Origin of the sequence: Ensifer sp. Root558, assembly GCF_001427045.1 — a bacterium.
Taxonomy (GTDB): Bacteria; Pseudomonadota; Alphaproteobacteria; order Rhizobiales; family Rhizobiaceae; genus Ensifer; species Ensifer adhaerens.
Genome location: NZ_LMGC01000002.1, coordinates 56,965 through 168,617, shown reverse-complemented (window position 1 = coordinate 168,617; position 111,653 = coordinate 56,965). Strand labels below are relative to the sequence as shown.

Genomic DNA, 111,653 nt, shown 5'->3' with positions numbered 1-111,653 from the left:
CAGCATGGCGTCGATGTCGTTGCTGCCACCCGGAGGCTCCCCGCAGACCACAGGACGTCGAGTCTGCTTCTGCGCCCAGTAGCGGATCTCGCGCTCGGCCGGAGGATAATGGATGCCGAGGCGGTAAAGCCCACTGTCTGTCCGAACCCAGCGCGGTGGCACCATCTCGTCAATCTGCACGATGGGAGACGTGTGCCCATGCTCGCCGTCGCCCAAATCAGGGCGGCCGAAGAACCAGCCGTACAGCCACGGGCGGCGGCCGACCTCTGCCTGCTCCTCGATCAGCCATCCTTCAATGACCGGAGCAGCGTCGAACTCCGTAGCGGTCGGCCGAGCTGCGACGAACGGATCCGCCTCGGGGGAATAAGTATCGTGAGCCTCGAAAGGGCCTACAAAAGGAATGCCCTTGCCGAACTCGCCGCCATTGTGCGCGTCGCAGACTACCTTCCACAGGCCATTGAAGTTGTTCAGCCGCCCACGGCGCCCGCAGATCTCACAGACGTGGAAGGAGCGCGCCGATGCCAGCCGGTGGGCATCGTCGATCGCACGGCGAGCATCGGGTGCGATGTCTGCCGCGGCGTAGTACATGCTCAGACCACCCATCTTCTCCTTCACCTGCTGGAGCATGAATGTCCCTCCTGCAGCCATGGCTTTGTCTGCGTCGCCCAGGAATGCATGAATGATACCCAGCCAGCCATCATCGCATGAGGCCGCCAGTGGACGGTCGTCGAATCCGAGATGCGGGTATCGATCGCTTAGGCTGGAGATCAGGGTCATTGCTCGGGTCCCATTTTCCTTGCCGCAGGATTTCCGCGGACCGATCGGAGCGACTACTACCGACGTCATCGGCTTCAATCCGTACGGGCGGGCGCATCATCGTAGATCAAGGCCGCAAAAAGCTTAGCTCTTCCCGATCTAAGCGATGGCAATACGCGCGTCGCCGTAGGCAATCAAGGACACGGACCTTGAACTGCGATACATCTCCGAGGCTCTACCTGTCCGAGGTCTCCGAACCCCGTGTCTTCAAGGTCTCCCTGCGTTTCCCTTGCGACACGATCTTGCGCCCGACTTTGGCCGGTTCGAACCCCTCCTTTGTCAGCGCTTCAGCAAACGTTTCATTGTCCGCCGCCGAATCCTGGGTCAGACTGACGTCGCCGGTTTTCCCAGCCTCCTTCTTTCCCCCTTGTGACATGTCAGACTCCGTTTCGAACGGTGTTATCGAGCGCGCTCCGTGTCTGCGAAGTGGTCGAGCGGCTGGGCCACTAGCCTACCTCGCCTGGCAGAGGCATGCCGCCTTCGGGAAGTCATTGTTGCCGCCTTGCGTGCTCGCGCGCCTCCCGCAATCCCTCGACAAGACGTTCCAGCCTGCGGAGCGAACCACCTGTCCAAACCTTTGCTAGGGCGTCCAACTCGAATCCTTCAAGCGGCGTCGCCCAGCGCGGATCGTGACCGGTATCTATGTACTGTTGCTCCAGGATTCGCGCGGCGAAGAGGGGCAACTGCTCAGCTCCCGGATCGGGAAAAGGTAGGACTCGGCACCTGTCCCGCAATGGCGCTGGAATAGGCTCCAGCGAGTTCGCTGTCATGAGCCAGGACACGTGCGACAGATCGCAGTGAGCTTGAACGTAGGGATCATGCCAGCGGCTCGATGTTTCCGGTTCGAACAGCCCGATCAACACGTCGTGCATATTGCCATTGCGGCGGCTGGTGGCGATCTTCTCAATTTCGTCGAGAATGACCACCGGTCCGGCGCATTTGTGTCGACGCACGGCCATGACAGGAAGGCTAGGCTCTCCCGACGACCATCTCCGGGCTGTTCCACCGATAGCGCCATCGCTCAAGCCTCCACATGAGATGAGGTCAAAGGGCGTGTTGAGTTCCTCGGCCAATCGCCTCGCGAACCGGGTCTTGCCACTTCCGGGTGCTCCGAGCAGGACAGTCGGTTTCAGGTAGACAGTTGGCCGACCACCAAGGCTCTTAAGCACGTCGTCAATGACCGCCGCCGCGTAGGGATATTCCGCTATCAGATGCGCTCGAATTACCGTCAGTTCGGGCATGCCGGGCAGTGGCAACGAGCGCCTTTTGAGGTTAGCGAATTCCTTCTCCACTCGCTTCCCTTCGGCGGTGGTGTCGTTACCGATATCGCTGATAACGACCACTCCGCCGGTCAGTGACGTTTCGTCTTCCGATGGCTCTTTTTCCCAGGTCGCTACCGCAAAGCCGGCAGGTGCTGAATCCTTAGATTCCGGCTCGTCGACCATTGGTGATGTGATCGCATTTCTGAAGTGCTCTTCGGAGGCGCGAACTTCAAGCTCGAACCACTCTGCAGACCTCTGAACGGAAACGCCTGCTCGTTGGCGAGTATCGAGTATACGTGCTTGCGCCGCCCAACTGAGCGAACGCCAAAGCAGGTGGCGGCTGTCCCCAGGACGTAACTTCCCAGAAGCGAGATACGCGATTTCACCGGCGATCAGAGCCGTCGCGTGGCCATCCCCAAAGAAGGCCCGGTAAAGTCGACACCGCAGGCGGCACTCAGCGACCGGTAACCCCTGGGCATCATTGATGAGGTCGAGGGCAGCCTCCACCGCAAGCACGCCATCTTCACTCGGCTCCACCGCTAGCTCATCCAGGGCGGTAGCGAGGAATTCAAGTCCAGTCCGCTTGCGCTTTTTAACGCGACCGGACAGTCGGCTGGCATATTCGCGGATGTCTTCGGCCAAGTCGTCGTGGAAGAACGGCATCCCTCTGAGCAGTTCCTCGGCGGTCGGCAAATGCAATCCGGCAATTGCCGCCTTCTGCCGGCGTTGAAAGTGGTGGTCTTGTGATCGCAGCTCATCTGTCACGGGCACCCTCTTGAATCCTAGTCGGTCACTGCGGCGTAGTAGCGGTCGCGTTAGTCCCGCATCATCATGCTTTTCCAGCCGGATGCCCGAGGCGGTACCAACGGTTGACCGTGCGCGCGATGCCGGCCTCTGTGTCCATGTAAATGAGCTGACTGGTCATGACCTCACGACCGTCGCCCAGCGAAGGATGGCCAAAGACGTACCCGGAGAGGCAGGCCGTCCTGCGCGAATACATCTGATGAGCTTGGAGGATCGGAGCGGTGTCGAACGACAGTGTGCGAACTAATCCAGTTTCAACGGAGCGCAAATCAGCGGAAAGTCTCTGCGCTTCTTCCGCGTTCAAGTAGGCGAACTTCATCGGGCACATCCTGTTCTAACGATTCGCGTCCGACGGGGCCGCGAAGGTTTAGCGATTCGACCGCTTCTTTTAGCGATCCTATCGCATCTTTTTGCGACTCGTTCGCTATTGTCAACATTTGTTTGCGAAGAGGAGCTTTTGATGACACCAAGGCGGCATGAGGCCGCCGTCACGAATGCTTGCAGTCGCTCGACTAATCCTTGGTCAAACCCAGGCCGAGGTGGCTGAAGATTCCGGCATCAGTCCGCGCACAATCTACATGATTGAAAAGGGTTCAGCCGGGATCGCAAGCGTTGAAAAACTGGTCCGCCATTACTGCAAGCGCGGCATAATTTTTCTTGCGCCTAGTGCGACGGATGGCTGGGGCATCCGCGCCAATTTTGTCACCGGGTCCTATGATGATGAACGCTCGGAGTGACGGTTGCCACAGATCTGAGGTCGGACGCTCAAAGCCCCTTCCTTCGGTCGGGGCCTCGGCGGCTTCGCCGGAGTTGCCGTCTGCCGGCCGGCTTCTTAAGTTGATCATTGACGACTAGGTCTCGTCCGCTGCGAATTTGGGCTCCGCTCTCCGGCCTCGTCTTCTAAGCCGAATGCGCGCTGTCCGATCGCCTAGGGGCCATCGGCACGCACACTTCACTTAAGGAAAGCTTGCTCGCCGCTGAGCACCACCCGAGATTGCTGATACTTCTGAAAGTCCTCCGGGCAGCACAAGAATAGGTCGGTTTGAAACAGATCGAGGCAACCGACGCGGCCGCAATCTCAAGGAGCACGATTCAGCGGCTCGAGTCCGGTGATCGCTTCAACACAGGCGCGTCGCTCACGCTGCAGACCTCTTATGAGTCCCAAAGCATCGAGTTTGTGTGGCCGGCCAAGGGATGGGGCATTCTCGATAATAAGGGCAAGCCATCGCGCTGGCTAAAGCTTCGATTATCGCTCGTGCTTTCGGGATTCCGGCCGGGGTGTCAAAGCCCGGCCTGCGGCCGGGTCCGGTGCCCACTGCGTGGGCAAACGGGCGGCTAACGCCGTCTCTTTTTTCCAAAGGGTGTCGGTGATCTCCGGCTTTACAAGTAGCGATAGCCGGATCACCGACCCTTTGGGTAAGCGGTATGCGGCCTAAAGCCCGCATACTTCTTGCTTGGGCCTGCGGCGTTCGATCCCCTTTAAGAGGATCGAACAGGGTACGAGGAACAAAGGCTGCACCGATAACGCGATCACCAATCGAAGAAACACTACCGTAGATAGCTCTTGTCTTTAGTGAAAATTGGTCGATCCGTCAAAACAGTGCGCCTCGTCGATGGCAAAAAGCGCGATTCGGGCATTGCCTATGAGATCGGCGAAGCCGTCGGTGACGGTCCGCTCCGGCGTCACATAGAGAAGGTCGAGCGTGCCGTCGTGGATCTGGCGCCTGACCGCAATCGCCTCTTCGCGCGTCAGCGACGAATTCAGCGCAGCCGCATTGACGCCAAGCTGTTTCAGCGCCTCCACCTGATCGCGCATCAGCGCGATCAGCGGCGAGACGACGACACCCAATCCGGGCCGGCAGAGCGCCGGGATCTGGAAGCAGAGCGACTTGCCGGCGCCAGTCGGAAAGAGAACGACGGCATCGCCGCCAGCGGTCACATGCTCGACCACTGCCTGCTGCTTGCCGCGAAAGGCAGAATAGCCATAGACGCGTTTCAGCACGTCGAGCGGTGCCTGGCCGGCTTCGTCGAAGAGCTTGCTGGCAGCGCTTCTTGAGGGCGTCGCCCTTTCGACGAACTCCATCACATCTCCTTCGGGAATCAGCTTAGGCCATCATGGCCAGATGCGCAGGCAATGCCATAGCCCTTGCCGCAACTGAAGAGACAAGGGCTGTTTTTCCCCGCAGGCCCTGCTGCGCTTCACCGGGGATTGCCCCGACAGCTTGACCTTGATAACGCATCGGTACTTTAGTGGCGCGCAGAAATCGGGACGTGATTATGGCAAATATTCTAGCGGCGAGCGGCGGCGTCAAGCAGATCATCTGCATCAACTGGGGTACGAAGTACGGCGCACCGTTCATCAACCGGCTCTACGCCATGGTGGCGCGCAACATCACCCCGCCCTTCACCTTCACCTGCTTTACCGACAATCGCGACGGCCTGCGTCCGGAAATCCTGTGCGAGGATTTGCCGCCGCTGGACATCGGCGAAATGCCCAAGAACACGCCCGGCATCTGGCAGAAGTCACGGCTGTGGGGGCCGAAGCTCGGCAATCTCAAAGGCCCCGTCCTGTTCCTGGACCTCGACCTGGTCATCGTCGGATCGCTCGATGGTTTCTTCGAGGAGGGAGAACCGGACGACGTCATCCTCGCCCGTAACCAGACGACGCCGTTCGAGCGCCTCGGCCAGACCTCGCTGTTTCGCTATCCAGTCGGCAAGCTGGTGCCGTTGCAGGAGAAGTTCCGCGCCGACCCGCAAGGCATTGCCGACGAATACCGTTTCGAGCAGCGCTTCGTCACGCGCAATGCGCCGGGCGGGACCAAACTTTTCCCCCGCCGCTGGGTCCTGCATTTCCGGCAGGACTGCCGCCGGCCGTTCCCGCTCAACTTTTTCCTGGCACCCCGACTGCCCAAGGACGCGCGCGTCGTGCTGTTCCCGCGCAACCTCCTGCCGCAGCATGCGATCGAAGGCCGCTTCGGCAAGAAGGACAAGGTCTCCACCCCGCTTGGCCATATCCTCGGGCTGTTTGCATCCGACCGTTACGAGAAGAATGCGTTTCGCTATCTCCGGCACTACCTTCGCCCATCGCCATGGGTGGCCGATCATTGGCGCGAATAGTCGAGACTTCGCCGAGAACAGGCCTGCTTTCGCTGCGGGGAAAACCCAGCAGCTAGCGCGCCGCCGGCCCCTTCACGCGGCCTGAAAGCACGCCAAAGCCTTCGATGATCGCTTCCTGGTTTTCAAGCCGCGTCACTTCGTGCTGCACTTCCTGAAGCGTGCGCAAAAGCTGTGGCACGGCTTCGAGGTCGCCCTCCTCGGTCGCATGGGCCAGTTCGCGTTCGAGCTCGCGCACCTGCCAGTGCAATGCCTTCGAGCGCTGGTGCAGTGCCAGCGCCTGCAGATATCCTTCGCGGGCGTCCTCGGGCGCGGCCGCCGTTGTCGCGGTCCAGAGCCGCGCATAGCGGATCTGCTGGTCGATCGCGGCAATCAGCGCACCAAAACCCTCCGCCTGCAATTGTTCGAGCAGATCCTCGCGGTTCAACCGCGGCCCCTGCGCAGCCGCAGCGTTCAGCACCGCCGCCCAGCAGCGCTGCAGCTCGCGGTGGTCGAACTCGATCGTCGAGATCTCGTCATATTCGTCGAACAGCAATTGCGGATGGTTGACGATGGTGAGTGCCAGAACGCTCTCTCTCAGAAGCGGCGCCACCTGCTGTCCGCTGACCAGTGTCGAGCGCGCCAGCCGGTCGGAGATTGCCGTCGGCCCGCTCGCATTCGGCCCCCGTGGCTGACCAGCGCCGCGTGCTCCGCCGCCACCGCCCTGCCGGCCGCCGCGTTCAAACGGACGCCGCTCGCCCCGCCCTGCCCCTGAGGATTGCAGGAAGGCGTGAAGCCGGTCGCGCATGTCCTGGCCATAGTGCCGGCGCACGCTTTCGTCGGCGATCACGGATGTCACCTGCTTCAGCCGTGCTTCGAGCTCGGCGCGCTTTTCCGGCGTGTCGAAAGCGCCGCCCTGGATCTCGCGCTGCCAGACCATCTCGGCGAGCGAACGGGCGTTGGCGAGCACCTTGTCGAAGGGTCCACGGCCCTCCTGACGCACGAGGTCGTCGGGATCCTTCCCGTCCGGAAGCATGGCGAAGCGGACCGAACGGCCGGGCTTCAGATGCGGCAGCGCCAGGTCGACGCCGCGGTTTGCGGCACGAATGCCCGCCCCATCGCCGTCGAAGCAGAGCACCGGCTGCGACGTCATCTTCCACAAGAGATCGAGCTGGTTTTCGGTGAGCGCCGTGCCGAGCGGCGCAACGGCGTTTTCGACGCCCGCCTGATGCAGCGCGATCACGTCCATGTAGCCTTCGACGGCGATGATCGTTCCGGCCGCATCGTCCTGCCCGACGTCACGTGCGGCTCCTTGCGAAGCACGGCGCGCGCGGGCGAAATTGTAGAGCACGTTGCCCTTGTGGAAGAGCTCGGTCTCGTTCGAGTTCAGATACTTTGCCGGTGCGTCCGGCGACATGGCGCGGCCGCCAAACGCGATGACCTTCTCGCGCGACGACAGGATCGGGAACATGATGCGGTCGCGGAACCGGTCGTAGGAAACCGGCACGTCCGGCCCGTGCACCACGAGGCCGCAGGCCTCGATCTGTTCCTTGCCGACACCCTTGCCGGCGAGATGTTCCTTGAGCGCATTGCGGCTGTCGGGCGCGTAGCCCAAACGAAAGGTCTCGATCGTGCGCCCCGTCAGCCCGCGCTCGCGCAGATAGGCGCGCGCCTTGGCGCCGTTGGCCGTCTGGAGTTGGTCCTCGAAGTACGCGGTCGCCAGCTCCATCACGTCGAGCAGGCTTGTACGTTCCTTCTCCCGGCGCTCTGCCTGCGGATCCGGTTGCGGCATGGCAACGCCCGCCATGTCGGCGATCTGCTGCACGGCTTCGGGAAAGCTCAGGCCTTCGAGATCGGTGAGAAAGCGGAAGTGGTCACCCGAGACACCGCAGCCGAAGCAATGGTAGCGGCCCTTGCGGTCCTCGCAGTGAAAGCTCGGCGACTTCTCGCCGTGAAAGGGGCAGCAGGCCCAATAGTCGCCGCGCGAGACGTTGGTCTTGCGCCGGTCCCAGCTAACGCGCTTGGCAATCACGTCCGAAATCGGAACGCGATCGCGTATCTCGTCAAGAAAGGACTGTGAAAAGCGCATGGATACCTCTGGTCGATCCTCCATATAGGCGGCATGGCCGGCGGGCGCTACAACAGTGATCCTGCTTGCACGCTATTCACAGGAGCGAAACGGGAATCGCACGCCGGACGCCCAATCAAAAGTTGTGTATGAATATTTTCTGAAGACCAAAAGTAGCACTTGACACCCCTTTGACGAAAAGGATCAATTCGCCGTCTCGAATTGGATCACTTGCCATGGCCATTTCCGTCAAAGTGCTCGCCTCCAGTCCGGCTTTCTTCGGCGCGGTGCTGAGCTATGCGCGCGGCATGGTGGAGATGTATGCGGCAAACCCGCGGCTCGCCTCGATCTTTGCCTCGCAGCAGCGCTGGCTGATGGCCCAATCCGGGCTTGCACTTTATCACGACCGCGATCCGGATGATCCCTCGAGCGGTCTCTACAGCGGCCGTTTCATCAACTATGCCGTCATGCACGGGATCGCCAGCCGCAACACCGCGGCATCCTTCGTGCAGGAAATGGTTACCTACCGCTTCGCCCGCTACATCACGGTGCAGCCCGACAAGCGCAGCCGGCCGCTGGAGCCTACCGAGGCAGCGCTCGACTATGTCTGGAAATGGATGCAGTCCCATCTGGCCATCCTCGACGCCTTCGATGGCCAGTCGCGGCTGGCACGCCTAGGCGAAGAGCAGGACCAGTTCGGCCGGCTGCAGGCCGCCGTCGCCCACGCGCTTGTCGGCAACGACACGGTCCGTCGTCCAGGCCCGACCTTCGATCTCTTTACCTGGGTCAATTCCGGGGGCGTGGTGATGGACGATCTCTTTTCCCGCCTCGGCGCCTTCGACCCCGAGGCAGAGCGCCTCGCCATCGGGCCGGTTTCGCCGAGCGATCTCAGCGAACGCTTCATCATCTCCAAGACCCACCTCAAGCGGATCTTCGACAAGGCAGCCCTTTTGGGCAATATGGGGTGGGAGCGGTCGCCCGGACGCGGCGCGGTCTGGCTGTCCAAAGCCTTCATCCGTGAATACTGGGATTATCAGGCGGAGAAGTTCGCGCTCATCGATCGCGCATTCGAAGCGACGTTTCCGGCGAAAGCCGAGGTGGCGACGCCCGTCTTATCGCAACGGGCGGCGGCACTGACTTGAGCGGAGCTACTTGAGCAGTTCCTTCACCAGGCCGGAGGCCTTGGCGAAGTCCATCTGGCCGGGATAGCGCTCCTTGAGCACGTTCATGCACTTGCCCATATCACGCAGGCCATGTGCGCCGGTTTCGGCGATGACCGAGGCGCAGAGTTCCTTCACCTTTGCCTCCGGAAGCTGGGCCGGCAGGAACTGGTTGATGATGACGATTTCCTCACGCTCCTGCGCGGCAAGCTCCGGCCGGCCGGCGTCGTCGTAGATACGAGCCGATTCTTCGCGCTGCTTGATCATCTTGGCGAGGATCTGCAGGATGTCGTCATCGCTGACCGGGTCCTTGCCGAGGCCCCGATTGGCAATGTCCCGATCCTTGATCGCCGCCTGGATCAGCCGCACGGTCGAGGTACGCCGTGCGTCCTTGGCTTTGAGGGCTTCCTTCAGTGCGTTAGCGAACAGGTCGCGCATGTCCATACTCCATGTCAAAACCGGCCCGCGGTGCTCTGCCCGGAACCGGTTCGAAACCATCATTGTTATCGTCGTCTTAAACCAGTGTGACAGGCGCAATCAAACGGAATACGCAACCGCTTGAATTATAAGGAATTTTATTTCCCGACAATTCACAGCGGCCGGTTGACCCGGGTAAGCGCTTTGGGTATTTTCCCGCACCTGCACAACATCGGCATGAGAGCACTTTTCCGCGGGGTTTCCGCGCGTCCATGCCTGAGCAAAGAAATGGCGATCGACTGCCGGGCTTTCAAGCCCCCGCTTCGCGCCGCAACGGGATAGGAACGATGACCGCGACACCCGCATGGACCACTGAAAAACCAACCGCACTGCTCGTTCTGGCCGACGGCACCGTGATCGAGGGCAAGGGCATCGGCGCGACCGGCAAAGTGCAGGCGGAGGTCTGCTTCAACACGGCGCTGACGGGCTACCAGGAAATTCTGACGGACCCCTCCTATCTCGGCCAGATCGTCACCTTCACCTTCCCGCACATCGGCAACATCGGCGCCAATGACGAAGACATCGAAGACCTGACGCCGGCAGCACGCCACGGCGCGGTCGGCGTCATCTTCAAGGCCGACATCACCGAGCCGTCCAACTACCGCGCCGCCAAGCACCTCGACGCCTGGCTGAAGGCCCGCGGCATCATCGGCCTTTGCGGTATCGACACCCGCGCGCTTACTGCCTGGATCCGAGAAAACGGCATGCCGAACGCCGTCATCGCCCACGACCCCTCGGGCGTCTTCGATATCGAGACGCTGAAGAAGGAAGCCAAGGCCTGGAGCGGCCTTGAGGGCCTCGACCTTGCCAAGGTCGCGACCTCCGGCCAGTCGTCGCGCTGGGACGAGCAGCCGTGGGTCTGGAACGAAGGTTATTCGACGCTCGGCGAAACCGATGCCGCCTACCATATCGTCGCGCTCGACTACGGCGTGAAGCGCAACATCCTGCGCCTCTTTGCCGGCCTCAACGCCCGCGTCACGGTCATGCCGGCCACGACCAGCGCCGACGAAGTGCTGGCGCAGAAGCCGGACGGCATCTTCCTGTCGAACGGCCCCGGCGACCCGGCAGCAACCGGAAAATACGCCGTGCCGGTCATCCAGGACCTGCTCAAGACCGACATCCCGGTCTTCGGCATCTGCCTCGGCCACCAGATGCTGGCGCTGGCACTCGGCGGCAAGACCGAAAAGATGCACCAGGGCCACCACGGCGCCAACCATCCGGTCAAGGACCACACCACCGGCAAGGTCGAGATCGTCTCGATGAACCACGGCTTCGCGGTGGATTCGAAGTCGCTGCCGCAGGGTGTTGATGAGACTCACATTTCGCTCTTCGACGGCACCAATTGCGGCCTGCGCGTCGCCGGCAAGCCGGTGTTCTCGGTCCAGCACCACCCGGAAGCCTCTCCCGGCCCGCAGGACAGCCACTATCTCTTCCGCCGCTTCATGAACCTCGTGCGCGAGAAGAAGGGCGAACCGGCGCTCGCAGAGCGCTAAGCGACCGACCGAGACAAGCTTCGAAGGCCCGCTCCGAGCGGGCCTTTTCTTTTCGAGCATGCGCCTTCGCTGCCGCCCGGCCTCACTCTCCTGGCAGATGCGTGACGATGAAGTCGACGACGGCGCGAACCGACGGCAGTTGCCCGCGCCGATGCGGCATCAACAGCGTCGTCGTCACGCTGCCTGCCTCCCAATCGGCAAGCACACGCACAAGACTTCCAGCCTCGATTGCCGCCCGACAGATCTTTCTCGGTAGCGCGGTGATGCCAAGACCGGAGACGGCGGCCTCGAGCAACACGCTGGATTCGTCAGCGAGGAACCGCGGCATGGGGCGCACCCTGACGACCACGCCCGCGTCGTTGCGCATCGTCCATCCCTCCGAGGCCAGGGAGGCCAGCAGCCCGTCGTGGCGCGAAAGGTCGCTCGGTTCGCGCGGGTGCCCGCGATTTTCCAGGTAGGCGGGCGCTGCCACGAGCAGGATGGCATCGTTTGCCACCCGCCGCTGCACCATGCCGGAATCGGGCAGCGGTGCGAAGTGATCGCGCACCGCGATGTCGAAGCCCTCCTGCACCACATCGACGAAACGGTCCGTCGCGTGCAGCATCACCCGCATCTTGGGATAGGCCTGCGCCAGCGGCGGCAGCAGCCCCGCCAGCATCATCTGAGCCGTCGGCACAGAGGCGGTGATCCTCACCGTTCCGCTCGGTTCGGCAAGGCGCCCCTTGACGATGGCTTCGGCCGCCTCCGCCTCTATCAACATCGCCGAGGCATGCCGGTAGAAATCCTCGCCTATCTCCGTCACGGTGAAGCGACGCGAAGTTCGGTTGATCAGCCGGACGCCAAGCGTCTTTTCCAGCTCGGCCACGCGCTTGCTCAGCGTCGATTTCGGCACGTTCAGCGCCCGCGCCGCCGGCGCGAACCCCTTGTGATCGACCACATGGGCAAAGACGATGAAGTCGTTGAGATTGCGCATCGCGGGCCTCCAATGTCTACAAGCGTGGACGATACATCCACGTTTGCCCGTCTTACGCAATATCGTCCACGAAATTATCTCTTCCTCATCGAAGCCTGATATCGAAGGAAAAGACAATGGGTATCTATCAAAACAAGAAAGCCGTCGTCATCGGCGGCACGCATGGCATGGGTCTGGCGACGGTCGAGCGGCTCGTCGACGGCGGCGCCGAGGTGCTTCTGACCGGAAACAACGAAGAGAACCTCGCCCGGATCCAGCAGCGCTTCGGCGACCGCGTTCATGCGGTAAAGTCAGATATCGCCGATCTCGGCGAGATCGCTGTGCTCGGGGCGACGGTCGGGCAGAAACTGGGTTCGATCGATCTCCTGCACGTCAACGCCGGCACATCGCTGCTCGAGCCATTCGACCAGGTGACGGAGGCCTCCTACGATCGCCAGTTCACCATCAACACCAAGGGTGCCTTTTTCACCGTCCAGCGGCTGGCGCCTCTGATCCGCGACGGCGGCTCGATCGTCTTTACCTCGTCGGTTGCTGATGTCGGCGGCCATCCGGGAATGGCGGTCTATAGCGGCAGCAAGGCGGCGCTGATCTCGTTTGCCTCCGTCTTTGCCGCCGAGCTTCTGCCGCGCCGCATAAGGGTCAACTCGGTCAGCCCCGGCTTCATCGATACGCCGACCAAGGGCGTGGCGGGCGTCACCGACGCCGAACGTGCCGAGTTCAAGGCGCTCGGCGATGCGATCACCCCGATGGGCCGCAACGGCACGGCGGACGAAGTCGCCCGCGCCGTGCTGTTCCTCGCCTTCGATGCCACCTTCACCACCGGCGCACGCCTCACCGTCGACGGTGGCCTCGGCCAGCAATTGTCGCCGGCGGCCTGAAGCGGGCCAGAGCGGGGAACCAGGAGCGGAGAATCACGATGTCCAAATCCATCGCCATCATCGGCCTCGGCGCCATGGGCACGGCACTTGCCAAAACCCTCATCGACGCGGGCAACACCGCCACCGTCTGGAACCGTACGTCCGCGCGGGCCGACGCGCTGGTTGCCCGCGGCGCTCGCCGGGCAGCAACGGTCACCGAAGCCATTGCGGCCAGCGATATCCTCATCCTATGCCTCACCGACTACGCCGCTGTCGAAACGACGCTGGCAGATGTCGGCCCCATGCTCGCAGGCAAGACCGTCATCAACCTCACCAACGGTCGCCCGGATGAAGTCCGGGCGGTCGCGGCCCGCCTTGAAGCGTACGGCGCACGCTATCTCGACGGAGGAATCATGGCGACGCCGCCGATGATCGGCACACCGGATGCCTTCATTCTCTGTAGTGGCAGCGCCGATGCTTTCGAAAAAACCAGGGAGCAATTGGCCGCCTTCGGCCAGAGCCACTATCTCGGCGAGGATCCTGTTCTCGCCGCGGTCAGCGACCTCGCCTTGCTGTCGGCGATGTACGGTCTCTTCGGCGGCTATCTGCACGCAACGGCGCTCGCCGGCAGCGTCGGCTTCACCGCGAAGCAGTTCCTGCCGCTGGTCGAGCCCTGGCTTGCCGCGATGATGACGGCGCTGCCTGATTATGCCGAACGGATCGACAGCGGCGACCACGGCCGCGACGTGATGTCGAACCTCTCAATGCAGTCGGTGGCGATCACCAACATCGTTGCCGCAAGCCGCAGCCTGGGCATCGATCCGGCCTTCATGGAGCCGATCGAAAGGCTGGCAAAAAAGCGCCTCGCCGCCGGCTTTGGCAGCGACGAGGCCTCCGGCCTCATCGAGGCGATGCGGGGCAAATAGAGGGCGGCCCCAGCGGTCCGGATGCAAGCGCACGCCGATGATGCTCGCCAGCGCGCCGCAAGCAAACAACAAGCAGATGGCCCGCGGTCGAAACGCCGCGGGCCATCTGCTTGTTGTTGACCCTCGGCCACCCTTCGCGCATCCTCACCGCAACTGGAGGTGACGATGATTACAGGTCCACAGTGCCGCGCCGCCCGGGCGCTGATCGAAATTTCGCGCGAAATGCTTTCGAGCTTTTCCGGCATCGACGAGGAGACGATCCTCAAGTTCGAGCGCAAGCTGGAGAAACCCGGCGACGCCGTGATCCTCTCGTTGAAGCATGCGCTCGAAAATGCCGGCGCGGTGTTTCTGCCGGAGGGCGAACGCGGCATCGGCGTACGGCTGAAGTTCACCCGCTCCGAGGCCCGCCGCCTCTCGATCCTCGAAAGCGAGGGTGGCATCGTTGGCGACGACGAGGTTCCCGGCGCCTGAGAATGAGCCCTAATTTCAAGACCTTAGCCGGCTGACTTGAATCAGGATGACCAACGGTTGAATCGCTTTACGAACGAAAAACCCGCCGTTGCCGGCGGGTTCTTTTTTTGAAAGACGGTCGCCCGCGCTTACTTGCAGGCGGCGCAGAAGCGCTGGATGCGGCGGCAGGCTTCCTCGAGCTGGGCTTCCGAGGTCGCATAGGAGATGCGGAAGTTCGGGCCGAGGCCGAAGGCCGAACCGTGGACGACGGCGACGCCTTCGGATTCCAGCAGTTCCGACACGAAGTCTTCGTCCGTCTCGATGACCTTGCCCGACGGCGCGGTCTTGCCGATCAAGCCGGCGCAGGACGGATAGACGTAGAAGGCGCCTTCGGGCGTCGGGCACGAAATGCCCTTGGCCTGGTTCAGCATCGACACGACGAGATCGCGGCGGCCTTCGAAGATCTTCTTGTTTTCGGGAATGAAGTCCTGCGTGCCGTTCAGCGCCTCGACGGCCGCCCACTGGGCGATCGAGGTGGCGCCCGAGGTCTGCTGGCCCTGGATCATGTCCATGGCCTTGATCAGCTGCAGCGGGCCGGCGGCGTAGCCGATGCGCCAGCCGGTCATGGCATAGGCCTTGGAGACGCCGTTCATCGTCAGCGTGCGGTCATAGAGACCGGGCTCGACCTCGACCGGGGTCGCGAACTTGAAGTCGCCATAGGTCAGGTGCTCGTACATGTCGTCGGTGAGGATCCAGACATGCGGGTGCTTCATCAGCACATCGGTCAGCGCCTTCAGCTCGGCATGGCTGTAGGCGGCACCCGACGGGTTGGACGGCGAGTTGAAGATGAACCACTTGGTCTTCGGCGTGATCGCCTTGTCCAGATCTTCGGCCTTGAGCTTGAAGTTGTTCTCCTGCTTGGTCGAAACCGTCACCGGCGTGCCGCCGCACAGCGCCACCATCTCCGGGTAGGAAACCCAGTAGGGCGCCGGGATCACGACTTCATCGCCGGCGTTCAGGGTCGCCATGAAGGCGTTGAAAAGAATCTGCTTTCCGCCGGTGCCGACGATCGTCTGGGCGGCGGTGTAGTCGAGGTTGTTCTCGCGCTTGAACTTCTTGGCGATCGCTTCGCGCAGTTCCGGGATGCCGGAGACCGGCGTGTACTTCGTCTCGCCGCGATTGATCGCGTCGATGGCGGCCTTCTTGATATTGTCGGGCGTGTCGAAGTCCGGCTCACCGGCGCCAAGGCCGATGACATCGCGGCCTTTCGCTTTCAGCTCACGGGCTTTCTGCGAAACGGCGATGGTGGCGGAAGGCTTTACACGGGAAAGGGCATCGGCAAGGAAGGCCATGGGTGAAGGTCCTGATCGTTTCGAGACGAGGTGATCGCTACGGAACGAAAAGGCAGGCTCCATAGCGGTTAGGTCTATGTCGAAAGACGCCCGGTCTTGCAAGCGCCGGATAGGCAAAAACGCCGGAAACGCGGGCAAAAAGCGTCACCATGACAAAGTTTCATGAATGCGATCAGCATCGTCGATCGGAGGTCGCGATACCGAGCGATGCATCACCGTCCGTCGAGCGCCGACAATACGGATTGTGGCACCCGTTCGAACGGCCACGAAACGTAACGGCCAGAAACGGTTGGTGATCGCGATTTATTCAAAAAAATCAGCGCAATCCCGCAATTTTTCAAATGCCATAATTTAGCCACCACAACTGTCGCGGAACGCCGCAATTCCGTCCAGCAACAGCCGGTTTCCGGGCATTTCCTTCGATGATCCGAACACATTCGCATTACGGGGGTTATGCAATGTTTCTCGACGACGAAATCGCTTCCATGAAGACACGGCAGAACGAAGCACGCTGGGGCATGTACCTGGCGATCGCAGCCCTTGCCGCCTGCATCCTGATGTTCATCGGCCTGATGACCCAGGCGACCGCGCAAACTGCTGATGCCAAGCCGCGGCAGCTGGCGGGCTACGTTCGCCCCAACGACATCGGCACCGGCGCCCTGCTCTTTCCGTCGAAGGAGCCGGGCTATTTCGTCGAGGCGCCGCGCCTTGCGACCGACGTTCAGATCGACGTCAACGGCCCGATCATGCGCACCCGCGTCACCCAGCGCTTCGAGAACCCGAGCAAGGGCTGGGTTGAGGGCACCTATGTCTTTCCCCTGCCCGAGGATTCGGCCGTCGACACGCTGAAGATGCAGATCGGCGACCGCTTCATCGAGGGTGAGATCAAGGCGCGTGAGGCGGCCAGGGAGATTTACGAGCAGGCAAAGGCCGAGGGCAAGAAGGCCGCACTTCTCGAACAGCAGCGCCCGAACATCTTCACCAACCAGGTCGCCAATATCGGTCCCGGCGAAACGGTCGTCGTGCAGATCGAGTACCAGAGCGCGGTCCGCCAATCGAACGGCCTCTATTCGCTGCGTTTCCCCATGGTCGTGGCGCCGCGCTACAACCCGCAGCCGATCGTTCAGACCGTCGATCTCGACAGCCGCACCGGCTATGCCGTCAGCGACCCGGTCCCCGACCGCGAGAAGATCGAAGCGCCGGTCCTCGACCCCAAAGAGAACGCCAGGATCACCCCCGTCACACTGACGGTGAACCTCAAGGCCGGCTTCCCGCTCGGCGAAGTGAAATCAGGCTACCACGACGTCGATATCGCCAATCTTGACGATCTCAGCCGCCGCGTGACGCTGAAGGGCGACAGCGTGCCTGCCGATCGCGACTTCGAGCTCACCTGGAAGGCGATCGAGGGCAAGAGCCCCTATGCCGGCCTGTTCCGCGAAACGGTCGGCGGCAAGACCTATCTGCTTTCCTTCGTCACGCCGCCGGCAGCAGCAAATGAGGCCGACGCCAAGCCGGTCAAGCGGGAGATCGTCTTCGTCATTGACAATTCCGGCTCCATGGCCGGCCCGTCGATGGAGCAAGCCAAGGAGAGCCTGGCGCTCGCGATCTCGAGGCTGAAGCCCGAGGACCGTTTCAACGTCATCCGCTTCGACGACACCATGTCGGTGCACTTCTCCGAGCTGGTCGAAGCGACACCGGACAAGCGGGAGGACGCAATCGTCTATGTGCGCGGCCTGACAGCCGATGGGGGCACCGAGATGCTGCCAGCGCTGGAAGCGGCCCTTCGCACGCAAGGACCGGTCCAGGCCGGCGCGCTTCGCCAGGTGGTGTTCCTGACCGACGGCGCGATCGGCAACGAGACGCAGCTTTTCGAGGAGATCCAGAAGAACCGCGGCGAGGCTCGCGTCTTCACCGTCGGCATCGGCTCTGCTCCGAACAGCCACTTCATGACCAAGGCGGCCGAATATGGCCGCGGCACCTTCACGCTGATCGGCTCGGAGAGCGAGGTCGCCGCGCGCATGGGCGAGCTTTTCACCAAGCTCGAGAGCCCCGCAATGACCGATATCGCCGCGAGCTTCGAGGGCGCCTCGGCGAGCGACATCACCCCCAACCCGATGCCCGATCTTTATCGCGGCGAGCCCGTGGTGCTGACGGCCGAACTCGACGGCACCGCACCCGAAGGCAAGCTGCAGATCCTCGGCAAGGCCGGCGACCAGCCGTGGCGGGTGGAGATGGACATCGCCAAGGCCTCGACCGGCGAAGGCATCGCCAAGCTCTGGGCGCGCCGCAAGATCGACGACCTCGAGGCGAGCGCGTCGACGATCGCCGACCCGGCGACCCTCGACAAGCGGATCGAGACGGTGGCACTTGCCCACCATCTGGTCTCCCGCGTGACCAGCCTCGTTGCCGTCGACGCGACGCCGTCGCGGCCCGCCAGCGAGAACCTGAGCGAAACGAAGCTGCCGCTCAATCTCCCCGCCGGCTGGGACTTCGGAAAGGTCTTCGGCGAAGCCCCTGTCGAGACTGTCCCCGGCAAAGTCGACGAACGTGACGCCGCGCTCGAAAGCCGAACCAAGCTTGCGATGGTCACGGCCGACCGCATGCTGGCCGCACCGACGGCGCGGGCGGCAGGTCTGCTCGCGGAAGCCAACAACCAGGTCGCCCTGCCGCAGACGGCAACGGAGGCCGACAAGCAGATCCTGATCGGCCTGATGCTGCTCGTCTTCGCTCTGCTTGCCGGCACGACCTTTGTCTACTGGCGGGCGCCGATCGCCGCCGTCGTGCTTGCCGGAGTGCGCCGCCGTGGCCGCTGACAAGGATCAGTCCGAGCCACGGCCGGGCTTTCTCGCCCGCCTCTCGGCGGTCGAAACGATCGTGCTCGCGATCATCTCGCTCATTGCCCTTGCCGGTCTGCTTCTGATCGGCAAGGGCTTCTATATGAAAGCCAAGGCCGAGGTCTCGCAGGTGCTGTTGAAACGCACCTTCGAGGCGCAGCTGCACGGCAACCCGGATGGCAAGCCCTGGCCCTGGGCCGATTTTCAGACAGCCGCGGAAATCTCGGCGCCACGGATCAACCGCTCGGCGGTCGTGCTTCAAGGCGCAAGCGGCGAAGCGCTCGCCTTCGGGCCCGCCTGGCTGACGACGACGCCACTGCCCGGCGACGAAGGTACCTCGGTCATCGCCGCCCATCGCGACACGCATTTTCGCTGGCTGAAGGAGGTCAACCCCGGCGACCTTCTGGTGCTGACCCGCAAGGACGGCCGCCGCTTCCTGTTTAGGGCCGGCGAAAGCCGGGTTGCCCGCTGGGACGAAAGCGGCATCAACGCGTCCGCCAGCGGCCACCATCTGGCGCTCGCCACCTGCTGGCCCTTCGACGCGATCGAGCAGGGACCGATGCGCTACATCGTCGACGCAGAACTCATCGGCGAGCAGCGTCCGGTGCCGCTGACGACAGGCTCGATCTCGAAATAAACCGCTTTTGATCGGATGTGACTTGAACCGCTCCGTCGATCGCCCCAGCTTGCCTGCTGAACGAGTCGGTGTGGGAGAAACGGAATGCGGCATACGGGCGCTGGAACATCGGGACGGGCGGGCAAACGGTCGCGTGCGGTCGGAATCCTGGCCGTGTCCGTTGCGCTGGCAACGTTTGCTCCTCCGAGCGCCGGGGCACAGGATTCCCGCGAGTTTCCGAGCGAGCACGGTACCGTGCGTGTCGAGACGCTCGCGACCGGGCTTGAACACCCCTGGTCCGTCGAGGCACTCCCCGATGGCGGCCTGATCGTCAGCGAGCGGCCGGGTCGGCTGCGGATCCTGCGCGACGGCAAGCTCTCGAAACCGCTGACGGGCGTGCCCGAGGTCGCCGAGCGTGGCCAGGGCGGCCTGCTCGACATCGCGCTCGATCCCCGTTTTGCAGAAACCCGGACGCTCTACTTGACGATGGCTGCCAACGGCAAAGGCGGCTACGGCACCGTCGTCGTACGGGCAAAACTCGCCGCCGACGGAACCGGGCTTATCGACGTCAAGGAGCTCTTCCGGATGAGCAAGTTTACCGGCAAGGGCCAGCATTTCGGCTCACGCATCGCAATCGCTCCCGATGGCAGCCTTTTCTTCGGCATCGGCGATCGCGGCGAAGGCGACCGGGCGCAGGACCCGCGCGATCATGCCGGCGCCATCCTGCATATCAATGCCGACGGCAGCGTTCCCGGATCGAACCCTTATCGCGGCGGCACCGGCGGCCTGCCGGAGATCTGGTCGAAGGGCCACCGCAATCCTCAAGGGATCGCCTTCGATCCGAAGGACGGCACGCTTCTGACGGTCGAGCACGGCGCGCGCGGCGGCGACGAGATCAACAATCCGAAGCCCGGCCACAATTACGGCTGGCCCGTCATTACCTACGGCAAGGACTATTCCGGCGCCGAGATCGGCGAAGGCACGGCGAAAGAAGGCCTCGATCAGCCGCTCTTCTATTGGGATCCCTCGATCGCGCCTGGCGCGCTTGCCGTCTATCGCGGCGAGATGTTTCCCGAATGGGATGGCGATCTTCTGGTGGCGGCGCTGAAGTACCAGTTGCTCGCCCGGCTCGAACGCGACGACAGCGGCGCGATCGGCTCCGAGGAGCGGCTGTTCGACGGCGAATTCGGCCGCATCCGCGACGTCGTCGTGGCACTCGACGGCGCCTTGCTGATGGTGACGGACGAGGAAGACGGCGCCGTGCTCAGGGTCTCCAAGGCGGCGACGCAATAGCCGGCGCGCGCCGCACGTTCACGATAACCGATCGCGAACCTCGCGCCGGAACATGAATTTCAGCCCGGACCAGACGGGATCGACCGCGCAAACCTTCACGTCGACAAGGCCGAGCGGCAGGAAGATTTCACGCAAAACGTCCTCGGTCAGTGTCGTCGGCCGCTTCGACGCCTTCTTTGGCCAGGAGACCCACAGCATGCCGTCCGGCTTCAATCTCGCAGCCAGCTTCGGCGCGAGGCTCTTCCAAGGCCGATCGCTCCGTTTCGAACACATGCGCATAGTCAATGTCGCGCGCGGCCACGGTGCCGATCTCGGTCTCGCTGGCCCGAAAGCCGGAAAAACCGCTGATCGCATCGAGCCCGGCTGGAACCCCGAGAAGCAGGGCCCGCTGCCCGTCTTTCAGCCCCAGCTTGCGCCCGAGCGGCGTGCCGGAATAGCCGGCATCGCTCATGGTCGCCGATCTCCGATGGGTGATAGGAGCTGAGCTCCCTCCTCGGCGCCCTCTCCCGGCACCGTGTCTCCGGCCGTTTCCATCGACAACAACTCCGCCCAATCGCGGCGACGATGAGCCTTGCCCGGCGAAAACGCAACTGCTAGACGCGCCTGTCCGAGGAGAGAACGACATGCCGCGCATTCAGGCCAATCTGCTGCTTTTGATTTCAGGCGCCATCTGGGGCGCCGGCTTCGTTGCACAGTCGACGGCGATGGATGCGATCAGCCCGCTGTGGTTCATCGCGCTTCGTTTTGCGATCGCGACACTGGTCGCCATGCCCTTGGCCATCATCGAAACGAAACGCGCGGCCGAACCCATCAAGCTGACGACCGTGCGCAATTTCATCTTCATCGGCCTGGCGCTCTTTGCCGGCGCCGTGACGCAGCAATTCGGCCTGCTCGACACCAGCGTCACCAATTCCGGCTTCCTCACCGGTCTCTACGTCGTCTTCGTCCCGGTCTTGACCGTGATCTTCTTGCGCCGCAAGCCGCATTGGGTGATCTGGCCGGGGGCGTCGATGGCGCTGTTCGGCATTTTCCTCTTGAGCGGCGGCACGCTGTCGACGCTGACGGGTGGCGACTACCTGACCGTGGTCTGCGCCCTGTTCTGGGCGGTGCAACTGCTGCTCATCGGCCTGTTTGCCCCAAGCAGCGGCCGGCCGATGCTGCTGTCGATGACGCAGTTCGCCGTCTGCGCCGTGCTCGGCTTCGCCCTCGCCGTCACGACCGAGCCGCTGAGCTTCGCTGCCATAGAGGGCGCGCTCTTCGAGATCCTCTATGCCGGCATCTTTTCGAGCGGCCTTGCCTTCATTCTTCAGGTCGTCGGGCAGCGCTACACCACGGCGCCGCAGGCTGCGATCTTCCTGTCGAGCGAAGCACTCTTTGCCGCCCTCTTCGGCGTTCTCCTGCTTGGCGAAGTCATCACCCCGATCGGTTATGCCGGCTGCGCCATCATCTTTGCCGCCATGCTGACGGTAGAGATCGTGCCGGAACTGACGAAGGGCCGCCGCGCCCCAGCACCTGCCTGAGGGCTCCTCAAGAAACTATAGGCACCCCACCGCCAAGACGCTGGACTGAGGCTTTACTTGCTGTTGTTCAGGCAATAGGCCCGTTGCTTCGCAACGAAGGCGTAGCTTTGCCCTGCGTTTTCGACCCGGCCCGAGAGCTCTGGATTTTCTGCAAGAAATCTACGTAAGAAACCGCCGACGTGAGAAGCCTCAAACATATCAGGGAGTTGCCGACGGCACGCATCCCAAGCGATTGGCCTGCTTTACGCGCCGCGCACGAGAAATCGGCGAAAACCACTCAATTTTGCAGCAATTGTTTTCAAAAAGCTGTGATTTCAACAGCTTGCGATATATTTTGCGCAGCGCCCCACAAAGCCGCAAATGACCGATTTTTGAGCAATGACAAGACGCAATACCAATCCCGAAAAGTTTTGCTTGCCAATTCAAAATAAACCCATCAATCTTACTTTCGTTCGGGCAATCTGCGAACATGGGAAGATCTTGAAATAAAAGCGGGCCGGAGACGCAAAAACTCCGGGCGGCCAGACCGATGGGAAGCAGAGATGCGGCCCTTCCAATGGCTGGCTGCGGTAACCAGGACCCTTTCCTCAAACGTCGAGAACTGCCTGCCAACGCCCATCCGGGCACATTGCAATGCTACCCGTCCGTCAAACGGGTGGAGAGAAAAGGACCTGACGCATGGCCGAAACTGGCACTGTAAAATTCTTCAACACCGACAAGGGCTTTGGTTTTATCAAGCCTGACAACGGTGGTGCAGATATCTTCGTACACATTTCCGCGGTCCAGGCTTCCGGCCTGACCGGTCTGACGGAAAACCAGAAGGTAAGCTTCGACACCGAACCGGATCGCCGCGGCAAAGGCCCGAAGGCGGTCAACCTGCAGATCGCCGGCTAACGCCGTTATCTGCTGACAGATTCCAGTTGAAGCCCGGCATTCTTGCCGGGTTTTTTTGTTCAGGCTCGGTTCAGTTTGGCCGCGTTAACCTTCCTCCATCATGAAGGCCGGGTTGATCCGGTCCATGCGAAGGATTGAAGCCAAATGAACAAGTTCATCAAAGCCGCCGTTCTCTCGATCGCCGCAGCCGCTATGGTCATCCCGACCTTTGGCGCCGCCGAGGCAGGCGGCAGGCATCACCACAACAATGACGATGCATGGGCAGCTGGTGCAGCAGGTCTCGTTGCCGGCGCTCTGATCGGCGGCGCGATCGCTTCGCAGCCGCGTTACAACGGCGGCTACAACGAGCGCGTCTACATCGATCCGGAACCGGAATACGACTATTACGAGCCGCGTCCGGCCTACCGCCCTCGCCCGGTCTACCAGGCACGCCCTGTCGTCGTCGACAGCTATGGTGGCGGTTACCGCTCGCTCGAGCCCTGGACCCCGTCCTGGTACCGTTACTGCGCGCAGCGTTACCGCTCGTTCAACCCGGATAGCGGCACCTTCCGCGGCTACGACGGCCGCAGCTACTTCTGCACCGCCGGCTAATCAGGTTCGGCGTAAGAATCGAAAAGCCCATGTCTTGATAGAGACATGGGCTTTTTCGTGAGCGTGTGTGGTGGCTCAGAGCCCGCGCAGATAAGGATTGGTGCGGCGCTCCTCGCCGATCTGACCACCCGGGCCATGTCCGCAGATGAAGCCGACGCTATCGCCGAGCGGCAGGATCTTGTCGCGGATCGAATCGAGCAATTGCTGGTGATTGCCGCCGGGCAGGTCCGTGCGGCCGATCGAGCCGTGGAAGAGCACGTCGCCGACATGGGCGAAGTTCTGCGCCCGGTTGAAATAGACGACGTGTCCCGGCGCATGGCCCGGGCAATGCAGGACTTCGAAGACATGGTCGCCGAAGGAGACCGTGTCGCCTTCTTCGAGCCAGCGATCGGGAATGACGTTCTGAACCTTCATCGCCAGACCGAAGCGCTCCGCCTGGCTTTCGAGGCTTTCGAGCAGCGGCAGGTCGTCCTTGTGCGGACCGATGATTTCGAGCCCGAGGGCGTCCTTCAGTTCCTTGGCGCCGCCGGCATGGTCGATATGGCCGTGGGTGATCCAGATCGCCTTCAGCGTGATGCCGTTTTCGCGGATGGTCTGCAGGATGAGATCGACGTCGCCGCCGGGATCGACGATCACGCCTTCCTTGGTCTCGCTGTCGAACAGCACGGTGCAGTTCTGCTCGAAATGGGTAACCGGGATGATGCCCGCCTGTAACATGCGCGTCTGCCTCTCTAGAGCATGTCGCGCAAAAATTTGGGAGCGGTATTGCGATAACGACATGCGACAAATCCAGAACCTAAAGCGTAGGAAGCGAATCTGGAAGATCGCAACGCGCTCTAGGATCTCGTCATCTTCCTATAGCGGCAATTGGCGGCGGTGACAGCGCCAATCAGCGAAGCGAGGCTATTTGCGGTGCAGACAGCTGCTGGGGTGCCGGCCACTGCACGGTGGTCATCAGCAGCGCCGAAATCGCGATCTCCGCGGCGACGACGATCCGAACGACCGGCTTGAGGCTGCGCGCGGCGACGTTGTTCTGATCCGGCTGAGCATTCTGCATTTTGTCCCTCTCCCGTTGCCTTTCTCCTGGCGTGTCCTGCCCTCGGCAACGGCTGGAGAATGTCACAGCGTCACATTTCGTGACGTTCCCGGGGGAACATCCGCGCGCTTGCTGGCGTTTGGCCCTCGTCAATATAAGGAGAAACACGATGGTGAAGCTTACCCGCCCCCTGTTGCGAGCCGCTACGGCCGCGGGTTTGGTGTTGGCGATCGGTACGCCGTCCGCCTTTGCAGCCATGACCGCGACCACGGTGACGGACCTTAACATCCGCACAGGTCCGGGCCCTCAATATCCGACAGTCGGCCTTGCGACCCGCGGTAGCACCGCGGTTATCGACGGCTGCATCGAAGGCAGCAAGTGGTGCCGCATTGACGTCGGCGGCGTGCGCGGCTGGGTCTATTCCCAGTATCTGACGACGGATCTTGGCGGTTCTGCCGTCGTGGTCCAGGAGCGCCGGGCCGACCTGGCCATTCCTGCCGTCACCTATGAAGTGCAGCCCAATGACCCCGTGATCGTCAGCAGCGGCGACGAATTGATCGGCCCGGTCGAACAGATCGACCCGATCGTGCCGCCGGAGAATGTGCGGACCTACGTCACGTCCAACCCCGGCGAGACCGTCTATCTCGATGGTGAAGTCGTCGTCGGTGCCGAACTGCCGCAGACCGTGGCCGTTCAACGCGTTCCCGACTACAGCTACGACTATGTCAGCATCAACGGCCAGCCCGTTCTGGTCGAGCCGGCAACGCGACGCATCGTCTACGTCTATCGCTAACAATCGAGACCCCCGGCAATCATTCGGTTGCCGGGGGTTCCCGACGTGCCTGCATTACCCTCCCTCGCTCTCCCGACGGCACGAATCATGCGCGGCAAGGTCATTCCCTCCAGCCGCCCCTGCCGCCGGCTTCGTTTTCCCGCTTTGCCTGTAAGAGGTTGCCTCTGCCTAAAATCGAGCCATTTCAATTGGCTACGAAGCGGGCGCCGCAACGTCATTTCACTCAAATTGACAATAATCCGGAATAGGCTTCAACCTATTGATGCCGGCTCATCGGCTTTTAGTGGCGCGTCCACGACGAGCCACGACACGGAGGGATCAATGGAAGCATTAATGCCTATCATTACCCAATTGATCGCGGGGGCCGCCGGCGGGAACGCGGCCAGCGCAGTGTTGAAGCAGCAGGCATTCGGTGTCGTCGCACGGACCATCGTCGGCGCCATTGGAGGCCTTGGCGGCGGGTTCCTCATTCAGATGCTCGGCGGAGAAGCAGCCGCGACCGGTCTCGCCATGCAAGCCATCGGCGGCCTTGTCGGCGGCGGCGTACTGAGCGGAATCGTCGGGCAATTCTTGGGGAAGACCGCCTAACTCTGCGATCATATCCGTAGCAAGACAAAAGGCGGCCCGGGGGCCGCCTTTTCTGCTTTCGAGAGCATTCCGGATGCCGTTACTCGGCTGCCGCGGCAACCGGATAGACTTCCTTCATGTAGTCGTTCATCAGCGTTTCGCAGATCGTCGCCGGCGTGAAGCGGTAAGGACCGATTTCGGAAACCGGCGTCACTTCGGCGGCCGAGCCGGTGAGGAAGCATTCGCTGAAACCGGACAGTTCCTCCGGCATGATCGCCCGCTCGACCACTTCATAGCCGCGGCGCTTGGCAAGCTCGATCACCGTGCGACGGGTGATGCCGTCGAGGAAGCAATCCGGCACCGGCGTGTGGATGACGCCGTCCTTGACGAAGAAGATGTTGGCACCGGTCGCTTCGGCCACGCGGCCGCGGTAATCCAGCATCATCGCGTCCGCATAGCCCTTGGCCTCGGCCGCATGCTTGGAGATGGTGCAGATCATGTAGAGGCCGGCGGCTTTCGACTTCGAAGGTGCCGTCTGCGGATCCGGGCGGCGATATTCTGCGATATCGAGCCGGATGCCCTTGAGCTTTTCGGCCGGGTTGAAATAGCTGCCCCACTGCCAGATGGCGATGGCGACGTTGATGCGGTTGTTCTGCGCCGAAACGCCCATGCTCTCGCTGCCGCGCCAGGCGATCGGCCGCACATAGGCCTCGGAGAAGCCCTGACGCTTCAGAAGCTCGACGCTGGCTGCGTCCAGTTCCTCCACCGAATAAGGGATCTTGAAGCCGAGGATTTCGGCGGACTGATGCAGGCGCTGGTTGTGCTCGGTCAGCTTGAAGATGCGCCCGCCATAGGCGCGCTCGCCCTCAAAGACCGCGCTGGCATAGTGCAGGCCGTGGGTCAGCACGTGAATCTTGGCATCCTTCCACGCGACGAACTCGCCGTTGAACCAGATCTGTCCGTCCAACTGATCAAAAGGAACCGCTGCCATGGTGTCATCCTCCGGCGCATGCGCGCCATTCTTAGTTGATTATCGCCCTGCTTTCAGTCTATCGGCAAACTGATTGAGGGAAAATTCAATTTCGTGATTTTGGATTTGCGATCGGAACGGCACGGCATATCCTTTCAGATGTTGCCAACGCCAAATGTCTCGCTTACCGAGCATGGACGCTAATGCTATGGTAAAAATATGTCAACAAAGCTGACATATTTTTTCGAATGTTTCGCAAGTTGCAATCAGGCTGAAAGGAAATGACCGCGTGGCCGGCCAATCCAAAGAGAACACCCGGTATCTGAACGATGCCGCCGCCGATGACGATACGATCGATTTCGAGATCATCGAGCTGCTCTTCTTCGCCTATCGCGACTTCACCTCCGACCCGGATGCGATCCTGGAAAAGAGCGGCTTCGGACGGGCGCACCACCGCGTCGTGCACTTTGTCGACCGCGAGCCGGGCATGACGGTCGCCGACCTCCTGGACACGCTGAAGATTACCAAGCAGAGCCTTGCCCGGGTGCTGAAGCAACTGATCGACTCCGGGTATATTCGCCAGGAAACCGGCCCTGAAGACCGGCGCCAGCGTATGCTCTACACGACGGAAGAAGGCCAGGCGCTGGCGCGTGCGCTTGCCGAGCCACAGTCCCGCCGCATAGCCGATGCATTGGCAAGAACCGGTCCGGGCGCGCGCGAAACGGTCAAGCGCTTTCTCGCCGGGATGAAGAACAACGCCGCAGACTGACGCCCGCCGTAGCGCGGGTCTGGCCTGCAACTTGGGAAGCGTGGAATGACGACAAAAGCGACTGTCTCGGACGATGCGGCTCACCTTCTGGTCGTCGACGACGACCGGCGCATCCGCGATCTGCTCAACCGCTACCTGGTCGAACAGGGTTTTCGCGTGACGACCGCGTCCGATGCGGACGAAGCCCGCCGCAAGCTCGTCGGCCTCGACTTCGACCTTCTGATCGTCGACGTGATGATGCCCGGCGAAAGCGGCATTTCGCTCACCCAGAGCCTCAGGCAAATCAAGACCGTGCCGATCCTGATGTTGACGGCGCTGGCGGAATCCAACTCCCGCATCGAGGGTCTCGAGGCCGGCGCCGACGACTATCTGTCGAAGCCCTTTGACCCGCGCGAACTGGTGCTGCGCATCAACAACATCCTGCGCCGCAACCAGCCGGCCCAGACCCCCAAGGTCGACCAGGTGATCTTCGGTCCCTACACCTTCTCGGTGGTGCGCAAGGAGCTGCGTCGTGGCGCCGATCACATCCGCCTGACGGACCGCGAGCAGGAGATCATGACACTCTTTTCGCAACGTGCCGGCGAAACGATCCCACGCCACGAGTTGATCGGCGACGATGCCGAGGTCGGCGAGCGCACGATCGACGTGCAGATCAACCGCCTGCGCCGCAAGATCGAGGACGACCCGTCCAACCCCGTCTGGCTGCAGACGGTGCGCGGCATCGGCTACCGGCTGAGCGTGGACTGAAATGGCAGCCCTTCCCATGAGCGCGGCAAACCATGGCAAGCTTTGACGGCATAGAGCACGGCGCATCCGGGGCGAACGACAATGCCTGGAGGCGGTTCACCCGCTGGCTGCGCCGTCGCCTGCCCATGGGGCTTTACGCCCGCTCGCTGCTGATCGTCATCATTCCCATGGTGCTTCTGCAGTCGGTGGTCGCCTTCATCTTCATGGAGCGCCACTGGCAGCTGGTGACGCAGCGCCTGTCGGCCGCCGTCACCGGGGACATTGCCGCGATCGTCGATCTTATCGACACCTTCCCTGCCGACCGCGACATCTCCGAGATCATCCGCATCGCGCGCGATCAGCTCGATCTCAGCATCTCCGTGGACCCGCCCGGCGAACTGCCGCCGCCGCGCCCCAGCCCCTTCTTCGAAATCCTCGACCAGATCCTCGGCGAAGAGATTTCCAACCAGGTCCGCCGCCCCTTCTGGATCGATACGGTCGGCAACTCCAAGCTCGTCGAGATCCGCATCAAGCTCGATGACGGCCGCATCCTGCGCGTCTATGCCCGGCGCAACCAGGCCTACGCTTCCAACACCCACATCTTCCTCGTCTGGATGGTGGCGGCCTCGCTGGTGCTGCTGACGATCGCGGTGCTCTTCCTGCGCGGCCAGATCCGCCCGATCCTGGCCTTGACCAAGGCGGCCGAAAGCTTCGGCAAGGGCCAGAAGATCGACGACTTCGCGCCGCGCGGCGCCGATGAAATCCGCCGCGCCGGCCTCGCCTTCATCCAGATGCGCGAGCGCATCGAACGCCAGATCGAGCAGCGCACCGCGATGCTGACTGGCGTCAGCCACGATCTTCGAACCATCCTCACCCGCTTCAAGCTGCAGCTGGCGCTTGCCGGCAACAACCCCGATCTCGAAGGCCTGAACCAGGACGTCGATGACATGCAGAACATGCTGGAAGGCTATCTGGCCTTCGCCCGCAGCGAAGCGGAGGAGGACGTCGGCCAGCTGAAACTCAGCGACCTGATGACCCGGCTCGCCGCTGAAGCCGAACTGCTCGGCAAGACCCTGACCACATCCATCGAAGGGGAAGACGATATCCGCGTGCGGCCAAACGCCTTCACCCGTCTCGTCGCCAACATCGCCTCGAACGCCTACCGCTACGCCAACACTGTCAAGATCGATGCGCGCCACAGTGCCAAGTGGCTCACCATCACCGTCGACGATGACGGCCCAGGTATTCCCGAACGTTCGCGCGAGGATGTGTTCAAGCCGTTCTTCCGCCTCGACGAAGCCCGCAATCTCGACAGTTCCGGCACTGGCCTCGGGCTGGCGATCGCCCGCGATATCGCCCGCAGCCACGGGGGCAACGTCACGCTTGGCGACAGCCCGCTCGGCGGCCTCAGGGCAACGGTGCGCGTCCCGGCTTGACGTTCCCGCGCGGGCGGGCCACTTCTGGCCACGAATGGGCTAAGGGGAACGGGCCATGGTAGACGCCATCGATTGGGCTGACTGGGAGCGACGGCTGGCCGAACTCTGGGCAACCTTCGACCCGACAGATAGCGAAGCCTTTATCGCCCGCATCGATGCCCTTGCCGCCGAACTGCCGGCAGGACATGCCATCGGAGTGTTCGAAAGAGCCTCGGCGCAGGATTCGACCGGCCATGAGATGAAGGCGGAGCCGCTCTACCGGCAGGCGCTGGAAAACGGTCTTCAGGGAATTCGCCGCCGACGGGCCACCATCCAGCTCGCCAGCACCCTGCGCAATCTCGGCCGCGCCAAAGAAGGTATCGCCCTGCTCACCGCCGAGCGGGACAAGCCATCGGACGAACTCGACGATGCGGTCATCGCCTTCCTGGCGCTCTGCCTCGTCGATACTGGCCAGGCGCAACAGGCGGCCGCACTCGCGCTCGCCAGCCTGTCACGGCACCTCCCCCGCTACAACCGCTCACTCAAGCGCTACGCCGAGATGTTGTTGCCGGAGAGTTGAGCGTGTCAGCGCTGGTAGATCGAGGTCAGGCCGCGTCGTTCGTTGAAACGGTGCCAGGCGTCGATACGGCGCGGATGACGGGCGCGCATGACATCGAGCGGCGCGAGCAGCCGGCCGCCGCGGCCAAGGGCGGCATCGAGGATCTCGATGATGCGACGGTTCGGCCAGGGCTTGCGGGTGATCGCCAAGAGCGCCCGGAAGGCTTCGTCCTCTCGCCCCGCGCCGAGTTGATGCGCAATCAGACCATAGGCAAAGGCCGTCGAGCGGCTGACGCCGGCATGGCAATGCACGAGAATGCGGCTCTCAGCATGCTCGGCCGCCGGGCGCATCGCCTCGAAAACTTCGAGCACCAGATCCGGGAAATGCTGGGTGGCGGTCGGGTTTTCCTGGTCGCGCATGCGCACGACCCGGTGGCTGGCGTCCGCAATCACGGGCACGTTGGCATCCGGCAATTCGGGATCGAGCAGAGACAGCACATGACTTGCGCGCCAGTCGCGCGCGGCATCGGCGGCGCGCCAAAGGCAGGACACCTTGACGCGCTCGGGGATCACTTCGAAAGCAATGTTCATGGGGATCACATCAATTTCTTGCCGTTGGGGACCGGCCGTTCGGTGGCAGCCAGCACGATCGCACCGGCCTCGTCTGCAAAGCCCAGCGTCAGCACTTCAGAGCGCACAGGCCCGATCTGGCGCGGCGGAAAATTGACCACGCCCAGCACCTGCCGCCCGACGAGATCCTCCGGACGATAATGCACCGTGATTTGCGCTGATGACTTTTTTATGCCGATTTCCGGGCCGAAATCGATTTTCAGCTTGATGGCCGGCTTGCGCGCTTCCGGAAACGGTTCGGCCTCGACGATGGTGCCCACGCGAATGTCCACGCGCTCGAAATCAGCAAATTCAATAGTTTCAGCCATCGTCATTCCCTATGTGAAATCTTATCCGAGGAGGTGGATTAAAGCATCGGGCGAGATTTCGGAAGCACGGCGGCCTCGGCGGGCTCCCCGCGAAATCTGGCCTCCTCCCATGGGCGACGCGCGAACTGCTCGGCAAGGAAATCGACGAAAACACGCACGCGTGGCGGCAAGAATCGCCGGTGCGGATAGACGACCGTGATCGGCTCTGCCTCGGCATAGTTGCTGCCGGTCAGAAGCGGCACCAGCAATCCCGCCTTGATATCTCCGCCCACGAGCAGTTCGGAAAGGCGCACGATGCCGATGCCTGCGAGCGCAAGCCGTCGGAGCGCTTCGGTGCTGTTGGCTTCGACGGAGCCACAAACACGGATCGCACGCCGGCCGTCGCCATCCTGAAATTCCCAAACGTTGAGACGGCCGCGGGCGGTGATGGCAAGGCAGACATGCCGCTGCAGGTCGTCAGGCGTTTGCGGCGCGCCGTGCCGCTCGAGATAGGCGGGTGCGGCGCAGATGACGCGACGGTTTGGTGCGAGCCGCCGCGTCACCAGCGTGCTGTCGCTCTGTTCCGCGACCCGCAGCGCAACATCCGCCTCACCGTTCATGAGGTCGACGACCGCGTCGCTGAAATCGAGTTCCAGGTCGATCTCCGGAAACCGTTCGATGAAATCAGGCAGCATGGGCACGATCAGGCGATGACCGAAGGCGCTGGGCAGGCTCACCCGCAACCGCCCGCGCGGCACCGCCCCCGGTTGGATCGCAACCTCCGCATCTTCCATGTCGCCGAGGATGCGGCGGCTCGATTCCGCATAGGCGCTGCCTTCGCTCGTCAGGCTGATGCTGCGCGTCGAACGCTGCAGCAGGCGTACGCCAAGGCGCGCCTCCAGCCGGCCGACGATCTTGCTGACCGCCGATGGCGTCATGCGCAACCGCCGCGCCGCCGCCGAGAAATCTCCCTCCTCGACGACAGCGAGAAACACCGTCATGGCTTCCTGTCGATCCATCCATCTATTCCATTTCGTCACAGATAAACGGAATTTAACATGGATTATCGCCGCGAGCGACAGGCTGTAGCTTGGACCGGAACTCAGACAGCGAAGCTTGAGGGGTAACGGAAATGGGCAAGCAGCCGAGCAGCAGTCTGCCGATGAGTTATGAGCTGCATTCCTGGGCTCGGCGTCAACGCAGCATTGCGATCGGCAACCTCTGCCGCCGCGTGATCGGCACAATCTGGAGAAGTCTCGTCAATCGCCAGCCAAGCCGCGATCATGGGGCCTGCGCCGGCGCTTCCCCGGCGCGAAACCCTTAGGCCAGGCGCCATGCCGGCCCAACATGGGGCCAGCCGCATTCAATATTCAGCCTGCGAGTTCTTCCGCGCGCTTGCGCGCCGCAGCGATCGCCTTGTCAAACAGCGGCTGCATGCCGTCGTCGGCCATCAGCACGGACAGTGCCGCAGCCGTCGTGCCGCCGGGCGAGGTCACGTTCTGGCGCAGCCGCGCGGCTTCGTCAGGCGACTGGTGCAAAAGTTCGCCAGCCCCAGCGACGGTTTCCCGCGCGAGCCGCATGGCGAGGTCCGCCTCAAGGCCGGCCTTGCGGCCCGCCTCGGCCATGCATTCGACGAGGTAGAAGACATAGGCCGGACCGCTGCCCGAAACGGCGGTGACGGCATCGATCTCGGCTTCGGTGCGGACCCATTCGACCGGACCGCTGACCTTCAGGAGATCATGAACGTGAGCGCGCTGCTGATCGCTGACGCGGGCATTGGCAAAGGCGCCGGTGACGCCGCGGCCGATCATGGCCGGGGTATTCGGCATGGCGCGCACGGTCGCCGCGGCACCGAGATGGGCTTCGATGAAGGAAAGCGTCTTGCCTGCAGCAACCGAAACGATGACGGTATCCGGGCCGACGAGAGATTTCAGCGGCGGCAAGACGGCGTCCATCACCTGCGGCTTGACCGCAAGGAAGATCACACCCGCCTGGACACCCAACGGTACCGAGGTCGCATGCGTCACGCCGTTGTCGGAGATCAGCTGCGCCATGGCCGGCGGCGGGCCGGGATCGACGACGAGAACGTCTGCGCCTTTAACGCCGCTCTTCAGCCAGCCCGAAAGCATGGCGCCGCCCATATTGCCGGCGCCGACGAGCACGATGGGACCGGAAGCGGCGTTCGTCATGATCAGGCTTCTCCAACCGTTTCGAACAGGACGGCATCGACGGCGCGCTGCGCGTCCATGCCGGACCAGACGACGAATTGAAACGCCTGATAATAGGATTCGCAAGCGTCGAGTGCGCTCGAAAGCAGAACTTCGACCTGCTGGTTGGTGGGCTCGGCGCCGCCGGCAAGCAGCAGCGACTGGCGGAAGATCACCACTTCCTCCTGGCGCCACAGATCGAAGTGGCCCATCAAAACCTGCCCATTGATATGGGAGAGCAGACGGATGACTTCGTTGACCCGGCTTTCCGACACCTTGATGTCGAAGGCACAGGCCAGGTGCAGCGCCTCGAATTCCTCCATCCAGGAGAAGGAAACGTGGTAGTCCGCCCACTTGCCTTCGACCGTCATGGCGATTTCGTCTTCGCCGGATCGTTCGAACGACCAGTCGTTATTGGCAGCCACGAACTCGATCATATCGACCGGGTTGGATTGGCGCTCGACTTCCATTTCCAAAAGGCTCATGCATCACCCTGCATAGGTGTGGCACGGGCATGCGTCATCACGCTCACAAGACGCAACGCCGCAAACCCAACACCGATTACAAACACGTATGATTGCTGAACTCACATCCATCCTGGCTGACTTACCCTGCCCGGAGCTTAAGTGGTTCGTTTCGAATCATCATTTAAAATCAGTGTATAATGGCGGAGTCAGGCTGCCAGCCCCTCGGCCCAAAAATAGCCGTGAACAATCGCGTCCACGTTGTCATGTGAATGAAGCGGTTGAGCTTAACTGACTCTGCCATAAGGGTTTTTTGGCAGTGTCCACAGGTGGAAAACTTTTCAGGTTTTATTAACCACCCATCATGCCGTTTCAGACCTATGCGGCTGAACCACAGCAAAACGCCCGCAGATGAGGTCCGCGGGCGAAGTAAAAACGCTGAAATGCCGTTATTTCAAGGGAATCGCGTTACTTGCCCGTATCGACGAGACGCGCTTCGAGAGCCTCAATACGGGCCAGAAGCGCATCGTTTTCCTCGCGCGCCTTGATGGCCATTTCCTTGACCATTTCGAACTCTTCGCGCTTGACGACGTCGAGCGAATTCAGCGCCCGCTCCGCCTGCGCCCGGAAGGCCGTTTCAACCTCGCGGCGCACGCCTTGAGCGGCGCCGGCAGCATCGGTCATCAGCTTGGCAAAGTCATCCAGGATGCGGTTGGTGCCTGTGCTCATCGTCGCGATCTCCATATCAGCCATCGCCTCTAAAGGCGCGATGCGGTCCATGGGTTTCAGGTAGGGTCACCGGCCGCGCGATGCAAGAAAAATCACGCGCGCCATCACGGCTCCCTTCACGACCCTGTGTCCGGGGCGCGCATTGCCGCCCTTGACCGAGGTGAAATCGCTCGCCATGGTCCGCCGAAACAACCGGCCCGGCACGAGAACAATAAATTGGAAACATTAGCGACCCGCCTCGCCATCCTCCCCTTCCCCGAAATCGACCCCGTTATCGTCCAGATCGGCCCGCTGGCCATCCACTGGTACGGGCTCGCCTATGTGGCGGGCATTCTGCTCGGCTGGTTCTACGCCCGGCGCCTGGCGATGAACGCCTCGCTCTGGCGGGACGACAAGCCGGCCATCACGCTGCAGCAGCTCGACGACTTCCTGCTGTGGGCCGCCGGCGGCATCGTGCTCGGCGGCCGCATCGGCTACATTCTCTTCTACGATCTCGGCTCAGTGCTCGCCAATCCGATCCGCGCGCTGGAAATCTGGAACGGCGGCATGTCGTTCCACGGCGGCTTCCTCGGCACGACACTCGCCATGATCCTGTTTGCGCGCAAGAACAAGATCGCCATCTGGAGCCTGTTCGACATTGTCGCCGCCGTCGTCCCGATCGGCCTGTTCTTCGGTCGTATCGCCAACTTCATCAACGGCGAACTCTGGGGCCGCCTCTCGTCGATGCCCTGGGCGATCGTATTCCCGACCGGCGGTCCGTTCGCCCGCCACCCGAGCCAGCTCTACGAGGCCGCCCTTGAAGGTATCGTCCTGCTCTCCGTCCTCGCCTGGTTCATCTATCGTCGTCACGCGTTGAAATCCCCGGGGCTCGTCACCGGCATCTTCGTGCTCGGCTATGCCCTGAGCCGCATTTTCGTCGAATTCTTCCGCGAACCGGACGCGCAGATCGGCTATCTTGTCGGTGGCTGGCTGACCATGGGCATGCTTTTGTCGCTGCCAATGGCGCTCGCCGGCATCTGGGCCATTGCCCGGGCGCGGCGCGCAGCCACCTGAGAGCGGATGGGGCAAGGGCGCGCGGCTATTCCGGCCGCCGCCCCGCGAATTGGACGAAGGCATGACGACACCACTTGCGGACAAGATCAAGGCGCTGATCAAGACCCACGGGCCGATCAGCGTCACCGATTATTTCTCGCTTTGCCTGGCGGATCCGGAGCACGGCTACTACCGTGTGCACGAGCCCTTCGGCAAGGAAGGCGACTTCACCACGGCGCCGGAGATCAGCCAGCTCTTCGGCGAGATGATCGGCATCTTCCTCGTCCATGCCTGGCAGCAGCACGGCAAGCCTGAGGGCGCCGTGATTGCTGAAATCGGCCCCGGCCGCGGCACGATGATGGCCGACATGCTGCGCGTCGTGCGCCGCCTGGCACCTGATCTCTATGCTTCCGCCGGCGTGCATCTCGTCGAAACCAGCGAACGGCTGCGTAAGGTGCAGTCGGAAACGCTCGCCGCCCATGGTCACAAGGTCGAATGGCACACGAGCTTCGAGACCCTGCCGGAAGGCTTCCTGCTGCTTGCCGCCAACGAGCTTTTCGACGCCATTCCGATCCGGCAGTTCGTGCGCACGGCGCAAGGCTTCCGCGAGCGCATGGTCGGGCTTGATGCCACGGACGAACTGACCTTTGCCGCCGGCGTTGCCGGCATCGATCCCGAGCTTCTTCCGACGCCGGCGCAGGGTGTTGCCGAAGGCACGATCTTCGAGATTGCTCCCGCCCGCGACGCTGTCATGTCGGCCCTCTGCGAACGGTTGAAGATCAGCGGCGGCACCGCCGTGATCATCGACTATGGCCATATGGCCACCGGCTATGGCGATACGCTGCAGGCCGTGCGCGATCACGAATACGATCCGCCGCTCGCCAGCCCCGGCCGCGCCGATCTCACCAGCCACGTCGATTTCGAGCAACTCGCCCGCCGCGCCAAGACGGACGATGTGCAGATCAACGGTCTTGCCCACCAGGGCGATTTTTTGGTCGGCCTCGGTCTTCTGGAACGCGCCGCGGCCCTTGGCCGCGACAAGGATGCGCTGACGCAGGAAACCATCCGCCAGGACGTCGAGAGGCTTGCCGGCGCAGGCGCCGGAAAGATGGGCGAACTGTTCAAGGTCCTGGCCGTCAGCAGCCCGCCGGTGCCGCTCTCGCCGTTCCGCAAACCGAAGGCTTGAACCTCCACCCGACGGCACCCCTGCCGTTCGGGAATTGACAGCCCTGCCGTCGCGGGTCAACATCGCGCCGGCAAATCAAGAGCCAGTCGCCGGGCCGGAGCGCGCGCCCAAACCCATTGATTTTCCTGATAAAGCAAAGGCGAATATACCAATGCAGCATGACGCCGCGCTCTCTCCTGTGCAAAGCTCGCTTTTCAGCGAGAAGGCCGGACCGGCAATCGCCCATGGCTATTTCACCCGAACAGGCGGCGTTTCCGAAGGGATCTATCGCGGCCTCAATGTCGGGCTTGGCTCCAAGGACGAGCGTACCCATGTCAACGAGAACCGCGCCCGCGTCGCCCGCTGGTTCGGCGCCTCGCCAGAGCGCCTGGCGACCGTGCACCAAGTCCATTCCCCAGACGCCGTGGTGGTCGACGAAAGCTACGACGGCGCCCGCCCCGAGGCCGATGCGCTGGTGACGGCAACGCCGGGCATCGTGCTCGGCGTGCTCTCGGCCGATTGCGGCCCCATCCTCTTTGCCGATGCCGAAGCCAACGTCATCGGTGCCGCGCATGCCGGCTGGAAGGGCGCGCTCGGTGGCGTGCTCGAAAGCACCATCGACACGATGGTTTCGCTCGGCGCGCAGCGCGAGCGCATCGTCGCCTGCCTCGGCCCGTCGATCAGCCGTCGGAACTATGAGGTCGGCTCCGAGTTCGTAGAACGCTTCGTCGCGGCGAACGAAAGCTACGCCACTTTCTTCCGGCCTTCGGAGCGCGACGGCCATGCCATGTTCGACCTGCCAGGGCTGACGATCAAACGGCTGGTCGAAGCGGGCGTTGCCGCCGAGAATCTCGACATCTGCACCTATGCCGACGAGGAGCGTTTCTTCTCCTATCGGCGCACGACCCACAGGCAGGAACCGGACTACGGCCGACAGATTTCCGCCATTTGCATACGAGGGACCTGACATGGCGCTTCACTTTGCCCAGGAAGAATATGCAAGCCGTCTCGAGCGGCTGACGGAGAAGATGCGCGAGGAGAAGCTGGACGCGGTGCTGCTTTTCGCCCAGGAGAGCATGTACTGGCTGACCGGCTACGACACCTTCGGCTACTGCTTCTTCCAGACGCTGGTCGTCAAGAAGGACGGCTCGATGGTGCTTTTGACGCGCTCGGCCGACCTGCGCCAGGCCCGTCATACATCGAACATCGAGCGTATCGAGATCTGGGTCGACCGGGCCAATGCCGACCCGACCATGGATCTCAAGAACCTCTTGAGCGAACTCGACCTGCTCGGCTGCCGCATCGGCATCGAATACGACACCCACGGCATGACCGGCCGCGCCGCGCGGCTGATCGACCGGCAGCTACAGACCTTTGGCGAGCTGATCGACGCCTCGCATCTGGTCGGCCGCCTGCGCCTGATCAAGAGCGAGGCGGAAATCGCCCATGTCGAAAAGGCCGCAAGCCTTGCCGACGACGCGCTCGATGCCGCCCTGCCCCTCATTCGTCCTGGCGGCAACGAGGCCGACATTCTGGCCGCGATGCAGGGAACGATCCTTGCCGGCGGCGGCGACTATCCGGCCAACGAGTTCATCATCGGCTCCGGCGCCGATGCGCTGCTCTGCCGCTACAAGTCCGGACGGCGCCTGCTGGACAGCCAGGACCAGCTTACGCTGGAATGGGCCGGCGTCAGTGCTCACTATCATGCGGCGATGATGCGCACCGTCGTCATCGGCGAGCCGACCAATCGCCATCGCGAACTCTACAGCGCCTGCCGCGAAACCATCCAGGCGATCGAGATGGTGCTTCGCCCCGGCAACACCTTCGGCACCGTCTTCGACGTGCACGCCAGGATCATGGACGAACGCGGCCTTGCCCGCCACCGGCTGAACGCCTGCGGCTATTCGCTCGGCGCCCGCTTCTCCCCCTCCTGGATGGAGCAGCAGATGTTCCACCTCGGCAATCCCCAGGAGATCGAGCCGAACATGTCGCTGTTCGTGCACATGATCATTATGGATTCCGACAGCGGCACCGCCATGACGCTTGGCCAGACCTACCTCACCACGACAGACACGCCGCGCGCGCTGTCGCGTTACGGCCTGGACTTCATTTCTGCTTAGGGAAATCCGCCTAGACTTGCGTTCGTAATGGCAGACGACAGGAGACGTTTCAGGAAACTGCCGCGAAGAAACGGACGGACGGTTTGAACATGCGAAAGCTCACCACGCCCATCGTAGCTCTTGGCCTCGCCATTGCGCTCGCCGCCTGCAACAGCACCGAGATGCTGACGCCACAGGTTGACGTCGGCGGGGGAACTTTCCGCTCGCCGCCGGTGACGCAATCCGACCTCGACGCCATGTCGACGCAGACGGCGATGGCGCCGGTGCAGCGCGAACCCGTCAGCCAGACCACCGCCTATTCGCCTCAGCCGGCTCCGTCGAACACACCGACGGCCTATGCCACCGGCGACGCGACCTACACCGATCCGGCCGGCACCTTCGAGGGACAGGCAAGCCGGCTTGCCGCCGGTTCCGAGCCCGTCCAGAACACGATCGAGAGCCGCCAGGCACCGGTGGAACAGGCGCCAATACAGCACACGCCCGTCCAGCAGGCGGCGGCCGCAGCCGAAGAAATCCAGAGCCAGCCAACCGTCGCCGCATTGCCGAAGGCAAGTGCTGCCGCGAGCGGCACGATCCGCTTCCTGCCGATCATCGGCGCACCGGTCCAGGCGGTGACACCGCTTTCCAAACAGCTCGGTGCCGACGCTCGCGCCCGCGGCCTGACGATCAAGGGCTCGGCCGACGCCAGCAGCGAGCATATCCTCAAAGGCTATTTCTCGGCACTGAAGGACGGCGACAAGACGACGGTCGTTTATGTCTGGGACGTGCTCGACGGCAGCGGCAACCGCCTGCACCGCATCCAAGGACAGGATCAGGTTTCCGGCGGCGGCACGGATTTGTGGAGTGGCGTTCCGGACACAACCATGCAGGGAATTGCGACGAAAACCATCGACGCCTATCTCGAATGGCGGCAATCTCAAGCCGGTTGACACAAAGTTTTTAGGATATTGGCCTTCGCGGCGCAGCATTCCCCTTGCATTCAAGTTCAGTCTCGCTAAAAAGCGGCCGATCAGCTCTGAACGGCGGCCATCCGCAAAGAATGACCGCGATTGGAATGGCTCTCGGAATCTGCGCGGAAAACACCGCTGCCGGAAAAGTACCGGACGGTGACCGCGCCAGCTCAAGGCGGTCCGTCAATGAAGGTTTTCGCAGGTAATTCGAACCGGCTTCTGGCCGAAGCGATCTGCAACTATCTCAACCTGCCTCTCGGCAAAGCGACGGTACGCCGTTTCGCCGATCAGGAAATCTTCGTCGAGATCGGCGAAAACGTACGCGGCGAGGATGTCTTCATCATCCAGTCGACCTCGTTTCCCACCAACGATCACCTGATGGAACTGCTCATCATGATCGACGCGGTGCGCCGCTCCTCCGCTCGCCGGATCACCGCCGTGCTTCCCTATTTCGGCTATGCCCGCCAGGACCGCAAACCCGGTCCGCGCACGCCGATCTCCGCCAAGCTGGTCTCCAACTTGATCACCGAAGCCGGCGCCGACCGCGTGCTGACCCTCGATCTTCATGCCGGCCAGATCCAGGGCTTCTTCGACATCCCGACCGACAACCTCTATGCGATCCCGATCCTGGCGCGCGACGTCAAGGAAAACTACGACCTGAAGAACGTCATGGTCGTTTCGCCGGACGTCGGCGGCGTGGTGCGCGCCCGTGCGCTCGCCAAGCGTCTCGACTGTCTGCTGGCGATCGTCGACAAGCGCCGCGACCGTCCGGGTGAATCCGAAGTCATGAACGTCATCGGCGACGTGAAGGGCAAGGACTGCCTGCTGATCGACGACATCGTCGATTCCGGCGGCACGCTCTGCAACGCGGCCGAGGCGCTTTTGAAGAACGGCGCGACGAGCGTCACCGCCTACATCACCCATGGCGTTCTTTCCGGCGGCGCGGTTGCCCGCGTTACCTCGTCGATGCTGAAGGAACTGGTCATCACCGACTCGATCCAGCCGACGACCGCCGTCCAGTCAGCCCACAATATCCGCGTCATCTCGACCGCGGGCCTGCTCGGCGAAGCCATCAGCCGCACGAGCCAGGAAGAGTCGGTATCGAGCCTCTTCGACTGAGGTCGTCCGGAACGCCCGAATTTCCAAATCGCCGGCGCCATACGCGCCGGCGTTTTTCGTTGCGGGACGCGGTTACTCCCCGAACGCCTGGGCCAGCGGCTGGTCGACGAGATTGTCGATGAACCAGTTGGGATAGACAGGCGCCGGCACGGTCTCGGCATCGAGCGCCGAGATCTCCGCCGCCGTCAGAGCAAGATCGGCGGCGCCAAGATTGTCCTTCAACTGGTGGGGCTTGGAAGCGCCGAGCAGCACACTGGTCACCGCCCTCTTCGAAAGCAGCCAGGCGATCGCCACCTGGGCGACGCTCGCCCGATGTTCGCCGGCGATGCCGCGCATGCGCTCCACCAGCTTGAAGCCCTGCTCCTTGTCGAAGGGCAAAATGTCGAAGCCGGAATAGCGGTTGTCCGGATCGCCGAGATTGTCGCGAGTGTACTTGCCCGAAAGGAAGCCCGAAGCGAGCGGGCTCCAGACCGTCAGCCCCAACCCATAGCGCTGCATCATCGGAATGACGTCACGCTCGACGTCGCGGCCGAGCAGCGAATAGTGCATCTGGCCATGGGTGAAAGGTGCCAGTCCGTTGGCCTTCTGGATTTCGAGGGCCGCTGCCACCTTCCAGGCCGACCAGTTCGAAAAGCCGATGTAGCGCACCTTGCCCGAACGCACGACCGCATCGAGCGCTAAAAGCGTCTCTTCGAGCGGCGTATGCGGATCCTCCTTATGGACGATATAGGCGTCGATCCAGTCGGTTGCGAGCCGCTTCAGGCTCTCGTCAACCGACCAGAGAATGTGACGGCGCGACAGACCGGCCTGGTTGAGCGACGTGCCGGTGCGGAAACCGACCTTGGTGGCGATCACCACCTCGTCGCGACGGGACTTGAGCGCCGTACCCAGGATCCGCTCCGATTGGCCGGAGGCATAGGCGTCGGCCGTGTCGAAGAAATTGATGCCGGCATCGAGCGCCTGCCCGACGAGGGCGTCGGCAGCTTCGGCATCGGTCTTGTAGACCGCGCCGAGGCTGCGGTCGCCGGCAGTAAACGTCATCGCCCCGAAGGCGATGCGCGAAACCACCAGACCGGTATTTCCAAGCGTCGTATATTGCATGTCGATCTCCATCCTCTGAAAGACAGGTTGCAGTTGGACAGATCATGCCGAAGTGGATTGCTATGAAAAACCACCGCTCTCTTGATAGGCTTGGAAGAATTGCTTCATAATCGACGGATGGCGAACGACCCTTTCAACGGACTGAGAGAGTTTCTGGCGGTGGCAGAGGCAAAGAGCTTCACCGCAGCAGCGGCGACGCTCGGCGTCACGCCCAATGCCGTCAGCCAGACGATCAGGGCGCTCGAAGCCCGTCTCGGCCTCCAGCTTTTCGTGCGCACCACCCGGCGCGTTGCTCTGACCGAGGCGGGCCTCGCCTTCCTGAAGCGCGTACGTCCCGCCGCCACCGAGATCGCCGACGCCTATGAGTTGCTCGGCGATTTTCGCGACCGGCCGATGGGCAATCTCCGGCTGACCGTGCCGCGCATGGCCATCCCGCTGGTGCTGACGCCCCTCCTGCCGCGGTTTCGCCAGGCCTATCCAGACGTTTCCGTCGAAGTCTCCATCGACGATGCGGCCGTCGACATCACCGAACATGGCTTCGATGCCGGTATGCGCATCGGCGAAGCGGTCGAGCGCGACATGATTGCCGTCCGGCTGACGCCTGACATCACGTGGGCCGTGGTCGGTTCGCCCTCCTATTTTATCAAGCACGGGCGGCCGTCGACACCCGAGGACGTGACGCGCCACGAAGCCGTCCGCTATCGTTATCCGGGATCCGGCACGATCTACCGCTGGGAGTTCGAGCGCGAGGGGCGCGACGTCTCGGTCGATGCTCCGGGCGCCCTCACCGTCAATGATTTTCAGATGCTCATGGAGATGGCGGAGGCCGGCACCGGGCTTGCCTATCTGCCGGATCTTTCGGTGCGCGACGCCGTTGCGAGCGGCCGCCTCGAACGGGTGCTCGAAGCCTATCTGCCGACGTCGCCAGGTCTTTTCATCTATTTCCCCGCCAAGGCCCAGACACAGCCAAAACTGCGGGCCTTTCTGGACCTGGCGGCAAAAGTCATGCGGGAGCGGACATAGTTCCGCAGCTCACCGTCCACGGAAAACCACGGCACAGGCCTCGCCGCTGCCAAAGAGCCGGGAACGCGTCAGGAAACGTCTCTCCCGTCCGTTGTCGAGCGAAAACATGCCGCCCCTGCCCGGCACCACGTCGATGATCAGTTGCGTGTGTTTCCACACTTCGAACTGGCTGGCGCTGATATAGACAGGCACGCCGCCGATCTCGCCGAGCTTCACGTCATTGTCGCCGACGATGTAGTCACCGGCCGGATAACACATGGGCGACGAGCCGTCGCAGCAGCCACCGGACTGGTGAAACAGGATATCGGGGTGATCCCGCCGGATTTCGGCGATGAAGCCGAGCGCCGCATCGGTTGCAAGCACGCGGGGTTCGCCGATTCCGCTGGATCCTATGAGTTCAGTGGACATTCGCGAGCCTCACTGTTCGAGAGCATTCTGCAAAAAGCCGGCTGAGGCGCGGGTGGAGAGCACGCCTCAGCCGTTGATCGAGCGAGAGGGAAAGGAGGAGAACACCCTCCCTCCCGCTCCTGTCGCCTTCCCCAGGCGGCGGGGAAGGCAGATCCGATCAGAAGAAGCCGAGCGCCTTGGGGCTGTAGCTCACCAGCATGTTCTTGGTCTGCTGGTAGTGATCGAGCATCATCTTGTGCGTCTCGCGGCCGATGCCGGACTGCTTGTAGCCGCCGAAGGCCGCATGCGCCGGATAGGCGTGATAGCAATTGGTCCACACACGCCCGGCCTGGATCTCGCGGCCGAAGCGGTAGCAGCGGTTGGCATCGCGGCTCCACACACCGGCCCCGAGGCCATAGAGCGTGTCGTTGGCGATCTCCAGCGCTTCGGCCTCGGTCTTGAAGGTGGTGACCGAAACGACAGGCCCGAAGATCTCCTCCTGGAACACGCGCATCTTGTTATGCCCGCGGAAAACGGTCGGCTTGACGTAGAAGCCTTCCGACAGCTCGCCTTCGAGCACATTGCGGCCGCCGCCGGTCAGCACCTCGGCGCCTTCCTGTTTGCCGATATCGATGTAGGAGAGGATCTTTTCGAGCTGTTCGCTCGACGCCTGCGCGCCGATCATCGTGGCGCTGTCGAGCGGATTGCCCTGGCGGATCGCCTCGACGCGTTTTACCGCCCGTTCCATGAAGCGGTCATAGATGCTCTCCTGCACCAGTGCGCGGCTCGGGCAGGTGCAGACCTCACCCTGGTTCAGCGCGAACATGGCAAAGCCTTCGAGCGCCTTGTCGAAGTAGTCGTCGTCTTCGGCGAGCACATCGGCGAAGAAGATGTTCGGCGACTTGCCGCCGAGCTCCAGCGTCACCGGAATAAGGTTCTGGCTGGCATATTGCATGATCAGCCGCCCGGTCGTCGTCTCGCCGGTAAAGGCGATCTTGGCGATGCGCGGGCTGGTGGCGAGCGGCTTGCCGGCTTCGAGACCGAAACCATTGACGATGTTGAGCACGCCGGCCGGAAGGAGATCGCCGATCAGTTCCGCCCAGACGAGGATCGACGCCGGTGTCTGCTCGGCCGGTTTCAGCACGACGCAGTTGCCGGCCGCAAGTGCCGGCGCCAGCTTCCAGGCGGCCATCAGGATCGGGAAGTTCCAGGGGATGATCTGACCGACGACGCCGAGCGGCTCGTGGAAGTGATAGGCGACCGTGTCATGGTCAATCTCGCCGATCGAACCTTCCTGGGCGCGGATGCAGGCGGCGAAGTAGCGGAAATGGTCGATGGCAAGCGGAATGTCGGCGGCCATGGTCTCGCGGATCGGTTTGCCGTTGTCGAAGGTCTCGGCCCGCGCCAGCAGTTCGAGATTGTCCTCCATCCGGCCGGCGATCTTCATCAGGATGTTGGAACGCTCAGCGGCCGAGGTGCGGCCCCATTTCTCGCGGACGGCATGGGCAGCATCGAGCGCCAGCTCGATATCGGCGGCATCCGAGCGCGCCACCTGGCAAAGCACACCGCCGGTCACCGGCGTCGTATTGTCGAAGTAGCGGCCGGCCACCGGCTCGCGCCATTCGCCACCGATGAAGTTGCCGTATTTCTGTTTGAACGGGCTTTCGACGATCTTCTGATGCAACATGGTCATTCCTCCCTGAGACCCAGCAATGGAGCTGTGAGGAGGAGCGTGGAGCGGTTCGGTTGTCTTCGATAGTGAGGCGTGATCGCCCGCGACGGGATCTGTTTCAGAATTGAGACAGCCAGGCGCCAGCTACTGTGCTGCAACGCAGCAAACGGGAACGGACACGATCAGAAGCTGCACCTCATCCCCCTGCCGGGACCTTCTCCCCGCGAGCGGGGAGAAGGGGCAAGCGGCAGCCCCCACGTCCCAATCAACGTAGTCACCCAAGCACGAAGACCGCCGTAAGGCACGTCCCCTCTCCCCGTATGCGGGGAGAGGGCTATGGTGAGGAGCAGATCGAGAATGTTGTGCGGTCAGTTGACCTGAAGCCGCTTCATCTTGCGGTAAAGCGTGGCGCGGCTGATGCCGAGCAGATCGGCCGCCATGGAGACATTGCCGTTGGCGCGCGAGAGCACCCGTCGAAGCGCAGCACGCTCCGCATCGGGAAGCTCGCCGGCATCACCCGACGTATCTTCCCGCAGAAGGTCAGAGGCCGGAACTCCGGCGGCAATGCGTTTGTCGTCGAGATCGAGCCATTGCCGGGCTGCACGCGTTGCGCCTAGCACGAGGTCGTCGCGGTCGACGGCGAGAAGCGCCGGCCCGGCGCGATCGACCGGGACCAGCACGATGCGCGCGCTGGCAAAGGCGCGACGGAAAAGGCCTGCCTCGATGCGCGCAGCCGCGTCGCGCACCGCCTGCGACAAGAGCGACATGGTCATTTCGGAGGCGTCCGAGCGGCAGGTGGAGATATCGATGGCCGCGGCCAACCTGCCGAGATGGTCGCGGATCGGCGCCGTGGTGCAACTGAGGCCGATATTGCTGCTGAGGAAATGCTGGTCGCGCTGGATGACGACGGCGCGCTCGTCGGCGATCGCGGTGCCGATGCCGTTGGTGCCGACGCTTGCCTCGCTCCAGACCGTACCCGACCAGAGCCCGACATCGCGAAAATCGGCATCGTCGCCGACGGCGCCGCGGCGTTCCAGCGCCACGCCCTTGTCGTCGGTCAAAAGCAGGCAGCAGCCGGCCCGGCCGACGGTGGCGAACAGCCGGTCGAGTTCACCGCCCGCTTCCAGGATCAGCTCGGCCGACCTCTGCCGGGCAAGCTCGAACTCCATGCCGGACAGTCTGAGCGGCTGACGCCCCTCCTCAGGTGCCAGCCCATGCAGCGTCATGCACCGGCGCCACGAAGCGGCGATCGGCGAACTGGCAGCCGCCGACGGCTGGTGCGCAACCTTGTAGACATAGTCCGAATGTTCCCTGACGGCAGCCATCGGCTTCCTCCCTGAAAGCGTCGTCCGGCGAAATGTCGACACGGCCGATCTCCCAAGCGAGCCGCATCCACGGGCGCCACTATAGCCGTCGTTTTCCGCGAAGGTCCAGCCAGACGAAGGTTCGAGAGCCGGCGTCCGTCAACGAGTTTGATCGGTGGATCACGCCGCCGATATCGACAGAGCGCCCGAATGTGCTACGCGAAAGGATCAAATTGCCGCGACTCAACCTCACAACAGCCGGTTGCCGCCATGCTTCGTGCCTTTTCGCTCCAGAGCCTGTTCATGGGCCTGCTGATCGCCTTCGTCGGCTTCGCCAGTTCCTTTGCCGTCGTGCTGCACGGGCTCATCGGCGTCGGCGCCAGCGAAGCGCAGGCAGCCTCCGGGCTGATGGCGCTGTCGATCTCCATGGGCCTTTGCGCCATCGTCATCAGCGCCGTGACGCGGCTGCCGGTCAGCATTGCTTGGTCGACGCCGGGCGCCGCCTTGCTTGCGAGCGCCGGCATCGTCGAAGGTGGCTTTAATGCCGCTGTCGGCGCCTTTCTCGTCTGCGGCCTGCTCGTCGTCGTCGCCGGCCTCTGGAAACCGCTCGGCCGCCTGGTCTCCTCCATCCCGGCGCCGCTCGCCAATGCGATGCTGGCCGGCGTGCTGCTCAGCCTCTGCTTTGCCCCTGTCAAGGCGATCGCCTTCAATCCGCTTTTCGGCCTGCCGATTCTCATCGCCTGGGCACTCGTCGGCAGCATCAACAAGCTCTATGCAGTGCCCGCCGCGCTGATCGCCTTCATGCTGGTCATCACCTTCGGCGTCGAAATCCCGGCCGGCGCCTTTTCCGCCCTCTCCTCGGCGCTGGTACCGACCGTGGAATTCGTGATGCCGCAGTTCAACGTCGCGGCCATGATCAGCATCGCCCTGCCGCTCTTCATCGTCACCATGGCCTCGCAGAACATTCCCGGCATCGCCGTGCTGAAGGTCAACGACTATCACCCGGAGCCGGGACCGCTGTTTGCGACGACCGGCGTCTTTTCGATGTTGAGCGCCCCCTTCGGCGGCCATGCGGTCAATCTGGCTGCAATCACGGCCGCCATGTGCGCCGGCGGCGATTCCCATCCGGATCGCAACCGGCGCTACTGGTCGGCGATCAATGCCGGCGCCTTCTACATTCTCTTCGGCCTGCTTGCCGGCGTCGTCACCACCTTCGTCAGCCTTGCGCCGTCGATTCTGATCGAGGCTGTGGCGGGCCTTGCCCTCGTCGGTGCCTTCGCCGGCTCCGCCATGGCCGCCTTTACGGACCCGAAGACCCGTGAGGCGGCCGCAATCACCTTCCTGGTGACCGCGTCCGGCGTCAGCTTCGGCGGTGTTTCTGGCGCCTTCTGGGGGCTGATTGCCGGCGGTGCCATGCTGGCGCTCGCACGTTTCACCGGTAAAAAGAGCTGAAACCGCGGCAAAGCTTGCATTTGCGGGGGATCTCGTCTATGGAGCGCCCGTCCGCGTAGACACCCTTGGAGGCAACGCGGATGAAGTCCTTGCGGCTTCAGTTCTTCCGCATGGCGGTCGAACTCTCCAGCATTAGACACAGAAAGGTCTATCCATGAGCCACGCATCCTACGAGCTCAAGGCCGAGACGCGCGAACGGGTTGGTAAGGGGTCCTCCCGTGAACTTCGTCGCAACGGTCTTATCCCGGCTGTCATCTACGGTGACAAGCAGGCCCCCCTTTCCATCGCGCTCTCCACCAAGGAAGTGACGATGAAGATCCACGCCGGCGGTTTCATGACCACCGTCGCAACCATCGACGTCAACGGCGAAAAGATCCGCGTCCTGCCGAAGGACTACCAGCTGGATCCGGTCCGTGACTTCACGATGCATGTCGACTTCCTGCGCGTCTCCAAGGACAGCCAGGTTACCGTTGCAGTTCCGGTTCACTTCGAAAACGAAGAGAAGTCCCCGGGCCTCAAGGCTGGCGGCGTTCTCAACATCGTTCGTCACGACGTCGAACTCAACGTTTCGGCTAACGACATTCCGGAATTCCTGACCGTTGACCTCTCCGGTCTCAAGGTCGGCGACGCCATCCACATCTCCAACATCAAGCTGCCGAAGGGCGCGACCCCGGTTATCACCGATCGCGACTTCACCATTGCAACGATCGTTGCACCGGCCGGTGGCGTGAAGGAAGAAGCCGAAGGCGAAGCAGAAGCCTGATTGGCCTCTGGGCGACCGGCGAAAGCCGGTCCCGCCGCACTTCATCGAAAGCCCGTCCCATTCGTTTGGGGCGGGCTTTTTGCATTGGCGGCTGCCCGCCGGCACTCGGCCGCATCGATGCCGCGCCCCACGAATTATCATGAAGCGATTTCAGCAACATTTAAGATTTTGATGATGTTCTTCTGACGGGGAAAATGGGCTTGTCTGAAGAGAATTCTGATATGAGATGGGTGGCAGCTGCTTCTGAGGCGTGCATGCGATGATGCACTCCGTGGAGAACCGGTTTATTGCGATTGTCTGCGGCGCGATGCTCGTCTTCATTGCCCCGCTGCTTGCACTCTTTCTCAGCATCTCCAGCGATCGCATTGCACGCGAGCGCCTGCACAACATCGAACTGTTGATGGCCGCGAGCGCCGAGGCGCTCGGCAAGCCCATCTGGGACTTTGACAGTGACGCCATCAAGCACATCGCCCGTTCGCTGATAAACGGCACCGACATCCTCTCCGTCACCATCCGCGACCAGTCCGGATCGATCCTCGCGCAGATGCCGCTGGGCGGCGTGTTGCCGAGCACCAAGGACCGGGTCCTCATCCTGCCCATTTCCTATCAGTCGGTCGATGGCATGAAAGAGGTCGGACGCATCGAAGTCAGGGTCCCGACGCCGGGTCTGCTGTCGCAATTCAGCAAGGACGAACTGGCGATTCTCGCCATCCTGCTTTTTGCGGTCGCGATCGTCTTTGCCGCTGCGCTCGTCGGCAATCGCTTTACGGTGATGCGCCCGCTGATGCGCCTGACCGCCGCGATCGAGGCTACGCGCCGGCTCGGGTCTCGCCACCGCGTCGACTGGACCTCCGACGATGAAATGGGCGCACTCGCCGCCAACTTCAACGAGATGCAGGACCGCCTCGAGCGCGAAGAGACCGAGCTGAAGAACGCCCATGAGCGCGTCACCGACATCTACAACCTGACGCCGGCGATGCTGTTTTCGCTGGATGTCGACGGGCGCCTGCTCGCCGTCAGCGACTATTGGCTGCTGGCGACCGGCTACAGCCGCGACGACGTCGTCGGGCGCGACTTCATCGATTTCTTCGATCCGCACTGGCACGAAACCTATCGCAGCCACGCCAAGACGATCGCCGTTGCCGATCACGCCATCCGCGAAGTGACCGTTCCCTTCCGCAAGGCGGATGGCGAAGCGATGACCGTGCTGATCCAGGAGACGAAGGCGACCGGCGAGAGCAGCCTGTCGCTCTCGGTCATGACCGACGTGACCGCGCTGAAGCAGGCGGAAAGCCGCAACCACACCCAGGCGATCACCGATCACCTGACCGGCCTGTTGAACCGCCAGGGTTTCGAGGCCGCGCTCGACGAGGCGATCACCGAGGCCGATCAATGCGGCATGCAGCTCGGCTGCCTGTTCATCGACCTCGACCGCTTCAAGTGGATCAACGACAATTTCGGCCATGCCGCCGGCGACGAAGTGCTGCGCCAGACGGTCGAGCTCATACAGGCCGCCCTGCCGCCCGGCGACATCATGGCCCGGCTCGGTGGCGACGAATTCGCCATCCTGCTTTCCGATCCGAACGCCGGGAACCTTGCGGCCGAGATCGGCGAGCGCATCGTCACGGCGCTGCACGAACCGATGGCGATCGCCGGCAACGAGCTTTTCGTCAGCGCCAGCGTCGGCATCGCCGTCTACCCGACTCATGCCGAAAACGCCTCCGACCTGCTGCTGAAGGCGGACATGGCGATGTATGCGCGCAAGCACGACGGCAAGAATGGCCTGCAGGTGTTCGACGCCGGCATGCTCGACGCCTCGCGCGAGCGCCACGAGATCGAGCAGTGCATCGAAGCCGGCCTGAAGGACGATCACTTCGAAGCCTGGCTGCAACCGATCGTCAGCCTCGCCGATGGGCAGATCGCCGGCTTCGAGGCGCTGATGCGCCTCAACCACCCGGAAAAGGGCCTGATGGCGCCCGGCAAGATCATCGGCATCGCCGAAGAAACCGGCATGATCGCCCGCATCGGCGACCAGATCCTTGAAAAGGCAATCCGCCATCTGGCAGCGATCTCCGAGCTCGACGGCACCCAGAACACCTATCTCGCTGTCAACTTCTCACCGCTGCAGTTCGAACTGACGCTGCCGCACAAGCTCGCGGCCCTGCTTCTGAAGCATCATATCTCGCCGAGCCGGATCGTCGTCGAGATCACCGAAGCGGTGCTGATGCTCGACAATCCGGAAGTTCACTCGGTGCTGAAGCAGCTCAACGAATTCGGCTGCCGCATCGCGCTCGACGATTTCGGCACCGGCTATTCGTCGCTGAGCTATCTCAACCGTTTCCCGGTCGATATCGTCAAGGTCGACCAGTCCTTCACCCGGTCGCTGAGCTCCGGCACCGCCGATATCCGCCGCAAGAGCCGCATGCTGATCAAGGGCATCCGCACGATCTCGCACCAGATGGGCTGCACCGTCGTTGCCGAGGGCATCGAGACGAAGGAACAGTGGCAGCTGCTGCGCAAGCTCGGCGTCGATTGCGGCCAGGGCTATCTCTTCAGCCGGCCGATGCCGGTCGACCGGATGCTGGCCATGCTCGAAAGCGACTCCGAGGCAAAAGCGGCTTCCGCACCCAGCATGCGGGCATGAGTTCACCCACCTGGTTCCCTGGGGCGCGGGAGAGCTTTAGGGCCTAAGGTCGGGCACAGGCCGGGGATAGAAAAGATCCGTCGCAAGGCGGACGCAGAAGAGGAGGAAAGGATGTGAAGGCGCTGATCGCAGCATTATTCCTTGGTCTTGCAACGACGGCCGAGGCTCAGACGATCAAGTTCGTCACCGAGGAGTATCCGCCTTACAACTTTTCGACCGGGGCCGGCCCGAGCGGTGCGGCCGTCGACCAGGTCAAGCTCATCATGGAGCGCCTGAAGCTGCCCTATACGATCGAGGTTCTACCCTGGGCGCGGGCTTTCATGCTGGCCGAGACCGATCCCGCCTATTGTGTTTTCACCACCGGCCACGACGCCGAGCGCGACCGAAACTTCCAGTGGGTCGAGCCGCTGCTGATCGACCACATGGTCATGGTCCGGCAGGCCGGATCCGCCATCGCGCCGGCATCGCTGGAGGACGCGCACCAATATACCGTGGGCACGCAGCGCGAGGATTTTTCGGCGTCCTATCTCAAGGAGCACCGCTTCCCCAAGATCGACTATGCGGCCAATCTCGACTCCAGCCTGAAAAAGCTGCTCGCCGGCCGGGTCGATCTTTTGATGACGTCCGAAAAGACCTTCGAAAGCATGCGCAGCGAAGGCAAACCGGTGGAGGCCGCGCTGGTGCTGGAAGGCAAGCTTTACGGCATCGCCTGCCATCGCGACTTTCCCCGCGATATCGTCGCCGCCATGCAATACGAACTCGACCGGCTGATCGGCAACGGCACCCAGGATGTGATCTTCAAGCAATATGGGCTCAAGCCCAATGCCAGCCTGCAGGCGGAGAAATAGGCGTTGACTTCCGGGGGGTGCGGTGTTTTTGGATGGCATCACCCCGAAATCATGAATGCGCAGCACCATGTTGATCATCGTAGGGCTTGGCAATCCAGGTTCGAAATACGCCGCCAACCGGCACAATATCGGCTTTATGGCGGTTGATGTCATTCACCGCCGGCACAGCTTTTCCTCCTGGTCGAAGAAGTTCAAGGCCGAGATCGCCGAGGGCGACATCGGCGGCGAGCGCGTTCTGTTGATGAAACCGCAGACCTACATGAACCTGTCCGGCGAAGCGGTGGGCGAGGCCATGCGCTTCTACAAGCTGCAGCCGAAGGACATCACCGTCATCTATGATGAACTCGACCTGCCGTCTGCCAAGGCGCGCATCAAGGTCGGCGGCGGCCATGGTGGGCATAACGGCATCAAGTCGATCGACGCCCATTGCGGCAAGGACTATCGCCGCATGCGGCTTGGCATCGGCCATCCCGGCGTCAAGGATCTGGTGCATGCCCATGTGCTCGGCGATTTCGCCAAAGCCGACCAGGCCTGGCTGGTGCCCCTGCTCGACGCCATCGCCGACAATGCCGACATGCTGGTGCGCGGCGAGGATTCCCAGCTTCTGAACAAGATCGCGCTCGCGACCGGCGGCAAGCCGGAGGCGGAAAAGGCTGAAGGCCCGAAGAAGCAGGGCGCGCAATCACATATCCGCCAGGCGCGCAATTCCGCCCAGCCGAAGAAGCTTCCGGCAACCGGCCCAATGGCCGACATGCTGAAGAAGATGTTCGGCTCGAAGAACGACTAGCTTCCCCAATCCGGAACGCGCCCTAGCTTGTGCAATCGAAACGGGTCAGATCGACCCGATGGCACAAGCCTGGAGCACGCCCGTGACCGACCCGGTGATTGACTGGCTTCTCGCATCGGATCCCGCAATTCGCTGGCAGGTGATGCGCGACCTGCTGGACGCCCCAGAGTCTCTATGGAAAGCCGAACGGGCCAAGGTGGAGACCGAAGGCTGGGGCGCCAGGCTTCTCTCGCATCAGGATGACGATGGGCAATGGGCGGCAGGCGCCTTCATTCCCGCCGGTTTCGACGCGCACGAGTGGACCGAGCACGGCCAGCCCTGGACGGCAACGTGCTTTTCGCTGTCGCAGCTGCGGGAGTTCGGTCTCGACCCTTCGTCCGATCGGGCCCGACGAACCGTCGACCTGATCGGCGCCAATTCGCGCTGGGACGAAGGCGGCCAGCCCTATTGGCAAGGCGAAGTCGAGGAGTGCATCAACGGCCGCACCGTTGCCGACGGCGCCTATTTCGGCGTCGACGTTTCGCGGATCGTCGACAGGCTCGTCGGCGAGGCCCAGGCCGATGGCGGCTGGAACTGCGAACGGGCAAACGGTTCGCTCCGGTCCTCCTTTGCCACCACCATCAACGTGCTCGAAGGCTTGCTTGCGTTCGAAAGGGCGACCGGTGGCACGCCACAGTCCAAGGTGGCGCGCCGGGCCGGCGAGGACTATCTGCTCAAGCGCCATCTCTTCCGCCGCCTGAGCACGGGCGAAGCCGCCGACAAGCGCTTCCTGTGCCTCTGCCACCCGAGCCGCTGGCGATACGACATCCTGCGGGCGCTCGATTACTTTCGCGCCGCGACGCTCCTTTGCGGTGCGGCACCTGATCCACGGCTCAGCGAAGCGATCGGCCATCTGCGTTCGAGGCGGCTCGAAAACGGCGCATGGCCGCTCGACTGGCGCCCCGCCGGACGCGTGTGGTTCGACGTCGATGACGGGGTCGACGCCCCTTCGCGATGGGTGACGCTCAAGGCGATGCGCGTGCTCAAATGGTGGGACGCCCACTTGCCGTGAAGGCGGCGCGGCTGAGCACAGTCCGTATCCATCCATCACCCGGGCCTATGGGCCGCCAGAAAGATCCGCACCGCCTCCGACGCATGGGCTCGGAGAACCTCCGGCGTCGGAATGGCGCTATCTCCGAGCAGCATGGCGTCATTTACCGGCCCGCCCATGACCAGCCAGTTGAAGAACCCGCCGGCGACCTCGGCGTCCTTCACCCGAATGTCGCCCTTCTCGCCATAGCGCCTGAAGGCGACCGCCAGCCGCCGGATCGAGCGCATCGGCCCGCGCTCGTGCAGCGCTTCGCCAAGCTGCGGAAACCGCTCCACCTCGGCGATGACGAGACGGCGAACCTGCATCAGCCGCGGCGTCATCACGATCGTCAGCAACTGCGTGGCATAGTCGAGCAGGAAGTCCTCGATCCGCTCGTCGCCATCGGGATCGGCCACCTGCTCCTGGAATTCGTCGCCTGCTCCCCCCGTCATGCTGCGCACGACTTCGAGAAACAGCGCCTCCTTGTTCTGGAAATGGGAATAAACCGTCTGCTTCGAGACCTCCGCCGTCGCGGCGATCTCGTCCATGTTGGTGCCGAGAAAGCCGTGCTTGAGAAAGAGATCACTGGCTGCAGCCACGATCAGTTTGCGGGTGCGCTCCATGCGCGTCTTTGCGCCATTGCTCAAACCTGCCCCCCCCTGCCGTATCTCACCAAATCACTTGGCTTACAGAATAGGCCAGTCGGATTGACAAATCAAACTGGACGGTCCAGTCTAGTTCGCGAAGTCGGATCAGGAGATGGCCATGGCCAAACCACAGGAAAGACATCGCATTGCCACCTGCCGCTGCGGGTTAGTTGCCTTTGAAGCCGCCGGCGAGCCGATCGTCGGCGCCGCCTGCTACTGCACCAGTTGCCGCACCGCCGGCGAGCGTTTCGAGGCCTTGCCGGAGGCGTCGCCGGTCATGGAAGCCGACGGCTCGACGCGGTTTGCGCTCTACCGCAAGGACCGGATCCGCTGCGTCAGGGGCAGCGACCTTCTGCGCGAACACCGGCTGACGCCGGAAGCGCCGACGCGCCGGGTCATCGCCAGCTGCTGCAACTCGGCCATGTTCCTGGAATTCAAGGGCGGTCACTGGCTGAGCGTCTACAATCAGCGTTTTGCCCGGGACGAACAGCCGCCGCTCGAAATGCGCACGATGACGAAGGATCGCAAGGCCGGCGTCGAGTTTGCCGACACGCTGCCGAGCTACAAGACACATTCGGGCCGCTTCATGTGGCGGCTTTTGACCGCCTGGGCGGCGATGGGATTCAAGGCGCCGAAGATCGACTATGTGAAAGGCGAGGCCAATGGCATCCCAGGCTGAGAAGATCGAGATCGAAAACATCGTCTCGCCCGGCCACAAGTACCGCGTCGACCGGATGAAATACGAGGCGATGCGTGAAGCCCTGCTCGCGGTGCTGCCGCCCTCAGCACCGGGCCTGACCGTGGCGGACGCGAAGGAGCAGCTCCTGCCCTTGCTGCCGCAGGACCTTTTCCCCGGCGGAGCGAAGGCGGGCTGGTGGCTAAAGGCTGTACAGCTCGATCTCGAAGCCAAGGGCACGATCGAGCGCGAAGCGAGCAAGCCGCTTCGCCTGCACAGGAAGCCATGAGGCAGGCCGATGGCCGCCGGGCATTTCCCCGGCCGCCGCCAACTATTCATGAGGCCTGCTAGTCCTCTGGTTCGGTGGTGAAAAGCAGCGGGAAACCCGCTTCCTTGGCGAGATCGGTTGCTTCCTTGGCCTTGGTTTCGGCGATGTCGCGGGCGCAGACGACCACCACGCAGCTCCCCATCTTGTGGGCCGTCATCATCACCCGGTAGCCCGCCTCCTCGCTCATATGGAACACGGCCTTGAGCACGCCGACGACGAACTCGCGCGGCGTGTAATCGTCATTGAGCAGCATGACCCTGTAAAGCTTCGGCCGATCGAGCTTCGGCTTCACCCTCACTTTGACTTTTCTGGCAACCTCGTTGTCACTCATCGGAACCACCCCGTTGATGACAGATTGGCCGGCACCACCGCGGGGCAGAACCGCCTCGGCGCACCGTCAGACGCACCGGCGCCGAAGGCGCACTATCCTACGGGCGCAGGTGCCGATCAAGCAAAAGCAAGCGCACGGACGCAGGCGGAGATCAGCGCCTCCCCCAATGGCCGACGAACATCGCTGCTGCTTCGTCATAGGAGCGGGCTTTTTCCAGCGCCGCCCTTGCCTCTTGCTTGCGCGCCAGCAGCGCATGGAAGAAGCAATGCACGAAAAGCGGCGCGTCCGCCCCCTCCGGCGAGCCGTCAGGCGCAACGTAGAGGGCCGCCCCTCCCTTTTTGACAAAGGCATCGCCATAGCGCTTGCCACCGGTCTCGCAGCAGGTGCTGAGCACGATCTTGCCGTCAAGCCTGGCATGTTCGGCGATAACGGCGGGCGGCAGGCTGCCCTCGATGAGCATCGAGGTGTCGATTTCCTCGATGTATTCGCCAAAGACGAAGCCGTTCTCGTCGCCGTGGCCGGAAATGATCAGGTGCTGGTGAACGAGCTCGCCGCCAGCGAGCAAGGTCAGGAAATCGCCTGGTGTCCCCGGCAGATGCAGCGTGACGACGGCGCCCATGCTTTCGAGCGTCGCGCGGATCAACAGCGCCTCGAGTGTGTCGCCAATATCGACGACGGCAACCGGCACGCGCGGAAACAAGAACTTCTGGTCGATCAATGCGGGGCTCCTCAATTTCTTGGCCGCCGAACAGGGCCGGCGGAAATCCGAGCGCATATGCGGCCCGAAGAGCACGCGTTCAACGGCCTCGACCCCTTATTTACCGTGAACAGGGCCTGCGCCCTTGACCGGGGAGCGCCCTTCCCGCATAGCCACGCCAACGGAATTTTAAGATACGGACGAGACCCCATGGGCTTCAAATGCGGTATTGTCGGACTGCCGAACGTCGGCAAGTCCACGCTCTTCAACGCACTCACCAAGACGGCAGCGGCGCAAGCGGCCAACTATCCCTTCTGCACCATCGAGCCGAACACCGGCGAAGTGGCGGTGCCGGATCCGCGCATGCGCAAGCTGGCCGACATCGCGAAGTCGAAGGAAATCATCCCGACGCGCATCTCCTTCGTCGACATCGCCGGCCTGGTGCGCGGCGCATCGAAGGGCGAAGGCCTCGGCAACCAGTTCCTCGCCAACATCCGCGAAGTGGACGCCGTGGTTCACGTGCTGCGCTGCTTCGAGGATGACGACATCACCCACGTCGAAGGCCGCATCAATCCGGTCGCCGATGCCGAGACGATCGAGACCGAGCTGATGCTCGCCGACCTCGACAGCCTCGAGCGCCGCACCGAGCAGACCCGCAAGCGCGCCGGCGGCAAGGACAAGGATTCGATGGCACAGCTTCCGATCATGGAAGCCTCGCTGAAGCTTCTGCAGGACGGCAAGCCGGTCCGCACGCTGCTTTCGACGCTCGATGCCGAAGAACTGCGCATCCTGCAGGGTCTCAACCTCCTGACCGCCCATCCGGTTCTCTATGTCTGCAACGTCGCGGAAAGCGATGCCGTCGACGGCAACGAACACACACGCGCGGTGGCCGAAATGGCCAAGGCGCAAGGGGCGGAAAGCGTCGTGATCTCCGCTGCCATCGAGTCGGAAGTGGCGCAACTGCCGGAGGAAGAAGCCAAGGAGTTCCTGAGCGCGCTCGGTCTCGAAGAAGCCGGTCTCGACCGACTGATCCGTGCCGGCTACAAGCTGCTCGACCTCATCACCTATTTCACCGTCGGCCCCAAGGAAACGCGCGCCTGGACAATCCAGCGCGGCACCAAGGCTCCGCAGGCCGCCGGCGTCATCCACACGGACTTCGAGCGCGGCTTCATCCGCGCCAACACCATTGCCTTTGAAGACTACATCGCACTTGGCGGCGAAGTGGGCGCCAAGGAAGCCGGCAAGGCCCGCGACGAAGGCAAGGAATACGTCGTCCAGGACGGCGACGTCATCCACTTCCGCTTCAACACGTAAGACCTGTCGGTCTGATCCCGCACTCAAGGCGCGGGATCGGAGCACATCAGAACTTGATACTACGGCGCGGCATGCAACCGCGCCGTTATCGTTTCCGGCAAGAGGTCGATGACCATGCGGCGCAGCCGCTGCCAGAAAATGCCGATGAACAAGACCGTTACCCCGACGACCGCCAAGGCTATGAAGACGTAACTGTCGAGCGATGCATTGGTCTTGCTCAGCACGGTCCAGATCGCGCCGCCCAGCGACAACAGCCCCGATGTGACGAAGGCGCGGCGGTCGATGACGAGCCCGACCAGCATGAACACGGCGACGATCACAATGGCGGAAGCGGCCTGATTGAAGCTCGCCTGTCCGTCCCACCACGTTGCACCGCCATTGACCAGGAACACCAGTCCCATCAGCGAGTAAAGCAGAGCCGGCGCGGCTGCGAGATGCAGCCAGAAGGCGATGTCCGAACGGGTGGTGAGCCGCTGCGGGTCCGAAACGTCGTAGCGCATGGCGATCGCGAAGACAGCCAGTGCCCCGACGAGCAGGGTCAATGGAAGCAGCAGGACGTAATCGGGGTTGGCCACGTCGATACCGAGGACCCTCTCGAATGCGAGCAGGACCGCCACCACGCAGGTGAGCGCGATCGACAGCACCAGACCGGCCAGCGCAAGCGGAACGCGATAGCGCCAGTAGAACAGCGCCAGCGGGATCGGGAAGGTAGCAACGTAGACCAGGGTGAAGGTAAGCGGGTGCCAGGTGTCCTCATGATCGTCCACCAGCCACATCGACGTCATTGCGACCCAATGGACGAGCGCGAGCGTCAGCACCACCGAAGGCAGCGCCAGACGCTGGCGCCGCACGAGAATTTCCGCAAGCACGAGAATGACCGGCAGCGTTGCAAGCGGACCGGTCAGGCCCCACAGGCCGATGAGCACGACCACGATGCCGATGGTGATCAGGATGTCGTGAAAGCCTCTGATGAAGCGCGGCTGTTCGCTGTCTTCCGCCGCCCGCGCATCGAGCGCGGCGTCGGCCCTGTCGGCCGCGGCATCCGATGCCGCCGGTCCGAAACGGAAGCCGCGATCAGCCAGATAGACTTCGAGATCGCGCACCTGATGCGCGGATATGATGCCTTTTTCGGCTGCGCCCGCGAGCGCTCTGTTCAGTTCGGTCACGCGCTTTCCTCAGTCAAGACACGAGCGGATGGGACGGATTATCAGCTGGTTGCATGGACAAGAGCCAAGCGCAACCGCGAAACGTCGCGAGCGACCCGCGATGTTGCGCATCTCCGCGCAAATCGATTCCGCTTCCGGAAATTATGCAGTAGGTAATGCGGCAACAAATCAGACGGGACAAGGCAAGCATGCTCTACTTCGAGGATTTTTCCGAAGGCCGGCGGTTCGACTACAAGCCGGTCGAGATGAAGCCACCGGAGATGATCGCGTTTGCCAACGAATTCGATCAGCAGCCGATGCACCTCGACGAGGAAGCGGGAAAACGCAGCATTCTTGGTGGTCTCGCCGCCTCCGGCTGGCACACCAGCGCCATCGGCATGCGCATGATGCTCGATGCCTTCATGGGAAATTCCACGTCCCAGGGCTCGCCCGGCATCGATTTCATGGATTGGAGGAAGCCGGTCATTGCCGGCGACGTGCTCTCGGGCTTCAGCCTCGTGCTGGAGGCGCGCCGTTCGAAGTCGAAACCCGATCTCGGCATCGTCAAATTCCGAAACGAAATCAATAACCAGGCCGGTGAACCCGTGGCGGTTTCCGAATGCTCGGTTCTCTTTCGCTGCCGCGACAAGGGCAAAGCCTGATGATGACGATGGAAGAATTCTACGCGGCCAAGAGCCGGACCGTGATCGGCAGCCTGACCTTTACGGCCGAGGACATCATCCGGTTTGCCACCGACTTCGACCCCCAACCCTTCCATCTCGATGCGGAAGCGGCGCGGCATTCGCTGTTTGGCGGCCTTTGTGCCTCGGGCTGGCATACCTGCGCCGGGTGGATGCAGTGCTTCGTCAAGTTCTGGCGAAACGAGCAACGCCGGCTTGCCGCGGAAGGCCTGAAGGCGCCGAACCTCGGCCCCTCGCCCGGATTTCGTGACCTGAAATGGCTGAAGCCCGTCTATGCCGACGACACGGTCACCTACTTCGTCACGTTTCTTGAAAGCCGGTCGCTTGCTTCAAAGCCCGGCTGGCGGGTCAACACGATCCTGTGCGAAGGCGAAAACCAGCACGGCGAAGCGGTGATCCGTTTCGAGAGCAAGGTCATCGAGTTCGTCTGACCGGACGAAACCGGCCAACCACCATCATTTCTTAAAATCGCCTTTCGCCGGGTGTACACTCTCGGGCTACAGGTTGCGCGCCCTTGGCCGCGCTCAAGCGGCTTGCGGGCAGCGACCATTGCTAGCGGAGGAGCGGCTATGGAAAAAACCCACGTCCGCGAACTGGCGGACGAATATCTGCGTCTTGGCGGTCACCGTCGCGTCGTCATCGATGATAACGAAACATCGGTCAGAAGCTGGGAAGACGAGCCGCCGGAAGCCGAAAAATTCTGGCTCACCGAAGTGGAGACATTGTCGCCGGCAGCCCAGCGCGAAGTGCAATTGATGCTGCGGACGATCAACCGCATGTAGGCCTAAGGAAGGGCGCGGTTCTCCGCACCCATCCCGCAACGACCGATCAGTGGCCCTCGAACTCGATCAGCGTGCGGACATTGACGCCGAGCGCTTCGAGTTTCTTGCGGCCGCCGAGTTCAGGCAGGTCGATGACGAAACAGGCGGCGACGATCTCGGCGCCCATCTGCTTCAAGAGCTTGGTGGCCGCTTCCGCCGTGCCGCCGGTCGCGATCAGGTCGTCGACCAGGATCACCTTTTCGCCTGGCTGGATCGCATCCTTGTGCATCTCCATCTCGTCGACGCCGTATTCCAGGCTGTAGGCGATGCGCACGGTGTCGTGCGGCAACTTGCCCTTCTTGCGGATCGGCACGAAGCCCGACGAGAGCTGATGCGCGATCGCGCCACCGAGGATGAAGCCACGCGCCTCGATGCCGGCGATCTTATCGATCTTGGTGCCGGCATAGGGATGCACCAGTTCGTCGATCGCGCGGCGGAAGGCGCGCGGATTGCCGAGCAACGTGGTGATATCGCGAAACATCACGCCCGGCTTCGGATAGTCAGGAATGTTCCGGATGGCGGCAATCAGTTCCGATTGAACGGTGGAGGTCATGGGCAAAAGGGCCTTTGCGTCTCTTGTTACCGCAAACCCATAACACCATCGGCCCGCTTGTCTATAACGGTTTCTTGTCGCGCGTTCGGTGGGAACAATTGGCCGTGCCGGGGGTTGATGCTACTCTGACCGTGCGGTCGCCCGACCGGCGCGCCGCGCTCTCGCATCAAACTTACACAGGGAAGGAAGCAACCATGCGCCTGTTTGAATGCGGTTCCCTCGTCCCGGGTTGCGAATGGCACACCCGAGCCGACAACGATGCCGAAATCGTGCGCCGCGTCGTCGACCACATGCGTGAAACGCATGGCGAGACCGTCATCCGCGAAAACATGATCGACAACATCAAGGCCCGGATCACCGACGAGTCCAAGGCGGCCTAGCCGTCCGGCCAAGGCGGCTTAAGCCGTCCGGCCAAGGCGGCCTGATCAGGACGGCTGCACCATGGCTTCGAGCCGGGCGACGAGGTTTGCCCGGTCGAGATTGAAGTTGCGCTCGATCCAGAGATTTTCGAGTTCGCCGAGGATTTCCCCCACACGCGGGCCGGCCGGCACGCCGGCCTTCAGCACGTCACCGCCATTCAGCGGGAAGCTTGGCCGCTTGAAGGCCTCGGCCCGTGCCAGGAGCCGCCGCAGCGAAGCGGTCTCGGACAAAAACGCCGGGTCGCCTTCCGACTTGCGCCGCGCTGTTGAGAGCGCCAGTCGCAGTCTTACGACGATCCCTTCCACGCCATGACGATAGAGCAACCGATCGAATGCCGTGTCGACGATCGTCGCCGGGACCGCAGGCGCCTTCGCCCAGCGGCTGAAATAGGCAGCCTCCGCCTTCGAGACACGCAGACGCTCTGCCATCGCCTCCAGACGCTCCTCATCCGGCGGCACGATCGCGGAAAGGCGCAGAAGCGGGTCCGGCTTCCAGCCGAAGGCCCGCTCGGCGGCAACGAGTTCCGGGATTGCGTCGATGCCCCATTTCTCGGTTTCCGGCAGGATTTCGGTGAGCACGCCGGCCTGGCGCATCCAGAGCAGCGCGCGGCCGGGATCATCGGCCGAAAGCAATTTCTTCGTTTCCGCCCAGACCCGCTCGGCCGAAAGCGTTGCAAGCTTCGAGCGCGCACGGGCACAGGCACGCAAGCCGTCGGCATCCGGCCGGCCGCGGCCGTAATGGGCGAAGAAGCGGAAGAAGCGCAGGATGCGCAGATAGTCCTCGGCGACACGCTCGCTGGCATCGCCGATGAAGCGCAGCGTCCGCGTTTCGATGTCGGCGAGCCCCCCGACATCGTCGAAGACGTCGCCGCGGTCGTTGGCGTAGAGTGCGTTGATGGTGAAGTCCCGCCGCTCGGCATCGGCCTTCCAGTCGGTGCCGAAGGCCACTTCCGCACGGCGGCCATCGGTCGCAACGTCACGGCGAAGCGTCGTGACCTCATAGGGCGTGCCGTCGATGACGAGCGTCACCGTGCCATGGTCGATGCCGGTCGGCACCACCTTGATGCCGGCCGCCTTCGCCCGCTCGGCGACTTCGTCGGGGCGCCAGGTGGTCGCCATGTCGATATCGCCGGCCGGCAAGCCCATCAAGCTGTTGCGCACTGCGCCACCGACAACCCGGACTTCGCCGCCGTCGACATTGAACACATCGAAAACGCGACGCAGAGAAGGCGTCGAGAACCAGCCTTCGCCAGCAACCGAGGTCATGCATAAAGCCTTTCATAGAGCATGCGCAGAATTCCGGCGGTGATACCCCAGATGTTGCGGCCGCCATAGGGCATCCGGTAGAAATGCCGTTCCTCGCCCTGCCAGTGGCCACTGCCGCGATCGTGATTGCCGGGGTTCATCAGGAACGACAGCGGCACCTCGAAGACGCTTTCGACCTCTTCCGGGTTGGGCACGAGCTCGAAACCCGGCTTGACCACCGCCAGCACCGGGGTGATGCGGAAACCGGACATGGCCATGTAATGCGGAAGCCGGCCAATGGTTTCGACGAAGCGCGGATCGAGCCCGATCTCTTCCTGCGCCTCGCGCAGCGCCGCCACTTCGACCGACCGGTCTTCGGGGTCCACGGCACCGCCCGGAAAGGCGACCTGGCCGGAATGCTTGCGCAGGCTGGTGGTGCGCTGCGTCAAGATAACCGTCGCATCGTCGCCATCATCAACAACAGGCACCAGGACCGCGGCATCCTTGAGCTTCAGCGTCTCCAGATAGGGCACGATGCCCGGATTGAGCAGGAAGTCGCCGTGCTCGCGCCAGGAGGTCTCGATCGGCCCACCCATCTGGGTCAGCGCCCGACGACGAAACTCGTCGGCTGAGAAGGGATGCGCATTCATCGGGAAAGCGCTTCCAACTCGGCTGCCGGCATGATCGGGAAGACCGCACCGCCCGAGCGCACGCAGAACATCTCGGTGCCGTCGATCGCAACCGTCTCGCCGAGCTCGACGATGTCATACATGACCGGCCGCGACACCAGGGCTTCCAGCCGCCCTCGCACATGCAGGTAAGGCTTCAGCTCGCGGTTCTCGCCATGTATGACGAAGCGGAGCGGATGCTCCGGCCCGGCTTCGACCACGTCGCCGACATTGGTGCGGAAGGTCAGGACCTGCCCCTCCTCCCCCTCGGTCACGCTCATCTCGACGGCGACAAAGGGCGCATCGACGATGCGGATGCCGACCTTTTCCACAGGCGTGACGAGATAGGTGCGCCCATCCTCGTCCTTGCGCAAAACGGTGGAAAACAGCCGCACCAAGGGCTGCCGGCCAATCGGCGTGCCCAGATAGAACCAGGTTCCGTCGGCGCGGATCTCCATGTCGATGTCACCGCAAAACGGCGGATTCCAGCGGTCCACCGGTGGCAGGCCGCGCGCTTTTTCGCCGGTCTGCCCGGCGGCACGCGCAATCAGGGCCGCCAGTCCGGCCGCATCGCCGGTTTGCTGAATTTCGGCTTCTGCCATTGTTCCGTCCCGTTTGACCTCGATTTTGCATCGAGACCTTTGATATCTCACGAGATAGTGCGTCGGCGCCGACTTGTCAGCCGTCCGGCAGGGTCTAAATTGGATTTTGGCGACTGAAATCCAGGCTACCGCATGATTCCTTGTATCGGGATCGATCCAAGGACAGGCGTCATGCGGCGGCTCAATATTACAGCGAGCCTGGCGCGCTCTATAAGGACGCGCGGCGCTGTGGGAGCGATTCGGTTTAACAACGGGCGACCGGGGAGTATGACCATGAGTGTGATGAAGGGCGCGGCTGACGCGATCGACGAGAAGGCGATTGTCGCTGCGGCCGAAAGTGCGCTGGGCGAAATCGCCCGGGTGCGTGCGGAAGTCGGCAAAGTCATCTTCGGCCAGGAAAGCGTCGTCGAGCAGACCCTGCTCGCGGTCCTCTCCGGCGGTCACGCGCTGCTCGTCGGCGTTCCCGGCCTTGCCAAGACGAAGCTCGTCGCCACGCTCGGCACCGTGCTGGGGCTCGATTCCAGCCGCGTACAGTTCACGCCCGACCTGATGCCCTCGGATATTCTCGGTTCCGAAGTGATGGACCAGGACGGGGCCGGCCATCGCTCGTTCCGCTTCATTCCCGGCCCCATCTTCACGCAGTTGCTGATGGCCGACGAAATCAACCGCGCCTCGCCGCGCACCCAATCGGCACTGTTGCAGGCCATGCAGGAGTACCACATCACGGTTGCCGGCGCCCGCAAGGACCTGCCGGCGCCCTTCCATGTGCTCGCGACCCAAAACCCCCTTGAGCAGGAAGGCACCTATCCCCTGCCCGAGGCGCAGCTCGACCGCTTCCTGATGCAGGTCGACGTCGGCTATCCGGACCTCACGGCCGAGCGGCAGATCCTGCTCGAAACCACAGGTGTCGGCGAAGCGACCGCCCACCCGGTCATCGATGCCGCCCGGCTGCTGCAGATCCAGAGCCTCATCCGCCAGATGCCGGTCGGCGAGAAGGTGGTCGACGCGATCCTTTCGCTGGTGCGCTCCGCCCGTCCGGGCAACGGTAATGCTGCGACCGACAAGAACGTCGCCTGGGGGCCAGGCCCGCGCGCCGGCCAGGCGCTGATGCTCTGCGCCCGTGCCCGCGCGCTCTACGACGGCCGTCTGGCGCCTTCGATCGACGATATCCTGGCGCTGGCCGAACCGGTGCTTCAGCACCGCATGGCGCTGACCTTCGCCGCCCGCGCCGAAGGCATGACCGTGCGCGACGTCGTCGCCGATCTGGTGAAGCAGGCCAGAGGCTGACGCATGGCCACCGTCGGGCACATAGTCTCGCGTACTCCCGCCAGTGAAGTGCTTTCACGAGCGCAGCAGCGCGCCATGCTCGTACCCGATTGCCTGGTCGAGGCGCGACGGATCGCCAACACCGTAATTTCCGGCTGGCATGGCCGGCGCAAGCGCGGCATCGGCGAGAATTTCTGGCAGTTCCGGCCCTATTCGGACGGCGAGAGCATGTCGCGCATCGACTGGCGGCGTTCTGCCCGTGACGACCATACCTACGTGCGCGACCGCGAATGGGAAGCCGCCCACACCATCTGGCTGTGGGCCGATCTTTCGCCGTCGATGATGTACAAGTCGAAGCTCGGCACCGTGTCCAAGGAGAGCCGTGCGCTGGTACTGATGCTGGCGCTCGCCGAAATCCTCGCGCGCTCGGGCGAGCGCATCGGCTGCCCGGGCATCATGGAGCCGGTCTCGGCGCGCAACGCCGCCGAACGGCTGGCGACCGCCATCATGCTGAGCCCACTTGCCGAGGGCCTGCCGGAAACCGGAATGATCCGCAGCGCCAGCGACCTCGTGCTGATCGGCGATTTTCTCGATCCTGCCGAAAAGATCATGGACCGCCTCGGCCCGCTGGCCAGACGCGGCCTGCGCGGCCATGTGGTCGAGATCGCCGACCCGGCCGAAGAAGTGTTTCCCTATTCCGGCCGGACCGAATTCACCGACCCGGAGACCGGCGAGAAGCTGACCGCCGGCCGCGCCGAAGTGCTGCGTGAAGACTATCAGCGCGCCTATATTGGCCGCCGCGACACGCTGGGCGTGACGCTGCGCCATCTCGGCTGGACCTTCACCCCGCACAAGACCGACCGGCCCGCCTCCGAGGCGCTCGTCGCCGTGCACACCTATCTCTCCGGCATGCCGGGACGCGCGACCCACGGAGGCCAGCTATGAGCGGCCTCGCCTTCCTCTTCACCAATCCGGCCATCCTTGCCGCCCTGGTTGCCCTGCCGGTCATCTGGTGGCTGCTGCGCATGACGCCGCCAAGGCCGTCGGCCGAAGTCTTCCCGCCGCTGCGCATCCTCGCGTCGGTGATGAAGCGTGAGGAGACCCCGGCGCAAAGCCCGTGGTGGCTGACGCTGTTGCGCATGCTGATGGCCGCCGCCCTTATCCTTGCGATCGCCGATCCGGTGATCAACCCGCGGCAGAACACGCTTTCGTCAGCCGGTCCGCTTGCCCTCGTCATCGACAATAGCTGGGCGACGGTCTCCGACTGGAACCAGCGGGTCGAAGCCGCCGGTGCGCTGATCGACGACGCGGAAGCCAAGGAGCTTCCCGTTTCGATCGTCTTTACCACCGACCGCCAGCACGACGCGACGCCCGCTTCCGCCGCCGCGGCGCGCGACCGCCTGGCCGCCGCCCAGCCGCAACCGCTGCCGGCCGACCGAGAGCGGGCACTCGCTGCCATAAAGGCCGCGCTTGCCGGCTCTCCGCCCGGCACCCTCGCCTTCCTCAGCGACGGCATCGAAGCGTCGAATGGCGGGACGATGCAGCAGATCGCAGAGCTCGGCGCTACGAATGTCCGCCGGGTCGAGGGCAATGCGGAAAGCGCCATCGCGCTAACGGCAGCGACCAACGAAAACGACGGAATGCGGGTTACCGCCTCGCGCCTGCCGCTCGGCGAGCCACGCGCCTATTACGTGCTTGCCCGTGACATTCGCGGCACGGCGATCGCCGAGGGCGAGCTTCGCTTCGCGACGGGCGCCACGACGGCGGATGCCTTGCTGAAGGCGCCCTTCGAGCTGCGCAACGACTTCGCACGTCTGACGATCGAGGGCCAGGCGACGGCCGGCGGCCTGCACTTGCTCGATGACGGCAACCGCCGCCGCCGGGTCGCGCTGCTCAGCGGCGAGGTTCATCAGTCGCAGCCGCTGCTTTCGCCGCTCTACTACATCAAGCGCGCGCTCGAGCCGCATGCCGACCTGATCGAACCCCGCGAAGAGGCGGTCGGGAAGGCAATCGCCGAGCTTCTGGCGCAAAATCCGTCGATCCTCGTCATGGCCGACGTCGGCCGTCTGCCGGACGAAAGCTACCCGCTGGTCACACGCTGGCTGGAAAATGGCGGCATGCTGGTGCGCTTCGCCGGCCCGAGGCTCGCCGGCGCGCCCGCCGACGACCCGCTCGTACCGGTCGTGCTCCGGCAGGGCGAGCGTACGCTCGACGGCGCGCTTTCCTGGTCGGAACCGCAGCCGCTTGCCGACTATCCGTCCTCGAGCCCCTTTGCCGGACTGGAACGCCCGCGTGACGTGCTGGTAAAGCGCCAGGTGCTGGCGCAACCGACACCCGATCTCACGGAGCGGACCTGGGCCAACCTCGCCGACGGCACACCGCTGGTGACGACCGCCGAGCGCGGCCGCGGCCGCATCGTGCTCTTCCACGTGAGCGCCGATCCGAACTGGTCGAACCTGCCGATCTCCGGCTCGTTCGTCGACATGCTGCGCCGCTCCATCCAGCTGTCGCGCGCCGGCGGCGTTGCCGGCGATCAGCCAAGCAAGGCACAGACGTTGCCCCCCTATCGCCTGGTGAGCGCCCGCGGCGAACTGACCGGCGACACCGGCAGCGCTCGACCGCTCGAAATCGCACCCGGCATCGCGCCCACCGTTTCCGCCGACACCCCCCCCGGCCTCTACGGCTCGGAGGAAGGTTTCGTCGCCAACAATCTGCTGCCTGACGGCGGCAAGCTCACCCCGATTACAGGCAATCTCGTCGGAGCGCGGGCCGAAGGACTGGAGGGCGCCCGGCCCTTCTCGATCCGACCCTACCTCTTCGGGCTGGCGCTGGCGCTCTTCGTCCTCGATACGCTGATCGTTCTCTACATGGCCGGCGGTCTCGCCGGGCTGCGCCGGCGCGCAGGCCGCGGCGCCGCGACCGCGGCACTGGTCGCAACCCTTGGCCTTGCGACGCTCGGCCTTGTAGCCGCTCTCGCCCCGGCGATCGCACATGCGCAGGACAGCCAGCCGAGCGACGAGCAGACGCTGCAGCGGCTGGACACGACCCATCTCGCCTACGTCATCACCGGCGAGCAGGAGGTCGACCGCCTCTCCGAACAGGGCCTCATCGGCCTCAGCAACTATCTGACCTACCGGACGGCGCTCGAACCAGGAGCGCCCGTCGGCGTCGACCTCGAACAGGACGAACTGGCCTTCTATCCGATCATCTACTGGCCGGTTTCGGCCACCGCCCCGATGCCGAGCAGCCGGGTCATGAGCCGGATCGACGCCTATATGCGCAACGGCGGCACCGTGCTCTTCGACACGCGCGACCAGTTTTCCTCGCTGACACCGTCGGACGCCGGCGACAGTCCCAACGTGCAGCGCCTGCAGGCGATGCTGAGCGGGCTCGACATTCCGCCGCTGGAGCCGGTGCCCTCCGACCACGTGCTGACGAAGGCCTTCTATCTGCTTTCGAACTTCCCCGGGCGCTATGCGGAAAGCCAGCTCTGGGTCGAGGCCGCCCCCAATGACGACGAAGACCGCAGCAATCGCCCCGTGCGCGGCGGCGACGGCGTCACGCCGATCATGATCACCGGCAACGATTTTGCCGGTGCCTGGGCCGTGGACGTCAATGGCGCACCGCTCCTGCCGACAGTGCCGCCGGACGAGATGCAGCGCGAATATGCCTACCGCGCCGGCGTCAACATCATGATGTATATGCTGACGGGCAACTACAAGGCCGATCAGGTTCACGTGCCGGACCTTCTGCAAAGGCTTGGACAGTGAGGGCCGATCGATGACCTATGGCTTTGCCCCGCTGATCCCGTGGATCTACTTCGTCCCGCTGCTCGCAATCGCGGCGCTGTTCATCGCCTATGGCCTCTGGCAGAAGGTGCGCGGCGCCTGGCTGCGCCTGGCCGCACTCGCAGCGCTCGGACTGGCGATCGCCAACCCCTCCATTTTCGTGGAGCTGCGCGATCCGCTCTCGACCATCGTCGCCGTCGTCGTCGACCGCAGCCAGAGCCAGCGGAACGGCGACCGCACCGCGCAGACCGATCGCGCCGTCGAGGGCCTGAAGGAACGGCTGGCGGCCATACCGCTGATCGAGCCGCGGATCATCGAGGCAAACACCGATCCGGCAGATGTCTCGCCGTCGACCAATCTCTTTGGCGCGCTTGCCTCCTCGCTGTCTGACGTTCCCCCGGCGCGCATCGGCGGCGCCATTTTCGTCACCGATGGCCAGATCCACGATGTGCCCGATGTCGCTCGCGCGCTCGGTTTCGACGCGCCCGTGCACGGGCTGATCACCGGCAAGCCCGATGAATTCGACCGGCGTGTCGAACTGATCAACCCGCCGCGCTTCGGCATCGTCGGTGAGGAACAGAAGCTCTCGTTCCGGGTGGTCGACGACGGGGCGGCACCCGGCGGCAGCGCCGAAGTCACGATCCGCCTCAACGGCAACGAGATCGCCCGCGAGCGCGCCGAGCCCGGCACGGACGTCCCGTTCGCCTTCAACGTTCCGCGCGGCGGCAACAACGTGCTCGAATTCGCCGTCGATGCCGTTCCGGGCGAAGTGACGACGGCCAACAACCGCGCGGTCCACGTGCTCGACGGCATTCGCGAGAACCTGCGCGTGCTCTTGGTCTCCGGCGAGCCGCATGCCGGTGAACGCGCCTGGCGCAACCTCTTGAAATCCGATGCGGCCGTCGATCTCGTACATTTCACCATTCTGCGTCCGCAGGAAAAGCAGGACGGCACGCCGATCAACGAGCTATCGCTGATCGCCTTTCCGACGCGCGAACTCTTCGTCGACAAGATCAACGAGTTCGATCTGATCATCCTCGACCGCTACCAGCACCGCGGTCTGTTGCCGATCCTCTACTACGACAACATCGCGCAATATGTGGAGAACGGTGGCGCGCTGCTAATTGCGGCAGGTCCCGAACATGCCGGTGACGATTCGATTGCAGCGACACCGCTTGAGGCAGTGCTGCCGGCCGCGCCGACGGGCGTCATGAACGAAAAGGCCTTCTTCCCGCGCCTGTCGGAGGAAGGAAAGAAGCATCCGGTGACCCGCGGTCTGGAAGGCTCCGACAGCGAGCCGCCGCATTGGGGCCGCTGGTTCCGCACCGTGGACGTCAACCGACCGCAGGGCCATACGGTCATGGAAGCGGCCGACGGCAAACCGCTGCTGGTGCTCAACCGTGTCGGCAAGGGCCGCGTCGCCATGCTGCTCTCCGATCAGGGCTGGCTCTGGGCTCGCGGCTTCGAAGGCGGCGGACCCCACGTGTCGCTCTATCGCCGCACCGCCCATTGGCTGATGCAGGAGCCCTCGCTCGAAGAAGAGGCGCTAACGGCACGCGCGCGCGGCCGGACGCTCGAAATCACCCGCCAGACGATCGATGGCGATCCGGGTCCGGTGACGCTGGTCGCTCCCTCCGGCGGGAAGCAGGACGTCAAGCTGACCGAACGCCAGCCGGGCCTCTACTCGGCCGAAGTCGCCACCACGGAAACCGGGCTCTTCGAGATGTCGAACGGCGACCTCACGGCTCTTGCCCATGTCGGCGACCCCAACGCTCCGGAATTCAAGGCCGCGATCTCGACCGAGGACAAGCTGCGTCCCTGGGCGGAAAAGACCAAGGGCATCGTGCGGCGCCTCGCAAGTGCCGATGGACCGCTCGACCTGCCCACGGTTCTGCCGGTCAGGGGCTCGATCCGAGCGGCAGACGACCAGCGGCTCTCGATCCGCATGACCGACGAAACCGTGCTGAAGGGCGTCAATTCAGTGCCGCTGTTTACCGGCTTCCTTGGTCTTGCGGCGCTGCTGCTGCTGATTTCCGCCACCTGGTATCGCGAGGGACGATGAGCGACAGCAGCATGGTCGTCAGCGACCTTCGCGACGCACCACATTTCTTCGATGCCGTGGCCGACCGCGTCTGGCGCGCCTGGTGGGAACCGCATGGCTTTCCGCTGGAACACATTACCGGCCTGCTTCAGGCGAGCCTTGCCGACGGTGCCGAGCCGCTGTGTCTGGTGGCGCATGCCGGCGACCGTTTCGTCGGCACCGCCTCGGTCATCGCCTCCGATCTTGAGGAGCGACCGGATCTCACGCCGTGGGTCGCTGCCGTCTGGGTCGATCCGCCGTTCCGCGGGGCAGGTATCGGCGGCGACATCGTGCTGAAGGCAGCGCAGGCGGCGCTCGATACCGGCGCCGAAGCCGTGCATCTTTGCGCCCTCTCGGGCAAGCGCGCCTTCTACGAGCGTCTCGGCTGGCAGCTCGACGAGACGGATGTCGGCGAAGACCGCCTGGATGTCTTCAGCATGCGCCGTGTCGAAAGGTAAAGGCCGATGTTCGTCGTCACCGACGCCCCGCCGCCCGAGGCGATCGAAGCAATCGGCAACGGTCTTGCAGCCTTCAACGCCGCCGACGTCGGCCCGTCGGAGCGACGCCCCCTCGCCGTCCTTGTCGGCGGCCCCGAGGCACAGGGAGCCTGCGGCGGCCTGAACGGCTACACCGGCTGGGGCTGGCTATTCGTGCAATGGCTGTGGTTACCGGAAGATCTTCGCGGACAGGGGCTTGCCGGCAAGTTGCTCCAGGCGGCCGAGGACGAAGCGCGCAATCGCGGCTGCCACAGCGCCTGGATCGACACCTTCAACCCGCAGGCCCTGCGCGCCTACGAGCGTCAGGGCTATGCGGCCTTCGGTGAACTGCCGGATTTCCCTGTTGGCCGAACCCGGGTGTTTCTGAAGAAATCGCTCGTCGCGCGATAAGGTCCGGGATCAGACGGCCAGCGGCAACGCAATCGGCTCCGCCTGCATCAGCCTATCATCCCGCCAGGAGATAACGCCGGCAAGTCCGGCATGCACACCCTCTGCCATCGGCACGACGAGCACCCGCGCCGGGTCGACCGGCCCAGGGAACTCGAGTGCCGCGTAACGCACCTTCTCGAAGCCGAGCGGCTGGTAATAGGGCGGATCGCCGACAAGGATCACCGCGTGTGAGCCCTTGCGCCGCGCCGCCTCGACCGCGATACGCACCAGTTCCCGGCCGATGCCCTGGTTCTTGTGCGACGGCCTGACGGCGAGCGGTCCGAGCAGGTGGCCCTTGATCGAGCCCGCCATGACCGGCGTCATCCGGACCGATGCGATCGTCTCGCCATTGTCGGCGCAGATGAAGGACAGCGACCGGTCATGCGGCCCCTGCTCGCGGATGCGCGCGGCCGCCCGGGCAAACCGGCCGGGGCCGAAAGCTTCTTCGTTGATGATTTCGATGGCTGCGTCATGGGACGCGTCTTCGGTCAGATAGACGAGATCGTGCTTTTTCATGAGATCGAGAAACCAGGCATGCGAACAGACATAGGGATGGCTTCGCCCGATGAGGGCGTTGGCAGCATCAGCGTCGTCGCAGGTTTCCCGAGAACATCATCTGTGCGGATTCTTCCAGACACGAAAAAAGTTGTGAAATCGCCGATAGCAGAAATTTGCCCTCTGTCAAAGCCTAAAACGCACTGTTCCGATTTCGCCACCTATCGAATGTCGCTGGAAGCGCTATCTATTGACGCAACGATCACGAAGGAGTTTGTCCGATGGGCAGGTTGGTAGATGGCGTCTGGCAGGACGTCTGGTACGACACGGTGGCAACGAACGGCCACTTCAAGCGCAGCGCTTCGCAGTTCCGCAACTGGGTGACGGCGGACGGGTCGGCCGGCCCGAGCGGCGACGCCGGCTTCAAGGCCGAGGCCGATCGCTATCACCTCTATGTTTCGCTCGCCTGCCCATGGGCCCATCGTACACTGATCTTCCGCAAGCTGAAAAAGCTCGAGGACCTGATCTCCGTTTCCGTAGTCGATCCGCTGATGCTCACCCAGGGCTGGGAATTCAAGGACGGCGGCATCGGCACCGGCGATCATCTCTTCGGCTCGAAGGCGCTGTGGCAGGTCTATACCCGCGCCGATGCCAACTATTCCGGCCGCGTGACCGTGCCCGTCCTCTGGGACAAGAAGCAGAACACCATCGTTTCGAATGAATCCTCCGAGATCATCCGGATGTTCAACTCCGCCTTCGATGGCCTGACCGGCTCGACGCTCGATTTCTATCCGGAAGAGCTCCGCGGCGAGATCGATGCGATGAACACCGACGTCTACAACGACGTCAACAACGGCGTCTACAAGGCAGGCTTTGCCACCACGCAATCCGCCTACGAGGAAAGTGTGACGGCACTCTTTGCCCGGCTGGACAAGCTGGAAGAGCGCCTCGGCTCGCACCGTTACCTCACCGGCAGCCGCCTCACCGAGGCCGACTGGCGGCTATTCACGACGCTGGTGCGCTTCGATCCTGTCTATGTCGGCCACTTCAAGTGCAACATCCGCCGGATCGCCGACTATCCGAACCTCCAAGGGTATCTGCGGGAACTCTATCAGGTGCCGGGCGTGGCCGAGACGGTCGACATGCGCCACATCAAGGAGCACTACTACCGCAGCCACACGACCATCAACCCGACCGGCGTCGTGCCGGTGGGCCCGGTGCTCGACCTCACCGCCCCGCACGGCCGCGAGGCGCTGTAACACTGCACTGAAAGGGCAATCGATCGCTACCAGTAGCGATCGATTGCGATGCCGCCGGCAAGTTCCGCAAGCCGGCGGCGTGTTGCCGGCGTGGTGTCGTCAGGCAGCGCGTCCAGTGCGAAGAAGCCACTTTCGGAAATCTCGAGATCGGGCGTTTTCGGCGCGCTCTGGCTGACACCGTCACAGCGGTAGAAGACGACGTGGTCGCGGCGGCTCGTGCGCCTGTTGTAGTAGACCTGGATGAGCACCGGCGGCGCCGAAACTTCGAGGTTCCCCTCCTCGCGCAACTCCCGCAGCAAGCCGTCGATCGAGGCCTCGTCGCGGTCGAGCCCTCCGCCCGGCAGGTGCCAGCCCGGCAGGTAGGAGTGGCGGACGAGGAAAACGCGGCCCTCGCCATCGAAACAGGCCGCCCGCACACCCATCGTCATGCCACGCGCAACAGCGTAATAGCCATGCGCAAGCCACATCAGCAGCCGGAGATACCAGCGCCGCATCTCCGGTGGCCGATCTTGTTCCAGGCGTTTTTTCCTTCCTCGTCCCGGCCACACGCGATTCATCGGGCGACCTGATTCCCCTCGGCCGGAATATGCGCTAGACGGGGTCGATGTTCAAACTCGCCCATATTTCCGACGTCCACCTCGGGCCCTTGCCCGAGCTATCCCTCAGGGAACTCGCTTCCAAGCGCATCACCGGTTTCGTCAACTGGCACCGCAACCGCAGCCGCCATCTCTTCACCGGTACGCTCGACACCCTGCTGGCCGACATCGAGAAGAAGGATCCGGACCATCTGGCGATGACGGGCGATCTCGTCAATCTCGCCTCCTCGCTCGAGATCAAGGCGGTCACCGAATGGCTGGAGGATGCGGGCAAGCCGGAAAACATCTCCGTCGTTCCGGGCAACCACGACGCCTATGTTCCGGGCGCCTACGAGAAGACCACCCGTGCCTGGTATCCCTATATGCGCGGCGACGATGCGCCGGCGCATTGGCATGACCGGCACCGCTGCTTTCCCTACATGCGCGTGCGCGGCCCGGTGGCGCTGATCGGCTGCTCGACCGCCGTTGCGACCCCGCCCTTTGCCGCCAGCGGCTATTTCGGCCAGCGCCAGGCCCGCGCCACCGTCAATCTGCTGAGACAAGCCGGCGAAGCCGGGCTCTTTCGCATCGTTATGATCCACCATCCGCCGATCCGCGGCGCAACCTCCATGCACAAGCGCATGATCGGCATTCGCCGCTTTGCTGCGACGATCTCGTCCGGCGGCGCCGAACTCGTGATCCACGGCCACACGCACCTCAACACTGTCTATTGGCTGAAGGGCCAGCATGCCCCTGTCCCGGTTGTCGGCATCGCCTCGGCCTCGCAAGGTCCTGGCGGCCACAAGCCGCCGGCAGCCTACAACCTGTTCACCGTCGCCGGTGAAGCCGGGAACTGGCACCTGACGCGCGAGCGCTACGCCCTGAACGACGATGCCACCACGGTGTCGCTCGCCGAAACCACACGCTTCTAGGCGAACGCAGCCTCCCTCCGCAGAAAATTCATCGCCCGGCGAATAAACCCCGGCCCTGCTGCGTCATACTCCGGTCCGCCGCCGCATGGCAGCGCGCCCGCCTCTGCGCGAATGCAGGACACGCAGTCGTTTGAAACAGCGCGAGGCTTTCGCGGTCATGCGCCAGCAATGGGAGATGGCATGATGAACCACAAGAACCTCGTTTTCGCCCTGTTTGCCGCCGGGGCAACCAGCTTCATGGCGCATGCGGTGATGGCCGCCGGCGAGGATACGAGCGAACCGCCGAAGAAAACCAAGACGACCAGCGAATGCACCGACGGCAAGGTGTGGGACGCCAAGAAAAAGGCCTGCGTTGACGCCAAGAAGAGCGACCTTGGCGACGATATCCTGTTCCAGGCTGCCCGCGAACTCGCCTATGCCGGCCAGTATGAAAATTCGATCAGGGTGCTCGGCGCCGTCAAGGACCAGCAGAGCGCCCGGGTGCTCAACTACCTCGGCTATGCCAACCGCAAGGCCGGGCGCATGGAACTCGGCATGCAGTACTACAAACGCGCGCTCCAGGCTGACGAGAACTACATCCTCGCCCGCTCCTACATGGGCCAGGCGCTGATCGAACAGGGCCGCGTCGAGGAAGCGCGTGTGCAACTCGTCGAGATCCGCGACCGCGGCGGCGAAAACACCTGGGCTTACCGCGCCCTGCTGCAGTCGCTCGGCGGCGTCCGCCAGTACTGACCGGGCGGTAACATGGACGGGCGGCGCCAGGCGCCGCCCTCGATCCGACGTGCCACGGACACGCACTGGGACGCTAGGTTTTCTTCGACCCGCTTGCCGCCGGCCCGTTCTTTTTGGGCTCGCTTGCCTTGGCTGCATTTCCCTTCGCCCCGCCTGCTGAGGGACCGCTTCCCGTCGTGCCGTCAGCAATCGACTTTGCCTCGTTCTTCTTCTCCGACCATTCCGGCGGCAGGCCGAGCGCGCCGCCGGCGATGCCGCCGAGACCGGATCCCTTGCCGAACACGGCGCAATCCGGATCGGTGGGTTTGCCGGTGACGGCATAGGCAACGCTGTTCTTGACGCTCTTCATCGACGGCAGCTCAAAATCGGACTTCATCGGGTCACCCGATTTTTCGAGCAGCGCACTGAAGTCGCTTGAGAAGTCGCCTGCAAGCTCGAAGGCGTCGGCGGCCGTCGAGGCGCGGGACCCGTTGGTGAGGATGTTGGCGCCACGCGCCCATGCCAGCCCGGCGATCTGCTTGCCCATTGGGTCGAATGCCTCCGCCTCGACCGCGAGACTTCCAAGGCCGATGGGAATGCGCGGAACCGGGATCGGAGCGACGGCCGAGGTGACGGTCGACACGCCGGCGACGACTGCATTGGTCGATTTGACCTTGCTGATCACGGAGCGCACCGCCATGTCGGCGGGCTTGGAGATCGGCACGACGTCGAATTGCTCGCTCAGGGCTTCGCAGAGCGACCGGTCGATCGTCGTGGCCACCAGCTTCTTTTGCGGATCCCCGAGCTTGTCGAGATCCGCGGTGGCGGCAAAGGTCGTCGGGATCACATGCACCGTCTTGACGTTCTTGGTGGCAGCAGAATCCACCCGGTACTTCGTCTTGGTCACCATCCCGTCGCTGGCAACGAAATCCTTGTAGGACGATAGAGACCCCGTTTCCATGACCTGGGCGCTCTGGCAGGCGGCGAGCCCCGCAAACAAAGGCACCAGCGCTGCCGTGCGAATGACGGCCGCACCTCCCCGAATGCGGCGTCCGCCACAATGTCTCCCGACAAACCTGACAATACTCATGCCATTGCGATGCTGTGCGTTCATTGGCGTATCCCCGACGTCGACCTGCAGTTGTGCATGAGGTCCGGCCAGATTCGGGCCGAACTTTGACGCGATCTCCGGCCACCATTGCAGTTAACGGTAACGAAACGCGTGATTAACGGCCGCGGGCAAGCGAAAGCTTTTTGGGAAAAGGCGCCATGAAGCAGCAGAATTTGCTTTCCGTTCCGGGACTTCCCTTGCAGACTAAGGAGCAAATGTTTCATATCATCCGCTCGTGCGCAGCACGGCGAATAAATGCATGATCCGGCACGTTTCATTGGAAGAGAAATGCGTCCAGCGGCAGAAACGAAGGACTTCAGACGCGACTTGGTCAGCCTGCTGCCCAAATTGCGCCGTTTCGCGATGACGCTGACGCGTAATGCCAATGACGCCGACGACCTCGTCCAGGAAGCCTGCGAGCGCGCGATCACCCGCAGCCACCTCTGGAACGGAGAGGGCCGGCTGGAAAGCTGGGTCTACGCGATGACGCGCAATCTCTGGGTCGACGAAATCCGCAAGCGCAAGGTTCGCACCGGCAGCGGCACCGTCGATGCGCTCGGACATGACGAACTCAGCATCGAGCCGTCGGCCGAAAAAGCCGTCTACGCCAATCAGTTGCAGAAGATGATCCTGTCGATGCCCGAGGGACTGGCGAGCGTGTTCCTGCTGGTTAATGTCGAAGGCCACAGCTATCGCGAGACCGCCGATATCCTGGGCATTCCGATCGGCACAGTCATGAGCAGACTGTCGACCGCGCGCCTCAGGCTCGCGGCGATGATCTCAGAGAATACCGAAAGGAGGGCCTGACCGTTGCAACAGACAAGGGGTCAAGCGCTCGAAGTGCGCCTTTCTGCCTATATCGACGGCGAGATCGGCGAAGCTGAACGAACCGAACTCGACGCGATTCTCGCCCGCGACGAGGACGCCAAGGCGTTGTTCGAGAGGCTGAAGGCCGGCAGCAGCTTCGGCGATACCGCCTTCGAGGATTTCCTGCACGATCCCGTGCCGCTCGCTCTTGTCCGGCAAATCAAGCAGGGTCCAGGGGTCAATCCGAAGACCGAGCGGATTGCGGCAACGACGACCACTGTCCGGCACGCGCGGGTCTGGCCGCGCATGCTTGCCGCATCGGTGGCCCTGCTGCTGCTCGGCGGCGGCGCCGGCTTCATCGTCGGGACGGCGAACACCGGGAGCGAGCCGACCAAGCTCGCCGCGGCGCGTGGCTGGCTCGACGACATCGCCGACTATCACCGCATCTATTCGCGGCAGAAGGAGCATCTGGTCGAGGTCCCGGCGACAGAGGGACCGAAGATCGAGACCTGGCTTGCCGCAAGCGTCGGCGTTCCCTTCAAGGTGCCGCAGCTTTCCGGCAAGGGCCTGACCTTCGAGGGCGCCCGGCTGCTCGTCGCCAACGGCAAGCCCGTGGCGCAGCTCGTCTACCGAAGCACCGAAGGCGAAATCTTCGCGATCTGTTTCCTCAAGAACACCACCGGCCCGCAGGCGGAGCAGTTCGACGAGAGCATCCGCGACGATCTCGGCATGGTCTCCTGGCAGCGAGGCGGCGCCTCGTTCGTGCTCGTCGGCCCGTCTTCCCATGTCGGCATGCAGGACATCGCCGAAGCCGTCGCCGCGACGATCTGAGATCGACGGCATCCCCTACCCCTGAAACGAAAAGGCCGCGCCGGGTTTCCCCGACGCGGCTTCATTCGTCACGCTAAAGCGTATCAGCCGCGCTTCATCTCGAATACGCGGTTTGCCGCCGAAACGATCGCTTCGAGCGAGGCGGCAACGATGTTGGTGTTGATACCGGCGCCGAACAGCTTGCCACCCGGGTGCTCCATCTCGACATAGGCGATCGCGGCTGCGTTCGAGCCGTGCTGCAGCGAGTGCTCGGAGTAATCCGCAACCGAGAGGTCGATGCCGAGATAGATCGACAGCGCATTGATGAAGCCGTCGATCGGGCCGGTGCCCTTGCCTTCGATGCGCTTGACCTCGCCATTGTCGGTGATCTCGGCCGCCACCACGCGCACGCCCTTGTGCTCGCCCACCGGATAAGTGTGATGGTCGACGAACTTGATGCGCGCGCCCGGCTGCTCGACGTAGCGCTCGATGAAGCGCTCGTAGATGCGCTTGGACGGCAGCTCCTTGCCTTCCTCGTCGGTGATGCGCTGGATGTCCTCGCGGAACTCGACCTGGAGGTTGCGCGGCAGGTTGATGCCGTAGTCTTCCTGCAGGATGTAGGCGATGCCGCCCTTGCCCGACTGCGAGTTGATGCGGATGATCGCCTCGTAGGAGCGGCCGACGTCACGCGGATCGATCGGCAGGTACGGCACTTCCCAGAGCGGCTTGTTGGCGGTCTTGATCGCCTTCATGCCCTTGTTGATCGCATCCTGGTGCGAGCCGGAGAAGGCCGTGTAGACCAGTTCGCCGACATAAGGATGGCGCTCGGGAATGACCATCTGGTTGGAGTATTCGTAGACTTCCTTGATCCGCTCGATATCGGAGCAGTCGAGCTGCGGATCGACGCCCTGCGTGAACATGTTCAGCGCCAGCGTCACGACATCGACGTTGCCGGTGCGCTCGCCATTACCGAACAGCGTGCCTTCGACGCGGTCGGCGCCAGCCATCAGGCCCAATTCGGTGGCGGCGATGCCGGTGCCGCGGTCGTTGTGCGGGTGCAGCGAGATGATCAGGCTTTCGCGGTTGTCGAGGTTGCGGCACATCCATTCGATCTGGTCGGCATAGATGTTCGGCGTCGCCATCTCGACGGTCGAGGGCAGGTTCAGGATCAGCTTGTTGTCTGGCGTCGGCTTGACGATCTCGGTGACGGCGTTGCAGATCTCCAAGGCCACTTCGAGCTCGGTGCCGGTAAAGCTTTCCGGCGAATACTCGAAGCGGTAGCCGCCGCCGGCCTTGGCCGCCATGTCGGTGATCATCTTGGCGGCGTCGGTCGCAATCTGCTTGATGCCGCGCACGTCCTTGGCAAACACCACGCGGCGCTGCAGTTCACTCGTCGAATTGTAGAAATGCACGATCGGTTGGTGCGCGCCTTCCAGCGCTTCGAAGGTGCGGGTGATCAACTCGGGCCGGCACTGCACCAGCACCTGCAGCGACACATCCTTGGCGACATTGCCTTCCTCGATGCACCAGCGGGCAAAATCGAAATCGGTCTGCGAGGCCGAGGGGAAACCGATTTCGATTTCCTTGAAGCCCATGTCGAGCAGCAGCTGGAACATGCGGGCCTTGCGATCGTGCCCCATCGGGTCGACCAGCGACTGGTTGCCGTCACGCAGGTCGACCGAGCACCAGATCGGCGCCTTGGTGATCGTCTTCGACGGCCAGGTGCGGTCGGTGAGCGCGATCTGCGGATAGGCCTGGTACTTCACCGCCGCTTCCGGCATGCCAATCTTAACGGGATGGGATTTCTGGATCATTGCAGCTTCTCTTCATCACTGGACGTCCTGGCCGCCTTGCCATACCCGATCGGGGATCGGATTGCGATGGCTAATGCCGCGCCGAACGCGCCTTTATCCTAAAACACTTGATGGGGTCGAGGAGCATCCGCCGGCGTGGCTTTTCGGCCGCCGGGCGCTCCTCAGCGAACCCGGCAACCGCGAGTAAGGCCGAGAAGAAGAAGCGAGGCGAAGGCGCGCGACGGCGCACGATTGGTATCGTGTCCGGCGGGGATCGAGGCGATCCGATATGCGTCAGCCTTGGTCATGCTCAAAGCCTATACACGGCTTGCCAGAGTGGAGCAAGCCACGCGATGGCAAGGATCACCGCAAAAAGAAAAGGGCACCGGCGAAATGCCGATGCCCTCCAAATCCTTGACTTGCTTGCGAACTCAGATGTCCGCAGCAGACGAGATGATCCGCGAAACGAGGCCGTAGGACTTCGCTTCCTCAGCAGAAAGCCAGTAATCGCGGTCCGTGTCCTTGGCGATCTTCTCGACCGGCTGGCCGGTTGCGTCGGCGAAGATCTTGTTCAGGCGATCGTTCATCTTGATGATTTCGCGTGCCTGGATCTCGATGTCCGACGCCATGCCGCGGGTGCCGCCCGACGGTTGGTGAAGCAAGAAGCGGGTGTTCGGCAGGCAAATGCGACGCTCCTTGGGAGCGCCGACAAAGATCAGCGCGCCGGCGGAAGCGACCCAGCCGGTGCCGATGGTCCAGACCTTCGGCTTCACGAACTTGATCATGTCGTGGATGCTGTCGCCCGATTCGACATGGCCGCCCGGCGAATTGACGAAGATGCGGATGTCTTCGTCGCTGGCGGCGGCAAGCGCCACGAGCTGCGAGCAGACCTTCTGCGCCAGTTCCTGATTGATCGACCCGTAGATGAAAATCGAACGCGACTTGAAAAGGTTCGCCTCCGTTTCCTTGCCGAGCGGCAATTCGGTCTTCTTGTCGTCCTCGTCGTCGTTCATCATCCGTTTTTCTCCGGCGTCTCATGAAGTCTTCAGTCAAAGTCAGATAATGCGACTCGACCCCGAAGACAATGCAACAAACCGAAGCGGCGACAAAGCAGCAAGGTCGACTATGCTTATGGTAAAAACACCTACCGCCAAATGCCGTATAGACAGGGGGACGGAGGCCAATAAGATCGGTCGCGTCAAACACTCAAGAGTGGGGCCAGCCTCCCAGGTCCCGCCGATCCATGGGGACACGCATGAACAGACGCATCCTGATCGCCACTGCCGCGCTGATCGCCTCCGCCGCACCCGCCTTCGCCCATCTCAATCCGGCAGAGCACGGCTCGTTTGCCGCCGGCTTCTCGCATCCGCTGTTCGGACTTGACCATATCCTCGTCATGGTCGCCGTCGGCCTCTGGGCGGCGCAGATCGGCGGCCGGGCGCTCGTCGTCGTGCCGGCGGCCTTCGTCGCGATGATGGCAGCGGGCTTCGCGCTGGCGGTTGCCGGTGTCGGCCTGCCCTTCGTCGAGCCGGCGATCCTCGCCTCGGTGGTGGCACTCGGCCTGCTTGTTGCCATGGCGGTGCGGCTCGACACGGCAGCATCCGCTGCGATCGTCGGCGTCTTCGCCCTCTTCCACGGCCATGCCCATGGCGGCGAACTCGGTAGCGCCGGGGCGCTTGCCTTCTCGGTCGGCTTCATCCTCGCCACCGCCGCGCTGCACGTGGCCGGCATCGGCCTCGGCATCGCCCTTCAGCGCCTCTCCGGCGGCGGCCTGCTTGCCCGCGTCCTCGGCGGTCTCACGGCTCTAGCCGGCGCTGCCTTGATCTTCAGCTGAAATCAAACGGGCATGCAGCACGGACGAATTATCTTTCTGAACGGCACGTCGAGTGCCGGAAAGTCAACGCTGGCAAAGGCGCTCCGGGAAATCCTCCCGGAGCCCTTTTGTTACTATGCCTCCGACCAGCTTGCCGACGCCGGATTTCGGGTCCTTAGGCGCGGCATGCATCCTGGAATGCGCGGCGAACGCGCGAGGTTCTTCGACGGATTTCATCGCTCGATCGCAGCCTTCGCCGAGGCCGGCAACGACCTGATCGTCGAGCACATCGTCGAGGAGAAGAGCTGGGCCGACGATATCAGAAGGCAAACCGCGCATCTGGACATCTTCTGGGTCGGAGTGCACGCGCCCATCGAAGACCTGGAGCGTCGCGAGCGCGAGCGCGGCGACCGCACGATCGGCGAAGCCCGCTTTCACCTGAAGACGCACGATTACTGCGCCTACGACCTAGAAGTGGACACGCGCGACCCGACCGATCAGGTTGCCGCGCGCATCGTTGACGCCTGGCTCAAACGCCAGTCACTCAGGCCGTAGCGGGGGATCTCCCGCTTTAGCCGCGGCCTCGATAGGTCGGCACGCCCTGGTCGGGCAGCCACAGGCCCTCGGGCGGCTTGCCGGTCTGCCAGAAGACGTCGATCGGGATGCCGCCGCGCGGATACCAATAGGCGCCGATGCGAAGCCAGCGTGGCTGAAGCAACGACACCAGCCGTTGGGCGATCTCGATGGTGCAATCTTCGTGGAATGCGCCGTGGTTACGGAAGGAATGCAGGAACAGCTTCAGCGACTTCGATTCGACCAGCCATTCGTCCGGCACATAGTCGATCACGATATGGGCGAAATCCGGCTGGCCGGTCATCGGGCAGAGCGAGGTGAATTCCGGCGCGGTGAAACGCACCAGATAGTCCTTGCCCTTGTTGCCGCTCGGGACCCGCTCCAGCACCGCGTCTTCCGGGCTCTGCGGCAGGTCGACCTTTGCGCCCAGTTGCGAAAGGCCGGATACGTCAGTCTTGCTCATATGCCTGTTGCTCCATGAGAACATCCGCGCGTGGGTGCGGTCGACTGGCCTCTGCCCTCGTCGGCCCGCTCCGTTTGCGGCCCTTAAATCAGAACTGCCTCAAGAAGGAAACCTCGTCACGGTTGAAGTGCCGTCGACCTTGAATCAGTGGCGCCCGACCGTCGTCTTGACGCGCACACCGTGCGCCTTCTCACCTTCGGGCTCCACATGGATCGCGATCTTGGCACCGGGATGCACGTCCCGGATCGCATCCTCGATCCGGTCGCAGATGTCATGCGCCTCGCCGACCGGCATCAATTCCGGCACGACCATGTGGAAATCGACGAAGATCGCCGGACCGGCCTGACGGGTCTTCAGATCGTGCACGCCGAGCGAACCCGCGGCGTTGGCGGCGATCGCCTGTTTGATCGCGTCTTCTTCCTCACCCGAGACGGCCCGGTCCATCAGCCCGTCGATCGAGCGCGAGATCACCATCCAGCCCTGGTAAAGAATGTTGCAGGCGACAATGACGGCCAGCAGCGGATCAAGGATCGCGTAGCCGGTGGCGATCGCAAGCACGAGGCCGACGAGAACGCCGATCGAGGTGACGACGTCCGACAGGATGTGGTGGCCGTCGGCGCTGAGTGCCGGCGAGCGGTGCTTGCGGCCGGCGGTGATCAGCACATAGGCCCAGATGGCGTTGATGACGCCGGCGACGAAGTTGATCGCCAGGCCCAGAGCCGGTGCTTCCATCAACACTGGCGCCATCATTGCCGGCACCGCCTCCCAGACGATGAGCAGTGCCGCAACGACGATCAGAACGCCTTCGATAACGGCCGAGAAATACTCCGCCTTGTGGTGACCGAAGGGGTGCCCGGCGTCGGCCGGCTTGGAAGCATAGCCGATCATCAGATAGGCGATGACCGCCGCGATCACGTTGACGGTCGACTCCAGCCCGTCGGAGAGAAGCGCGATCGAGCCTGTCAGCCACCAGGCAAGCAGCTTCAGGCCGAGCACAGCGAGCGAGAGCGGTATGCCCCAGAAAGCAAGGCGGAGCACGGTGCGGTTTTCGGTTCCAGTCGTCATTGTCATTCCTCGTGCAGATGCAAACGAGTTGCAAACGCAAGCCCATTCAAACGCAAAACCGCCCGCGCGAATTTTCGCGCAGGCGGTCGATGGACAAGCATATGCTGGATTAAGCGGCGCTTGTCAAAGATTGGATCGGCCGGTTCCGGTTTCTCCGCAGGCAATCGCCTCGAAAGGCAGAGCACCGGCTTCGATCTCCGCATCACCGGCGGCCTTATCGCCCCTGCCGATGAAGAAGAATACCACGGCCGCAGTTGCGACAGTGATGCCGGTCAAAACCAGAAGCAGGACGCTGAACGCGTCGCCATAGGCCTGCAGCAGCGCGGCGTGCGATGTCTCAGGGGCAAGCTGCATCGCCGCGGGCAGATTGCCGGTGACGATGCGCTGCGCCATGGGAGCCGCAGTGGCGCCGGCTTCCGATCCGAGGTTCCAGGCCGTAAGCGCAGAGAGGATGGCGGTCACGATCGCCAGCGCAATGCCCTCCCCGGCCACGCGCGTGGTGCTGAAGATGCCCGTCGCCATCCCGGCGCGCTCCTTCGGCACGACACTGACCGCAAGCCCGTCCATCAGCCCCCAAGGCAAGCTGATGCCGAGACCGATCATCATCAGTGGTGCAAGCAGCGTGGCCGGCCCTGACCCCGCCGGAAACAGACTGAGCCAGAGGAGCCCGGCCGCCGATATCAGCAAGCCCACACCGCAGATAACCGCCGGCGTGAACCAGCGCGTCAGAAGGCCCGCCGCGATCGGCAGGATCAGAAGCGGCGCGGACATGGCGATCATCATCTGCCCGCCCGCGACGGCGCTCATGCCTTCGATACCGATGAAGCGGACCGGAAGCAGGATGAGCAGCACCACGAAGCCGTAGGCGGGGGCTGCCGCCAGCAATTGCACGCCGACAAAACGCGGATATCGAAACAGCGTCAGATCCAGCATCGGCCGCGCGACCGAACGCTCGATCCGCCAGAAGGCCAGGAAGAAGAACACCGATGCCGCGAGCATCGCGAGCACGAGCGGATGGCTCCAGCCGTTTTCCGGACCCTGCAGAATGCCGAAGGTGAGTGCGGTGAGCGCCGCCGTGAAACTTGCCGCTCCCTTCCAGTCGAGGCCAGCAGCGTCCGGATCGCGTGTTTCCCGCAGGAAGACCGCACCGAGTGCCAGAGACAGGCCGGCGAGCGCCACGACCAGGACGAAGATCGCCGGCCAGCCGAAGGCCTCGACCATCAGGCCGGAGGCGATCGGCCCAAAGGCAAGGCCGACACCGAAGCTGGCGCCGACCAGGCTGAAGGCCCGGAGCCGCTCGTTCTCGTCGAACTCCTGTGCGAGCGAAGCCATGCCGCCGGAAAAGGCGGCGGCTGCCCCAATACCCTGAAGCGCTCTCAGGGCATCGAACCATAGGATATCCCGAGCGAAGGCGAGCCCGGCCGAAAACAGCAGGAAGGCCGCAAGACCACCCAGGAACACGCGTTTGCGACCGAAACTGTCGGCAAGCGCACCGGCCGCCATCAGCGAACTGCCGAAGGTCAGCATGAAGGCGTTGGTGACCCAGTTGAGGGCAACTGGATCGGCGCCGAGGCTGCGACTGATCGACGGCAGCGCCACCGCCGGTCCGGTGAAGGTGAGCGGCATTGCCGCGGCGGCGCAACAGACCGCAAGAAGGACGAGCCGGCGCCCGCGCGGTTCTCGAATTTCGGTTCTCATTCCCCGTTCCATCCGTTCGAGCAAAGGGGATACCCGCGCAGGCCCGGTAGGACCTTGCGTCTTGAGGTCGACACTTGCCGGGTATCGATTGACGAATGCAGGATAGTTTCGACATAATTCGATGAGAACGGCATCAATGCTCCGATCATACCGGAACAAAACGCTCGAATGGAGGTAGCATGGATCGCTTGAGCGGCTTGACCGCCTTCGTCCGCACCGCCGACCTCGGCAGTTTCGTCGCCGCCGGTCGCGTGCTCGGCCTGTCCGCTTCCGCGGTCGGAAAGGCTGTTACCACTCTCGAACGAGAACTCGGCGTCCGCCTGCTGCAGCGCTCGACCCGTAGTATCCGCTTGACCGAGGAGGGACGCCTCTTTCACGAGCGCTGCCGCCGCATCCTCGATGATCTCGACGACGCCGAGGCGTCATTGGCGGACGCCGTGGCGACGCCGCGCGGTCGGCTGCGCGTCAGCGTGCCGATCGTCAGCTACCACCTGCTGTTGCCGGTGCTGCCGGAGTTCGTACGGCGTTATCCCGAAATCGAACTCGACCTCGACTTCAACGACCGCATCGTCGACCTGATCGACGAGGAAGTGGATGTCGCAATCCGCAGCGGCGTGCTGCCGGATTCACGACTGATGACGCGCGCGCTCAGGCCGTTCCAGCTTCTGCTCTGCGCTGCTCCGTCATACCTTCGAGAGCATGGCAGGCCCGAATGCCCCCGCGACCTCGAAGGACACCATGCGGTTCGTTTCCGCTTTCCCAACAGCCGCAAGCTGCAGGAATGGCCGATCACGCTGCCGCCTGAGGGAAAGGAGCCGCGCCTCAAGACCGTGCTCAACTGCAACAACATGGAAGCGCTCGGCGGCGCCGTGCTTAGCGGCCTCGGCATCGGCTGCCTGCCGGACTTTCTCGCCCGCCACCATCTTCGCGACGGCAGACTGCACACAGTGCTCGACGCCCATCTCGACGCGCCCGGACAGTTCCACCTGCTGTGGCCGTCGAACCGTCACCTCTCCCCCAAGGTCCGCGTCTTCGTCGATTTTCTGAGCGAGCGACTGTTTGCCGATCGCTGCGAGAATGTGCCGGCCATTCAGGCGGCACAGTAGGAACAGAAAGGGCCGCCTCCACGGTGGAAGCGGCACCTTGTCTTCGTCAACATCTGCTCCATCCCGGAATAGGGGATTGCCGGGCTAATCAGGCGGCCTTGATCTTGGCGCGCTTGGCGAGGTGCGCCACGACGTTCTCGATCATCCGCATGCCGGCGTCGCCGCCGAGCGTCATGATCGATTCCGGATGGAACTGCACCGCCGCCACCGGCTCCTTCGTGTGCTCGATGCCCATAATTGTGCCATCTTCGCTTTCGGCGGTGATCATGAACTCCGCGGGCAGGCTCGCCGGATCGGCAAAGATCGAATGGTAACGACCGACGGTCACTTCCTTGCCGAGGCCGGAGAAGACGATTCCGGGCTCCAGCACGCGGATGCGCGACGGCTTGCCGTGCATCGGGATCGCCAGTTGGCGGAGATCCCCGCCGTAGGCTTCGGCAAGCGCCTGCAGCCCGAGGCAGACACCGAAGATCGGCAGGTCGCGCGCCCGCGCCTTCTTGATCGTCGCCTTGCAGTCGAAATCCTTGGGATTGCCAGGTCCGGGCGAAAGCACGACGAGATCCGGCTTCACCCGATCGAAGATCTCTTCGGCCACCGGCGAGCGCACCGTCGTGACGGTCGCCCCCGTCTGGCGGAAATAGTTCGCAAGCGTATGGACGAAGCTGTCCTCGTGATCGACCAAGAGGATGTTGACGCCGGCGCCAACAGCGGCAACGTCGCGACCGGCCTTGCCGGCATTGGCGGATCTCGCATCGCGAATGGCAGCGATCATGGCGGCGGCCTTCAGTTCGGTTTCGGCTTCTTCTTCTTCCGGATTTGAATCGTAGAGCAGCGTCGCCCCTGCCCTCACCTCGGCGATACCGTCCTTGATGCGAATCGTGCGCAGCGTCAGGCCCGTGTTCATGTCGCCATTGAAGCCGACCATGCCGATCGCGCCACCATACCATGCGCGCGGGCTCTTCTCATGGCTTTCGATGAAGCGCATGGCCCAGAGCTTCGGCGCACCGGTGACGGTCACCGCCCAGGCGTGGCTGAGGAAGCCGTCGAAGGCGTCCATGTCGTCGCGCAAGCGTCCCTCAATATGGTCGACCGTATGGATCAGGCGCGAATACATCTCGATCTGGCGGCGGCCGATGACCTTGACCGAGCCCGGCACGCAGACCCGGCTCTTGTCGTTGCGGTCGACGTCCGAGCACATGGTGAGTTCGGATTCGTCCTTCTTGGAGTTCAACAGCTTCAGGATCTGCTCGCTGTCGGCGATCGGATCGTCGCCGCGCTTGATCGTGCCCGAGATCGGGCAGGTCTCGATGCGGCGGCCGGAAACACGCACGAACATTTCCGGAGATGCCCCGACGAGATATTCTTGGTTGCCGAGATTGATGAAGAAGGAATAGGGCGACGGATTGATCGCCTTCAGCCGGTTGGAAATCTCCGACGGCTTGCTCTCGCAACGCTCGAAGAATTTCTGGCCGGGCACCACTTCGAAAAGGTCGCCGCGGCGGAAGCTCTCCTTCGCCTTGACGACGAGTTCGGCATATTCGCCCGGGTGATGGTCGCCATGCGGCGGAATGCTGTCGACGGTCTTGAAGGGTTCGCTGGCGATCTCTTCCGCCTTGCCCTCGGTGGTCTTGCCGTCCTTAGCGAAATCGTAGCGGTCGATCCAGGCCTTGGCGGCATAGTGGTCGACGACGAGGATTTCATCCGGCAGGAACAGCACCATGTCGCGCTGGTCGTCGGGACGCTTCAGCTTCAGGTCGATCGCATCGAACTGGAAGGCGAGATCGTAGCCGAAGGCACCGTAGAGCCCGAGGCTCGCATCCTCGGCCGAATGGAAAAGATTGGTGACGGCGCGCAGCACGCTGAACACCGTCGGCATCTTCGAGCGCTCTTCTTCCGTGAAGACGCGATCCGGCGCGTTGATCGTCAGGTCGAGGCGACGGCTGGTCGAAGCGCCGAGCGTGATGTCGGCGACGGTCTTCAGATGCTCGGCGATGATCGCAAGCAGCACTTCGCCGCGGCCGTTATAGGCTTCAATCCAGAGCGAGCGGCCGAAGGAGGAGATGCCGAGCGGCGGGTCGACGACAGCCGTGTCCCAACGAGTGTAGCGGCCGGGATATTCGTAGTTGGAGGAGAACACTGCACCGCGGCGTTCGTCGAGCTTGTCCACATAGCTCGCGATCGCCTGGCCATAGGACGCTTCCCGCCGCCGGCGCGTCACCGTAATGCCGCCCTTGGTGGTGTAGCTCTCCGAGCCGTCCTCGAGAATTACCGTTGCCATTCGCCTCGCTCCGTAAAAGCCCGGTCCTTGAGCGGCCTGGATACAAAAAAGCCGCCTCGAAATCTCCGGGCGGCTTCATCTCTCAATCACGCATGACTGGTCAAGGCCGCTTCAGCGAGCCCACCACCAGATCGAAATGTTGCGTGCGTTTTCCATGGGCGAAAGTGTTAGCTCGGGTTGCGGACTTGCGCAAGCGGGAAAGCGGCGCGCATCGTCACGGTTGCGCCAAAAAAAGAGGCGGCCCCAAAGAGCCGCCCCGACTGGAATTGATCTGATCCTATCAGAACTTCGCCTTCGCCGTCACCAGGAAGGTGCGGCCGCGGCCGGTATCGATCGTGCTTCCGGCAATGGTGCTCGAAGACGGCGTATAGGTCTTGTCGAACAGGTTCGTGACCTGAGCCGTGACTTCAAAGCCGTTTTCGAACTTGTAGTTGGCGAAGAGATCGACGAGACCGTAGCCCGGAACGTTCGGCGGCGTACGATTGATTTCGCCGACAAACGCGTTCGAAACGGCGTAGAGGCGCGTACCGACCGTCAGGCGCTGGTCTTCGAGGAACCGGGCGCCAAGCGTTGCGCTGACAATGTTTTCAGGCAGGTAGCTCTGCACGCCGAAACCATTGATCTGCGACGGCAGATCGCTCTCGGTGTAGGTGTAGGCAAGGTCGCCGAAGACGTATCCGGCGTCATACGCCGCCTGCAACTCGAAACCCTGGACCGTCGAGATCCCGGGATTGTTGACGAAGAAGATCTGACGACCGCCGTTGAGCATCGCTGCGGTGATGTAGTTGTCGACGCGGTTATGGAAGTAGTTGGCCTTGACCCGCAGGCTGTCGCTGGGATCGAGCAGCCCGTCGAAGGCGAAGTTCGCACCGATTTCCCAGCCCTTGGAGGTCTCCGGCTCAAGAAATGGATTGGGGAAGAACGACTGGCCCGACGGTCCCGGATGTGTGCCGCCGGCGAAGGTCTCGTTGACCGTCGGCGAACGCGAGGTTTCCGCGTATGTAACGTATGGCTGGAACCACTCCGTCGGGTTGAGCGCGACCGTGATGCTCGGGTTGAGGCGACCTTCGGACTTATCGACGGTGTAAGGGCCGGCCGGCAGACCGATCGGGTTGCCGGCAACGACAGCGCCGGAGCCATCGAGGCTGAAGTGATCCCATCTCAGGCCTGCCGTCAGATCCAGCATGCCATAGGTGAAGGTCGTATTGCTGAAGACGCCGGTGGTGGCATTGGTGCCGCTGCCGTTGACGCCGGCCCCCGGCCGGGCCGTGCTGTTGATGACATCGTAGTCGTCGCGGAAATACTCGACGCCGTAGTTCGCCTTGACGGCAACGTCGCCAAGGTCGAACAGAGAGGTGTTCGAGATGTCAAAGCCCTTACCCGTGTCGGTGATGCGCCGACCGGCCGCCGTGCCGCCACCGCGAATGTCGGTGTCGTACTTCATCTTTAGCCGGTTCCAGTAGGCGTTCGCACGGAAATCGATGAGTTCGTTGTCCGGCGTGTAGGAATAGCTTGCAGAAACCGTCTGGTTCTTCACGTTCTGGAAGTAGGAGTTCGCGAAGAAGTCGTTGTCATAGGTGAGGCCGGTGAGCTTGAAGGTGTGATCCTTGTCCGGCGTCACTTCGAACTTCAACAGGCCCGACAGAAGGTCTTCCTCGGTGAAGGGTACCTCGACCCCGTTGCCGTTGTCATAGTTGCCGGGATCAGCCTTGCTGATGCCGCCGAGCACGGAGAAGACGTCATTGAAACGGTAAGCGCCGATCAGTGATTCCGACCAGCCGGCACCGTTTGTGCCGTACGTAGCCGAAGCAATGCCACCGTAGTTCTTGCCGTCCTGGATCAGGTCTTCGACATCATAGGTCCGGAAGTTGACCGAACCGGCCAGTGCACCGCCGCCAACCCCGGTCACGGCGCCGCGGGTCACATCGATTTCGGAAAGGAATGCCGGATCGAAATAGGCAAAACCCTGGGCTTCGTGGCCGGTGAAGCGGAAGTTCTGGCGCACGCCGTCGATCATCATGTTGACGCGGCCGGAACCCTCGAAACCGCGGATGTTGACCGCGACGCCCGGGTTTTGCGGGTTGTTCGCGGTCGAGGTGCCGGGAACGCTGCGCAACAGGTCGTCAGTCTCTTGCCCCGATTGCAGATCGATCTGGTCCGTCGTGACGACGCTGACGGGGCCGGGCTTGGCATAGGGGTCAGCGGTGCGCCCGCCCTTGGCAACGATCGGCGAGAGGTAAGTTTCGCCCTTCTTTGTCTCCTCGGCCTTCTCTTCCGACTTAGCCTGGGTTGTTGCGCTTTGCGCGAATGCGACGGTAGCGACTGAAATTGCAAGAGTTGTCGTGCAAGCCAAAAGAGCCAGGCGACGATGCCGGGTGAGCATGGACCAATCCTTTGATTTTCGGAGGCCGGGCTTGCTGTTGAGCGGCAAACTCAAGGGGCTGGCTGGGCGGTAGATTCTAGAGCGGCGCGACATGTCGTCGCCTCATTTAAGCCGCATAAAAAACATGAGTGTTCTTGTCAACATACAAAGGCAGTCCCCACAATTTATGGGGTCGTGCCAATTCGAGGCGTTGCTAAACTGCAACGCTTTTGCCGAAGGCCGGATGAAACCAGATCCGGTTCCGTGCGTTCCCTCCCTTCCAGGCCCCGCTGCGGGGGCAATGCGAAAGGACCCGGATGCGTCGCTCTTTTCCCTTGATCCTGCTGTCACTCCTGATCCTCACCGGCGCCAGCCTGCCGAAATCCGGACCGATCCCGCTAAAAAAGCCGCCGAGCGAGGCGGGAGAGAAAGAGGCTGCTCCCACACCCGAAGAGAAACCGGCGACGCCTACGGACGGTGGCAAGGCCGATCAGCCAGAGGTGCCGACTGGCGACGAACAGCCCGTGCCGCAGCCAAAGCCCAAGGACGGGAGTGAAGGAGCGGCGAAGGATCAAAAGCCGGCCACAGGCGAAAAGGACCAGCCCGTCGACGACAAGAAAGAGGAAAAGCCGGCACCGATCGTCTATCCGCCGGTCGAAGCAGAGGACGCCGCCGACTACGCAAAGTGTGTCGCCGACCTGAAGGCGATCGGAGCGACGTTTGTCGAAGCCAAACGCATCGACGACGGCAAGGGCTGCGGCATCGACAAGCCACTGGAGGTCACGAGCATCCTGCCCGCCGTCACACTCGCGCCTAAGGGGCTTATGCGGTGCGAAACGGCGCTGGCGCTTGCACGCTGGACCAAGGAGACCGCCCAGCCGGCCGCCGAAGTCGCCTTCGACAAGACCATCAAGATCAAGGCGCTGAACCAGGCATCGACCTATATCTGCCGCCTGCGCAACAATGCGACGACGGGCAAAATCTCCGAGCACGCCCACGGCAACGCCGTCGACATCGCGTCCTTCACGTTAAGCAACGGCGCGACGATCGCCATCCAGCCGCGCGACGAGGATGGCACCATGGACGGTGCCTTCCAGCGCGCGGTCACTGCGTCCGCCTGCCTCTACTTCAAGACTGTGCTCGACCCCGGCAGCGACGCCGCCCACGAAACCCACCTGCATCTCGACGTCATCGAGCGCCGCAACGACTACCGCTACTGCCGCTAGGAATGAGCCTCCTTGCGCTGGCGCTCGTCAGGCGTTGTCGTAGCCAAGGGCGACAAACTCGCCCTCGAAGCGACCGGCCAAGGTGTCGCCGTCGAGGAGGTCGGCAACGACCACGGCGCGCGCCCTGCCCCGACGTTCGAGCAATCGCAGAAAGCCCGGCCATTGCCCGGCATCCGCCAGCGACGAGCGTGCGGCGAAAGCGCCGGCGACCGGCTTCAGATAATCCATCCGGTTGCTCTGGATCACCAGGCGCGCCGCAACGCCGCTTTTGCGCATGCGCACATGCAGCAGCGACCAGGCCGACAGGATCGCGAGCGCCGAGGCGCTGCCGCCGAACACCGTGTCACGGTGGTTGATGTTGGGTGCAAGCGGCGCCGAGAGCAGCACATGATCGTCGCTCACCGCATCCGCGCGGACCTGCATCGCCGCTGACAGCGGGATGTGGTTATGAAGATAGGACTGGAGTTCCTCTGGCGTCATCGTGGCATCCCTGATGCGTTCCTGCGCGGATCAGTGCACGAGACCACATGTCCTGACCAGAGCAAGGCGCCTGCGTCCTGTCGTCTCCCGCAGGCCCCTCGTAGCCCAAAAGATACCGGGCTGCGCGCCTTGCAGGAGCCCGCCCCGGCTCCCAAATACGGCGCGAGGAAAATCCACCCGCTTTGCGCCTAATCTCAAGGAAATCTGTCATGGCATTGACGATGTACCAGCTCTCCATTCCCGCACTCGTTCGCGGCCTTGGTGTCCTCACCAAGCTGCTCGACAAGGCAGAGGCTTTCGCTGAGGAAAAGGGCATCCCCACGGATGATCTCGTCCACGCCCGGCTGGCGCCCGATATGCTGACGCTTGCCGGTCAGGTGCAGCGTGTCAGCGACACCAGCAAGGGCCTGGTCGGCCGGCTGACGTCGATCGAAGTGCCCCGGTTCCCGGACGAGGAAAAGACGTTTGACGAACTGCGCCAGCGCATCGCCAAGTCCGTCGCCTTCCTTGAAACGGTGCGCCCTGTCGATCTCGAAGACAGCGACAGTCGCGAAGTCGTGCTGAATTTCCCGAACCTGAAGGTGACGCTCACGGGTGAGGAATACCTGCTAAAATTCGTGCTGCCGAACTTCTACTTCCACCTGACGACCGCCTACGACATCCTGCGCCACAAGGGCGTGCCGCTCGGCAAGGCAGACTTCCTCAGCCTCACCGCCTGATTCCGCCGCGGGAGACCCCCGGACACAAGAATGCCGCGCATCCACCCGGATGCGCGGCATTGTTTTTCAGGCAGGCAGGAAGCGCCTAGAACAGCCCTTCGATGTAGCCCTGATCATTGAGGAAGATCTTTTCCGACGAAGGCACCTTCGGCAGGCCGGGCATCGTCATGATCTCGCCGGTGATCACCACGATGAAGCCGGCGCCGGCGGCCAGCCGCACTTCACGGATCGGCACAGCATGGCCTGTCGGCGCACCGCGCAGGTTCGGATCGGTCGAGAAGGAATACTGCGTCTTTGCCATGCAGATCGGCAGATGGCCGTAACCCTGATCTTCCCAGCTGCGCAGCTGGTCGCGCACCGACTTGTCGGCAATCACCTCGCTCGCATGGTAGATGTCCTTGGCGATCGTCTCGATCTTGTGGAAGAGCGACATGTCGTCGGGGTAAAGCGGCGAGAACTGCGAGTGTCCGCCCTCGGCAAGTGCCGCCACCTTCATCGCCAGCTCCTCGATGCCGGCGGAGCCCTCGGCCCAATGGCGGCAGAGCACCGCTTCGGCGCCAAGCGTCGCCACATAATCCTTGATAGCCTGCACTTCGGCCTCGGTATCGGAGGTGAAGTGGTTGATCGCGACGATGACGGGTACGCCGAACTTCTTGACGTTCTGCACATGCCGGCCAAGGTTGGCGCAGCCCTTGCGCAGCGCCTCCAGATTTTCCTTCCCGAGGTCGTCCTTCTTGACGCCGCCGTTCATCTTGATCGCGCGGACGGTCGCGACCAGCACCGCGGCATCCGGCTTCAGCCCGGCCTTGCGGCACTTGATGTCGAAGAATTTTTCCGCGCCGAGATCGGCGCCGAAGCCGGCTTCGGTCACCACATAGTCGGCAAGCTTCAGTGCCGTCGTCGTCGCAATCACCGAGTTGCAGCCATGGGCGATGTTGGCAAAGGGGCCGCCATGGACGAAGGCGGGGTTGTTTTCGAGGGTCTGCACCAGGTTTGGCTGAATAGCATCCTTGAGCAGCACCGCCATCGCCCCATCGGCCTTGATGTCGCGCGCAAAGACCGGGCTCTTGTCACGGCGGTAGCCGATGATGATGTTGCCAAGCCGCTGCTCGAGATCCCTAAGATCCGCCGAAAGGCAGAGGATCGCCATGACTTCGGAGGCAACGGTGATGTCGAAGCCGGTCTCGCGTGGATAACCGTTGGCGATCCCGCCGAGCGAGCCGACGATGTTGCGCAGTGCGCGGTCGTTCATGTCCATCACCCGCCGCCACGAAATACGACGGACGTCTATGTTCTGCTCGTTGCCCCAGTAGATGTGATTGTCGAGCAGCGCCGCCAGCAGGTTGTGCGCCGAGGTGATCGCGTGGAAATCGCCGGTGAAGTGGAGGTTCATGTCCTCCATCGGCACAACCTGCGCATAACCGCCGCCGGCAGCACCGCCCTTGACGCCGAAGCAGGGCCCGAGGGACGCCTCGCGGATGCAGATGATCGCCTTCTTGCCGATGCGGTTCAGCCCATCGCCGAGGCCCACGGTCGTTGTCGTCTTGCCTTCGCCTGCCGGCGTCGGGTTGATCGCCGTCACCAGGATCAGATGGCCGTTCTTCTTCCCGCGCTGGCGGGCGATGAAATCGGCGCTGATCTTCGCCTTGTCATGGCCGTAGGGCAACAGGTCCTCCGGCGGTATGCCGAGTGCGGCCCCGATCTCCAGGATCGGCTTTTTCTTCGCCGCGCGCGCAATCTCGATATCGGACTTGACCTCCGCCATGACAGTTCCCTCCCCAGGGTCTCGTTTTTACCCGCGCCTTTCAAGGCGCAGTTCATGATACCGGAGCGGGATGAGGAAACGCGTCTGCGGTTTTCGACCCGCGTCCCGCTTGAACTCAAGTAATCGGCAGCGCCCGGATACTCGGGCGCCTTACCGTTCGGTCTTAGCGCGCGAGGATGTCGCGCATCTCGACGATGTTGGAGCGGACGCGCAGCGTATAGAAGCCCATCGTCGCCAGATGCGTCGGCATGATCCAGCCGGCTTCCTCGCCATTGGAGATGATCCATGGCTGGATGCGGAGTGCTGCCCGCAGTTGCTTGATCGTTTCCGTCCAGATCGGCAACAGGCCGCGCTGGGCGACGACGTTGTCGAAGTCGGCACCGGCGGCCGAAAGGATGCCGTAGTAGCCGTAGAGCTGGCCATAGGCGAACCAGAAGCGGTCATCCGCACGCGTGTCGAACCAGCCGCCATTGTGGTTTTCCGAGCGCTCGCGCAGGATCGCCGAGGTGTTGCCGAGGTCGTTGGCGACACGGTCGAGGAACTCGACGAGGTTATCGGAGCGGCCGTCGAAAATCGCCTCACACTTGCTGAGCGAGGTGTTGAAAGACCTCAGATCCTTCATCGCCGCGCGATAGAAGCTCGGCGTCGGAGTTTTCGGACCGAACGGGTTGATCCCGAAGTACCAGGTCTCTTCATCGAACTGCATGTTGCCGCGCGCGCTCTGCAGGGCGTTGTTGATGCCCGAGGTGCCGCGCATGCGACCGAGCGAGTCGACGAGCTCCACGGAAGTACGGCGGATCGCCTGGTTGACCCCGCGCTGGAACGACGCCTTGTTGTCGAGCCAGGGCGTGTCGTCCCAGTCGAGCCCGAAGAGACCGACCTTGTAGAGCAGCATCGACGAGATCCAGGCATTCTCGTTGACATTGAAATCGATGAGGTCGGCGGTGACATCGACGATCGCCGACGTCTGGCACACGGTGCCGGCCGGCAGTTGAACGGCCGCGAGCGCCTCCGGCGTCGATTCCATCGGCTGCGTTGCGACACCCGCAAGGTTGTTGGCAGTGCCGCCGGTCGTCGACTGTCCCGTCGACGTCGCACCGGGGCCGCTCATCGGCGAGCCGGCGGGCACCTTGCGCTCTGCCAGCTTGTACTGGTCGATGTAGTCTTCGTTGAAGTTCGTCCAGGCCTGGGTCTGCCAGATGAAGTAGCCGTAGAACAGGACCAGACCGATGAGGATGAGGCCGATCGGCCCCTTGAGCAGCCAGCTGCGCTGCCGGTACCAGTTGCCCGCCGCCACGAAGGGCCAAAGCAGCCAGGCAACGACGAGCCCGATGCCGCGCCCGATCGCGGTGAAGACACGCTGGAAAAACGCAACGATCGGATCGAACATGTCCTATTCCTCTCTGAGCCCATAGAGCTTGTGGCGGAAGGCCGCCTTGTCTTTCAGATATGTGCCGGTCAGCGTCGCCACAACATACTCCTTGAAGGTTTCGCTATAACGCTCGTAGGCGTCGTAGAAACCTTGCTTGTCGAAGACGAAGCGCGAGACGAAATCGCGGGGCACGAGCTGGGATATCAACCGGTTGACCAGCCACTGGTCCGGATGGGTGGGTGCTGCGCGCACCAACATGAAGCGATTTGCCGGCGCCACGTCCTGCATCCTGATCGTGCCGGTGGCAGCGACCGTGCGGATCATCTCCTGCAGGAACGGATAGGCGCCGTCTTTCGCGACCGCGGCGGCATATCGGTGCATCCAGGTCTGCAGCCAGATCCGGTCGGCATTGGCAAGATCGGCCGTCGGGTCGCTCTCGTTGATCAGCCCGCGCACCACCATGTCTGCGCGGTGCTGATAGAGCCCGGAATCCTCGACCCAGGAGGCCTGCGGCAGTTGCAGCCGCTTGGTCGAGGCGAGGAAATCGTAGATCCGGGCGTGATCGTTTATGGCGATATAGCTCACCTGCCAGGGCCGCGAGCGGCGGAAGCCTGGCACCGAGGGGTCGCAGATGACTGTCGTCGTCTTGTCGTCGAGAAAGACATAGACGCCGCCGAAATGATTGGCCCAGAAGGCTTCGTGATGGAAGACGAGCTGATCCGGCACCAGTGCGTTCTGGCGGATATCGCCGGTCTGCTTGGCAAGCTCGACCATGCGCGTCAGCATCTCGTCGTCGGCCCAGGCCGTCGGCACCTTCTTCAAGCGGTCGACGAGACCACGCAGTTCGGCCGCCTTGCCGAGCATGTCCTCGGCCGAAAGCACCCGGAACCGCACCTCGTTGATCGACAAGAGATCGTCGATGTCGTTTACGACCGAGACCGAATCCTCGATCTCGCCATAGAGCGCATCCTTGATGGTAATCGCGTTGATCGCACGGCTGTTGGCGTTGAAGAACTCGTGCATCAGCGCGGCCGTGTTGGAAAAGCTCGTATGCACGACCGGCAGCTCCGCCTGCTCCGGCGTCATGATGATGAAGCGGCGGTTGACCCGGTTCGGATCGAGGTAGTCCCGATCCCCCAGTTCCTCGGCGATCTCGGGCGAAAAGCCGGTCATGTCGATGCTGAACTGGGTCAGCGCCGTCGATCGCAGGCCAAACCCTTCGAGCGCCTTGTTGTAGCGCGCGATCAGATGCGGCTCGGAGATATCGAGCAGCCGTCCATAGATGAGTTCCGCTTCAAGCAGGCGTTTCATCGGTCTGTTTTTCCTAGCATCACCCCTGCCACCGGCCGTCGCGTTTCATCGCCTCGATCTCGCGGATCGCCTTTTCGCGCTGGCGCTCGCGGCGGATGATGTCGGTGACGGCGGCATCGTCCGACTTGTCGGTGTAGCGGAATTCGCTGTCGGCGTAGCGGTTGATCTCCTGCAGCACCATGTCGATGGTGATCGGACCCCGCAGCGCCTCGATCATCGCTTTCTTCTCGTCATAGCCCTTGTGCATGAAGGAGCCGGCGTCCTTGAACCAGTCATCCGGCAGTTCCACGTCCATTGCTCTCAGCTTGATCGCGTCGGTGATGTTCTTGATCGCCCGACCGGTAAAGCGCGGCTCGGCCTCCTTGATCATGTGCAGATAGGCGCCGACATCGGCCAGCGAGGCGATCGCGCCCTTCTCCTTCTCGTAACGCTCCCAGACAGCGACGAGGCCATCTTCCTTCGGCCGCGCGTGCTCAGCATAGGACTGAGCAACCGCGCGTTTGATCTCCTGCCCCTCGAAAAGCTGGTGCTCGCCAAGCGGGATCTTGTGGTTCTTGCCGACGAGCAGCGCGAAGATGTCGATGTAGTCGTCTTCGGTCTGCGGCCCATCGACCAGCCAGCGGGCGCCAGCGCGCTGGCGCAGCGCATCGTCGACATTCTCCGGGTAGTTGGAGAACATGCCGAAGGTGCAGTTGCCGCGCACCACGGTAGAGGCGCCGGCAAAGCTCTCCATCAACACCGCCGTCACCTCGTGCTGGCCGGCAGAGGCTCGATCGTCGGAGCGCTTCGCCGCCACCTGGTCGACATCGTCGATCGTGCCGAAACCGATCGCCCGCGGATTGATGACGTTGTTGACGAACTCCTTGCAGTTTTGCCCGGACTTGCCCTGATAGGAGGAGATCTGGTCGACGCCGAAGTTCTCGTAGTGGAAGGCGTAGCCGGCGATCTCGCAATAATCGTTGAGCATGCCGGCCAGCATCTGGATCAGGATCGTCTTGCCGGTGCCCGGCATGCCGTCGCCGATGAAGGTGAAGAGGAAGCCGCCGAGCTCGACGAACGGGTTCATCTGCCGGTCGAAGTCGTAGGCCATCAGCATCTTGGCAAGCTTCAGCGCCTGATACTTGGCGATGTGGTTGCCGATGATCTCCTCGGGCTTCTTGAAGGTCATGACCAGCGGCTTGCGCTTCTGGCCGGGTGCGACGTCCAAACCGTTCAGCGTAAAATCGTCCTGGTCGAGCCGGATATGCACGGTCTCGAAGCTCTGCAGCCCGGTAAAGCGCGCCTTGCGGGCAATCAGCCCTTCAATCGCCACCCGCGAGAAGGCCCGCGCCCGGGCGGTCAGCGCCAGATCATCGGGGGCCCCGGCAAGACCGCGATCGAGCGCCGAAATCAGGCTCTTCAGCGCGTCCTGCGGCGTGTCGAACAGGAAGTCGGGCTCGACAGCATCGTCGACCGGCTCGCCCTCGCCCGCCAGGGTCGCGCCGAGATAGGCAGCGAGTGTGAAGGCCGCGACGTAAGCCGAAGCCGACAGCAGCGCCTTGAACTGGTTCGCCTCCTCTCCGCCAAGCGGCGAGGTGGCGTTCTTCGCCTGCAGCTGTTCGAGGCTCGTCTGGCGGGCAAAGACATCGGCAACGGCCAGCGCCACCTGGATGCCGCGGCGCGTCCGGTAGAGCACGGCGTGCTGGGCCGGAGAGAACATCGGGTCGCCCTGGCGCACCGCCTGGATCGTCTTCGTCAGCTCCACCTCGCGCGTGCGCCGCTGGCCGCCAGTCGAAACTGTCGACACGAAGCGCCGGCCGGTGCCGGCAAGCGACGTTCCGGCGGCGGCATCTTCCCGCTCCAGGATGATGAGCTTCGTCACCAACCCTTGCGCCACCGCCTGGTGCTTGGCGATGTCGTCCTCGTGCAGCGTCGTCAGCCCCGTATTGAGTGTCATCGTCAAACCTCGCTCACGACCTGGTTGCCCGAAATGACATGCACCTTGTAGTCGCCGAACACCTGTTCCGCCTCGCCGGCGGCATAGAGCGCCTGGTAGGCGTCGTGCGGCACCAGCGCGTGCTTCTCGTAGGAAGAAACCCCCATGCGCGTCGCTTCCAGATTGGCGGTGTCGATGTGGAATTCTTCCTGCGCCGGGGTCGACGACCAGAAGCCGCGCTTGGCCGGCCGCTCCGATTTCGAGAAGACCTCCTGCACCGTCCAGGTCAGGAGCCAGGCGTTCTCGGTCTTGCGTACCTTCGAGAGGATGTCGTTGATGCGCGCATTGTTCTCGGTGATCCCGGCCGAGTAGAACGGCCCGAGCACGATGCGACGCAACTGCTTCGGATGCAGCTCGTCAAAATCCTTGTCGAGATTGGTGGCGATCGTCACCGGTGTCAGCGAATAGCTACTGTTCTTGGACGCAAAATCGTCAAAGCGGCTGGCAAGCTCCGGATTGAGCAGGCCGCCAACCGGCAGAGGAATTTCCACCTGCGGGTTGAGCTTGCCATCAGCGGTCACCAGCATGTCGACGATCTTTTCCGAGGAATCCTCGATCGTCGCCATGTAGACCATCGGCAGAGTATTGGCCCCGTCGAAGGCGCCCCAGCTCACGATATAATAGGGCCGCATCGTCTTGGAATTGACGGCGACACGGATGGTCTCCGGCAGGATGAAGGGCGAAAAGATCTCGCCCTTGCCGATCTGCTCCAGATAGAGCCGCTCGGCCATGCGCGTCTGCAGCGCTTCCGGAAACGCCTTCTGCCTCAAGATGAAGTCGACCATCTCGTCGCGCAGCGCATCGGCCGATGGAATATCGGCCAGGCGCTTCGTCGCCGTCTGGCGATCGTTCTCCAGTTCCAGCACGTTCTGAAAGACCGGAAAGCCGCTTTCGGCGCGCGAAATCCGGAACTGGTCGACGAAGCCGATCCGGTTCTCCCAGCAGTCGATCGAGGCCTTCAACCGACCAAGATAGGGAACGATCACTTCACCGACGACGGTGTTGCGATAGAGCGGCGAGTTGCGGTCGCCGAGAAAGAGCTCAAGCCCGGCGAGTGCCGCGTGGATCGACGCGAAATACTGTGCGACAGCGGATGAAGCCGCGACCTTCATGCAAATCCCCGTGGCGCGTGCCGAAAGGCAAACTCGGTTCGGATCATGCGCCGCCCGTTCACTGCTTCACGTAATTGGCAGTGTTGTGCTTGTCCATGACAGCCTGGAAGCGGCGGGCAAAGGCATCGTCTGCCAGCTTCTTGCGGCGCTGGATATCCTGCGTTGAAAGCATGTTCTTTTCATGCATTTCCAGGAGATCGCCGATGTGGCGTTGCGCTGCGGCACCGATGCCGGCCATCGTCTCCTCGGCGGCCGTATCGACCTGGCTGCCGAGCGTGTTGATCTTGTGGGCGACGTCCTGCTGGGCGGCGGTCTTCAGCGAATCTTCCAGCGCCTTGTAGAGCACGATGCGCTGCTCGGTATCGATCGTCAGCTTGTTGATCAGCGTGTTCTGCGCGGCGATCTGGTTGTTGAGCGAATCGACGAAGGTCTGGAACATCGAGGTATAGCGCTCGAGCGTCTGGCTCTCGGCCAGCAGTTCCTGTTCCTTGGCCTGCTTCTCATTATATTCGGTCGCAAGCGCGGAGCGCTCGCCTTCGAGCTCGGTGCGCACCTTCTGCTCGATCGAGGCGGCGATGCGGTTTTCGATGTCGAGCAGCAGCGGGTTCAGTTCCTCGATGCGCTTCTGCACCGCTTCGAGGTTCGCCATCGTGCCCTTGCGGCGCTCGATCACCTGGATCAGGCTCTGCTCCGAAGTCTTGTAGCGCTGGTCGAGGATCGACTTCTGTTCCTTGAGGATGCCGACGATCATGTCGGACTTGGAAAGCAGTTCCTGCAGGTTGCCGGCAAGCGACATGTTGCGCACGCGGTCGGTGCGCATGCGCTGCATCTTCTGCTTGGAGAAGATGCCGATGAACTTCTCGTAGCCCGTATAGTTCTTCATGCTCTCGAATTCGGAGCCGAAGACATTGGTCGCGTCTTCGAGGCCGATGATCAGGTCGGCGATGTTGGCTTCCATCACCTTTTGCTGGTTGATCACGTCCTGGATGCGGGCATTCTCGATGTCGAAATTGACGTCGCCAAGCTTGGTTTCGGCCTTGGCGAACTGTTCGAGCACGACACCTGATTGTTCGAGCTTGCCGCGCATCTGCTCGACCACGCCCTTCGTCTTTTCGATCTCCGCGTCAAAATTCTGAAGAGTCGCCATGTCCTGCCCCTCGGTCCACCGCGGCGATATCCGCCAGCCCGGCTGAATTATTCAGCCTTCGATTGCAGTTATATAAAGGGTGTTTACCGAAAGAGAACAAGCCTTTCCCGGCAGCTTTTTGATCAGCCACCACAGCGAAGTGCTTGAGATATCGACGGCATTGCCGCGCGCAGGTCCAGGAAAGATGGGAAACGGCTTTCCGTCCGGGGTTTGCGTCGTCCCTATTTGGCAGCCGGCGACGCCTTCAAATAGGCAATCACGTCGGCGATGTCCTGCGGCTTCTTCAGACCGGCAAAAGCCATCTTGGTGGCACCGACCATTGCCTTGGGGCTCAGCAGGTATTCGCTCAACGTCGCCTCGTCCCAGACGCGACCCTCAGCGCCAAAGGCCTTCATTGCATCGGAGTAGTTGTAGTCGGCGACGGATGCGGCCGGACGTCCGACGACACCCATGAGGCTTGGGCCGACGCGGTTTGTCGGCTCGCTTGCCGTGTGACAGGCCGCGCATTTGCGAAAGACGGCAGCGCCAGCCGTAGCGTCGCCGCCGGCATGGGCGACCGTTACGCCAAGACAGAGTGTGCCAAGACAGAGCGTGATGGAAAGGCTGGTGACGAGACGCAACATCTAAGACCCCTGGCGTGCGATAGAGCGGAGAATGACATCGCGCGCGTGGCGGTTTCAAGCCGCCACGACGCCGCACTCACTCGCAGCGCATCAGGTCGTCCCAATGGCGCCGGCAATAGGAGACATATTTCTCGTTGCCGCCAACCTCGACCTGGGCGCCCTCGCGCGCGACCTTGCCCTCACCGTCCAGGCGCACGACCATCGTCGCCTTGCGGCCGCAATGGCAGATGGTGCGCACTTCGCGCAGCTCGTCGGCAATCGCCAGCAGCGCCATCGAGCCCGGAAACAGCTTGCCCTGGAAATCCGTACGCAGACCATAGGCCATGACCGGAATGCCGATGCGGTCGGCGACGCGGGCGAGCTGCCAGACCTGCCCCTCATTGAGGAACTGCGCCTCGTCGACGAAGATGCAGGCGATCTCGCCTTCGCCATCCGAGTGCAACCGATCGATCAGCCCATAGAGATCGTCGTCGCCGTGAAAGGGAATGGCGTCCGCACCAAGACCAATGCGGGAGGAAATGCGGCCGACGCCGCCCCGGTCGTCATGGGCGGCGATCAGCATCACCACGCGCATGCCGCGCTCCTGGTAGTTGTAGGAGGCTTGCAGGAGCATCGTGCTCTTGCCCGCATTCATCGTCGCATAGCTGAAATAGAGTTTGGCCATAGTCACCGCGTCCGGTTTTTCCGTTTTTTGGGTAATGACGAGGCTTGGCCGGGAAGGCCAGAGCCCGTTTGCAGCACCCACAGTTTTTCGGCGGACTAGACTATTTCGTGGACATTGCGACATCGAGCGTCGCATCGTGCACCCCGCCAGCATATTGACGCAATACACTTCCTCCGACATCAAAGCGCTTGAATTCGCTATCCAATGGTGTTTGGCTAAAACAATAATCGAGGCAGGGGAACGACAACGATGAAAAAACGACTCTCTCTCAAACTGATACTGGCAGGCGCCGTTTCGGTCGTCGCCATCACCGCTCAGCAGGCTGCAGCTGCCGAGCCGGAAAGCTGTGGCACCGTCCGTTTCTCCGACGTCGGATGGACGGATATCACCGCGACCACTGCCACCGTTTCCACCGTTCTAAAGGGCCTCGGCTACCAGACCGACATCAAGGTTCTCTCGGTTCCGGTCACCTACACCTCGCTCAAGAACAAGGACATCGACGTCTTCCTCGGCAACTGGATGCCGACCCAGGAAAACGATGTTCGTCCCTTCCTCGACGACAAGTCGGTCGAATCCTTCGGGCCGAACCTGGTCGGTGCCAAGTACACGCTGGCGACCAACGCCAAGGGCGCCGAGCTCGGCATCAAGGACTTCAAGGATATCGCCACCAAGAAGACCGAACTCGACGGCAAGATCTACGGCATCGAGCCGGGTAATGACGGCAACCGCCTGATCATCGACATGGTCGACAAGGATACCTTCGGCCTCAAGGGCTTCGAAGTGGTCGAATCCTCCGAGCAGGGCATGCTGGCGCAGGTCGCCCGTGCCGAAAAGGACGGCGCGCCGGTTGTCTTCCTCGGCTGGGAACCGCATCCGATGAACGCCAACTTCAAGCTGACCTATCTTTCGGGTGGCGACGACATCTTCGGCGCCAATTTCGGCGGCGCGGAAGTCTTCACCAATGTGCGCGCCGGCTACACCACCGAGTGCCCCAACGTCGGCAAGCTTTTGACCAACCTCAAGTTCTCGCTCCAGATGGAAAACGAGATCATGGGCAAGATCCTGAACGACGGCCAGGAGCCGGACAAGGCGGCCGAGGAATGGCTGAAGGCCAACCCGACTGCCGTCGATCCGTGGCTCGCCGGCGTGACCGCCAAGGATGGCGGCGACGGCTTGGCCGCAGTCAAGGCCGCGCTCGGCCTCTGATCGGCATCAAGGCGGGGAATGACCCCGCCTTTTTTCACCGCGTCATGCGCTCCTTTTTGACCTGACGAGACGGATTACCTTCGTGGAATATCTGACCGATAACCGCATCCCCATCGGCGGCTGGGCCAAGGCATTCGTCGACTGGCTGACGACGAATTTCGATTTCTTCTTCGACCAGCTCGCCCGCTTCCTTCAGGCCGTCGCCGACTCGCTGCTCTGGGTGCTTTATGCCCCGCACCCGCTGATCGTCGTCGCCGTCATCACCGGGCTCGCCTGGTGGTTCCGCCGTTCGATCGGCATAACGCTGTTCACCGGCCTGGGCCTGCTCCTGATCATCAACCAGGGCTACTGGAAGGAAACGACGGAAACCCTGGCGCTTGTGCTCGCTGCCACCGCCGTGAGCATGGCCGTCGGCGTGCCGCTCGGCATCGCAGCCGCCCGTCGCCCATGGGTCTACGCCGTCATGCGGCCGATCCTCGACCTGATGCAGACGATCCCGACCTTCGTTTATCTGATCCCGGCGCTGATCCTCTTCGGCCTCGGCATGGTTCCGGGTCTGATCGCGACCGTGATCTTCGCCATTCCCGCACCGATCCGGCTGACGCGCCTCGGCATCATCTCGACGCCGCCGTCGCTGGTGGAAGCCGCACAGGCCTTCGGCGCGACGCCCGGCCAGGTATTGCGCAAGGTGGAGCTGCCCTTTGCCATGCCGCAGATCATGGCTGGCCTCACCCAGACCATCATGCTGTCGCTGTCGATGGTGGTTATCGCCGCGCTCGTCGGCGCCAGCGGCCTCGGCGTTCCGGTCGTGAGAGCCTTGAACACGGTCAACATCGCCAAGGGCTTCGAAGCTGGCCTTTGCATCGTCATCCTGGCGATCATTCTCGACCGCCTTTTCCGCTCGTCCGACGAAGGAGAAGGCGCATGACCAACGCCGTCGTTTTCAAGAATGTCGACATCATCTTCGGCAACAACCCTCAAGTCGCGCTGCAGATGGTCGACCAGGGCAAGACCCGCGACGAGATCGGCGCCGAAACCGGCCTCGTGCTCGGCGTCGCCGGCGCCTCGCTCGAAATCACCGAGGGCGAGATCCTCGTGCTGATGGGGCTTTCGGGCTCCGGCAAGTCGACGCTGCTTCGCGCGGTCAACGGCCTTGCCCCGGTCGTGCGGGGCGACGTCGAGGTGAAGACCGCAAATGGTGCGCTCAATCCCTATCGAACCAATCCGAAGTCGCTGCGCGACTTCCGCATGCACACGGTCTCGATGGTGTTTCAGCAGTTCGCGCTTCTGCCCTGGCGCACCGTCGCCGACAATGTCGGCTTCGGGCTTGAGCTTGCCGGCATGCCGGACGCCGAACGCAAGGCGCGCGTCGGCGAACAGCTCGAACTCGTCAATCTCTCGAAATGGGCGGGTCGCAAGGTCAACGAGCTTTCGGGCGGCATGCAGCAGCGCGTCGGGCTTGCCCGCGCCTTTGCGACCGGTGCACCGATCCTGTTGATGGACGAGCCGTTCTCGGCCCTCGACCCCTTGATCCGCACCCGCCTGCAGGACGAGTTGCTGGAGTTCCAGCGGCGGCTGAAGAAGACCATCATCTTCGTCAGCCACGATCTCGACGAGGCCTTCCGCATCGGCAACCGCATCGCCATCATGGAGGGCGGGCGCATCATCCAGTGCGGCACGCCTCAAGATATCGTCAAGAACCCGGCCAACCAGTATGTCGCCGATTTCGTCCAGCACATGAACCCGATCACCATGCTGACGGCGAAGGACGTGATGCAGACCGGCGTCCAGCGCGGAGTGACTGTTGCCGGCGTGACCGCGACGGCCAAGCCCACGACACCGCTCGTCGACATCCTCGACGCCATGTCCCGCCAGCCGGGCAGCATCGGGGTCGTCGACAACGGTTCCGTGGTCGGTACGATCGACGCCCAGGATATCGTCCAGGGACTGACGCGCCACCGCAACAAAAGTTGACGAAGCCGCTCAACAAGCCAATAAAAGCCCGGAGCGTCGTTCCGGGCTTTTTTCGTCCCGGCGACGACCGCATGGCAGGAAAAGGGAAAGACCATGAGCGACAAGCCGAACGTTCTGCGCGACACCGATAACGAAGCCCGCACGCTGGCCCGCACGCTTCTGCGTGGCGCGCGCAGCGCATCGCTTGCGGCGATCGAGCCGGAGAGCGGCGGCTTCCCCTTCGTCAGCCGCGTGCTCGTCGGCATGGATGTCGACGGGGTGCCTGTCATCCTGATCTCGAAACTGTCGACACACACGCAGGCGCTGCTGGCCGACGCCAGGGCCTCGCTCCTGACCGGCGAGCCTGGCAAGGGCGACCCGCTCGCCCATCCTCGCCTGACCGTGCAATGCACCGCCGAACAGGTTGCGCGCGACAGCGAAGCACATACCCGCATCCGCGAGCGATTCGTCCGCCGCCACCCCAAGTCGAAACTCTACGTCGATTTTCCCGATTTCGGCTTCTTCCGGCTGTCGCCGCTGCGTGCCAGTCTCAACGGCGGCTTCGGCCGCGCCTATGTTTTGACCGCCGAAGACCTTCTGATCGACACGCCTGCCATCGCCTCGCTCGCCGCGATGGAGGCGAACGCGATCGATCACATGAATACGGATCATTCTGACGCAGTTCAGCGCTATGCGGTGAAGCTCTGCAAGGCACCGGAAGGCAACTGGAAAGTCGTGGGTATCGACGCCGCGGGGCTCGATCTTGCAGATGGCGATCAGCTAAAACGCCTTGAGTTCCCGACACCTATCGAAGATAGTTCCAATTTACGGGCAATTTTGCGTGAACTTAACGGTTAATCGCTGGAGAGCTACCCCCATTTCTTGCAGTAGGTGGTTGCCCTTTTATGCATCACGACTAATTATCTTGCTTCGTCAACCATAACTACGTGTGATGTAATTTTCGCATGGAGCACGCAATGCAGCCACTTTCGCCTGAAAAACACGATGAAGCCGAGGTAGCAGCCGGTTTCCTCTCGGCCATGGCAAATCCTAAGCGCCTCCTCATCCTCGATTCCCTCGTGAAGGAAGAGATGGCAGTCGGCGCATTGGCCAACAAGGTTGGGCTGAGCCAGTCGGCTCTCTCCCAGCATCTTTCTAAGCTCCGTGCTCAGAATCTCGTCAGCACCCGTCGCGATGCGCAGACGATTTACTATTCGAGCTCATCCGACGCGGTCATGCGGATTCTAGGCACGCTCAATCAAATCTACGGTGACGACCAGAGCGCCACTGCAGAAAAGACTCCGGTCCGTAAATCGGCCTGATATTCGGTCCGCATCTGCGGACCCGTTCGGACAGCCCCACACGAGAAATCGCGCGGGGCTTATTCTTTGGCGGATAGTCTTCCCAGTTTGCACGCGAAAGGTGCCGGCGCTTGCTGGCATTTACCGAGCCTTGAGACTTCCGGGGCACGATGCGCCGCGACAGAATCAGCCGGAAAGCGGACATCGGGATATGCGTGACAAGGTCCGCTGGGGCATCGCCGGAACCGGCACGATCGCAAACAGTCTTGCCTCGGACTTCCGCTTCGCAACCCATGCGAGCCTCGTCGCCGTCTCGTCCCGCAGCGCGCAGAAGGCCGAGAGCTTCGCTGGGCGTTTCGGCGGCATCCGCGGCTATCAGGGCATCGAGGCACTGGCGGCCTCTCCCGATATCGACGCGATCTACGTCGCCTCACCCAATGCTGAGCACTTTCAACAGGCCACCCTCGCCTTGGCCGCCGGCAAAGCCGTTCTCGTCGAAAAGCCGCTGACGACGTCGTCGGCCGACGCGCGCACGCTTGCAAACGCCGCTGCCGCCGGCAGCACCTTCGCCATGGAGGCACTGTGGACCTGTTTCCTTCCGGCGATTTCCAGGGTTCGCGAACTGCTCGCGGCCGGAACGCTCGGCGCGATCCGCCATGTCCGGGCGAACCTCGCCTACGAGAAACCGTTCGACGCCGGCAGCCGGTTCTTCGATCCGGCGCTCGGCGGCGGGTCGATGCTCGACCTCGGCATTTATCCGATCGCCCTTTGCCTCAATCTGTTCGGGCACCCCGGGTCCGTCGATGGCACATGGAAGCGCGCGCCGACGGGCGTCGACAGTTCAGCCAAGATCAAGCTGGCCTATGACGGCTTTGACGCTGAACTGGGCTGCGGCTTCGATCGAAACGGGCACAATCGCTTCGTTATCGAGGGCGAGCGCGGCACGCTGGTTATCGACACGCCGTTTCTGAAGGCAAGCCGCCTCTTCGTTGTCACCGGCGGCGCGGCGCGCAAGCTACTGGCTTTCAACGGAAAAACGACCTGCCGGCTGGCCCGGCATATCCCCCTGCCCGGCCTTACCCGCCACGATCATCACTTCCCCGGGAGCGGCCTGCAATTCGAGATCGAGGCAGCAAGCGCGGCGATTCTCGAGGGCCGCAGCGAACATCCGTTGATGCCGCTATCGGCCAGCATAAAGGCCCTGGAAATCATCGAGACGGTCCGCTCAAGGACACCTGAGGCAGGCTAGTTCTACCTCGAAACGGAACGCAAAACGTGGCCGACGCTGCGCCTCTAGAGGTCGAGCGGACGGTAGTCCCGCCAGCCGCCGTTGAGCGCCAACACCACCTCCGTTAGATGTCGCGCCGTCGCGCCGGAGAAAAACGGTGTTTCGCCGCCTTTGAGCGCCTGCGCCTGCACTGCAATGCCGCGCACGAAATCGATCTGCGACGGAAAGGCCGGAAGCGCACTTGCCGATGGCGCCGTCGGATAGCGCATCTTGGTTCCGGGATAGAGCCGAAGCGGAAGCTTGCGGCCGAGTTTCCACTCCAGCCAGTCGAGCCCGCGATGCAGGAGCGGCCGCTTCGCCCCGAAGATCTCCAGATGGATCGGCGAGCGATTGTCCCAGAGATCGCGAACGGTGATCATGCCCTTTTCGCCGATGATCGTCAGCGAGCGGTCGCGCGGCGCCGCCAGGCCGCAGGTGACCCGCGCCGTCAGGCCGGAGCGGAACGTCAGGCAACCCACGGAAAAATCGGGCCCGAGCGCCAGCGTCTCGGTTCCCGGCCCCTTGTCCGGAAAGGTCAGCGCCGAGACGGCACTGACTTCGGCGACCGGGCCGAAGAGGGAGACAAGCCAGCTTGCTGCATAACCCGCATGTTCGAGCGTGCAGCCGACCTCGAACTCATGCACGCCCGGCCAGCGGGCGCCCGAGCGGCTGCGCCAGGCGCGCCAGTTGGCCTTGAACACCGGGCCATCTTCCATCTCGGCATAGACAAGCCGCGGCGTGCCAATGGCACCGTCCGCAAGCAGACGGGCGCAGAGCGCCTGCGCGTCGCTGAGCCCATTGGCCGGTGCACCGGCCAGAACAAGCCCCTTGGCCCTTGCCAGGTCGACGAGTTCGCTCGCCTGCTCCACCGTCATCGCCAGGGGCTTTTCGCAATAGACGTGCTTTCCGGCCGAAAGCGCCCGGAAATTTACGGTATAGTGGCTCTCCGGCGTCGTCAGATTGACGACGATCGACACCGCGGGATCGGCAAGCACGGCGTCGAGCGAGGCGTAGGGCGAAACCTTCCAGTAGCGTGCGAACGCGTCGAGGCGCTCGGCATCGCGATCCCAGACGCCGGTGAGCCGCAGCTCCGGATGGTTGGCAAGCGTCGTCATGTAATAGTCGGCGACGAAGCCGGTTCCGACAAAGGCAATCAAGGTCACGCTTTCAGTCTCCTATCGCGCGTCGGCCAGGAACGACGCGACGTAAACGAGCGGCGCATTCCAGTTGATGGCGATTTCGTTGGACCCATAGGCTTCGATATCGTCGACATAGCAGGTTTGCGGCGCGCAACCGCGCAGCCGCTCCCTGGCGATGTCATCGACAAAGGTCGAGTTCGGACCGCCGGCAAGCGAACCGACGGGCGGATTTGGCAGCTGCGGATCGCGCTGACGGGCATACCAGCGGC

Annotated in this window: 112 protein-coding genes and 2 pseudogenes (2 of these 114 only partly in view); 61 read left to right on the top strand and 53 right to left on the bottom strand. The window is 63.0% G+C overall.

Annotation, left to right across the window (positions count from 1 at the left end):
* From ASD63_RS06770 to ASD63_RS06755, 3 genes are all read right to left on the bottom strand, one after another.
* Positions 1–777, bottom strand: the 5' portion of a protein-coding gene (locus ASD63_RS06770; RefSeq protein ID WP_060528898.1) for a hypothetical protein. The gene continues 87 nt to the left of window position 1, outside the view; 777 of the gene's 864 nt are visible here — the first part of the coding sequence; the start codon lies at positions 775–777; its stop codon lies beyond the left edge, outside the window.
* A gap of 527 nt (positions 778–1,304) precedes the next feature.
* Positions 1,305–2,843: an AAA family ATPase gene (locus tag ASD63_RS06760; protein ID WP_156624115.1), complete on the bottom strand. Its 1,539-nt coding sequence runs from the start codon at positions 2,841–2,843 to the stop codon at positions 1,305–1,307.
* A 64-nt stretch (positions 2,844–2,907) separates the two neighbouring features.
* A complete protein-coding gene (locus ASD63_RS06755) occupies positions 2,908–3,201 on the bottom strand; it encodes a DUF6634 family protein (RefSeq protein ID WP_060528895.1) in 294 nt (97 codons plus the stop codon).
* 175 nt (positions 3,202–3,376) lie between these two features.
* Between ASD63_RS06755 and ASD63_RS06750 the strand changes: the two genes are divergently transcribed.
* Positions 3,377–3,619: a helix-turn-helix transcriptional regulator gene (locus ASD63_RS06750; protein ID WP_060528894.1), complete on the top strand. Its 243-nt coding sequence runs from the start codon at positions 3,377–3,379 to the stop codon at positions 3,617–3,619.
* Between the two features lie 860 nt (positions 3,620–4,479).
* Here ASD63_RS06750 and ASD63_RS06745 read toward each other — a convergent pair.
* Positions 4,480–4,965 (bottom strand): annotated as a pseudogene (locus ASD63_RS06745) (DEAD/DEAH box helicase); the annotation flags it as partial.
* 191 nt (positions 4,966–5,156) lie between these two features.
* Here ASD63_RS06745 and ASD63_RS06740 point away from each other — a divergent pair.
* Positions 5,157–5,999 carry a hypothetical protein gene (locus ASD63_RS06740; RefSeq protein ID WP_034789025.1) on the top strand — a complete coding sequence of 281 codons (843 nt, stop codon included), beginning with the start codon at positions 5,157–5,159 and terminating at the stop codon, positions 5,997–5,999.
* Between the two features lie 52 nt (positions 6,000–6,051).
* Here the strand turns inward: ASD63_RS06740 and dnaG are convergent, their stop codons facing one another.
* Complete coding sequence (dnaG, locus tag ASD63_RS06735; protein ID WP_034788664.1) at positions 6,052–8,064, bottom strand: DNA primase; 2,013 nt, start codon at positions 8,062–8,064, stop codon at positions 6,052–6,054.
* Positions 8,065–8,279: 215 nt separating this feature from the next.
* Here dnaG and ASD63_RS06730 point away from each other — a divergent pair, with 215 nt between their 5' ends.
* A complete protein-coding gene (locus ASD63_RS06730; RefSeq protein ID WP_034788667.1) occupies positions 8,280–9,185 on the top strand; it encodes a hypothetical protein in 906 nt (301 codons plus the stop codon).
* A 6-nt stretch (positions 9,186–9,191) separates the two neighbouring features.
* Here the strand turns inward: ASD63_RS06730 and ASD63_RS06725 are convergent, their stop codons facing one another.
* A complete protein-coding gene (locus ASD63_RS06725; RefSeq protein WP_034789028.1) occupies positions 9,192–9,641 on the bottom strand; it encodes a GatB/YqeY domain-containing protein in 450 nt (149 codons plus the stop codon).
* Positions 9,642–9,967: 326 nt separating this feature from the next.
* Here ASD63_RS06725 and carA point away from each other — a divergent pair, with 326 nt between their 5' ends.
* Complete coding sequence (carA, locus tag ASD63_RS06720) at positions 9,968–11,173, top strand: glutamine-hydrolyzing carbamoyl-phosphate synthase small subunit (protein ID WP_034788670.1); 1,206 nt, start codon at positions 9,968–9,970, stop codon at positions 11,171–11,173.
* An 82-nt stretch (positions 11,174–11,255) separates the two neighbouring features.
* Here carA and ASD63_RS06715 read toward each other — a convergent pair whose 3' ends face one another.
* The gene (locus tag ASD63_RS06715; RefSeq protein ID WP_060528892.1) at positions 11,256–12,146 is read right to left on the bottom strand and encodes a LysR substrate-binding domain-containing protein; all 891 of its coding nucleotides are present in this window, start codon (positions 12,144–12,146) and stop codon (positions 11,256–11,258) included.
* Positions 12,147–12,262: 116 nt separating this feature from the next.
* On the opposite strand from ASD63_RS06715, the gene ASD63_RS06710 reads away from it, so the two are divergent.
* The 3 genes from ASD63_RS06710 to ASD63_RS06700 all read left to right on the top strand — a co-directional run bounded on the left by ASD63_RS06710 (position 12,263) and on the right by ASD63_RS06700 (position 14,400).
* Positions 12,263–13,024 (top strand): SDR family oxidoreductase, encoded by a 762-nt coding sequence (locus ASD63_RS06710; protein WP_034788675.1) that lies wholly within the window; start codon positions 12,263–12,265, stop codon positions 13,022–13,024.
* 38 nt (positions 13,025–13,062) lie between these two features.
* On the top strand, positions 13,063–13,929 hold the full coding sequence (locus tag ASD63_RS06705) for an NAD(P)-binding domain-containing protein (protein WP_060528891.1): 867 nt from the start codon (positions 13,063–13,065) through the stop codon (positions 13,927–13,929).
* 165 nt (positions 13,930–14,094) lie between these two features.
* Entirely contained in the window at positions 14,095–14,400 is a 306-nt protein-coding gene (locus ASD63_RS06700) for a hypothetical protein (protein ID WP_034788680.1), read from the top strand.
* A gap of 128 nt (positions 14,401–14,528) precedes the next feature.
* Here the strand turns inward: ASD63_RS06700 and ASD63_RS06695 are convergent, their stop codons facing one another.
* On the bottom strand, positions 14,529–15,731 hold the full coding sequence (locus tag ASD63_RS06695) for a pyridoxal phosphate-dependent aminotransferase (RefSeq protein WP_034788681.1): 1,203 nt from the start codon (positions 15,729–15,731) through the stop codon (positions 14,529–14,531).
* Between the two features lie 485 nt (positions 15,732–16,216).
* On the opposite strand from ASD63_RS06695, the gene ASD63_RS06690 reads away from it, so the two are divergent.
* The 3 genes from ASD63_RS06690 (at position 16,217) to ASD63_RS06680 (ending at position 20,474) form a co-directional block, all read left to right on the top strand.
* Positions 16,217–18,544, top strand: coding sequence for a marine proteobacterial sortase target protein (locus ASD63_RS06690; protein WP_234798760.1), 2,328 nt, complete (start codon positions 16,217–16,219; stop codon positions 18,542–18,544).
* On the top strand, positions 18,516–19,202 hold the full coding sequence (locus ASD63_RS06685; RefSeq protein WP_034788684.1) for a class GN sortase: 687 nt from the start codon (positions 18,516–18,518) through the stop codon (positions 19,200–19,202). Before ASD63_RS06690 ends, ASD63_RS06685 begins: the two co-directional genes overlap by 29 nt.
* Positions 19,203–19,349: 147 nt before the next feature.
* On the top strand, positions 19,350–20,474 hold the full coding sequence (locus ASD63_RS06680) for a PQQ-dependent sugar dehydrogenase (RefSeq protein WP_244495219.1): 1,125 nt from the start codon (positions 19,350–19,352) through the stop codon (positions 20,472–20,474).
* Between the two features lie 18 nt (positions 20,475–20,492).
* Here the strand turns inward: ASD63_RS06680 and ASD63_RS06675 are convergent.
* A pseudogene (locus ASD63_RS06675) lies at positions 20,493–20,925 on the bottom strand (hypothetical protein).
* 172 nt (positions 20,926–21,097) lie between these two features.
* Here ASD63_RS06675 and ASD63_RS06670 point away from each other — a divergent pair.
* A complete protein-coding gene (locus ASD63_RS06670; protein WP_034788688.1) occupies positions 21,098–21,994 on the top strand; it encodes a DMT family transporter in 897 nt (298 codons plus the stop codon).
* 198 nt (positions 21,995–22,192) lie between these two features.
* Here ASD63_RS06670 and ASD63_RS34930 read toward each other — a convergent pair whose 3' ends face one another.
* On the bottom strand, positions 22,193–22,465 hold the full coding sequence (locus ASD63_RS34930; RefSeq protein WP_127889314.1) for a hypothetical protein: 273 nt from the start codon (positions 22,463–22,465) through the stop codon (positions 22,193–22,195).
* A 207-nt stretch (positions 22,466–22,672) separates the two neighbouring features.
* Between ASD63_RS34930 and ASD63_RS06665 the strand changes: the two genes are divergently transcribed.
* Positions 22,673–22,888 (top strand): cold-shock protein, encoded by a 216-nt coding sequence (locus tag ASD63_RS06665; RefSeq protein ID WP_034788690.1) that lies wholly within the window; start codon positions 22,673–22,675, stop codon positions 22,886–22,888.
* A 144-nt stretch (positions 22,889–23,032) separates the two neighbouring features.
* Positions 23,033–23,479, top strand: coding sequence for a BA14K family protein (locus ASD63_RS06660; protein WP_034788692.1), 447 nt, complete (start codon positions 23,033–23,035; stop codon positions 23,477–23,479).
* Positions 23,480–23,554: 75 nt separating this feature from the next.
* Here ASD63_RS06660 and ASD63_RS06655 read toward each other — a convergent pair whose 3' ends face one another.
* Together ASD63_RS06655 and ASD63_RS35605 are read right to left on the bottom strand one after the other, a co-directional pair.
* Positions 23,555–24,196: an MBL fold metallo-hydrolase gene (locus ASD63_RS06655; protein ID WP_060528889.1), complete on the bottom strand. Its 642-nt coding sequence runs from the start codon at positions 24,194–24,196 to the stop codon at positions 23,555–23,557.
* Between the two features lie 172 nt (positions 24,197–24,368).
* Positions 24,369–24,536: a hypothetical protein gene (locus ASD63_RS35605; RefSeq protein ID WP_089044992.1), complete on the bottom strand. Its 168-nt coding sequence runs from the start codon at positions 24,534–24,536 to the stop codon at positions 24,369–24,371.
* 148 nt (positions 24,537–24,684) lie between these two features.
* Here ASD63_RS35605 and ASD63_RS06650 point away from each other — a divergent pair, with 148 nt between their 5' ends.
* Complete coding sequence (locus ASD63_RS06650) at positions 24,685–25,308, top strand: DUF1236 domain-containing protein (protein WP_034788696.1); 624 nt, start codon at positions 24,685–24,687, stop codon at positions 25,306–25,308.
* A 321-nt stretch (positions 25,309–25,629) separates the two neighbouring features.
* Entirely contained in the window at positions 25,630–25,896 is a 267-nt protein-coding gene (locus ASD63_RS06645; RefSeq protein ID WP_034788698.1) for a hypothetical protein, read from the top strand.
* 79 nt (positions 25,897–25,975) lie between these two features.
* On the opposite strand, the gene ASD63_RS06640 is transcribed toward ASD63_RS06645, so the two are convergent.
* Positions 25,976–26,866 carry a branched-chain amino acid aminotransferase gene (locus ASD63_RS06640; RefSeq protein ID WP_034788707.1) on the bottom strand — a complete coding sequence of 297 codons (891 nt, stop codon included), beginning with the start codon at positions 26,864–26,866 and terminating at the stop codon, positions 25,976–25,978.
* Between the two features lie 268 nt (positions 26,867–27,134).
* Between ASD63_RS06640 and ASD63_RS06635 the strand changes: the two genes are divergently transcribed.
* From ASD63_RS06635 to ASD63_RS06620, 4 genes are read left to right on the top strand one after another with little or no spacing between them, the layout of a single operon-like run.
* Positions 27,135–27,614, top strand: coding sequence for a MarR family transcriptional regulator (locus tag ASD63_RS06635; protein ID WP_034788710.1), 480 nt, complete (start codon positions 27,135–27,137; stop codon positions 27,612–27,614).
* Positions 27,615–27,659: 45 nt separating this feature from the next.
* Positions 27,660–28,361 (top strand): response regulator transcription factor, encoded by a 702-nt coding sequence (locus ASD63_RS06630; protein WP_034788713.1) that lies wholly within the window; start codon positions 27,660–27,662, stop codon positions 28,359–28,361.
* A 32-nt stretch (positions 28,362–28,393) separates the two neighbouring features.
* Positions 28,394–29,776 carry an ATP-binding protein gene (locus ASD63_RS06625; RefSeq protein WP_034788716.1) on the top strand — a complete coding sequence of 461 codons (1,383 nt, stop codon included), beginning with the start codon at positions 28,394–28,396 and terminating at the stop codon, positions 29,774–29,776.
* 55 nt (positions 29,777–29,831) lie between these two features.
* Positions 29,832–30,335: a tetratricopeptide repeat protein gene (locus ASD63_RS06620; protein ID WP_034788719.1), complete on the top strand. Its 504-nt coding sequence runs from the start codon at positions 29,832–29,834 to the stop codon at positions 30,333–30,335.
* A gap of 5 nt (positions 30,336–30,340) precedes the next feature.
* Here ASD63_RS06620 and ASD63_RS06615 read toward each other — a convergent pair whose 3' ends face one another.
* The 6 genes from ASD63_RS06615 to ASD63_RS06585 form a co-directional block, all read right to left on the bottom strand.
* A complete protein-coding gene (locus ASD63_RS06615; protein WP_034788722.1) occupies positions 30,341–30,904 on the bottom strand; it encodes a protein-tyrosine phosphatase family protein in 564 nt (187 codons plus the stop codon).
* 5 nt (positions 30,905–30,909) lie between these two features.
* Positions 30,910–31,251 (bottom strand): tRNA-binding protein, encoded by a 342-nt coding sequence (locus ASD63_RS06610; RefSeq protein ID WP_034789031.1) that lies wholly within the window; start codon positions 31,249–31,251, stop codon positions 30,910–30,912.
* A 38-nt stretch (positions 31,252–31,289) separates the two neighbouring features.
* Complete coding sequence (locus ASD63_RS06605; protein ID WP_034788727.1) at positions 31,290–32,249, bottom strand: LysR family transcriptional regulator; 960 nt, start codon at positions 32,247–32,249, stop codon at positions 31,290–31,292.
* Between the two features lie 351 nt (positions 32,250–32,600).
* On the bottom strand, positions 32,601–33,419 hold the full coding sequence (gene proC, locus ASD63_RS06595) for a pyrroline-5-carboxylate reductase (protein WP_034788732.1): 819 nt from the start codon (positions 33,417–33,419) through the stop codon (positions 32,601–32,603).
* A gap of 2 nt (positions 33,420–33,421) precedes the next feature.
* The gene (locus ASD63_RS06590) at positions 33,422–33,922 is read right to left on the bottom strand and encodes a YbjN domain-containing protein (protein ID WP_034788736.1); all 501 of its coding nucleotides are present in this window, start codon (positions 33,920–33,922) and stop codon (positions 33,422–33,424) included.
* Between the two features lie 447 nt (positions 33,923–34,369).
* Positions 34,370–34,630 (bottom strand): accessory factor UbiK family protein, encoded by a 261-nt coding sequence (locus ASD63_RS06585; protein ID WP_034789034.1) that lies wholly within the window; start codon positions 34,628–34,630, stop codon positions 34,370–34,372.
* A 216-nt stretch (positions 34,631–34,846) separates the two neighbouring features.
* Between ASD63_RS06585 and lgt the strand changes: the two genes are divergently transcribed.
* The 6 genes from lgt (at position 34,847) to ASD63_RS06555 (ending at position 41,016) form a co-directional block, all read left to right on the top strand.
* Positions 34,847–35,683, top strand: coding sequence for a prolipoprotein diacylglyceryl transferase (lgt, locus tag ASD63_RS06580; protein ID WP_034788738.1), 837 nt, complete (start codon positions 34,847–34,849; stop codon positions 35,681–35,683).
* Positions 35,684–35,744: 61 nt separating this feature from the next.
* The gene (locus ASD63_RS06575) at positions 35,745–36,848 is read left to right on the top strand and encodes a class I SAM-dependent methyltransferase (RefSeq protein WP_034789036.1); all 1,104 of its coding nucleotides are present in this window, start codon (positions 35,745–35,747) and stop codon (positions 36,846–36,848) included.
* Between the two features lie 151 nt (positions 36,849–36,999).
* The gene (gene pgeF, locus ASD63_RS06570; protein ID WP_034788741.1) at positions 37,000–37,794 is read left to right on the top strand and encodes a peptidoglycan editing factor PgeF; all 795 of its coding nucleotides are present in this window, start codon (positions 37,000–37,002) and stop codon (positions 37,792–37,794) included.
* A gap of 1 nt (position 37,795) precedes the next feature.
* Complete coding sequence (locus ASD63_RS06565; protein ID WP_034788744.1) at positions 37,796–38,947, top strand: Xaa-Pro peptidase family protein; 1,152 nt, start codon at positions 37,796–37,798, stop codon at positions 38,945–38,947.
* Between the two features lie 89 nt (positions 38,948–39,036).
* Positions 39,037–39,876, top strand: coding sequence for a hypothetical protein (locus tag ASD63_RS06560; protein ID WP_034788747.1), 840 nt, complete (start codon positions 39,037–39,039; stop codon positions 39,874–39,876).
* Between the two features lie 207 nt (positions 39,877–40,083).
* Entirely contained in the window at positions 40,084–41,016 is a 933-nt protein-coding gene (locus ASD63_RS06555) for a ribose-phosphate pyrophosphokinase (RefSeq protein ID WP_034788749.1), read from the top strand.
* Between the two features lie 72 nt (positions 41,017–41,088).
* On the opposite strand, the gene ASD63_RS06550 is transcribed toward ASD63_RS06555, so the two are convergent.
* Positions 41,089–42,117 carry an aldo/keto reductase gene (locus ASD63_RS06550; RefSeq protein ID WP_034789039.1) on the bottom strand — a complete coding sequence of 343 codons (1,029 nt, stop codon included), beginning with the start codon at positions 42,115–42,117 and terminating at the stop codon, positions 41,089–41,091.
* A 117-nt stretch (positions 42,118–42,234) separates the two neighbouring features.
* Here ASD63_RS06550 and ASD63_RS06545 point away from each other — a divergent pair, with 117 nt between their 5' ends.
* Positions 42,235–43,140 (top strand): LysR family transcriptional regulator, encoded by a 906-nt coding sequence (locus ASD63_RS06545; protein ID WP_034788752.1) that lies wholly within the window; start codon positions 42,235–42,237, stop codon positions 43,138–43,140.
* 9 nt (positions 43,141–43,149) lie between these two features.
* Here ASD63_RS06545 and ASD63_RS06540 read toward each other — a convergent pair whose 3' ends face one another.
* The 3 genes from ASD63_RS06540 to ASD63_RS06530 form a co-directional block, all read right to left on the bottom strand.
* The gene (locus ASD63_RS06540) at positions 43,150–43,548 is read right to left on the bottom strand and encodes a DUF779 domain-containing protein (protein ID WP_034788755.1); all 399 of its coding nucleotides are present in this window, start codon (positions 43,546–43,548) and stop codon (positions 43,150–43,152) included.
* Positions 43,549–43,705: 157 nt separating this feature from the next.
* Positions 43,706–45,214 carry an aldehyde dehydrogenase gene (gene adh, locus ASD63_RS06535; RefSeq protein ID WP_034788758.1) on the bottom strand — a complete coding sequence of 503 codons (1,509 nt, stop codon included), beginning with the start codon at positions 45,212–45,214 and terminating at the stop codon, positions 43,706–43,708.
* Between the two features lie 353 nt (positions 45,215–45,567).
* A complete protein-coding gene (locus tag ASD63_RS06530) occupies positions 45,568–46,524 on the bottom strand; it encodes a helix-turn-helix domain-containing protein (RefSeq protein WP_034788760.1) in 957 nt (318 codons plus the stop codon).
* Positions 46,525–46,773: 249 nt separating this feature from the next.
* Between ASD63_RS06530 and ASD63_RS06525 the strand changes: the two genes are divergently transcribed.
* From ASD63_RS06525 to ASD63_RS06500, 6 genes are all read left to right on the top strand, one after another.
* Positions 46,774–47,955, top strand: coding sequence for a benzoate/H(+) symporter BenE family transporter (locus tag ASD63_RS06525; RefSeq protein WP_034788762.1), 1,182 nt, complete (start codon positions 46,774–46,776; stop codon positions 47,953–47,955).
* Between the two features lie 154 nt (positions 47,956–48,109).
* The gene (locus ASD63_RS06520; RefSeq protein WP_034788765.1) at positions 48,110–48,718 is read left to right on the top strand and encodes a 50S ribosomal protein L25/general stress protein Ctc; all 609 of its coding nucleotides are present in this window, start codon (positions 48,110–48,112) and stop codon (positions 48,716–48,718) included.
* Between the two features lie 259 nt (positions 48,719–48,977).
* Positions 48,978–51,362 (top strand): EAL domain-containing protein, encoded by a 2,385-nt coding sequence (locus ASD63_RS06515; RefSeq protein WP_034788767.1) that lies wholly within the window; start codon positions 48,978–48,980, stop codon positions 51,360–51,362.
* 113 nt (positions 51,363–51,475) lie between these two features.
* A complete protein-coding gene (locus ASD63_RS06510) occupies positions 51,476–52,210 on the top strand; it encodes a transporter substrate-binding domain-containing protein (protein ID WP_034788770.1) in 735 nt (244 codons plus the stop codon).
* Positions 52,211–52,277: 67 nt separating this feature from the next.
* Positions 52,278–52,997, top strand: a complete 720-nt coding sequence (pth, locus tag ASD63_RS06505) for an aminoacyl-tRNA hydrolase (protein ID WP_034789041.1) — start codon at positions 52,278–52,280, stop codon at positions 52,995–52,997.
* Positions 52,998–53,055: 58 nt separating this feature from the next.
* Positions 53,056–54,048, top strand: coding sequence for a hypothetical protein (locus ASD63_RS06500; protein WP_060518718.1), 993 nt, complete (start codon positions 53,056–53,058; stop codon positions 54,046–54,048).
* A 35-nt stretch (positions 54,049–54,083) separates the two neighbouring features.
* On the opposite strand, the gene ASD63_RS06495 is transcribed toward ASD63_RS06500, so the two are convergent.
* Complete coding sequence (locus ASD63_RS06495) at positions 54,084–54,713, bottom strand: TetR/AcrR family transcriptional regulator (protein WP_034788776.1); 630 nt, start codon at positions 54,711–54,713, stop codon at positions 54,084–54,086.
* 118 nt (positions 54,714–54,831) lie between these two features.
* Here ASD63_RS06495 and ASD63_RS06490 point away from each other — a divergent pair, with 118 nt between their 5' ends.
* Complete coding sequence (locus ASD63_RS06490) at positions 54,832–55,392, top strand: hypothetical protein (protein WP_034788778.1); 561 nt, start codon at positions 54,832–54,834, stop codon at positions 55,390–55,392.
* Complete coding sequence (locus ASD63_RS06485; RefSeq protein ID WP_034788781.1) at positions 55,376–55,678, top strand: hypothetical protein; 303 nt, start codon at positions 55,376–55,378, stop codon at positions 55,676–55,678. Before ASD63_RS06490 ends, ASD63_RS06485 begins: the two co-directional genes overlap by 17 nt.
* Before the next feature lie 58 nt (positions 55,679–55,736).
* On the opposite strand, the gene clpS is transcribed toward ASD63_RS06485, so the two are convergent.
* Positions 55,737–56,048 (bottom strand): ATP-dependent Clp protease adapter ClpS, encoded by a 312-nt coding sequence (gene clpS / locus ASD63_RS06480; protein ID WP_034788786.1) that lies wholly within the window; start codon positions 56,046–56,048, stop codon positions 55,737–55,739.
* A gap of 151 nt (positions 56,049–56,199) precedes the next feature.
* Entirely contained in the window at positions 56,200–56,766 is a 567-nt protein-coding gene (locus ASD63_RS06475) for a hypothetical protein (protein WP_034788801.1), read from the bottom strand.
* Between the two features lie 189 nt (positions 56,767–56,955).
* Here ASD63_RS06475 and ychF point away from each other — a divergent pair, with 189 nt between their 5' ends.
* The gene (gene ychF, locus ASD63_RS06470; RefSeq protein ID WP_034788804.1) at positions 56,956–58,059 is read left to right on the top strand and encodes a redox-regulated ATPase YchF; all 1,104 of its coding nucleotides are present in this window, start codon (positions 56,956–56,958) and stop codon (positions 58,057–58,059) included.
* Between the two features lie 59 nt (positions 58,060–58,118).
* On the opposite strand, the gene ASD63_RS06465 is transcribed toward ychF, so the two are convergent.
* The gene (locus ASD63_RS06465) at positions 58,119–59,225 is read right to left on the bottom strand and encodes a hypothetical protein (RefSeq protein WP_034788807.1); all 1,107 of its coding nucleotides are present in this window, start codon (positions 59,223–59,225) and stop codon (positions 58,119–58,121) included.
* 188 nt (positions 59,226–59,413) lie between these two features.
* Between ASD63_RS06465 and ASD63_RS06460 the strand changes: the two genes are divergently transcribed.
* From ASD63_RS06460 to ASD63_RS06450, 3 genes are all read left to right on the top strand, one after another.
* Entirely contained in the window at positions 59,414–59,866 is a 453-nt protein-coding gene (locus tag ASD63_RS06460) for a MaoC family dehydratase (protein ID WP_034789044.1), read from the top strand.
* A complete protein-coding gene (locus ASD63_RS06455; protein WP_089045006.1) occupies positions 59,866–60,336 on the top strand; it encodes a MaoC family dehydratase in 471 nt (156 codons plus the stop codon). The genes ASD63_RS06460 and ASD63_RS06455 overlap by 1 nt, the downstream gene beginning before the upstream one ends.
* A gap of 138 nt (positions 60,337–60,474) precedes the next feature.
* On the top strand, positions 60,475–60,687 hold the full coding sequence (locus tag ASD63_RS06450) for a hypothetical protein (RefSeq protein WP_034788810.1): 213 nt from the start codon (positions 60,475–60,477) through the stop codon (positions 60,685–60,687).
* Positions 60,688–60,733: 46 nt separating this feature from the next.
* On the opposite strand, the gene ASD63_RS06445 is transcribed toward ASD63_RS06450, so the two are convergent.
* Complete coding sequence (locus ASD63_RS06445) at positions 60,734–61,279, bottom strand: adenine phosphoribosyltransferase (RefSeq protein WP_034788812.1); 546 nt, start codon at positions 61,277–61,279, stop codon at positions 60,734–60,736.
* A 194-nt stretch (positions 61,280–61,473) separates the two neighbouring features.
* Between ASD63_RS06445 and ASD63_RS06440 the strand changes: the two genes are divergently transcribed.
* Complete coding sequence (locus ASD63_RS06440) at positions 61,474–61,659, top strand: DUF1059 domain-containing protein (RefSeq protein ID WP_034788815.1); 186 nt, start codon at positions 61,474–61,476, stop codon at positions 61,657–61,659.
* A gap of 45 nt (positions 61,660–61,704) precedes the next feature.
* On the opposite strand, the gene ASD63_RS06435 is transcribed toward ASD63_RS06440, so the two are convergent.
* Genes ASD63_RS06435 through ASD63_RS06425 form a run of 3 tightly spaced genes read right to left on the bottom strand, consistent with a single transcriptional unit; the run spans position 61,705 to position 64,213 of the window.
* On the bottom strand, positions 61,705–62,964 hold the full coding sequence (locus tag ASD63_RS06435) for a CCA tRNA nucleotidyltransferase (protein WP_034788818.1): 1,260 nt from the start codon (positions 62,962–62,964) through the stop codon (positions 61,705–61,707).
* Positions 62,961–63,593: a CoA pyrophosphatase gene (locus ASD63_RS06430; RefSeq protein WP_034788821.1), complete on the bottom strand. Its 633-nt coding sequence runs from the start codon at positions 63,591–63,593 to the stop codon at positions 62,961–62,963. Before ASD63_RS06430 ends, ASD63_RS06435 begins: the two co-directional genes overlap by 4 nt.
* Positions 63,590–64,213 (bottom strand): DUF1285 domain-containing protein, encoded by a 624-nt coding sequence (locus tag ASD63_RS06425; RefSeq protein WP_034788824.1) that lies wholly within the window; start codon positions 64,211–64,213, stop codon positions 63,590–63,592. The genes ASD63_RS06430 and ASD63_RS06425 overlap by 4 nt, the downstream gene beginning before the upstream one ends.
* 273 nt (positions 64,214–64,486) lie before the next feature.
* On the opposite strand from ASD63_RS06425, the gene ASD63_RS06420 reads away from it, so the two are divergent.
* From ASD63_RS06420 to ASD63_RS34920, 6 genes are read left to right on the top strand one after another with little or no spacing between them, the layout of a single operon-like run.
* Entirely contained in the window at positions 64,487–65,500 is a 1,014-nt protein-coding gene (locus ASD63_RS06420) for a MoxR family ATPase (RefSeq protein WP_034789050.1), read from the top strand.
* Between the two features lie 3 nt (positions 65,501–65,503).
* Positions 65,504–66,424 (top strand): DUF58 domain-containing protein, encoded by a 921-nt coding sequence (locus tag ASD63_RS06415; protein WP_034788827.1) that lies wholly within the window; start codon positions 65,504–65,506, stop codon positions 66,422–66,424.
* Positions 66,421–69,249 carry a DUF4159 domain-containing protein gene (locus tag ASD63_RS06410; protein ID WP_034788830.1) on the top strand — a complete coding sequence of 943 codons (2,829 nt, stop codon included), beginning with the start codon at positions 66,421–66,423 and terminating at the stop codon, positions 69,247–69,249. The genes ASD63_RS06415 and ASD63_RS06410 overlap by 4 nt, the downstream gene beginning before the upstream one ends.
* A gap of 10 nt (positions 69,250–69,259) precedes the next feature.
* Entirely contained in the window at positions 69,260–71,329 is a 2,070-nt protein-coding gene (locus ASD63_RS06405) for a membrane protein (protein ID WP_034788833.1), read from the top strand.
* Positions 71,326–71,805 (top strand): GNAT family N-acetyltransferase, encoded by a 480-nt coding sequence (locus tag ASD63_RS34925; protein WP_034788837.1) that lies wholly within the window; start codon positions 71,326–71,328, stop codon positions 71,803–71,805. Before ASD63_RS06405 ends, ASD63_RS34925 begins: the two co-directional genes overlap by 4 nt.
* A 6-nt stretch (positions 71,806–71,811) precedes the next feature.
* Positions 71,812–72,234 (top strand): GNAT family N-acetyltransferase, encoded by a 423-nt coding sequence (locus ASD63_RS34920; protein WP_060528888.1) that lies wholly within the window; start codon positions 71,812–71,814, stop codon positions 72,232–72,234.
* 9 nt (positions 72,235–72,243) lie between these two features.
* Here ASD63_RS34920 and ASD63_RS06390 read toward each other — a convergent pair whose 3' ends face one another.
* The gene (locus ASD63_RS06390) at positions 72,244–72,789 is read right to left on the bottom strand and encodes an N-acetyltransferase (RefSeq protein WP_034788838.1); all 546 of its coding nucleotides are present in this window, start codon (positions 72,787–72,789) and stop codon (positions 72,244–72,246) included.
* Between the two features lie 260 nt (positions 72,790–73,049).
* Between ASD63_RS06390 and ASD63_RS06385 the strand changes: the two genes are divergently transcribed.
* Positions 73,050–74,027: a glutathione S-transferase family protein gene (locus tag ASD63_RS06385; RefSeq protein WP_034788840.1), complete on the top strand. Its 978-nt coding sequence runs from the start codon at positions 73,050–73,052 to the stop codon at positions 74,025–74,027.
* 26 nt (positions 74,028–74,053) lie between these two features.
* On the opposite strand, the gene ASD63_RS06380 is transcribed toward ASD63_RS06385, so the two are convergent.
* Positions 74,054–74,521 (bottom strand): NUDIX domain-containing protein, encoded by a 468-nt coding sequence (locus tag ASD63_RS06380; RefSeq protein ID WP_034788845.1) that lies wholly within the window; start codon positions 74,519–74,521, stop codon positions 74,054–74,056.
* A 110-nt stretch (positions 74,522–74,631) separates the two neighbouring features.
* Between ASD63_RS06380 and ASD63_RS06375 the strand changes: the two genes are divergently transcribed.
* Positions 74,632–75,534, top strand: coding sequence for a metallophosphoesterase (locus tag ASD63_RS06375; RefSeq protein ID WP_034788848.1), 903 nt, complete (start codon positions 74,632–74,634; stop codon positions 75,532–75,534).
* A 183-nt stretch (positions 75,535–75,717) separates the two neighbouring features.
* Complete coding sequence (locus tag ASD63_RS06370; protein ID WP_082566327.1) at positions 75,718–76,266, top strand: tetratricopeptide repeat protein; 549 nt, start codon at positions 75,718–75,720, stop codon at positions 76,264–76,266.
* A gap of 73 nt (positions 76,267–76,339) precedes the next feature.
* Here ASD63_RS06370 and ASD63_RS06365 read toward each other — a convergent pair whose 3' ends face one another.
* Positions 76,340–77,359 (bottom strand): DUF3313 domain-containing protein, encoded by a 1,020-nt coding sequence (locus tag ASD63_RS06365; protein ID WP_082572795.1) that lies wholly within the window; start codon positions 77,357–77,359, stop codon positions 76,340–76,342.
* A gap of 285 nt (positions 77,360–77,644) precedes the next feature.
* On the opposite strand from ASD63_RS06365, the gene ASD63_RS06360 reads away from it, so the two are divergent.
* Positions 77,645–78,163 carry an RNA polymerase sigma factor gene (locus ASD63_RS06360; RefSeq protein WP_034788854.1) on the top strand — a complete coding sequence of 173 codons (519 nt, stop codon included), beginning with the start codon at positions 77,645–77,647 and terminating at the stop codon, positions 78,161–78,163.
* 3 nt (positions 78,164–78,166) lie between these two features.
* Positions 78,167–78,994 carry an anti-sigma factor gene (locus ASD63_RS06355; RefSeq protein ID WP_034788856.1) on the top strand — a complete coding sequence of 276 codons (828 nt, stop codon included), beginning with the start codon at positions 78,167–78,169 and terminating at the stop codon, positions 78,992–78,994.
* A gap of 83 nt (positions 78,995–79,077) precedes the next feature.
* Here the strand turns inward: ASD63_RS06355 and leuA are convergent, their stop codons facing one another.
* Positions 79,078–80,787: a 2-isopropylmalate synthase gene (leuA, locus tag ASD63_RS06350; RefSeq protein ID WP_060528886.1), complete on the bottom strand. Its 1,710-nt coding sequence runs from the start codon at positions 80,785–80,787 to the stop codon at positions 79,078–79,080.
* A gap of 410 nt (positions 80,788–81,197) precedes the next feature.
* Positions 81,198–81,782 (bottom strand): ATP-dependent Clp protease proteolytic subunit, encoded by a 585-nt coding sequence (locus ASD63_RS06345; protein ID WP_034788862.1) that lies wholly within the window; start codon positions 81,780–81,782, stop codon positions 81,198–81,200.
* Positions 81,783–82,021: 239 nt separating this feature from the next.
* Here ASD63_RS06345 and ASD63_RS06340 point away from each other — a divergent pair, with 239 nt between their 5' ends.
* Both ASD63_RS06340 and ASD63_RS06335 read left to right on the top strand, forming a co-directional pair.
* Complete coding sequence (locus tag ASD63_RS06340) at positions 82,022–82,600, top strand: HupE/UreJ family protein (protein ID WP_034788864.1); 579 nt, start codon at positions 82,022–82,024, stop codon at positions 82,598–82,600.
* A gap of 12 nt (positions 82,601–82,612) precedes the next feature.
* Positions 82,613–83,134: a hypothetical protein gene (locus tag ASD63_RS06335; RefSeq protein ID WP_034788866.1), complete on the top strand. Its 522-nt coding sequence runs from the start codon at positions 82,613–82,615 to the stop codon at positions 83,132–83,134.
* A gap of 16 nt (positions 83,135–83,150) precedes the next feature.
* Here ASD63_RS06335 and queF read toward each other — a convergent pair whose 3' ends face one another.
* From queF to ASD63_RS06320, 3 genes are all read right to left on the bottom strand, one after another.
* A complete protein-coding gene (queF, locus tag ASD63_RS06330; protein WP_034788869.1) occupies positions 83,151–83,615 on the bottom strand; it encodes a preQ(1) synthase in 465 nt (154 codons plus the stop codon).
* A gap of 144 nt (positions 83,616–83,759) precedes the next feature.
* Positions 83,760–84,686, bottom strand: coding sequence for a cation diffusion facilitator family transporter (locus tag ASD63_RS06325; RefSeq protein ID WP_034788872.1), 927 nt, complete (start codon positions 84,684–84,686; stop codon positions 83,760–83,762).
* Positions 84,687–84,803: 117 nt separating this feature from the next.
* Positions 84,804–86,378: an MFS transporter gene (locus tag ASD63_RS06320; protein ID WP_051659140.1), complete on the bottom strand. Its 1,575-nt coding sequence runs from the start codon at positions 86,376–86,378 to the stop codon at positions 84,804–84,806.
* 179 nt (positions 86,379–86,557) lie between these two features.
* On the opposite strand from ASD63_RS06320, the gene ASD63_RS06315 reads away from it, so the two are divergent.
* A complete protein-coding gene (locus ASD63_RS06315) occupies positions 86,558–87,484 on the top strand; it encodes a LysR substrate-binding domain-containing protein (protein ID WP_034788874.1) in 927 nt (308 codons plus the stop codon).
* An 88-nt stretch (positions 87,485–87,572) separates the two neighbouring features.
* Here ASD63_RS06315 and ASD63_RS06310 read toward each other — a convergent pair whose 3' ends face one another.
* The 3 genes from ASD63_RS06310 to ASD63_RS06305 all read right to left on the bottom strand — a co-directional run bounded on the left by ASD63_RS06310 (position 87,573) and on the right by ASD63_RS06305 (position 92,145).
* The gene (locus ASD63_RS06310; protein ID WP_034788877.1) at positions 87,573–89,762 is read right to left on the bottom strand and encodes an anthranilate synthase; all 2,190 of its coding nucleotides are present in this window, start codon (positions 89,760–89,762) and stop codon (positions 87,573–87,575) included.
* Between the two features lie 111 nt (positions 89,763–89,873).
* Positions 89,874–89,918 carry a trpE operon leader peptide TrpLE gene (gene trpLE / locus ASD63_RS35600; protein ID WP_178385070.1) on the bottom strand — a complete coding sequence of 15 codons (45 nt, stop codon included), beginning with the start codon at positions 89,916–89,918 and terminating at the stop codon, positions 89,874–89,876.
* A gap of 124 nt (positions 89,919–90,042) precedes the next feature.
* Positions 90,043–92,145 carry a TonB-dependent hemoglobin/transferrin/lactoferrin family receptor gene (locus tag ASD63_RS06305; RefSeq protein WP_034788880.1) on the bottom strand — a complete coding sequence of 701 codons (2,103 nt, stop codon included), beginning with the start codon at positions 92,143–92,145 and terminating at the stop codon, positions 90,043–90,045.
* 296 nt (positions 92,146–92,441) lie between these two features.
* Here ASD63_RS06305 and ASD63_RS06300 point away from each other — a divergent pair, with 296 nt between their 5' ends.
* Positions 92,442–93,350: an extensin family protein gene (locus ASD63_RS06300; RefSeq protein WP_034788882.1), complete on the top strand. Its 909-nt coding sequence runs from the start codon at positions 92,442–92,444 to the stop codon at positions 93,348–93,350.
* A gap of 27 nt (positions 93,351–93,377) precedes the next feature.
* Here ASD63_RS06300 and ASD63_RS06295 read toward each other — a convergent pair whose 3' ends face one another.
* The gene (locus tag ASD63_RS06295) at positions 93,378–93,830 is read right to left on the bottom strand and encodes a thioesterase domain-containing protein (RefSeq protein ID WP_034788886.1); all 453 of its coding nucleotides are present in this window, start codon (positions 93,828–93,830) and stop codon (positions 93,378–93,380) included.
* A 209-nt stretch (positions 93,831–94,039) separates the two neighbouring features.
* Here ASD63_RS06295 and ASD63_RS06290 point away from each other — a divergent pair, with 209 nt between their 5' ends.
* Positions 94,040–94,549 (top strand): DUF1993 domain-containing protein, encoded by a 510-nt coding sequence (locus tag ASD63_RS06290; RefSeq protein WP_034788889.1) that lies wholly within the window; start codon positions 94,040–94,042, stop codon positions 94,547–94,549.
* Positions 94,550–94,634: 85 nt separating this feature from the next.
* Here the strand turns inward: ASD63_RS06290 and ASD63_RS06285 are convergent, their stop codons facing one another.
* From ASD63_RS06285 to ASD63_RS06250, 8 genes are all read right to left on the bottom strand, one after another.
* Complete coding sequence (locus ASD63_RS06285; RefSeq protein ID WP_034788903.1) at positions 94,635–96,314, bottom strand: formate--tetrahydrofolate ligase; 1,680 nt, start codon at positions 96,312–96,314, stop codon at positions 94,635–94,637.
* Positions 96,315–96,477: 163 nt separating this feature from the next.
* Positions 96,478–97,704, bottom strand: coding sequence for a DUF2333 family protein (locus tag ASD63_RS06280; RefSeq protein WP_034788906.1), 1,227 nt, complete (start codon positions 97,702–97,704; stop codon positions 96,478–96,480).
* A gap of 3 nt (positions 97,705–97,707) precedes the next feature.
* Positions 97,708–98,997, bottom strand: a complete 1,290-nt coding sequence (locus ASD63_RS06275) for a DUF6638 family protein (protein WP_034788908.1) — start codon at positions 98,995–98,997, stop codon at positions 97,708–97,710.
* 19 nt (positions 98,998–99,016) lie between these two features.
* Positions 99,017–100,933 (bottom strand): AAA family ATPase, encoded by a 1,917-nt coding sequence (locus ASD63_RS06270; RefSeq protein ID WP_034788911.1) that lies wholly within the window; start codon positions 100,931–100,933, stop codon positions 99,017–99,019.
* 2 nt (positions 100,934–100,935) lie between these two features.
* Positions 100,936–102,084 carry a hypothetical protein gene (locus ASD63_RS06265; protein ID WP_034788914.1) on the bottom strand — a complete coding sequence of 383 codons (1,149 nt, stop codon included), beginning with the start codon at positions 102,082–102,084 and terminating at the stop codon, positions 100,936–100,938.
* A 58-nt stretch (positions 102,085–102,142) separates the two neighbouring features.
* The gene (locus tag ASD63_RS06260; protein WP_034788917.1) at positions 102,143–103,231 is read right to left on the bottom strand and encodes a hypothetical protein; all 1,089 of its coding nucleotides are present in this window, start codon (positions 103,229–103,231) and stop codon (positions 102,143–102,145) included.
* A gap of 221 nt (positions 103,232–103,452) precedes the next feature.
* Complete coding sequence (locus tag ASD63_RS06255) at positions 103,453–103,854, bottom strand: cytochrome c family protein (RefSeq protein WP_034788920.1); 402 nt, start codon at positions 103,852–103,854, stop codon at positions 103,453–103,455.
* 76 nt (positions 103,855–103,930) lie between these two features.
* The gene (locus tag ASD63_RS06250; protein WP_034788924.1) at positions 103,931–104,518 is read right to left on the bottom strand and encodes a thymidine kinase; all 588 of its coding nucleotides are present in this window, start codon (positions 104,516–104,518) and stop codon (positions 103,931–103,933) included.
* Between the two features lie 249 nt (positions 104,519–104,767).
* Here ASD63_RS06250 and ASD63_RS06245 point away from each other — a divergent pair, with 249 nt between their 5' ends.
* From ASD63_RS06245 to ASD63_RS06220, 6 genes are all read left to right on the top strand, one after another.
* Positions 104,768–105,724, top strand: a complete 957-nt coding sequence (locus tag ASD63_RS06245; RefSeq protein ID WP_034788927.1) for a choline ABC transporter substrate-binding protein — start codon at positions 104,768–104,770, stop codon at positions 105,722–105,724.
* A gap of 82 nt (positions 105,725–105,806) precedes the next feature.
* Positions 105,807–106,652, top strand: coding sequence for a choline ABC transporter permease subunit (gene choW / locus ASD63_RS06240; RefSeq protein ID WP_034788930.1), 846 nt, complete (start codon positions 105,807–105,809; stop codon positions 106,650–106,652).
* On the top strand, positions 106,649–107,698 hold the full coding sequence (choV, locus tag ASD63_RS06235) for a choline ABC transporter ATP-binding protein (RefSeq protein WP_034788932.1): 1,050 nt from the start codon (positions 106,649–106,651) through the stop codon (positions 107,696–107,698). Before choW ends, choV begins: the two co-directional genes overlap by 4 nt.
* A 93-nt stretch (positions 107,699–107,791) precedes the next feature.
* Positions 107,792–108,535, top strand: coding sequence for a HugZ family protein (locus ASD63_RS06230; protein ID WP_034788934.1), 744 nt, complete (start codon positions 107,792–107,794; stop codon positions 108,533–108,535).
* Between the two features lie 119 nt (positions 108,536–108,654).
* Positions 108,655–108,999 carry a metalloregulator ArsR/SmtB family transcription factor gene (locus ASD63_RS06225; RefSeq protein ID WP_034788940.1) on the top strand — a complete coding sequence of 115 codons (345 nt, stop codon included), beginning with the start codon at positions 108,655–108,657 and terminating at the stop codon, positions 108,997–108,999.
* Between the two features lie 190 nt (positions 109,000–109,189).
* Positions 109,190–110,227: a Gfo/Idh/MocA family oxidoreductase gene (locus ASD63_RS06220; RefSeq protein WP_034788942.1), complete on the top strand. Its 1,038-nt coding sequence runs from the start codon at positions 109,190–109,192 to the stop codon at positions 110,225–110,227.
* Between the two features lie 44 nt (positions 110,228–110,271).
* Here ASD63_RS06220 and ASD63_RS06215 read toward each other — a convergent pair whose 3' ends face one another.
* Both ASD63_RS06215 and ASD63_RS06210 read right to left on the bottom strand, forming a co-directional pair.
* Entirely contained in the window at positions 110,272–111,360 is a 1,089-nt protein-coding gene (locus ASD63_RS06215; protein WP_051659145.1) for a Gfo/Idh/MocA family oxidoreductase, read from the bottom strand.
* A gap of 60 nt (positions 111,361–111,420) precedes the next feature.
* Positions 111,421–111,653: the final stretch of a glycoside hydrolase family 9 protein gene (locus ASD63_RS06210; protein ID WP_051659146.1), read on the bottom strand. Its footprint extends 2,020 nt past the window's final position; only the last 233 of its 2,253 coding nucleotides appear in the window; its start codon lies beyond the right edge, outside the window; it ends in the stop codon at positions 111,421–111,423.

Coding starts and splice junctions, on each gene's coding strand:
- ASD63_RS06755 (WP_060528895.1), bottom strand. CDS start 3,201: ATGAAGTTCGCCTACTTGAACGCGGAAGAAGCGCAGAGACTTTCCGCT.
- ASD63_RS06750 (WP_060528894.1), top strand. CDS start 3,377: ATGCTTGCAGTCGCTCGACTAATCCTTGGTCAAACCCAGGCCGAGGTG.
- dnaG (WP_034788664.1), bottom strand. CDS start 8,064: ATGCGCTTTTCACAGTCCTTTCTTGACGAGATACGCGATCGCGTTCCG.
- ASD63_RS06730 (WP_034788667.1), top strand. CDS start 8,280: ATGGCCATTTCCGTCAAAGTGCTCGCCTCCAGTCCGGCTTTCTTCGGC.
- ASD63_RS06725 (WP_034789028.1), bottom strand. CDS start 9,641: ATGCGCGACCTGTTCGCTAACGCACTGAAGGAAGCCCTCAAAGCCAAG.
- carA (WP_034788670.1), top strand. CDS start 9,968: ATGACCGCGACACCCGCATGGACCACTGAAAAACCAACCGCACTGCTC.
- ASD63_RS06715 (WP_060528892.1), bottom strand. CDS start 12,146: ATGCGCAATCTCAACGACTTCATCGTCTTTGCCCATGTGGTCGATCAC.
- ASD63_RS06710 (WP_034788675.1), top strand. CDS start 12,263: ATGGGTATCTATCAAAACAAGAAAGCCGTCGTCATCGGCGGCACGCAT.
- ASD63_RS06705 (WP_060528891.1), top strand. CDS start 13,063: ATGTCCAAATCCATCGCCATCATCGGCCTCGGCGCCATGGGCACGGCA.
- ASD63_RS06700 (WP_034788680.1), top strand. CDS start 14,095: ATGATTACAGGTCCACAGTGCCGCGCCGCCCGGGCGCTGATCGAAATT.
- ASD63_RS06695 (WP_034788681.1), bottom strand. CDS start 15,731: ATGGCCTTCCTTGCCGATGCCCTTTCCCGTGTAAAGCCTTCCGCCACC.
- ASD63_RS06690 (WP_234798760.1), top strand. CDS start 16,217: ATGAAGACACGGCAGAACGAAGCACGCTGGGGCATGTACCTGGCGATC.
- ASD63_RS06670 (WP_034788688.1), top strand. CDS start 21,098: ATGCCGCGCATTCAGGCCAATCTGCTGCTTTTGATTTCAGGCGCCATC.
- ASD63_RS34930 (WP_127889314.1), bottom strand. CDS start 22,465: ATGTTCGCAGATTGCCCGAACGAAAGTAAGATTGATGGGTTTATTTTG.
- ASD63_RS06665 (WP_034788690.1), top strand. CDS start 22,673: ATGGCCGAAACTGGCACTGTAAAATTCTTCAACACCGACAAGGGCTTT.
- ASD63_RS06660 (WP_034788692.1), top strand. CDS start 23,033: ATGAACAAGTTCATCAAAGCCGCCGTTCTCTCGATCGCCGCAGCCGCT.
- ASD63_RS06655 (WP_060528889.1), bottom strand. CDS start 24,196: ATGTTACAGGCGGGCATCATCCCGGTTACCCATTTCGAGCAGAACTGC.
- ASD63_RS35605 (WP_089044992.1), bottom strand. CDS start 24,536: ATGCAGAATGCTCAGCCGGATCAGAACAACGTCGCCGCGCGCAGCCTC.
- ASD63_RS06650 (WP_034788696.1), top strand. CDS start 24,685: ATGGTGAAGCTTACCCGCCCCCTGTTGCGAGCCGCTACGGCCGCGGGT.
- ASD63_RS06645 (WP_034788698.1), top strand. CDS start 25,630: ATGGAAGCATTAATGCCTATCATTACCCAATTGATCGCGGGGGCCGCC.
- ASD63_RS06640 (WP_034788707.1), bottom strand. CDS start 26,866: ATGGCAGCGGTTCCTTTTGATCAGTTGGACGGACAGATCTGGTTCAAC.
- ASD63_RS06630 (WP_034788713.1), top strand. CDS start 27,660: ATGACGACAAAAGCGACTGTCTCGGACGATGCGGCTCACCTTCTGGTC.
- ASD63_RS06625 (WP_034788716.1), top strand. CDS start 28,394: ATGGCAAGCTTTGACGGCATAGAGCACGGCGCATCCGGGGCGAACGAC.
- ASD63_RS06620 (WP_034788719.1), top strand. CDS start 29,832: ATGGTAGACGCCATCGATTGGGCTGACTGGGAGCGACGGCTGGCCGAA.
- ASD63_RS06615 (WP_034788722.1), bottom strand. CDS start 30,904: ATGAACATTGCTTTCGAAGTGATCCCCGAGCGCGTCAAGGTGTCCTGC.
- ASD63_RS06610 (WP_034789031.1), bottom strand. CDS start 31,251: ATGGCTGAAACTATTGAATTTGCTGATTTCGAGCGCGTGGACATTCGC.
- ASD63_RS06605 (WP_034788727.1), bottom strand. CDS start 32,249: ATGGATCGACAGGAAGCCATGACGGTGTTTCTCGCTGTCGTCGAGGAG.
- proC (WP_034788732.1), bottom strand. CDS start 33,419: ATGACGAACGCCGCTTCCGGTCCCATCGTGCTCGTCGGCGCCGGCAAT.
- ASD63_RS06590 (WP_034788736.1), bottom strand. CDS start 33,922: ATGAGCCTTTTGGAAATGGAAGTCGAGCGCCAATCCAACCCGGTCGAT.
- ASD63_RS06585 (WP_034789034.1), bottom strand. CDS start 34,630: ATGAGCACAGGCACCAACCGCATCCTGGATGACTTTGCCAAGCTGATG.
- ASD63_RS06575 (WP_034789036.1), top strand. CDS start 35,745: ATGACGACACCACTTGCGGACAAGATCAAGGCGCTGATCAAGACCCAC.
- pgeF (WP_034788741.1), top strand. CDS start 37,000: ATGCAGCATGACGCCGCGCTCTCTCCTGTGCAAAGCTCGCTTTTCAGC.
- ASD63_RS06565 (WP_034788744.1), top strand. CDS start 37,796: ATGGCGCTTCACTTTGCCCAGGAAGAATATGCAAGCCGTCTCGAGCGG.
- ASD63_RS06560 (WP_034788747.1), top strand. CDS start 39,037: ATGCGAAAGCTCACCACGCCCATCGTAGCTCTTGGCCTCGCCATTGCG.
- ASD63_RS06555 (WP_034788749.1), top strand. CDS start 40,084: ATGAAGGTTTTCGCAGGTAATTCGAACCGGCTTCTGGCCGAAGCGATC.
- ASD63_RS06550 (WP_034789039.1), bottom strand. CDS start 42,117: ATGCAATATACGACGCTTGGAAATACCGGTCTGGTGGTTTCGCGCATC.
- ASD63_RS06545 (WP_034788752.1), top strand. CDS start 42,235: ATGGCGAACGACCCTTTCAACGGACTGAGAGAGTTTCTGGCGGTGGCA.
- ASD63_RS06540 (WP_034788755.1), bottom strand. CDS start 43,548: ATGTCCACTGAACTCATAGGATCCAGCGGAATCGGCGAACCCCGCGTG.
- adh (WP_034788758.1), bottom strand. CDS start 45,214: ATGTTGCATCAGAAGATCGTCGAAAGCCCGTTCAAACAGAAATACGGC.
- ASD63_RS06530 (WP_034788760.1), bottom strand. CDS start 46,524: ATGGCTGCCGTCAGGGAACATTCGGACTATGTCTACAAGGTTGCGCAC.
- ASD63_RS06525 (WP_034788762.1), top strand. CDS start 46,774: ATGCTTCGTGCCTTTTCGCTCCAGAGCCTGTTCATGGGCCTGCTGATC.
- ASD63_RS06520 (WP_034788765.1), top strand. CDS start 48,110: ATGAGCCACGCATCCTACGAGCTCAAGGCCGAGACGCGCGAACGGGTT.
- ASD63_RS06515 (WP_034788767.1), top strand. CDS start 48,978: ATGATGCACTCCGTGGAGAACCGGTTTATTGCGATTGTCTGCGGCGCG.
- pth (WP_034789041.1), top strand. CDS start 52,278: ATGTTGATCATCGTAGGGCTTGGCAATCCAGGTTCGAAATACGCCGCC.
- ASD63_RS06500 (WP_060518718.1), top strand. CDS start 53,056: ATGGCACAAGCCTGGAGCACGCCCGTGACCGACCCGGTGATTGACTGG.
- ASD63_RS06490 (WP_034788778.1), top strand. CDS start 54,832: ATGGCCAAACCACAGGAAAGACATCGCATTGCCACCTGCCGCTGCGGG.
- ASD63_RS06485 (WP_034788781.1), top strand. CDS start 55,376: ATGGCATCCCAGGCTGAGAAGATCGAGATCGAAAACATCGTCTCGCCC.
- clpS (WP_034788786.1), bottom strand. CDS start 56,048: ATGAGTGACAACGAGGTTGCCAGAAAAGTCAAAGTGAGGGTGAAGCCG.
- ychF (WP_034788804.1), top strand. CDS start 56,956: ATGGGCTTCAAATGCGGTATTGTCGGACTGCCGAACGTCGGCAAGTCC.
- ASD63_RS06460 (WP_034789044.1), top strand. CDS start 59,414: ATGCTCTACTTCGAGGATTTTTCCGAAGGCCGGCGGTTCGACTACAAG.
- ASD63_RS06455 (WP_089045006.1), top strand. CDS start 59,866: ATGATGACGATGGAAGAATTCTACGCGGCCAAGAGCCGGACCGTGATC.
- ASD63_RS06450 (WP_034788810.1), top strand. CDS start 60,475: ATGGAAAAAACCCACGTCCGCGAACTGGCGGACGAATATCTGCGTCTT.
- ASD63_RS06445 (WP_034788812.1), bottom strand. CDS start 61,279: ATGACCTCCACCGTTCAATCGGAACTGATTGCCGCCATCCGGAACATT.
- ASD63_RS06440 (WP_034788815.1), top strand. CDS start 61,474: ATGCGCCTGTTTGAATGCGGTTCCCTCGTCCCGGGTTGCGAATGGCAC.
- ASD63_RS06435 (WP_034788818.1), bottom strand. CDS start 62,964: ATGACCTCGGTTGCTGGCGAAGGCTGGTTCTCGACGCCTTCTCTGCGT.
- ASD63_RS06430 (WP_034788821.1), bottom strand. CDS start 63,593: ATGAATGCGCATCCCTTCTCAGCCGACGAGTTTCGTCGTCGGGCGCTG.
- ASD63_RS06425 (WP_034788824.1), bottom strand. CDS start 64,213: ATGGCAGAAGCCGAAATTCAGCAAACCGGCGATGCGGCCGGACTGGCG.
- ASD63_RS06420 (WP_034789050.1), top strand. CDS start 64,487: ATGAGTGTGATGAAGGGCGCGGCTGACGCGATCGACGAGAAGGCGATT.
- ASD63_RS06415 (WP_034788827.1), top strand. CDS start 65,504: ATGGCCACCGTCGGGCACATAGTCTCGCGTACTCCCGCCAGTGAAGTG.
- ASD63_RS06410 (WP_034788830.1), top strand. CDS start 66,421: ATGAGCGGCCTCGCCTTCCTCTTCACCAATCCGGCCATCCTTGCCGCC.
- ASD63_RS06405 (WP_034788833.1), top strand. CDS start 69,260: ATGACCTATGGCTTTGCCCCGCTGATCCCGTGGATCTACTTCGTCCCG.
- ASD63_RS34925 (WP_034788837.1), top strand. CDS start 71,326: ATGAGCGACAGCAGCATGGTCGTCAGCGACCTTCGCGACGCACCACAT.
- ASD63_RS34920 (WP_060528888.1), top strand. CDS start 71,812: ATGTTCGTCGTCACCGACGCCCCGCCGCCCGAGGCGATCGAAGCAATC.
- ASD63_RS06390 (WP_034788838.1), bottom strand. CDS start 72,789: ATGAAAAAGCACGATCTCGTCTATCTGACCGAAGACGCGTCCCATGAC.
- ASD63_RS06385 (WP_034788840.1), top strand. CDS start 73,050: ATGGGCAGGTTGGTAGATGGCGTCTGGCAGGACGTCTGGTACGACACG.
- ASD63_RS06380 (WP_034788845.1), bottom strand. CDS start 74,521: ATGCGGCGCTGGTATCTCCGGCTGCTGATGTGGCTTGCGCATGGCTAT.
- ASD63_RS06375 (WP_034788848.1), top strand. CDS start 74,632: ATGTTCAAACTCGCCCATATTTCCGACGTCCACCTCGGGCCCTTGCCC.
- ASD63_RS06370 (WP_082566327.1), top strand. CDS start 75,718: ATGAACCACAAGAACCTCGTTTTCGCCCTGTTTGCCGCCGGGGCAACC.
- ASD63_RS06365 (WP_082572795.1), bottom strand. CDS start 77,359: ATGAACGCACAGCATCGCAATGGCATGAGTATTGTCAGGTTTGTCGGG.
- ASD63_RS06360 (WP_034788854.1), top strand. CDS start 77,645: ATGCGTCCAGCGGCAGAAACGAAGGACTTCAGACGCGACTTGGTCAGC.
- leuA (WP_060528886.1), bottom strand. CDS start 80,787: ATGATCCAGAAATCCCATCCCGTTAAGATTGGCATGCCGGAAGCGGCG.
- ASD63_RS06345 (WP_034788862.1), bottom strand. CDS start 81,782: ATGATGAACGACGACGAGGACGACAAGAAGACCGAATTGCCGCTCGGC.
- ASD63_RS06340 (WP_034788864.1), top strand. CDS start 82,022: ATGAACAGACGCATCCTGATCGCCACTGCCGCGCTGATCGCCTCCGCC.
- ASD63_RS06335 (WP_034788866.1), top strand. CDS start 82,613: ATGCAGCACGGACGAATTATCTTTCTGAACGGCACGTCGAGTGCCGGA.
- queF (WP_034788869.1), bottom strand. CDS start 83,615: ATGAGCAAGACTGACGTATCCGGCCTTTCGCAACTGGGCGCAAAGGTC.
- ASD63_RS06325 (WP_034788872.1), bottom strand. CDS start 84,686: ATGACAATGACGACTGGAACCGAAAACCGCACCGTGCTCCGCCTTGCT.
- ASD63_RS06320 (WP_051659140.1), bottom strand. CDS start 86,378: ATGAGAACCGAAATTCGAGAACCGCGCGGGCGCCGGCTCGTCCTTCTT.
- ASD63_RS06315 (WP_034788874.1), top strand. CDS start 86,558: ATGGATCGCTTGAGCGGCTTGACCGCCTTCGTCCGCACCGCCGACCTC.
- ASD63_RS06310 (WP_034788877.1), bottom strand. CDS start 89,762: ATGGCAACGGTAATTCTCGAGGACGGCTCGGAGAGCTACACCACCAAG.
- ASD63_RS06305 (WP_034788880.1), bottom strand. CDS start 92,145: ATGCTCACCCGGCATCGTCGCCTGGCTCTTTTGGCTTGCACGACAACT.
- ASD63_RS06300 (WP_034788882.1), top strand. CDS start 92,442: ATGCGTCGCTCTTTTCCCTTGATCCTGCTGTCACTCCTGATCCTCACC.
- ASD63_RS06295 (WP_034788886.1), bottom strand. CDS start 93,830: ATGACGCCAGAGGAACTCCAGTCCTATCTTCATAACCACATCCCGCTG.
- ASD63_RS06290 (WP_034788889.1), top strand. CDS start 94,040: ATGGCATTGACGATGTACCAGCTCTCCATTCCCGCACTCGTTCGCGGC.
- ASD63_RS06285 (WP_034788903.1), bottom strand. CDS start 96,314: ATGGCGGAGGTCAAGTCCGATATCGAGATTGCGCGCGCGGCGAAGAAA.
- ASD63_RS06280 (WP_034788906.1), bottom strand. CDS start 97,704: ATGTTCGATCCGATCGTTGCGTTTTTCCAGCGTGTCTTCACCGCGATC.
- ASD63_RS06275 (WP_034788908.1), bottom strand. CDS start 98,997: ATGAAACGCCTGCTTGAAGCGGAACTCATCTATGGACGGCTGCTCGAT.
- ASD63_RS06270 (WP_034788911.1), bottom strand. CDS start 100,933: ATGACACTCAATACGGGGCTGACGACGCTGCACGAGGACGACATCGCC.
- ASD63_RS06265 (WP_034788914.1), bottom strand. CDS start 102,084: ATGAAGGTCGCGGCTTCATCCGCTGTCGCACAGTATTTCGCGTCGATC.
- ASD63_RS06260 (WP_034788917.1), bottom strand. CDS start 103,231: ATGGCGACTCTTCAGAATTTTGACGCGGAGATCGAAAAGACGAAGGGC.
- ASD63_RS06255 (WP_034788920.1), bottom strand. CDS start 103,854: ATGTTGCGTCTCGTCACCAGCCTTTCCATCACGCTCTGTCTTGGCACA.
- ASD63_RS06250 (WP_034788924.1), bottom strand. CDS start 104,518: ATGGCCAAACTCTATTTCAGCTATGCGACGATGAATGCGGGCAAGAGC.
- ASD63_RS06245 (WP_034788927.1), top strand. CDS start 104,768: ATGAAAAAACGACTCTCTCTCAAACTGATACTGGCAGGCGCCGTTTCG.
- choV (WP_034788932.1), top strand. CDS start 106,649: ATGACCAACGCCGTCGTTTTCAAGAATGTCGACATCATCTTCGGCAAC.
- ASD63_RS06230 (WP_034788934.1), top strand. CDS start 107,792: ATGAGCGACAAGCCGAACGTTCTGCGCGACACCGATAACGAAGCCCGC.
- ASD63_RS06225 (WP_034788940.1), top strand. CDS start 108,655: ATGCAGCCACTTTCGCCTGAAAAACACGATGAAGCCGAGGTAGCAGCC.
- ASD63_RS06220 (WP_034788942.1), top strand. CDS start 109,190: ATGCGTGACAAGGTCCGCTGGGGCATCGCCGGAACCGGCACGATCGCA.
- ASD63_RS06215 (WP_051659145.1), bottom strand. CDS start 111,360: ATGACGACGCTTGCCAACCATCCGGAGCTGCGGCTCACCGGCGTCTGG.